The sequence below is a fragment of the Cyanobium sp. NS01 genome, from assembly GCF_014280235.1.
Classification (GTDB): Bacteria; Cyanobacteriota; Cyanobacteriia; order PCC-6307; family Cyanobiaceae; genus NIES-981.
In genome coordinates this window covers 2,136,977-2,244,372 of record NZ_CP047940.1, presented here as the reverse complement: position 1 = coordinate 2,244,372, position 107,396 = coordinate 2,136,977, and the positions used below count along the sequence as shown (strand labels likewise).

At 66.9% G+C, this 107,396-nt stretch carries 112 protein-coding genes, 6 tRNA genes, 3 rRNA genes, 1 pseudogene and 2 riboswitches (2 of these 124 running past the window's edge); of the genes and pseudogenes, 49 read left to right on the top strand and 73 right to left on the bottom strand.

Annotation, left to right across the window (positions count from 1 at the left end; all coding sequences use genetic code 11):
- Positions 1–974, top strand: partial view of a family 10 glycosylhydrolase gene (locus CyaNS01_RS11740; protein ID WP_225875666.1) — the 3' portion only. Its footprint begins 292 nt before the window's first position; 974 of the gene's 1,266 nt are visible here — the last part of the coding sequence; its start codon lies beyond the left edge, outside the window; the stop codon is at positions 972–974.
- 26 nt (positions 975–1,000) lie between these two features.
- A complete protein-coding gene (locus CyaNS01_RS11735) occupies positions 1,001–1,570 on the top strand; it encodes a hypothetical protein (protein ID WP_186697220.1) in 570 nt (189 codons plus the stop codon).
- A gap of 40 nt (positions 1,571–1,610) precedes the next feature.
- On the opposite strand, the gene CyaNS01_RS11730 is transcribed toward CyaNS01_RS11735, so the two are convergent.
- The 7 genes from CyaNS01_RS11730 to ctpZ form a co-directional block, all read right to left on the bottom strand.
- A tRNA-Thr gene (locus CyaNS01_RS11730) sits at positions 1,611–1,682 on the bottom strand.
- 73 nt (positions 1,683–1,755) lie between these two features.
- Positions 1,756–1,965 carry a response regulator transcription factor gene (locus CyaNS01_RS11725; protein ID WP_186697219.1) on the bottom strand — a complete coding sequence of 70 codons (210 nt, stop codon included), beginning with the start codon at positions 1,963–1,965 and terminating at the stop codon, positions 1,756–1,758.
- Positions 1,966–2,024: 59 nt separating this feature from the next.
- Positions 2,025–2,342 carry a cell division topological specificity factor MinE gene (minE, locus tag CyaNS01_RS11720; RefSeq protein WP_186697218.1) on the bottom strand — a complete coding sequence of 106 codons (318 nt, stop codon included), beginning with the start codon at positions 2,340–2,342 and terminating at the stop codon, positions 2,025–2,027.
- A gap of 4 nt (positions 2,343–2,346) precedes the next feature.
- Positions 2,347–3,165 carry a septum site-determining protein MinD gene (minD, locus tag CyaNS01_RS11715; protein ID WP_186697217.1) on the bottom strand — a complete coding sequence of 273 codons (819 nt, stop codon included), beginning with the start codon at positions 3,163–3,165 and terminating at the stop codon, positions 2,347–2,349.
- Positions 3,166–3,249: 84 nt separating this feature from the next.
- Positions 3,250–3,975, bottom strand: coding sequence for a septum site-determining protein MinC (gene minC / locus CyaNS01_RS11710; RefSeq protein WP_186697216.1), 726 nt, complete (start codon positions 3,973–3,975; stop codon positions 3,250–3,252).
- Positions 3,975–5,216 (bottom strand): HD domain-containing protein, encoded by a 1,242-nt coding sequence (locus tag CyaNS01_RS11705; RefSeq protein WP_186697215.1) that lies wholly within the window; start codon positions 5,214–5,216, stop codon positions 3,975–3,977. The genes minC and CyaNS01_RS11705 overlap by 1 nt, the downstream gene beginning before the upstream one ends.
- Positions 5,213–6,460: a carboxyl-terminal processing protease CtpZ gene (ctpZ, locus tag CyaNS01_RS11700; RefSeq protein WP_370561843.1), complete on the bottom strand. Its 1,248-nt coding sequence runs from the start codon at positions 6,458–6,460 to the stop codon at positions 5,213–5,215. The genes CyaNS01_RS11705 and ctpZ overlap by 4 nt, the downstream gene beginning before the upstream one ends.
- 116 nt (positions 6,461–6,576) lie before the next feature.
- Here ctpZ and petB point away from each other — a divergent pair, with 116 nt between their 5' ends.
- Both petB and petD read left to right on the top strand, forming a co-directional pair.
- A complete protein-coding gene (petB, locus tag CyaNS01_RS11695; protein WP_186697214.1) occupies positions 6,577–7,248 on the top strand; it encodes a cytochrome b6 in 672 nt (223 codons plus the stop codon).
- 84 nt (positions 7,249–7,332) lie between these two features.
- Entirely contained in the window at positions 7,333–7,815 is a 483-nt protein-coding gene (gene petD / locus CyaNS01_RS11690) for a cytochrome b6-f complex subunit IV (protein ID WP_186697213.1), read from the top strand.
- A gap of 94 nt (positions 7,816–7,909) precedes the next feature.
- Here petD and CyaNS01_RS11685 read toward each other — a convergent pair whose 3' ends face one another.
- Entirely contained in the window at positions 7,910–9,373 is a 1,464-nt protein-coding gene (locus CyaNS01_RS11685; RefSeq protein WP_186697212.1) for a glycoside hydrolase 100 family protein, read from the bottom strand.
- Positions 9,374–10,194: 821 nt separating this feature from the next.
- Here CyaNS01_RS11685 and CyaNS01_RS11680 point away from each other — a divergent pair.
- From CyaNS01_RS11680 to rrf, 5 genes are all read left to right on the top strand, one after another.
- A 16S ribosomal RNA gene (locus CyaNS01_RS11680) occupies positions 10,195–11,680 on the top strand.
- A gap of 331 nt (positions 11,681–12,011) precedes the next feature.
- Positions 12,012–12,085, top strand: a tRNA-Ile gene (locus tag CyaNS01_RS11675).
- A 9-nt stretch (positions 12,086–12,094) separates the two neighbouring features.
- Positions 12,095–12,167: transfer RNA gene (locus tag CyaNS01_RS11670), tRNA-Ala, on the top strand.
- A 495-nt stretch (positions 12,168–12,662) separates the two neighbouring features.
- Positions 12,663–15,550 (top strand): 23S ribosomal RNA (locus tag CyaNS01_RS11665).
- Positions 15,551–15,696: 146 nt separating this feature from the next.
- Positions 15,697–15,813, top strand: a 5S ribosomal RNA gene (rrf, locus tag CyaNS01_RS11660).
- Together the 16S, 23S and 5S rRNA genes with 2 tRNA genes alongside form the textbook arrangement of a ribosomal RNA operon.
- A gap of 126 nt (positions 15,814–15,939) precedes the next feature.
- Here rrf and mtnC read toward each other — a convergent pair.
- The 4 genes from mtnC to CyaNS01_RS11640 all read right to left on the bottom strand — a co-directional run bounded on the left by mtnC (position 15,940) and on the right by CyaNS01_RS11640 (position 18,605).
- Complete coding sequence (gene mtnC / locus CyaNS01_RS11655; protein WP_225875951.1) at positions 15,940–16,719, bottom strand: acireductone synthase; 780 nt, start codon at positions 16,717–16,719, stop codon at positions 15,940–15,942.
- Between the two features lie 11 nt (positions 16,720–16,730).
- Positions 16,731–17,393 carry a methylthioribulose 1-phosphate dehydratase gene (gene mtnB, locus CyaNS01_RS11650; protein WP_225875665.1) on the bottom strand — a complete coding sequence of 221 codons (663 nt, stop codon included), beginning with the start codon at positions 17,391–17,393 and terminating at the stop codon, positions 16,731–16,733.
- A 76-nt stretch (positions 17,394–17,469) separates the two neighbouring features.
- Entirely contained in the window at positions 17,470–18,315 is an 846-nt protein-coding gene (locus tag CyaNS01_RS11645; RefSeq protein ID WP_186697211.1) for a DNA-formamidopyrimidine glycosylase, read from the bottom strand.
- A gap of 80 nt (positions 18,316–18,395) precedes the next feature.
- Positions 18,396–18,605, bottom strand: a complete 210-nt coding sequence (locus CyaNS01_RS11640) for a photosystem I reaction center subunit IV (protein WP_186697210.1) — start codon at positions 18,603–18,605, stop codon at positions 18,396–18,398.
- 141 nt (positions 18,606–18,746) lie between these two features.
- Between CyaNS01_RS11640 and CyaNS01_RS11635 the strand changes: the two genes are divergently transcribed.
- Together CyaNS01_RS11635 and CyaNS01_RS11630 are read left to right on the top strand one after the other, a co-directional pair.
- The gene (locus CyaNS01_RS11635) at positions 18,747–19,787 is read left to right on the top strand and encodes a hypothetical protein (protein ID WP_186697209.1); all 1,041 of its coding nucleotides are present in this window, start codon (positions 18,747–18,749) and stop codon (positions 19,785–19,787) included.
- A 32-nt stretch (positions 19,788–19,819) separates the two neighbouring features.
- Positions 19,820–21,448: an ATP-dependent DNA helicase RecQ gene (locus CyaNS01_RS11630; RefSeq protein WP_186697208.1), complete on the top strand. Its 1,629-nt coding sequence runs from the start codon at positions 19,820–19,822 to the stop codon at positions 21,446–21,448.
- A 3-nt stretch (positions 21,449–21,451) separates the two neighbouring features.
- On the opposite strand, the gene CyaNS01_RS14865 is transcribed toward CyaNS01_RS11630, so the two are convergent.
- The 5 genes from CyaNS01_RS14865 to CyaNS01_RS11605 all read right to left on the bottom strand — a co-directional run bounded on the left by CyaNS01_RS14865 (position 21,452) and on the right by CyaNS01_RS11605 (position 25,544).
- Positions 21,452–23,074: a LysM domain-containing protein gene (locus CyaNS01_RS14865; RefSeq protein ID WP_186697207.1), complete on the bottom strand. Its 1,623-nt coding sequence runs from the start codon at positions 23,072–23,074 to the stop codon at positions 21,452–21,454.
- 71 nt (positions 23,075–23,145) lie between these two features.
- Positions 23,146–24,495, bottom strand: coding sequence for an aldehyde dehydrogenase family protein (locus CyaNS01_RS11620; RefSeq protein WP_186700745.1), 1,350 nt, complete (start codon positions 24,493–24,495; stop codon positions 23,146–23,148).
- A 125-nt stretch (positions 24,496–24,620) separates the two neighbouring features.
- Positions 24,621–25,301, bottom strand: coding sequence for a class I SAM-dependent methyltransferase (locus tag CyaNS01_RS11615; protein WP_186697206.1), 681 nt, complete (start codon positions 25,299–25,301; stop codon positions 24,621–24,623).
- Between the two features lie 79 nt (positions 25,302–25,380).
- Positions 25,381–25,452, bottom strand: a tRNA-Thr gene (locus CyaNS01_RS11610).
- Between the two features lie 10 nt (positions 25,453–25,462).
- Positions 25,463–25,544, bottom strand: a tRNA-Tyr gene (locus CyaNS01_RS11605).
- Between the two features lie 54 nt (positions 25,545–25,598).
- On the opposite strand from CyaNS01_RS11605, the gene aroQ reads away from it, so the two are divergent.
- The 3 genes from aroQ to CyaNS01_RS11590 all read left to right on the top strand — a co-directional run bounded on the left by aroQ (position 25,599) and on the right by CyaNS01_RS11590 (position 27,428).
- Complete coding sequence (gene aroQ, locus CyaNS01_RS11600; RefSeq protein WP_186697205.1) at positions 25,599–26,039, top strand: type II 3-dehydroquinate dehydratase; 441 nt, start codon at positions 25,599–25,601, stop codon at positions 26,037–26,039.
- Complete coding sequence (locus tag CyaNS01_RS11595; protein WP_186697204.1) at positions 26,036–26,653, top strand: tRNA-(ms[2]io[6]A)-hydroxylase; 618 nt, start codon at positions 26,036–26,038, stop codon at positions 26,651–26,653. Before aroQ ends, CyaNS01_RS11595 begins: the two co-directional genes overlap by 4 nt.
- A 79-nt stretch (positions 26,654–26,732) precedes the next feature.
- The gene (locus tag CyaNS01_RS11590; RefSeq protein WP_186700744.1) at positions 26,733–27,428 is read left to right on the top strand and encodes a putative 2OG-Fe(II) oxygenase; all 696 of its coding nucleotides are present in this window, start codon (positions 26,733–26,735) and stop codon (positions 27,426–27,428) included.
- Between the two features lie 20 nt (positions 27,429–27,448).
- On the opposite strand, the gene CyaNS01_RS11585 is transcribed toward CyaNS01_RS11590, so the two are convergent.
- Complete coding sequence (locus CyaNS01_RS11585) at positions 27,449–28,288, bottom strand: MOSC domain-containing protein (RefSeq protein WP_186697203.1); 840 nt, start codon at positions 28,286–28,288, stop codon at positions 27,449–27,451.
- A 172-nt stretch (positions 28,289–28,460) separates the two neighbouring features.
- On the opposite strand from CyaNS01_RS11585, the gene CyaNS01_RS11580 reads away from it, so the two are divergent.
- Positions 28,461–29,126: an SDR family oxidoreductase gene (locus CyaNS01_RS11580; RefSeq protein ID WP_186697202.1), complete on the top strand. Its 666-nt coding sequence runs from the start codon at positions 28,461–28,463 to the stop codon at positions 29,124–29,126.
- A 3-nt stretch (positions 29,127–29,129) separates the two neighbouring features.
- Here CyaNS01_RS11580 and CyaNS01_RS11575 read toward each other — a convergent pair whose 3' ends face one another.
- Positions 29,130–30,347 carry a S8 family serine peptidase gene (locus CyaNS01_RS11575; RefSeq protein WP_186697201.1) on the bottom strand — a complete coding sequence of 406 codons (1,218 nt, stop codon included), beginning with the start codon at positions 30,345–30,347 and terminating at the stop codon, positions 29,130–29,132.
- A 410-nt stretch (positions 30,348–30,757) separates the two neighbouring features.
- Between CyaNS01_RS11575 and CyaNS01_RS11570 the strand changes: the two genes are divergently transcribed.
- Complete coding sequence (locus CyaNS01_RS11570; RefSeq protein WP_186700893.1) at positions 30,758–30,949, top strand: hypothetical protein; 192 nt, start codon at positions 30,758–30,760, stop codon at positions 30,947–30,949.
- On the opposite strand, the gene CyaNS01_RS11565 is transcribed toward CyaNS01_RS11570, so the two are convergent.
- Both CyaNS01_RS11565 and CyaNS01_RS11560 read right to left on the bottom strand, forming a co-directional pair.
- Positions 30,946–32,463 (bottom strand): glycosyl hydrolase family 57, encoded by a 1,518-nt coding sequence (locus tag CyaNS01_RS11565; protein WP_186697200.1) that lies wholly within the window; start codon positions 32,461–32,463, stop codon positions 30,946–30,948. The genes CyaNS01_RS11570 and CyaNS01_RS11565 overlap by 4 nt on opposite strands.
- A gap of 345 nt (positions 32,464–32,808) precedes the next feature.
- Entirely contained in the window at positions 32,809–32,982 is a 174-nt protein-coding gene (locus CyaNS01_RS11560) for a hypothetical protein (protein ID WP_186697199.1), read from the bottom strand.
- 512 nt (positions 32,983–33,494) lie between these two features.
- Here CyaNS01_RS11560 and CyaNS01_RS11555 point away from each other — a divergent pair.
- The 4 genes from CyaNS01_RS11555 (at position 33,495) to CyaNS01_RS11540 (ending at position 39,021) form a co-directional block, all read left to right on the top strand.
- Positions 33,495–34,496 (top strand): 2-hydroxyacid dehydrogenase, encoded by a 1,002-nt coding sequence (locus CyaNS01_RS11555; protein ID WP_186697198.1) that lies wholly within the window; start codon positions 33,495–33,497, stop codon positions 34,494–34,496.
- A gap of 100 nt (positions 34,497–34,596) precedes the next feature.
- Complete coding sequence (locus tag CyaNS01_RS14645) at positions 34,597–34,890, top strand: hypothetical protein (RefSeq protein ID WP_225875663.1); 294 nt, start codon at positions 34,597–34,599, stop codon at positions 34,888–34,890.
- A gap of 75 nt (positions 34,891–34,965) precedes the next feature.
- Positions 34,966–37,209 carry an FAD-dependent oxidoreductase gene (locus CyaNS01_RS11545; protein WP_186697197.1) on the top strand — a complete coding sequence of 748 codons (2,244 nt, stop codon included), beginning with the start codon at positions 34,966–34,968 and terminating at the stop codon, positions 37,207–37,209.
- A gap of 66 nt (positions 37,210–37,275) precedes the next feature.
- On the top strand, positions 37,276–39,021 hold the full coding sequence (locus CyaNS01_RS11540; protein WP_225875950.1) for a mechanosensitive ion channel family protein: 1,746 nt from the start codon (positions 37,276–37,278) through the stop codon (positions 39,019–39,021).
- Here the strand turns inward: CyaNS01_RS11540 and CyaNS01_RS11535 are convergent.
- Complete coding sequence (locus tag CyaNS01_RS11535) at positions 39,000–39,854, bottom strand: galactose mutarotase (RefSeq protein WP_186697196.1); 855 nt, start codon at positions 39,852–39,854, stop codon at positions 39,000–39,002. The two genes, CyaNS01_RS11540 and CyaNS01_RS11535, sit on opposite strands and share 22 nt — an antisense overlap.
- A gap of 392 nt (positions 39,855–40,246) precedes the next feature.
- On the opposite strand from CyaNS01_RS11535, the gene CyaNS01_RS11530 reads away from it, so the two are divergent.
- Positions 40,247–40,774, top strand: a complete 528-nt coding sequence (locus CyaNS01_RS11530) for a hypothetical protein (RefSeq protein WP_186697195.1) — start codon at positions 40,247–40,249, stop codon at positions 40,772–40,774.
- Here CyaNS01_RS11530 and hypE read toward each other — a convergent pair.
- The 15 genes from hypE to CyaNS01_RS11455 all read right to left on the bottom strand — a co-directional run bounded on the left by hypE (position 40,743) and on the right by CyaNS01_RS11455 (position 57,582).
- Complete coding sequence (gene hypE, locus CyaNS01_RS11525) at positions 40,743–41,780, bottom strand: hydrogenase expression/formation protein HypE (protein ID WP_186697194.1); 1,038 nt, start codon at positions 41,778–41,780, stop codon at positions 40,743–40,745. The two genes, CyaNS01_RS11530 and hypE, sit on opposite strands and share 32 nt — an antisense overlap.
- Positions 41,768–42,790 (bottom strand): hydrogenase formation protein HypD, encoded by a 1,023-nt coding sequence (gene hypD / locus CyaNS01_RS11520; RefSeq protein WP_370561840.1) that lies wholly within the window; start codon positions 42,788–42,790, stop codon positions 41,768–41,770. Before hypD ends, hypE begins: the two co-directional genes overlap by 13 nt.
- A 68-nt stretch (positions 42,791–42,858) precedes the next feature.
- Positions 42,859–43,893, bottom strand: coding sequence for a dihydroorotate dehydrogenase-like protein (locus CyaNS01_RS11515; protein ID WP_186697193.1), 1,035 nt, complete (start codon positions 43,891–43,893; stop codon positions 42,859–42,861).
- Positions 43,890–47,630 carry a pyruvate:ferredoxin (flavodoxin) oxidoreductase gene (gene nifJ, locus CyaNS01_RS11510; protein ID WP_186697192.1) on the bottom strand — a complete coding sequence of 1,247 codons (3,741 nt, stop codon included), beginning with the start codon at positions 47,628–47,630 and terminating at the stop codon, positions 43,890–43,892. Before nifJ ends, CyaNS01_RS11515 begins: the two co-directional genes overlap by 4 nt.
- Entirely contained in the window at positions 47,627–47,845 is a 219-nt protein-coding gene (locus tag CyaNS01_RS11505; protein ID WP_186697191.1) for a HypC/HybG/HupF family hydrogenase formation chaperone, read from the bottom strand. Before CyaNS01_RS11505 ends, nifJ begins: the two co-directional genes overlap by 4 nt.
- Before the next feature lie 27 nt (positions 47,846–47,872).
- Positions 47,873–50,302 carry a carbamoyltransferase HypF gene (gene hypF, locus CyaNS01_RS11500; protein WP_222934184.1) on the bottom strand — a complete coding sequence of 810 codons (2,430 nt, stop codon included), beginning with the start codon at positions 50,300–50,302 and terminating at the stop codon, positions 47,873–47,875.
- A 12-nt stretch (positions 50,303–50,314) separates the two neighbouring features.
- Entirely contained in the window at positions 50,315–51,040 is a 726-nt protein-coding gene (gene hypB / locus CyaNS01_RS11495; protein ID WP_186697190.1) for a hydrogenase nickel incorporation protein HypB, read from the bottom strand.
- 24 nt (positions 51,041–51,064) lie between these two features.
- Positions 51,065–51,421 carry a hydrogenase maturation nickel metallochaperone HypA gene (locus tag CyaNS01_RS11490; RefSeq protein ID WP_186697189.1) on the bottom strand — a complete coding sequence of 119 codons (357 nt, stop codon included), beginning with the start codon at positions 51,419–51,421 and terminating at the stop codon, positions 51,065–51,067.
- A gap of 45 nt (positions 51,422–51,466) precedes the next feature.
- Positions 51,467–53,170 carry a YdiU family protein gene (locus CyaNS01_RS11485; protein WP_186697188.1) on the bottom strand — a complete coding sequence of 568 codons (1,704 nt, stop codon included), beginning with the start codon at positions 53,168–53,170 and terminating at the stop codon, positions 51,467–51,469.
- Between the two features lie 171 nt (positions 53,171–53,341).
- A complete protein-coding gene (locus tag CyaNS01_RS11480) occupies positions 53,342–54,184 on the bottom strand; it encodes a DNA-binding domain-containing protein (protein WP_186697187.1) in 843 nt (280 codons plus the stop codon).
- Positions 54,181–55,005: a DUF692 domain-containing protein gene (locus CyaNS01_RS11475; protein WP_186697186.1), complete on the bottom strand. Its 825-nt coding sequence runs from the start codon at positions 55,003–55,005 to the stop codon at positions 54,181–54,183. The genes CyaNS01_RS11480 and CyaNS01_RS11475 overlap by 4 nt, the downstream gene beginning before the upstream one ends.
- An 82-nt stretch (positions 55,006–55,087) precedes the next feature.
- Positions 55,088–55,363 carry a DUF2282 domain-containing protein gene (locus tag CyaNS01_RS11470; RefSeq protein WP_186697185.1) on the bottom strand — a complete coding sequence of 92 codons (276 nt, stop codon included), beginning with the start codon at positions 55,361–55,363 and terminating at the stop codon, positions 55,088–55,090.
- A gap of 93 nt (positions 55,364–55,456) precedes the next feature.
- Positions 55,457–55,876 carry a hydrogenase maturation protease gene (locus CyaNS01_RS11465; protein WP_186697184.1) on the bottom strand — a complete coding sequence of 140 codons (420 nt, stop codon included), beginning with the start codon at positions 55,874–55,876 and terminating at the stop codon, positions 55,457–55,459.
- 55 nt (positions 55,877–55,931) lie between these two features.
- Positions 55,932–56,327: a hypothetical protein gene (locus tag CyaNS01_RS11460; RefSeq protein ID WP_186697183.1), complete on the bottom strand. Its 396-nt coding sequence runs from the start codon at positions 56,325–56,327 to the stop codon at positions 55,932–55,934.
- 184 nt (positions 56,328–56,511) lie between these two features.
- Positions 56,512–57,582 carry a RimK family alpha-L-glutamate ligase gene (locus CyaNS01_RS11455; RefSeq protein WP_186697182.1) on the bottom strand — a complete coding sequence of 357 codons (1,071 nt, stop codon included), beginning with the start codon at positions 57,580–57,582 and terminating at the stop codon, positions 56,512–56,514.
- Positions 57,583–58,152: 570 nt separating this feature from the next.
- Between CyaNS01_RS11455 and CyaNS01_RS11450 the strand changes: the two genes are divergently transcribed.
- Positions 58,153–58,398, top strand: a complete 246-nt coding sequence (locus CyaNS01_RS11450) for a GlsB/YeaQ/YmgE family stress response membrane protein (protein ID WP_186697181.1) — start codon at positions 58,153–58,155, stop codon at positions 58,396–58,398.
- A 62-nt stretch (positions 58,399–58,460) separates the two neighbouring features.
- Here the strand turns inward: CyaNS01_RS11450 and CyaNS01_RS11445 are convergent, their stop codons facing one another.
- The 7 genes from CyaNS01_RS11445 to CyaNS01_RS11415 form a co-directional block, all read right to left on the bottom strand.
- Positions 58,461–59,111: a hypothetical protein gene (locus tag CyaNS01_RS11445; RefSeq protein WP_225875660.1), complete on the bottom strand. Its 651-nt coding sequence runs from the start codon at positions 59,109–59,111 to the stop codon at positions 58,461–58,463.
- 194 nt (positions 59,112–59,305) lie between these two features.
- Positions 59,306–59,599 carry a hypothetical protein gene (locus CyaNS01_RS11440; RefSeq protein ID WP_186697179.1) on the bottom strand — a complete coding sequence of 98 codons (294 nt, stop codon included), beginning with the start codon at positions 59,597–59,599 and terminating at the stop codon, positions 59,306–59,308.
- Positions 59,600–59,949: 350 nt separating this feature from the next.
- On the bottom strand, positions 59,950–60,327 hold the full coding sequence (locus CyaNS01_RS11435) for a hypothetical protein (RefSeq protein WP_186697178.1): 378 nt from the start codon (positions 60,325–60,327) through the stop codon (positions 59,950–59,952).
- A 115-nt stretch (positions 60,328–60,442) separates the two neighbouring features.
- On the bottom strand, positions 60,443–60,823 hold the full coding sequence (locus CyaNS01_RS11430) for a lysozyme inhibitor LprI family protein (protein ID WP_186697177.1): 381 nt from the start codon (positions 60,821–60,823) through the stop codon (positions 60,443–60,445).
- A 172-nt stretch (positions 60,824–60,995) separates the two neighbouring features.
- Positions 60,996–61,316 carry a hypothetical protein gene (locus CyaNS01_RS11425; RefSeq protein WP_186697176.1) on the bottom strand — a complete coding sequence of 107 codons (321 nt, stop codon included), beginning with the start codon at positions 61,314–61,316 and terminating at the stop codon, positions 60,996–60,998.
- Between the two features lie 134 nt (positions 61,317–61,450).
- Positions 61,451–61,648 (bottom strand): DUF1651 domain-containing protein, encoded by a 198-nt coding sequence (locus CyaNS01_RS15000; RefSeq protein ID WP_225875949.1) that lies wholly within the window; start codon positions 61,646–61,648, stop codon positions 61,451–61,453.
- Between the two features lie 292 nt (positions 61,649–61,940).
- Positions 61,941–62,540: a hypothetical protein gene (locus CyaNS01_RS11415; RefSeq protein WP_186697175.1), complete on the bottom strand. Its 600-nt coding sequence runs from the start codon at positions 62,538–62,540 to the stop codon at positions 61,941–61,943.
- 66 nt (positions 62,541–62,606) lie between these two features.
- Here CyaNS01_RS11415 and CyaNS01_RS11410 point away from each other — a divergent pair, with 66 nt between their 5' ends.
- Positions 62,607–62,897 carry a hypothetical protein gene (locus CyaNS01_RS11410; RefSeq protein WP_186697174.1) on the top strand — a complete coding sequence of 97 codons (291 nt, stop codon included), beginning with the start codon at positions 62,607–62,609 and terminating at the stop codon, positions 62,895–62,897.
- 8 nt (positions 62,898–62,905) lie between these two features.
- On the opposite strand, the gene CyaNS01_RS11405 is transcribed toward CyaNS01_RS11410, so the two are convergent.
- On the bottom strand, positions 62,906–63,256 hold the full coding sequence (locus CyaNS01_RS11405; protein WP_186697173.1) for a hypothetical protein: 351 nt from the start codon (positions 63,254–63,256) through the stop codon (positions 62,906–62,908).
- Positions 63,257–63,341: 85 nt separating this feature from the next.
- On the opposite strand from CyaNS01_RS11405, the gene CyaNS01_RS11400 reads away from it, so the two are divergent.
- Both CyaNS01_RS11400 and CyaNS01_RS11395 read left to right on the top strand, forming a co-directional pair.
- Positions 63,342–63,758, top strand: a complete 417-nt coding sequence (locus CyaNS01_RS11400) for a lysozyme inhibitor LprI family protein (RefSeq protein WP_186697172.1) — start codon at positions 63,342–63,344, stop codon at positions 63,756–63,758.
- The gene (locus CyaNS01_RS11395) at positions 63,755–63,967 is read left to right on the top strand and encodes a DUF3955 domain-containing protein (protein WP_186697171.1); all 213 of its coding nucleotides are present in this window, start codon (positions 63,755–63,757) and stop codon (positions 63,965–63,967) included. Before CyaNS01_RS11400 ends, CyaNS01_RS11395 begins: the two co-directional genes overlap by 4 nt.
- A 194-nt stretch (positions 63,968–64,161) precedes the next feature.
- Here CyaNS01_RS11395 and CyaNS01_RS14335 read toward each other — a convergent pair whose 3' ends face one another.
- The 8 genes from CyaNS01_RS14335 to CyaNS01_RS11355 form a co-directional block, all read right to left on the bottom strand.
- Positions 64,162–64,941, bottom strand: coding sequence for a TIR domain-containing protein (locus tag CyaNS01_RS14335; RefSeq protein WP_222934183.1), 780 nt, complete (start codon positions 64,939–64,941; stop codon positions 64,162–64,164).
- Between the two features lie 113 nt (positions 64,942–65,054).
- Positions 65,055–66,389, bottom strand: coding sequence for a hypothetical protein (locus tag CyaNS01_RS11385; RefSeq protein ID WP_186697170.1), 1,335 nt, complete (start codon positions 66,387–66,389; stop codon positions 65,055–65,057).
- Between the two features lie 486 nt (positions 66,390–66,875).
- Positions 66,876–68,336 (bottom strand): Ni/Fe hydrogenase subunit alpha, encoded by a 1,461-nt coding sequence (locus CyaNS01_RS11380; protein WP_186697169.1) that lies wholly within the window; start codon positions 68,334–68,336, stop codon positions 66,876–66,878.
- An 18-nt stretch (positions 68,337–68,354) separates the two neighbouring features.
- Positions 68,355–68,930 (bottom strand): oxidoreductase, encoded by a 576-nt coding sequence (locus tag CyaNS01_RS11375; protein WP_186697168.1) that lies wholly within the window; start codon positions 68,928–68,930, stop codon positions 68,355–68,357.
- Positions 68,931–68,937: 7 nt separating this feature from the next.
- Complete coding sequence (gene hoxU, locus CyaNS01_RS11370; protein ID WP_186697167.1) at positions 68,938–69,663, bottom strand: bidirectional hydrogenase complex protein HoxU; 726 nt, start codon at positions 69,661–69,663, stop codon at positions 68,938–68,940.
- Positions 69,660–71,261, bottom strand: a complete 1,602-nt coding sequence (locus CyaNS01_RS11365; RefSeq protein WP_186697166.1) for a NuoF family protein — start codon at positions 71,259–71,261, stop codon at positions 69,660–69,662. Before CyaNS01_RS11365 ends, hoxU begins: the two co-directional genes overlap by 4 nt.
- Positions 71,261–71,806, bottom strand: coding sequence for an NAD(P)H-dependent oxidoreductase subunit E (locus tag CyaNS01_RS11360; protein ID WP_186697165.1), 546 nt, complete (start codon positions 71,804–71,806; stop codon positions 71,261–71,263). Before CyaNS01_RS11360 ends, CyaNS01_RS11365 begins: the two co-directional genes overlap by 1 nt.
- Positions 71,807–71,878: 72 nt before the next feature.
- A complete protein-coding gene (locus tag CyaNS01_RS11355; RefSeq protein WP_225875659.1) occupies positions 71,879–72,151 on the bottom strand; it encodes a hypothetical protein in 273 nt (90 codons plus the stop codon).
- Positions 72,152–72,196: 45 nt separating this feature from the next.
- Here CyaNS01_RS11355 and CyaNS01_RS11350 point away from each other — a divergent pair, with 45 nt between their 5' ends.
- The gene (locus CyaNS01_RS11350; RefSeq protein WP_186700891.1) at positions 72,197–72,337 is read left to right on the top strand and encodes a hypothetical protein; all 141 of its coding nucleotides are present in this window, start codon (positions 72,197–72,199) and stop codon (positions 72,335–72,337) included.
- Here the strand turns inward: CyaNS01_RS11350 and CyaNS01_RS11345 are convergent.
- The 4 genes from CyaNS01_RS11345 to CyaNS01_RS11330 all read right to left on the bottom strand — a co-directional run bounded on the left by CyaNS01_RS11345 (position 72,306) and on the right by CyaNS01_RS11330 (position 74,708).
- A complete protein-coding gene (locus CyaNS01_RS11345; RefSeq protein ID WP_186697164.1) occupies positions 72,306–72,599 on the bottom strand; it encodes a hypothetical protein in 294 nt (97 codons plus the stop codon). The genes CyaNS01_RS11350 and CyaNS01_RS11345 overlap by 32 nt on opposite strands.
- A gap of 44 nt (positions 72,600–72,643) precedes the next feature.
- Positions 72,644–73,615 (bottom strand): tRNA glutamyl-Q(34) synthetase GluQRS, encoded by a 972-nt coding sequence (gluQRS, locus tag CyaNS01_RS11340; protein WP_186700723.1) that lies wholly within the window; start codon positions 73,613–73,615, stop codon positions 72,644–72,646.
- The gene (locus CyaNS01_RS11335; RefSeq protein WP_186697163.1) at positions 73,612–73,887 is read right to left on the bottom strand and encodes an HU family DNA-binding protein; all 276 of its coding nucleotides are present in this window, start codon (positions 73,885–73,887) and stop codon (positions 73,612–73,614) included. Before CyaNS01_RS11335 ends, gluQRS begins: the two co-directional genes overlap by 4 nt.
- Positions 73,888–74,090: 203 nt before the next feature.
- Positions 74,091–74,708, bottom strand: a complete 618-nt coding sequence (locus tag CyaNS01_RS11330; protein WP_225875658.1) for an MBL fold metallo-hydrolase — start codon at positions 74,706–74,708, stop codon at positions 74,091–74,093.
- Between the two features lie 167 nt (positions 74,709–74,875).
- On the opposite strand from CyaNS01_RS11330, the gene CyaNS01_RS11325 reads away from it, so the two are divergent.
- Positions 74,876–76,945, top strand: a complete 2,070-nt coding sequence (locus CyaNS01_RS11325) for a glycogen-debranching protein (RefSeq protein ID WP_186700719.1) — start codon at positions 74,876–74,878, stop codon at positions 76,943–76,945.
- Positions 76,946–77,052: 107 nt separating this feature from the next.
- On the top strand, positions 77,053–77,256 hold the full coding sequence (locus CyaNS01_RS11320; RefSeq protein WP_186697162.1) for a hypothetical protein: 204 nt from the start codon (positions 77,053–77,055) through the stop codon (positions 77,254–77,256).
- 150 nt (positions 77,257–77,406) lie between these two features.
- Here the strand turns inward: CyaNS01_RS11320 and CyaNS01_RS11315 are convergent, their stop codons facing one another.
- On the bottom strand, positions 77,407–77,550 hold the full coding sequence (locus CyaNS01_RS11315) for a chlorophyll a/b-binding protein (RefSeq protein ID WP_186697161.1): 144 nt from the start codon (positions 77,548–77,550) through the stop codon (positions 77,407–77,409).
- Positions 77,551–77,720: 170 nt separating this feature from the next.
- On the opposite strand from CyaNS01_RS11315, the gene CyaNS01_RS11310 reads away from it, so the two are divergent.
- Entirely contained in the window at positions 77,721–78,374 is a 654-nt protein-coding gene (locus CyaNS01_RS11310; RefSeq protein WP_186697160.1) for a DoxX family protein, read from the top strand.
- Positions 78,375–78,457: 83 nt separating this feature from the next.
- On the opposite strand, the gene CyaNS01_RS11305 is transcribed toward CyaNS01_RS11310, so the two are convergent.
- Positions 78,458–79,210 carry a hypothetical protein gene (locus CyaNS01_RS11305; RefSeq protein WP_186697159.1) on the bottom strand — a complete coding sequence of 251 codons (753 nt, stop codon included), beginning with the start codon at positions 79,208–79,210 and terminating at the stop codon, positions 78,458–78,460.
- Positions 79,211–79,272: 62 nt separating this feature from the next.
- On the bottom strand, positions 79,273–79,482 hold the full coding sequence (locus CyaNS01_RS11300) for a hypothetical protein (RefSeq protein ID WP_225875657.1): 210 nt from the start codon (positions 79,480–79,482) through the stop codon (positions 79,273–79,275).
- Between the two features lie 90 nt (positions 79,483–79,572).
- On the opposite strand from CyaNS01_RS11300, the gene CyaNS01_RS11295 reads away from it, so the two are divergent.
- The 10 genes and pseudogenes from CyaNS01_RS11295 (at position 79,573) to CyaNS01_RS11250 (ending at position 88,440) form a co-directional block, all read left to right on the top strand.
- Positions 79,573–81,732 (top strand): PhoX family phosphatase, encoded by a 2,160-nt coding sequence (locus CyaNS01_RS11295; RefSeq protein WP_186697158.1) that lies wholly within the window; start codon positions 79,573–79,575, stop codon positions 81,730–81,732.
- A 3-nt stretch (positions 81,733–81,735) separates the two neighbouring features.
- Positions 81,736–82,185 carry a CopD family protein gene (locus tag CyaNS01_RS11290; protein ID WP_186697157.1) on the top strand — a complete coding sequence of 150 codons (450 nt, stop codon included), beginning with the start codon at positions 81,736–81,738 and terminating at the stop codon, positions 82,183–82,185.
- Positions 82,186–82,242: 57 nt separating this feature from the next.
- Positions 82,243–82,515, top strand: a complete 273-nt coding sequence (locus CyaNS01_RS11285) for a hypothetical protein (protein WP_186697156.1) — start codon at positions 82,243–82,245, stop codon at positions 82,513–82,515.
- A 28-nt stretch (positions 82,516–82,543) separates the two neighbouring features.
- Positions 82,544–82,651 (top strand): annotated as a pseudogene (locus CyaNS01_RS11280) (pyridoxamine 5'-phosphate oxidase); the annotation flags it as partial.
- A gap of 88 nt (positions 82,652–82,739) precedes the next feature.
- Positions 82,740–82,882: riboswitch (cobalamin riboswitch) on the top strand.
- Between the two features lie 25 nt (positions 82,883–82,907).
- Entirely contained in the window at positions 82,908–83,516 is a 609-nt protein-coding gene (locus CyaNS01_RS11275; protein ID WP_186697155.1) for a HupE/UreJ family protein, read from the top strand.
- A gap of 32 nt (positions 83,517–83,548) precedes the next feature.
- Positions 83,549–83,724: riboswitch (cobalamin riboswitch) on the top strand.
- 217 nt (positions 83,725–83,941) lie between these two features.
- Entirely contained in the window at positions 83,942–84,967 is a 1,026-nt protein-coding gene (locus CyaNS01_RS11270) for a fatty acid desaturase (RefSeq protein ID WP_186697154.1), read from the top strand.
- 1 nt (position 84,968) lies between these two features.
- Complete coding sequence (locus CyaNS01_RS11265) at positions 84,969–85,457, top strand: hypothetical protein (RefSeq protein WP_186697153.1); 489 nt, start codon at positions 84,969–84,971, stop codon at positions 85,455–85,457.
- 64 nt (positions 85,458–85,521) lie between these two features.
- On the top strand, positions 85,522–86,523 hold the full coding sequence (locus CyaNS01_RS11260) for an arsenic resistance protein (RefSeq protein ID WP_186697152.1): 1,002 nt from the start codon (positions 85,522–85,524) through the stop codon (positions 86,521–86,523).
- A 7-nt stretch (positions 86,524–86,530) separates the two neighbouring features.
- Positions 86,531–87,697: an acyltransferase family protein gene (locus tag CyaNS01_RS11255; RefSeq protein ID WP_186697151.1), complete on the top strand. Its 1,167-nt coding sequence runs from the start codon at positions 86,531–86,533 to the stop codon at positions 87,695–87,697.
- 11 nt (positions 87,698–87,708) lie between these two features.
- Positions 87,709–88,440, top strand: coding sequence for a TIGR04283 family arsenosugar biosynthesis glycosyltransferase (locus tag CyaNS01_RS11250; protein ID WP_186697150.1), 732 nt, complete (start codon positions 87,709–87,711; stop codon positions 88,438–88,440).
- Between the two features lie 12 nt (positions 88,441–88,452).
- Here CyaNS01_RS11250 and CyaNS01_RS11245 read toward each other — a convergent pair whose 3' ends face one another.
- Both CyaNS01_RS11245 and CyaNS01_RS11240 read right to left on the bottom strand, forming a co-directional pair.
- Entirely contained in the window at positions 88,453–89,139 is a 687-nt protein-coding gene (locus CyaNS01_RS11245; RefSeq protein ID WP_186697149.1) for a DUF547 domain-containing protein, read from the bottom strand.
- A gap of 33 nt (positions 89,140–89,172) precedes the next feature.
- Positions 89,173–89,406, bottom strand: a complete 234-nt coding sequence (locus CyaNS01_RS11240) for a hypothetical protein (protein ID WP_186697148.1) — start codon at positions 89,404–89,406, stop codon at positions 89,173–89,175.
- Between the two features lie 87 nt (positions 89,407–89,493).
- On the opposite strand from CyaNS01_RS11240, the gene CyaNS01_RS11235 reads away from it, so the two are divergent.
- Together CyaNS01_RS11235 and CyaNS01_RS11230 are read left to right on the top strand one after the other, a co-directional pair.
- On the top strand, positions 89,494–89,736 hold the full coding sequence (locus CyaNS01_RS11235) for a hypothetical protein (protein WP_186697147.1): 243 nt from the start codon (positions 89,494–89,496) through the stop codon (positions 89,734–89,736).
- An 851-nt stretch (positions 89,737–90,587) separates the two neighbouring features.
- The gene (locus CyaNS01_RS11230; RefSeq protein WP_186697146.1) at positions 90,588–90,731 is read left to right on the top strand and encodes a chlorophyll a/b-binding protein; all 144 of its coding nucleotides are present in this window, start codon (positions 90,588–90,590) and stop codon (positions 90,729–90,731) included.
- A 227-nt stretch (positions 90,732–90,958) separates the two neighbouring features.
- Here the strand turns inward: CyaNS01_RS11230 and CyaNS01_RS11225 are convergent, their stop codons facing one another.
- Together CyaNS01_RS11225 and CyaNS01_RS11220 are read right to left on the bottom strand one after the other, a co-directional pair.
- A complete protein-coding gene (locus CyaNS01_RS11225) occupies positions 90,959–91,783 on the bottom strand; it encodes an alpha/beta fold hydrolase (protein WP_225875656.1) in 825 nt (274 codons plus the stop codon).
- A 15-nt stretch (positions 91,784–91,798) separates the two neighbouring features.
- Positions 91,799–92,593, bottom strand: a complete 795-nt coding sequence (locus CyaNS01_RS11220; RefSeq protein WP_225875655.1) for a 1-acyl-sn-glycerol-3-phosphate acyltransferase — start codon at positions 92,591–92,593, stop codon at positions 91,799–91,801.
- 1,014 nt (positions 92,594–93,607) lie between these two features.
- On the opposite strand from CyaNS01_RS11220, the gene CyaNS01_RS11215 reads away from it, so the two are divergent.
- On the top strand, positions 93,608–94,225 hold the full coding sequence (locus tag CyaNS01_RS11215) for a DUF305 domain-containing protein (RefSeq protein WP_225875947.1): 618 nt from the start codon (positions 93,608–93,610) through the stop codon (positions 94,223–94,225).
- A 155-nt stretch (positions 94,226–94,380) separates the two neighbouring features.
- Positions 94,381–95,892 carry a multicopper oxidase family protein gene (locus CyaNS01_RS11210; RefSeq protein WP_186697144.1) on the top strand — a complete coding sequence of 504 codons (1,512 nt, stop codon included), beginning with the start codon at positions 94,381–94,383 and terminating at the stop codon, positions 95,890–95,892.
- A gap of 35 nt (positions 95,893–95,927) precedes the next feature.
- Here CyaNS01_RS11210 and CyaNS01_RS11205 read toward each other — a convergent pair whose 3' ends face one another.
- Both CyaNS01_RS11205 and CyaNS01_RS11200 read right to left on the bottom strand, forming a co-directional pair.
- Positions 95,928–96,410 (bottom strand): cupredoxin domain-containing protein, encoded by a 483-nt coding sequence (locus CyaNS01_RS11205; protein ID WP_225875654.1) that lies wholly within the window; start codon positions 96,408–96,410, stop codon positions 95,928–95,930.
- Positions 96,410–98,509, bottom strand: coding sequence for a copper-translocating P-type ATPase (locus CyaNS01_RS11200; RefSeq protein ID WP_186697143.1), 2,100 nt, complete (start codon positions 98,507–98,509; stop codon positions 96,410–96,412). Before CyaNS01_RS11200 ends, CyaNS01_RS11205 begins: the two co-directional genes overlap by 1 nt.
- Before the next feature lie 274 nt (positions 98,510–98,783).
- On the opposite strand from CyaNS01_RS11200, the gene CyaNS01_RS11195 reads away from it, so the two are divergent.
- On the top strand, positions 98,784–99,173 hold the full coding sequence (locus CyaNS01_RS11195; RefSeq protein ID WP_186697142.1) for a heavy metal-responsive transcriptional regulator: 390 nt from the start codon (positions 98,784–98,786) through the stop codon (positions 99,171–99,173).
- A 46-nt stretch (positions 99,174–99,219) separates the two neighbouring features.
- Here CyaNS01_RS11195 and CyaNS01_RS11190 read toward each other — a convergent pair whose 3' ends face one another.
- Both CyaNS01_RS11190 and CyaNS01_RS11185 read right to left on the bottom strand, forming a co-directional pair.
- Complete coding sequence (locus tag CyaNS01_RS11190) at positions 99,220–99,690, bottom strand: lysozyme inhibitor LprI family protein (RefSeq protein ID WP_186697141.1); 471 nt, start codon at positions 99,688–99,690, stop codon at positions 99,220–99,222.
- A tRNA-Gly gene (locus tag CyaNS01_RS11185) sits at positions 99,690–99,760 on the bottom strand. Before CyaNS01_RS11185 ends, CyaNS01_RS11190 begins: the two co-directional genes overlap by 1 nt.
- Before the next feature lie 80 nt (positions 99,761–99,840).
- Here CyaNS01_RS11185 and CyaNS01_RS11180 point away from each other — a divergent pair.
- From CyaNS01_RS11180 to plsY, 5 genes are all read left to right on the top strand, one after another.
- A complete protein-coding gene (locus tag CyaNS01_RS11180) occupies positions 99,841–101,244 on the top strand; it encodes an MFS transporter (protein WP_370561513.1) in 1,404 nt (467 codons plus the stop codon).
- Between the two features lie 62 nt (positions 101,245–101,306).
- Complete coding sequence (locus tag CyaNS01_RS11175) at positions 101,307–102,053, top strand: ABC transporter permease (protein ID WP_186700707.1); 747 nt, start codon at positions 101,307–101,309, stop codon at positions 102,051–102,053.
- Positions 102,054–102,075: 22 nt separating this feature from the next.
- Positions 102,076–102,510: a DUF3119 family protein gene (locus tag CyaNS01_RS11170; RefSeq protein ID WP_186697140.1), complete on the top strand. Its 435-nt coding sequence runs from the start codon at positions 102,076–102,078 to the stop codon at positions 102,508–102,510.
- Positions 102,503–103,471, top strand: a complete 969-nt coding sequence (locus CyaNS01_RS11165; protein WP_186697139.1) for a DUF3086 domain-containing protein — start codon at positions 102,503–102,505, stop codon at positions 103,469–103,471. Before CyaNS01_RS11170 ends, CyaNS01_RS11165 begins: the two co-directional genes overlap by 8 nt.
- Before the next feature lie 37 nt (positions 103,472–103,508).
- Positions 103,509–104,171 carry a glycerol-3-phosphate 1-O-acyltransferase PlsY gene (plsY, locus tag CyaNS01_RS11160; RefSeq protein WP_186697138.1) on the top strand — a complete coding sequence of 221 codons (663 nt, stop codon included), beginning with the start codon at positions 103,509–103,511 and terminating at the stop codon, positions 104,169–104,171.
- Between the two features lie 4 nt (positions 104,172–104,175).
- Here plsY and proC read toward each other — a convergent pair whose 3' ends face one another.
- The 5 genes in view from proC to CyaNS01_RS11135 are tightly spaced (at most 32 nt apart) and all read right to left on the bottom strand, a layout consistent with a single transcriptional unit that may run on beyond the window.
- Positions 104,176–104,988 (bottom strand): pyrroline-5-carboxylate reductase, encoded by an 813-nt coding sequence (gene proC, locus CyaNS01_RS11155; protein WP_255460035.1) that lies wholly within the window; start codon positions 104,986–104,988, stop codon positions 104,176–104,178.
- Between the two features lie 32 nt (positions 104,989–105,020).
- Entirely contained in the window at positions 105,021–105,569 is a 549-nt protein-coding gene (locus tag CyaNS01_RS11150) for a cell division protein SepF (protein ID WP_186697137.1), read from the bottom strand.
- 23 nt (positions 105,570–105,592) lie between these two features.
- On the bottom strand, positions 105,593–106,327 hold the full coding sequence (locus tag CyaNS01_RS11145; RefSeq protein WP_186697136.1) for a YggS family pyridoxal phosphate-dependent enzyme: 735 nt from the start codon (positions 106,325–106,327) through the stop codon (positions 105,593–105,595).
- The gene (locus CyaNS01_RS11140; protein WP_186697135.1) at positions 106,287–106,553 is read right to left on the bottom strand and encodes a PipX family protein; all 267 of its coding nucleotides are present in this window, start codon (positions 106,551–106,553) and stop codon (positions 106,287–106,289) included. The genes CyaNS01_RS11145 and CyaNS01_RS11140 overlap by 41 nt, the downstream gene beginning before the upstream one ends.
- A 22-nt stretch (positions 106,554–106,575) precedes the next feature.
- A protein-coding gene (locus CyaNS01_RS11135) for an energy-coupling factor transporter transmembrane protein EcfT (protein ID WP_186697134.1) crosses the window boundary here: on the bottom strand, positions 106,576–107,396 show its 3' portion. The gene runs 130 nt beyond the window's last position; 821 of the gene's 951 nt are visible here — the last part of the coding sequence; its start codon lies beyond the right edge, outside the window; the stop codon is at positions 106,576–106,578.

Here is a 107,396-nt window from a genome sequence, read left to right as displayed (position 1 = left end):
AGACCTTCACCTACCTGGGGCTCCAGGGCCAGGACGTGCTGGGCGAGCTGATTGCCGAGGGCAAGCGGCAGGGGCTCCTGGTGATTCCCTGGTTCGAATTCGGCTTCATGGCCCCCAAGGATTCGGTGCTGGCCCGCCGCCACCCCGACTGGCTCACCCGCAAGCAGGACGGCGGCATGACCTCGATCAGCGCCGCGGGGGAGGTGGCCTGGCTCAATCCCTTCCGGCCTGAGGTGCAGCAGCTGATCACCGACCTGGTGGTGGAGGTGGTGGGTCGCTACGGCGCCGATGGCATTCAGTTCGACGACCACATGAGCCTGCCGAAGGACTTCGGCTACGACCCCTTCACCCTGGCGCTCTACCGCAAGGAAACGGGCCGAGCCGCTCCGGCTAATCCGGCTGACGGGGCCTGGGTGAAGTGGCGCGCCGACAAGATCACCGCCTTCATGGAGCGGCTCACCAAGGAGGTGAGGCGGGTGCGGCCCGGGGCTGTGATCTCGGTGTCGCCGAACTACTACGCCTTTGCCTACAAGCTGCAGCTGCAGGACTGGCTCGCCTGGGTGCGCCGGGGGCTGGTGGATGAGCTGCTGGTGCAGATCTACCGCCCGGACCTGGAGGACTACCTGCCCCATCTGGGGAGGGCGGAGGTGATCGAGGCCAGGGCCAAGATTCCCACGGCAATCGCGATCATGAGCGGCCAGCGCAACCGCCCGGCCCCCCTGCCTCTGCTGGGGGAGAAGGTGCGGGCCAACCGCAGCCAGGGCCTCGGGGTGGCCTTCTTCTATTTCGAGAGCCTCTGGAATCTGGGGCCCGAGTCTCCCGAGCAGCGCAAGGCCGAGCTGGGGCGCTGGTTTGCCGCGCCGGCGCCGCGCCGGACTGCCGCTGCCCCCAGCCCTCAGCCAGCCCCGCCCCCCCCTAGGCGGCTGCCCGCACCGCCACCTCCACTACCCAGCCTTCCCTCGGCCTCAGGTTGAATGCGCCCAGCTGCCCTTGAGCCCCCATGCCTGATGCCGTTGATGATGCCCAGTGGTTCAAGGTGCTGCTGGCGCTGCGGTGGCCCTGTGCGGTGGTGGCCTCCTCCGCCGTGCTTGGCGGGGTGCTCCTGCACGTGCTGAGCAAACCGATTCCGATCCGGATCGCCCTGCCCCCCGATCAGCCCCTGCCCGTGCGGGCCGAGGTGAAGGAGCTGGCCCAACCGATCCGGGTGGAGCAGCTCAATGAAGCGATTGAGATCAGGGCTCAGGAGGTGCTCACGGTGCGGGGTTCCGTGGGCATCGACACCAAGGCCCCCATTCCGATCAGCGGCGAACCGCGCGTGGTGGTGACCAACCCCGTGGAGGTGAAGGCGAGCGCGCCCCTGGCGGTGCAGGGCAACGTGGCTGTGAAGGCGGCTGAACCCCTGCCGGTTCAGGCCTCGGTGGATGTGAGTGCCTCCGAGCCGTTGCCCGTGAAGGGTTCTGTGGAGGTGGACACTCCCAACCCGCTCCAGGTGACCACCGAGGTGACCCTCGACACCGATGAGGACCCGATCCAGGTGCAGGTGAAGGAAGGTCTGTTGGGGATCTTCTGAACAGGTGAAGGCCCAGCCCTGCCCCGCCAAGGAAGCTGGAAGCCGGCTAACGGATTTGAACCGATGACCTTCGCTTTACAAAAGCGCTGCTCTACCGCTGAGCTAAGCCGGCATGGCGTCACGACCGGATGGCCTGACCAGGCTGAAGTTACACGGGGGCAGTGGCCATTCCGGGGTGGCCAGCCTCAGCTGCTGCTGAGGGCCCAGATCAGCAGCTGGGTGCGGCTGCGGCAGCCGCTCTTGGCCAGCAGGTGGGAGATGTGGCTCTCCACCGTGCGCACGCTCAGCACCAGGGCGGCGGCAATCTCCCGGTTGCTGTAGCCGCGACACAGCAGGCCCAGCACCTTCGACTCAGCGGGGGTTGGCGGCGTCAGCTGTGCATTGAGGGAAACCATGGCCAGGCGCCATCCGGAGCTGTTGATGGCTCAGGATTGCCACAGGCCCGGCGGATCGCTCAGGAGGGCGTTTCGGCGCTCGGCACGGGGCTGTCGGTGGGGGATGGCAGGGGCACTGAGCGGGTGCCCTTGATCGGCAGATTGGCCACCAGCGCTGTGACCCGGTCTTCGGTTTCGAGGCTCACATCCCCTTCGCTCATGTCGATCTCCACGTAGCGGCTCACCACGTCGAGGATTTCACGCCGCATCTGCTGCAGCAGTTCCGGGTTGAGGTCGCTGCGGTCGTGGGCGAGCACGAGTTGGAGGCGCTGCCGTGCCGTGGGGGCACTGGCCGGTTCCCGACCCAGCAGCTTGTTGATCAGATCGCGCAGGGTCATCGGCTCAGAAGATCTTGGTTTGCATCAGGCGGCCGATCCGGGCCCTCAGACCCTGGCGTTCCTTGGCGGGGTCGATCAGCGGCACGTCTTCCCCCTGCAGGCGCCGGGCGATGTTGCTGTAGGCCCTGGCGGCCGGCGAGAGGTTGTCGCTGAGGGTGAGCGGCTCGCCCCGGTTGGTGGACACGATCACCTGTTCGTCCTCCAGCACCAGCCCCAGCAGCGGCAGGGCCAGGATGTCGGTCACGTCGTCCACCGCCAGCATCTCCTGGCTGGCCATCATCTTCGGCCGCACCCGGTTGAGCACCAGTTGGGTGGGCTTGACGCCCTCGGAGTTGAGCAGGCCGATCACGCGGTCGGCGTCCCGCACCGCCGACACCTCCGGCGTGGTGATCACGATGGCCTCCCGAGCAGCGGCCATGGCGTTGCGGAAGCCACCTTCGATGCCAGCTGGGGCGTCGATCAGCACGTAGTCGGCGGTTTCGCCCACCATGGCGCCGATCGCCTGCATGTCTTCGGGCTTGAGCCACTCGAGCATGCGGGGGTCGCCGGCCGGCAGCAGGGCCAGGTTCGGCTGCAGCTTGTGCTTCACCAGGGCCTGCTCCAGTCGGCAGCGCTCGGAGAGCACGTCCTGGGCGGTGTAGATGATCCGGTTTTCGAGACCGAGCAGCAGATCCAGGTTGCGCAGGCCGAAATCGGCATCGAGCACCGCTGTCCGGGCACCGAGCTTGGCCAGGGCAATGCCGAGGTTGGCGGTGAGGGTGGTTTTGCCCACTCCCCCCTTGCCGGAGCAGATCAGGATGAAGCGAGTCGACGCAGCTGGCACGGCAGTGGCTGAGATCGAGGCAGGCTAAGGCCAAAGACGCCGTTCACCCGAAGCCCGCCCTCCGGAATCCAACGCCTTCAGGGTTCAGGCGTTCAGGGGCCACTGGGGTGGCGCCGGCTCGAGCCGGATCACGCCCCCCACCAGCCGGGCCTGCTCGGCCAGTCCCTCCGGGGGGGGCTCCTCGGGCCCCCGGGCCACGGCGCCGGCGATGCGCAGCTGCAGGGGCCGCAGCTGCAGGGCCACGATCCTGGTGCCCCCATCGCCGCCCGTTCCGGCATGGGCCAGGCCGCGCAGGCGGCCCCACACGAGCACGTGGCCGCCGGCACTGAGCCGGGCCCCGGGGTTCACATCCCCCAGCACCAGAAGCGAACCTGCTGCCTGCAGGTGATCGCCGGAGCGCACGGTGCCGCGGTGCACCACCAGTTCGCCTGCCCGTCCCCCGGGCATGGGGCTGTCCGGGCTGGAGCTGCTGGCCGCGCCAGGCCAGGGCGGCCGGGCCTCGAGCCCCAGTGCGGCCGCAGCCACCAGGGTGTGGGGGTTGGTGCTCTGCACGTTCTCCAGCCACAGATCGTGCTGGAGCAGCAGCTCCTGGAGGGCCCGCAGTCCCCGCGCCGTGAGCGGCCAGCCATTCGCCTCGAGTGCTACGGGGCCTGGCCTGGGTGGCCCCTGGAGCAACCCAGCGCTCTCGAGGGCCCGCCTCGCCAGCTCCTGTGCTGAGGCCGCTTGCCCGGTCGGCGGCAACACCAGCCGGTGGCTGCCGCCCCCTGAGCTGCCGGGAAGGAACAGGGCGCCGAGGGCCGGAGCGCTCATCAGGAGTCGAGGAACCGGCGCAACTTAGACGCCACCTCGGCAGGGTGGATCAGCCAGGCCAGCTGCACCGGCTCGCTGAGGCTGTGCACCAGGGGCGAGCGCTGCTCCAGGGCCTGCAGCGTGCGGCCATCCCACAGCCGCAGCCCGCCGGCATAGGGGTGGTAGCCGCGGGTCTGGCGCTGCTCCAGGGCGCAGCAGCCATCAGGATCGAAGCCCGCTTGGCTGGCCAGCGTTCTGGCCTGGGCCAGCAGTTCCAGCTGGCTGCCCCGGTCCCGGCTGGCCACATCGGTGGCCTTCAGCAGCCGCCGCTCCAGCAGCCGCCGGCAGGGGTCGGCCAGCTCCTTGGGTCCCTCCTCCTGCCAGCGCTCCAGGTGGTAGCCGGTGCGGATGTCGTCGTTGGCCAGAAAGGAGGCGAGATCGAGGCTGCCCCGCTCCCACAGCCAGCGGCCCATCACGGCATCGGCCCACACCCGCCCCGGACCCAGCTGGCGGGCCACGCTGATCAGCCGCCGCAGCAGCCAGTTGCACACCACGTTGAGCCGGTGGTTGTACACGCTGCGGTACATCAGGTTGCGCACCACCAGGTAGTGCTCCACGGCCATCAACCCCTTCGGCTGCACGGCCAGGGCGCCGTCCGGGGCCAGGGTGAGGGCCGCCAGGATCCGCTGCAGATCGAGGCGCCCGTAGCTGGCTCCCGTGCTGTAGCCGTCGCGCTGCAGGTAGTCGAGCCGGTCGCAGTCGAGCTGGCTGCTCACCAGGGCCTTGATGGCCTGCACCGGGTAGCGGCCATGCTCCAGCAGGTCGGCCACGGCATCGGCGCAACCCTCGGCATGGCTCTCCAGCAGGCCGCGCAGCTGCGGGTGCTCCCGCACCAGCCGCCCTGACCAGGCCTCGTGGTTGAGTCCATACATCTCCTCGCCGGAGTGGCTCAGGGGGCCGTGGCCCACGTCATGCAACAGGGCGGCTGCGTAGAGCACCCCCCGGTGCTCCAGCAGCTCGGGGTGATGGGGGGCCAGCTGGGCCAGGGCCAGTCGCGCCAGGTGGAGCACCCCGAGCGAGTGGGTGAAGCGGCTGAACTCGGCCCCATGGAAGGTGAGATAGGCCGGCCCCAGCTGCCGGATCCGCCGCAGCCGTTGAAAGGGGGCTGTGTCGATCAGGGCGATGGCGAGGGCCTCGGCGGGGTCGCTGCGCTCCAGCCGGATCGCCCCATGCAGAGGATCGTGGTAGGTGCGGCCGCTCATGCCGGGGCCTGGGCCGGGGTGAGTTGCTTCAGCAGCAGGTCGGAGGCCTGATCGAGCCAGGCGTCGCTCTCGCCGCCGGGGTTGAGGGGCTCAGGCGGAGCCAGGGGATAGTCGGGTTCGATGCCCTGGTTCTGAATGTCGCGGCCACTGGGGGTGAGGTAGCGCGCCACGGTCACCGCCAGGCCGCTGCTGTCCCCGAGGGAGAGCAGGCTCTGAATCAGGCCCTTGCCGAAGGTGCGGCTGCCGGCCAGTTCGCTGCGGCCGTTGTCCTGCAGGGCTCCGGCCAGGATCTCGCTGGCGCTGGCGGTGCCGCCGTTCACCAGGGTGATCATCGGGCCGTCGAAGAGTTCGCCAGGGCCTGAGCGCACGGGCGAGCTCAGCCCGTTGCGGTCTTCCGTCTCCACGATCGGGCGGCTGTCGAGCAGTTGGTTGGCCACGGCCAGTCCGGCGCTCACCAGCCCGCCGGAGTTGTTGCGCAGGTCGAGGATCAGCCCTTCGATGTCCTGGTCCACCAGGTCGGTGAGGGCCTGGTGCACCTGCTCGGGCACCGGCTCGGCGAACTGGGTGATGCGCAGATAGCCCACCGTGTGCCCCTCCAGCCGCAGGCGCCGGCTGCGCACCGGCCGCAGGTTCACCTGCCGCCGCTCCAGCGCCACTTCCTGGGGTTGCCCCTGCCGCGCCACCTGCAGCAACACCTGGCTGCCGGCGGAGCCCCTCAGGGCCGCGGCGGTGCCCTCCAGCCCGAGGCTCGCCGTGGGCTGGCCATCCACCGCCAGCAGTTCCATGCCACTGGCCAGGGCCGCCTCGGCGGCGGGGGAATCGTCGAGGGGGGCGATCACCACCACCCGCTGGTCGCCGTCCCGCAGGCCGATCTGGAGGCCCACGCCGGTCACGCTGCCCTGGGTGCTGGAGCGCAGATTGGCGTAGTCCTCCGGGCGCAGCAGACGGGTGTAGGGGTCCCCCAGGGGCGCCAGCATGGCCTCGATCGCTGCATAGGCATCGTCGGAGCTCACGATCGAGCGCTCCAGCGCTTTCTGGCGCAGCCGGCGCCAGCGCACCGCCTCAAAGCGCTGGGGCTCCACGTAGCTCTGGTTCACGAGCCGCCAGGCCTCCACCACCAGCTGCTGGGCGTCGCTGAGGGCGATGGCCGGGGCCGGGGCCCAGAGCAGGCTCGCGCTCAGCAGCCAGGCCAGCAGGGTGCTCCAGGCCAGGGGCCTGGCGGCTGCGGAAGGCGGCCTTGGCAACGGGCCAGCGGCCTGCCCTCCCCGCTGGGGATCGGCTGGCAGCACCGGCAGGCGTTCAGCGCTCACGGACTCTCGATGGCGGTGCGTAGACTCTCGCAACCCAACCTCCCAGCTGCATGGCGAACACTCCTGCTGGAAAGTCGTCCCCGGTCTACGACTGGTTCGAGGAGCGTCTTGAAATCCAGGCGATCGCCGACGACATCTCGGCAAAGTACGTGCCCCCGCACGTCAACATTTTTTACTGCTTGGGCGGCATCACGCTGGTGTGCTTCCTGATCCAGTTCGCGACGGGCTTCGCGATGACGTTTTATTACAAGCCCACCGTGGCTGAGGCCTACGCCTCGGTGCAGTACCTCATGAGCGATGTCAGCTTCGGCTGGCTGATCCGCTCGGTGCACCGCTGGAGTGCCTCGATGATGGTTCTGATGCTGATCCTGCACGTGTTCCGCGTCTACCTCACCGGTGGCTTCAAAAGGCCCCGCGAGCTCACCTGGGTCACCGGCGTGACCATGGCCGTGATCACCGTCTCCTTTGGCGTCACCGGCTATTCCCTTCCCTGGGATCAGGTCGGCTACTGGGCCGTCAAGATCGTGAGCGGCGTTCCTGCGGCCGTGCCTGTCGTCGGCGACTTCATGGTGGAGCTGCTGCGTGGTGGTGAGTCCGTGGGCCAGTCCACCCTCACCCGCTTCTACAGCCTGCATACCTTCGTGATGCCCTGGCTCCTGGCGGTGTTCATGCTCATGCACTTCCTGATGATCCGCAAGCAGGGCATCTCCGGCCCGTTGTGACCCTTCGAGACAGCTTGTCTCGCCTGCCTGCCCGGCACCCCTAGCCTCCCCAAACACCAGCGATCCCTGCGAGCGGCACCAGCCATGCACATCCTCAAGAAACCAGATCTCACCGACCCCGCCCTTCGCGCCAAGCTTGCCAAGGGCATGGGTCACAACTACTACGGTGAGCCCGCCTGGCCAAACGATCTCCTCTACATGTTTCCGGTGGTGATCCTCGGAACCATCGGCTGCATCGTGGGGCTGTCGGTGCTTGACCCCGCCATGCTCGCGGACAAGGCCGATCCCTTTGCCACGCCTCTGGAAATCCTGCCTGAGTGGTACCTCTACCCGGTGTTCCAGATCCTGCGGGTGGTGCCCAACAAGTTGCTCGGCATTGCCCTGCAGACGATGATCCCCCTGGGCCTGATGTTGATCCCCTTCATCGAGAGCTTCAACAAGTTCCAGAACCCCTTCCGTCGCCCCGTGGCCATGGCGGTCTTCCTGTTCGGCACGGCTTTCACCATCTACCTAGGCATCGGTGCGGCCCTGCCGATCGACAAGTCCCTCACGCTCGGTCTGTTCTGAACCTCAGCCGGTTTTGAATATCGTTCTCGACAAAGCTTTCGCCCCGTTCAGCTTCTCAGCCGCGACCTGGATCGCGGCTTTTTGCTGGCCATGCTCATCCCTGCCGATGCAGACCGGGCTCCAGATCCAGCAGGGTCACATCCTGGGGTTTGACACGCAGGATGTGGTGCAGGAGCAGGAATCCCACGATCGTCCAGGTCTGGTAGGTGCGGGCCTGCTGGCCTACCCAGGTGCCGGTGGGCCCATCGAAGTATTCAGCCCACTGCTGGCGCGGCAGCTGGTTCAGCTGGCTCCAGTAGCACTCCTCCAGCATGGCCGTCATCTGGCCCATCAGCAGCACATCGGCTTCCGGATGGCGCTCCCCGTGCAGCAGGATCGCGCCTCCCAGGAACCACAGCAGGCAGGGCCAATGCCCCCCGTTGTGGTAGCTCCAGGGCCAGTTCTTGGGGTCTGATCCGGTCTTGTTGCGCCACTCATCGGCCTCCATCGGCGGATGGCAGATGCGCATCGGCATCTGGGCCATCAGATCGGCGCGGTTGTGCAGCACCAGCCGGAACAGGGCCCGTTGCTGTGGTGCCGTGAGCAGGCCGAACATGCAGGCCAGGGAGTTGCCGAGGCTGTAGAAGCGGAAGTCCGGCCGGCCGGTGCGGATGTTGCCGATCAGGTAGCCGCCACGGTTCTCGAGCCAGTCCTGGAGCCAGGGGGGGATCACCTGGGGCTGCACGTTGAATTCGTTTTCGTGCTGATGATCGCCGTACTGCTCCGTGGGGCGACGGCGCAGCACCTGCATGGTCTTGCTGGTCACCCAGTAGTGCTTCAACAGGAACGAGCGCAGATCGTGTTGCCACTGCCGCGTCAGTTCCAGCCGCTGGTCCAGCAGCCGGCTCGTGGAACTCGTCTTGGCCAGCTCCATCAGGTTGCAGCAGCTGCGCAGGCAACCGAACAACAGCACCTCCACCTCCAGGGGGGCGCCCCAGACGTCCATGGGACGGTCAATCATGAAGGCGCAGTCCGGCACAAACAGCACCGGGTTGCCCTCAAAGCTCGGATGCAGCACCAGGTCGAGCAGCAGCTGCACGCCGCGTTGCACCCGCTGGCTCGTGGCGAACTCCACGTCGCGGCTGCGCTTCACATAGAGCCAGCACAGCACGGGCCACCACAGGCTGGCATCCACGGAGGTGATGCGTCCGATCGAGCGCTGGCCATAATCCGCCAGCACCTTCCCCTCTGTTTCCACGAAGCTGGTGGGGAAGACGCCTCGGGTCTGGTAACGGGTGCTCTGCAGGTCGAGGCAGACGCTGAGGAAATTGCGCACGATCTCGTAGCGCCCCTGCAACAGCAGGTACACCATCACCGGCACGTTGTCGCGCAGGAACACTTCGCCGTAGTTGGCTTCGGTGGCTCTGCGGGGGTGCTCCAGGGCCGCCACCGATCCCACCAGCTCGCCGCCCACGCGCACAAGGGTGCGCTCGAAGTGGTCGCGGGCCCGGCTCACCACCGCCTCCTCCCGGGAGCTGGGCCGGACGCGGAGGCGTTCCTGACTGGATTGGGGTGCCATCCAAATGGGGGCGTGGCCCGGAGGCCGGCGTCCTGACCTTAAGCAGCGTGGTGGTGTTGGTCAGCCTTTCGACGCGTTTCCGTAGATCGCCGCCCAGGCCCTGGGCTTGGTCAGCCCAACGCTCGGTGGGGGTGCCGCTAAGCAGGGCAGCAACGCTTGACAGCCTCGGCAACCGGCATGGTATGTTCATGTGCTGCACGCCTGAAGCGGAAGCTGAAGCGGGCAGGCTTACAGAGATGGAAGAGCGCCTGCGAGAGCGGCCCTTCGGTGCTGTAGGTTTCTGTGGTCGCTGCGAGGCGACAGCCACCGAGAGCTTCTGGAAACGGGAGTGGAGGTAGCAGAACCTGGACAACCGAAACGTTTAGGAACTGACGCTTTCACTGCGTCAGTGCTTCTTGAGTGTGTGCTTGCTGAGCTGAGCCTGTGAAAGGGCGAGGTTGAGCGGGGATGGTTAAGGAGTATTGACGAAAGAGCAGTGAAGGTGTGAGGTCCCGTCAAAAGAACAATAGCAACTGGTATTGAGCTGTTGATGATGTGATTGCTTCTCACGAGTGACCATGTTGTTGAAAAGCAGTTTGATACTGGAAGCGAACCGGATCTGAGATCTGGGAAAGTCACCAGGTTGTTATGAACGAGAGTTGATGGCAATCAAGTGCACTCTTTGAAACCATTTTACCGAATGGGGCGAGCGCTTAAGACGATGGCTTGTGGCTGACTGCATGCTTCGGCATGAAGGAAGGCATTGGTAGTTGATTTTAGGAGTGAGCAAGCCGAGTTGATGATGAGCAGGAGAGATCTTGTTTGTTTTAGAGGACCGGTCTACAACGGAGAGTTTGATCCTGGCTCAGGATGAACGCTGGCGGCGTGCTTAACACATGCAAGTCGAACGAGCCTTCGGGCTAGTGGCGGACGGGTGAGTAACGCGTGAGAATCTGCCCTCAGGAGGGGGATAACGGCTGGAAACGGCCGCTAATACCCCATATGCCGCGAGGTGAAATGAGAAATCGCCTGAGGATGAGCTCGCGTCTGATTAGCTAGTTGGTGGGGTAAGAGCCTACCAAGGCATCGATCAGTAGCTGGTCTGAGAGGATGATCAGCCACACTGGGACTGAGACACGGCCCAGACTCCTACGGGAGGCAGCAGTGGGGAATTTTCCGCAATGGGCGCAAGCCTGACGGAGCAACGCCGCGTGAGGGATGAAGGCCTCTGGGCTGTAAACCTCTTTTCTCAAGGAAGAAGAACTGACGGTACTTGAGGAATAAGCCACGGCTAATTCCGTGCCAGCAGCCGCGGTAATACGGGAGTGGCAAGCGTTATCCGGAATTATTGGGCGTAAAGCGTCCGCAGGCGGTCTTGAAAGTCTGTTGTTAAAGCGTGGAGCTCAACTCCATTTCAGCAATGGAAACTAGAAGACTAGAGTGTGGTAGGGGCAGAGGGAATTCCCGGTGTAGCGGTGAAATGCGTAGATATCGGGAAGAACACCAGTGGCGAAGGCGCTCTGCTGGGCCATAACTGACGCTCATGGACGAAAGCCAGGGGAGCGAAAGGGATTAGATACCCCTGTAGTCCTGGCCGTAAACGATGAACACTAGGTGTCGGGGGAATCGACCCCCTCGGTGTCGTAGCCAACGCGTTAAGTGTTCCGCCTGGGGAGTACGCACGCAAGTGTGAAACTCAAAGGAATTGACGGGGGCCCGCACAAGCGGTGGAGTATGTGGTTTAATTCGATGCAACGCGAAGAACCTTACCAGGGTTTGACATCCTGCGAATCTTTTGGAAACAGAAGAGTGCCTTCGGGAGCGCAGAGACAGGTGGTGCATGGCTGTCGTCAGCTCGTGTCGTGAGATGTTGGGTTAAGTCCCGCAACGAGCGCAACCCACGTCTTTAGTTGCCAGCATTGAGTTGGGCACTCTAGAGAGACCGCCGGTGATAAACCGGAGGAAGGTGTGGATGACGTCAAGTCATCATGCCCCTTACATCCTGGGCTACACACGTACTACAATGCTACGGACAGAGGGCAGCAAACTCGCGAGAGCTAGCAAATCCCATAAACCGTGGCTCAGTTCAGATCGTAGGCTGCAACTCGCCTACGTGAAGGAGGAATCGCTAGTAATCGCAGGTCAGCATACTGCGGTGAATACGTTCCCGGGCCTTGTACACACCGCCCGTCACACCATGGAAGTTGGCCATGCCCGAAGTCGTTACTCCAACCCTTGTGGAGGAGGACGCCGAAGGTGGGGCTGATGACTGGGGTGAAGTCGTAACAAGGTAGCCGTACCGGAAGGTGCGGCTGGATCACCTCCTAACAGGGAGACAATAACTGATTATGATGTCTGAGCGCTGAGAACCATCCAGTCTTTGTGGCTGTTGGTAGGAAGCAACTTTTGTCTCAGGCCATGATCCTGTCATCTCGAAGGTCGATCGGTACCTCAAGGAGGCAAGCGCAGAACAGATCCGGCATGCAAGCCAGGTTGTCATCAGGGATCAGCACACCGCAAGGTGAGTTGAGATCAGGTGATGCCTTGGTGGAAGTGTTGTGGTGTGGGAGAGCGTGAAGCCTTTTTCAGTTCCTAAACGTTGTCTAGGTCACCCCCCTGAGGGTAAGCCCAAGCCGGGTGATCGGTTTGGAAATCTCCTGGGCCATTAGCTCAGGTGGTTAGAGCGCACCCCTGATAAGGGTGAGGTCCCTGGTTCAAGTCCAGGATGGCCCATTCATGTCTGGGGGTTTAGCTCAGTTGGTAGAGCGCCTGCTTTGCAAGCAGGATGTCAGCGGTTCGAGTCCGCTAACCTCCATTCAAGTGTAGGTTCTCAGACTAGTTCTCAGATCAATTCTCAGAGTAGTTCTCAGAAACAGGAGATCAGTCCTGAGGGAGACGTGACCAAGACAGTATCGGTAACAAGCCAGTATCGGTAAACCGGTATTGGTGTGAGCCCAAGCGCGACTCCAGCCTCATGCCTCCATCGTTTCAGGTGGTGGCATGATGCTGGACTCCCAGTGGCTAGAGCATTTTAGATGTTTTAGTGGCTGAGGGTTTGGCGAAGAACCTTGACAACTGCATAGGTGAATCTGGAAATAAAGCATCTCATGGATGTTTGATTTCAGATGGATTGAAAGATCCAGATGAGATCAAATCAATTCTATGAAGTTAAGAGCCGAGAACTTCCAGTGTTCTTAGCACTCCGCCGAGGAGTGAAGAGTTTGATCCTTCATTCAAACCGCAACCGCAAGGGAGCAGGTGAATGTTGAGAGAATAGGCCTCAACAGCCTGAAGCACTGGGAGATGAAATGGTCAAGCTACAAAGGGCTCACGGTGGATACCTTGGCACACAGAGGCGATGAAGGACGTAGTTACCTGCGATAAGTCTCGGGGAGCTGGAAACACGCATTGATCCGGGAATTTCCGAATGGGGCAACCCCTAGAACGGCCACCTGAATCCATAGGGTGGCGCGAGCCAACCCAGCGAACTGAAACATCTTAGTAGCTGGAGGAAAGGAAAGTAAAAACGACTCCCTCAGTAGCGGCGAGCGAACGGGGAAGAGCCTAAACCGATGCTTTCGAGCATCGGGGTTGTGGGACAGCAACGTGGACCAGGGACGTTAGGAGAAGCGTTTGAATGGCGCGCCATAGAGGGTGAAAGCCCCGTAACCGAAAACGAAACTGGCCTAGCTGAATCCCGAGTAGCACGGAGCACGTGAAATTCCGTGTGAATCCGCGAGGACCACCTCGTAAGGCTAAGTACTCCTGTGTGACCGATAGCGCAACAGTACCGCGAGGGAAAGGTGAAAAGAACCCCGGGAGGGGAGTGAAATAGAACATGAAACCGTGAGCTTACAAGCAATGGGAGCCCGACTGATCGGGTGACCGTGTGCCTGTTGAAGAATGAGCCGGCGACTTATAGGCACTGGCAGGTTAAACCGGGAATGGTGGAGCCATAGCGAAAGCGAGTCTGAATAGGGCGATCGTCAGTGTTTATAGACCCGAACCCGGGTGATCTAACCATGGCCAGGATGAAGCTTGGGTGATACCAAGTGGAGGTCCGAACCGACTGGTGTTGAAAAACCAGCGGATGAGCTGTGGTTAGGGGTGAAATGCCAATCGAACCCGGAGCTAGCTGGTTCTCCCCGAAATACGTTGAGGCGTAGCGTCTTGTGCTCCAGCAGGGGGGTAAAGCCACCGTTTCGGTGCGGGCTGCGAGAGCGGTACCAAATCGAGACGAACTCTGAATACCCTGTGTGTAGCAAGGCAGTCAGACTGTGGGGGATAAGCTCCATGGTCGAAAGGGAAACAGCCCAGACCGCCAGCTAAGGTCCCCAAATCAATGCTGAGTGATAAAGGAGGTGGGATTGCCCAGACAACCAGGAGGTTTGCCCAGAAGCAGCCATCCTCAAAGGAGTGCGTAATAGCTCACTGGTCGAGCGATCCTGCGCCGAAAATGAACGGGGCTAAGCATTGTACCGAAGCTGCGGATTTAATTGTTCTTAGGAACAATCAAGTGGTAGGGGAGCGTTCCATGTGGGGTGAAGCGTTAGCGTAAGCGGGCGTGGACTGCATGGAAGTGAGAATGTCGGCTTGAGTAGCGAAAACATGGGTGAGAATCCCATGCCCCGAAACCCTAAGGGTTCCTCCGGCAGGCTCGTCCGCGGAGGGTTAGTCAGGACCTAAGGCGAGGCCGAAAGGCGTAGTCGATGGACAACAGGTTAACATTCCTGTACCTGTCATGTTTTGGGAAGGGGGACGGAGAAGGCTAGCCCAGCCAGACGTTGGTTACTGGTTCAAGCGTTCGAGGCGTTGAGGGGTGGAGAAAACATCCTGAGCTGAGGCGTGAGTACGAGCTGCTACGGCAGCGAAGTGGGTGACGTCAAGCTTCCAAGAAAAGCCCTATACCCGTTAAGGCATGATGGCCTGTACCCGAAACCGACACAGGTGGGGTGGTAGAGAATACCGAGGGGCGCGAGATAACTCTCTCTAAGGAACTCGGCAAAATGGCCCCGTAACTTCGGGAGAAGGGGTGCCACCGCAAGGTGGTCGCAGTGAAGAGGCCCAGGCGACTGTTTACCAAAAACACAGGTCTCCGCTAAGTCGCAAGACGATGTATGGGGGCTGACGCCTGCCCAGTGCCGGAAGGTTAAGGAAGCTGGTCAGCGTAAGCGAAGCTAGCGACTGAAGCCCCGGTGAACGGCGGCCGTAACTATAACGGTCCTAAGGTAGCGAAATTCCTTGTCGGGTAAGTTCCGACCCGCACGAAAGGCGTAACGATCTGGGCGCTGTCTCGGAGAGAGGCTCGGCGAAATAGAATTGTCTGTGAAGATGCGGACTACGTGCACCCGGACAGAAAGACCCTATGAAGCTTTACTGTAGCTTGGTATTGTGCTCGGGCTCGGAATGCGCAGGATAGGTGGGAGGCTATGAACCATTGCTTGTGGGTGATGGTGAGCCACTGGTGAGATACCACTCTTTCCGAGCTAGAGTTCTAACAGCCACCCGTTATCCGGGGGCTGGACAGTATCAGGTGGGCAGTTTGACTGGGGCGGTCGCCTCCTAAAAGGTAACGGAGGCGCGCAAAGGTTTGCTCAGGCTGGTTGGAAATCAGCCGACGAGTGTAAAAGCAGAAGCAAGCTTGACTGTGAGACCTACAAGTCGAACAGGGAGGAAACTCGGCTTTAGTGATCCGACGGTTCTGCGTGGAAGGGCCGTCGCTCAACGGATAAAAGTTACTCTAGGGATAACAGGCTGATCTCCCCCAAGAGTTCACATCGACGGGGAGGTTTGGCACCTCGATGTCGGCTCATCGCAACCTGGGGCTGAAGTCGGTCCCAAGGGTTGGGCTGTTCGCCCATTAAAGCGGTACGCGAGCTGGGTTCAGAACGTCGTGAGACAGTTCGGTCCATATCCGGTGCATGCGCAGGAATATTGAGAGGATTTCTCCCTAGTACGAGAGGACCGGGAGGAACGCACCTCTGGTGTACCAGTTATCGTGCCAACGGTAAACGCTGGGTAGCCATGTGCGGAGAGGATAACCGCTGAAAGCATCTAAGTGGGAAGCCCACCTCAAGATGAGTATTCCCATGGGTTAACCCAGTAAGGTCACGGGAAGAACACCCGTTGATAGGCTCTACGTGGAAGCGCAGTAATGTGTGAAGCGGAGGAGTACTAATAGACCGAGGGCTTGACCATCAACTTGAGCTCTTAACAGCTTGTTTCCAGAGGATGAGCAAGAGATGGCCGTCAAGGTTGTCTGGAGCTGATCTAACCTATGCAGTTCTCAGGGTTCAACCTGAGAGCAAGACAAGAAGCAGAAGGCTCCATGATGAGTCTTCTATCCTGGTGTCCATGGCGCAGTGGAACCACACCGATCCATCTCGAACTCGGTTGTGAAACGCTGCAGCGCCGACGATAGTTGGGGGGAAGCCCCCTGAGAAAATAGGTCGATGCCAGGTAAAACTTTTTGTGCTTTGCTCCGATGATCAAAAAGGCCACCCAAGAATGGGTGGCCTTTTTTTGTGCCGATTGTCCGTAGCGCCCATCAGTTGTTGGTTGCTGCGCCATGGTGGTGACTGGCCGATCTAGGTGCAGACGATCTCCAGGTTGTCGTAGGTGTCGACCACCGGGAAGCTGCCGCACGCACGGGCCGGATTCCCTGGACGAGAGCTGAATAAAGCCTGGAGGCCAGCCGCCTTGGCTGCTTCGCACTCGGCCAGGGCATCGCTGATGAAGAGCACGCGACAGGGGGGCACGTTCATGGTTTCAGCGATGGCCCGGTAGCTGGCGGCTTGCTGTTTCGCTCCGATCCGGGTGTCGAACCAATGCTGGAAGCAGGCCTTCAGATCACCACTGGTGCTGTGGCCATAGAGCAGTTGCTGCGCCTTCACCGACCCGGAGGAATACACGGCCAGAACGAGCGCCTGGTCCAGCCAGCGCCTGATGGCCTGGGCCACGTCCGGGTACAACGGTGCGCGGAGTTCGCCGCTGCTGTATCCAGCTTCCCAGATCAGTCCCTGGAGCTCCTTGAGTGGGGTGAGTTTTCGGTCTTGTTGCATCAAGAGCTTCAGATACTCAAGGGGGCAAGCGTTGCTTTTCCCCCGCAGCGCTACGGCAGCTGGATCGGGATCCTGCTCCAGGGCTTGTAGGCTCTCCCGTAGGAGTGCCTGAACAACGGCGCTCTCGCCATGATCTTCGAGGTAGCCCGCCATGCGGTGCTCCGCATAGGGGAAAAGCTGATCGGCGACGTAGCTCACCGGGCAGGTCGTGCCTTCGATGTCCAGGAGTACGTGGCTCACGCCTCGCACCTGCACGATCGGACCGGGGCTGGGGCTTTGGGGCGCTACGGGGTTCACGGGAGGCACGGACAACGTCTTCAGGACTGGGTTGCAGGCGAGTCCAGCAGCGCCTGAAGCAACAGCTGCCGCCAGGCCTGCTCCAGAAGGAATTCATGGATTTCCAGGTGACGGCGGGCCTGCTGCAGATCCTTGCCCCACACATAGAGACCATGGCCAGCGACCAGGAGGCCCTTGGGGGCGTCTCTCAGGAGCGGTCGCGCCAGCGCACTCAGTCGCTTGAGGTCCTGGTCGTTGGCCAGCACCGGCAACTGCACAGTGGTGGCGTGGGTGTTCATGCCTTCGAGGCCCTTAATCATTTCCAGATCGCTGATGCTGAAACAGCCCACTCCGCCGTCCCTGGGCCGATGTTGCAGCGACAGCAACGTGCCTGCCTGGGAGTGGGTGTGCAGCACCGCCCCGGCGCCGGTGGTCTCCACGATCGTCATGTGCAGGCGCGTTTCGGCACTGGCCCTGCCCTTGCCCTGCAGCACGCGGCCGTCACCATCCACAGTGATCAAGCTCTCAGGTACTACAGCTCCTTTATCCACCCCGCTGGGCGCCATCAACAGGGTCAGGGGGGAGGTGCTGAGCACGCAGCTGAAGTTGCCGCCTGTGCCGTCACACCAGCCGCGTTGGTGAATGTCTGTCATCGCCCTGCTGAGGGCGCTGGCCAGTTCAGCGGACTTGGGCTGGTTGGACACGGCTTGCAGGAGAACTGGTCAAGGTCGGGGCGCTCGGGCTAAGGGACTGCACGGTTTCCATTGTCATGGCTGGCAGTCATGACTGGCAGTTCGGGCACCAGTGGCTGCTGCGGCCCGCCAGCTTCTGACGCTGGATCGGTTGGCCGCAACGCCGGCAGGGCTCGCCGCCGCGGCGATACACCAGGGCCACGCCGCCGTAGTTGCCGTTGGTGCCCGTGAGGTCGCGGAAGTCGCTGAAGGTGGTGCCGCCGGCGCCGATGCTGATGCTGAGCACCTCCACCAGGGCCTGGCGCAGGCCCTCCAGCCGGGTGCGACTGAGGCTGCCGCTGGGGGAGTGGGGGCGGATCCCGGCGGCGAACAGGCCTTCATCGGCGTAGATGTTGCCCACACCGGCCACCACGGCCTGATCCAGCAGGGCGTTCTTGATCGGGCGGCTGGAGCCTCGCAGCCGCTGGCGCAGATAGGTGGCCGTGAAATCCGGGCCCAGGGGCTCGGGGCCCAGCCGCTGCAGGCCGGTGATCACGGCCTCAAGCGGCTGCTCGGGTGGCACCCACCACATCTGGCCGAAGCTGCGGGTGTCGATGAAGCGCAGCTCCTGGCCAGCGGGATTCCAGAACTGCACCCTGGTATGGGAGCAGGGCTCCCGCGACTGCTCAAGCCAGAGAAACTGCCCCGTCATCCGCAGGTGCACGCCCCAATGGCCCGCATCACAGCCCTCGCGGCTGAGGTCCGCCATCAGATACTTGCCCCGGCGGCTCCAGCTCTCCACCCTGCAGCCCTGCAGGGCCTCGATGAAAGCCGCTGGATCGGTGGGGCTGGCCACGGCCCTGGCCCGCAGCACGGCGGCCCGCTGGATCGTGAAGCCCCGGGTGCGTTGCTCCAAGCCCCGCCGCACCGTTTCAACTTCTGGAAGTTCCGGCACGGCGAAGCTGAGCGGGGCTGGGCGTCAACGATCCTGCGCTCCCATGGCAGGGGGATCCGCCATGGGCCCTGAGCCGAGGCTCAGGCCTTGTCGAGTTCGGCTTCGGCGAAGTTGTTGGTGTTGATGCCCCCCTCGGAGCCGCTGTAGCCGGTGTAGTTCACCTTGTCGAAGCGAACCACCACCGGGTAGCGGATCCCGGAGGTGTCGACCGAGGCGACGGTGCCGACTTCGTTGAACCAGTAGGACTCGGGGCGCTTGATGCGCACTTTGTCGCCGCGGGAAATAGCCATCGCTGCGCTGTGGATTCGGAGGCTGTCGTAGAGGAAGATACCCGGCCCGCCAGGGGCGGTTGGCGGTGGCGTCACGTTTCGTCGCCCTTGCCCGAACCGCACCCGTGGGAGCATCGGCGGCACTGCTGCCGGCACCGGCCCATGGCGCCCACGGAGCTCTCCGCCCCGCCCGTTCTCTCCCTGGAGCTGCCCGATCCGGACAGCGACACGATCAGCACCATGGAGTTCCTGGCCCGCCTCGAGGAGGCCTGGGCCGTGTGCGACCGCTTCGACCTACAGACGGAGATCTGGCGGGGGCGGATCCTGCGGGCGGTGCGGGATCGCGAAAAGCGCGGCGGCGAGGGCCGCGGCACCGGCTTTCTGCAGTGGCTGCGGGAGCGGGAAATCAGCAAGACCCGCGCCTACACCTTGATCCAGCTGGCCGAATCGGCCCAGGACCTGGTGGGCGAGGGGTTGCTGGAGGAGGAGAGCGTGAACAACTTCTCGAAGCGGGCCTTCCTGGAAACGGCCCAGGCGGATCCGGAGGTGCAGCTGATGATCTCGGAGGCCGCCAACGAGGGCCAGCAGATCACCCGCAAGCAGGTGCGGCGCCTCAGCGACGAGTTCACCGCCGCCACCAGCCCCCTGCTGCCTGAGGAGATCCGCCAGCGCACCGCCGAGAACCTGCTGCCGCCGCGGGCGGTGGCGCCCCTGGTGAAGGAGCTGGCCAAGTTGCCGGAGGAGCAGCAGGACGACCTGCGCCGGGTGCTGCGGGAGGAGCCCGAGCTCGAGCGCATCCGCGACGTGACCAGCACCGCCCGCTGGCTCTCCAAGGCGGCGGAGGCGGCCCTGGCGGTGCGGGCCTTTCAGCAGGGAGACCTGCAGTTCGAGAAGGCCCTGCAGGAGGCCCAACGCCTCGACGCCCTGGGCCTGCTGGCCGATGCGGTGGGTCAGGCCCAGGCCCTGGAGGCGGCCGCCCTGAAGCTGCACACCAGCTGGCGGCGGCTGGGCGGATTGCAGGAGAGGCTCTGGGTGGAGAGCGGCAGCAGCACGCCCCACCTGCGCGACCTGCTCACCGCCCTGCAGTCACTCAGCGGCAACGTGCTGCGCGTGTCTCTGGGGGAGCTGGCCGGCGGCAAGCGGCTGCGGCTGCAGCTGGTGGAGGAGAGCCCCGAGCAGTTGCCGGCCCCGCCGTTGCCCTGATCCACCCCACATCTGGGGCCGATTAAGGTTGTATGGCACTAGCTGTGGTGATCTTGGTGTCTCCCGGTCCGGACGCTGCCTCGTTGGCTTCGCCGGCCCCGGTGTCGTCAGCGCCGGCGACTCCCCTGAATCCCGGAGCGGATCGGCTGGCCGACGCGCTGCGTCGCCATTTCGGTTGGCATGAGTTCCGTCGGGGCCAGCGGCCGGTGGTGGAAGCCCTGCTGGCCGGGCAGGACTGCCTCGCGGTGCTGCCCACGGGCGGTGGCAAGTCGCTCTGCTTTCAGCTGCCCGCCCTCGTGCGCGAGGGGCTGGTGCTGGTGATCTCCCCCCTGGTGGCCCTGATGCAGGACCAGGTGATGCAGCTGCAGCGCCATGGCATCGCGGCGGCCTGTCTGCACAGCGGCCTGGGGCCTGCGGAGCGCCTGGGCCTGCACCGGAGCCTGCGGCAGGGGCGGCTGCGGCTGCTCTACCTGGCCCCGGAGCGGTTGCAGGGGGAGGCCACGCGCCGCCTGCTGGAGGAGGTGCTCGACACCGGCCGGCTGGTGGCCCTGGCCGTGGACGAGGCCCACTGCATCAGCGCCTGGGGGCACGACTTCCGCCCCGACTACCGCCGCCTCGGCCAGCTGCGGGCCCTGTGTCCGGGGGTGCCGCTGGTGGCCCTGAGTGCCACGGCCGCGCCGCGGGTGCGCGCCGACATCATCCGCCTGCTGCAGCTGCGCCGGCCCCTGGTGCAGGTGCGCTCCGCCCGCCGCGCCAACCTCACCTACACGATGCGGCGACGGCCTGCCGATCCGCTGCCGGCGGTGCTGGAGGCCCTGGAGCGCAGCCATGGTGCCGTGCTGATCTATGCCCGCACCCGCCGCTCGGTGGAGCAGTGGGCCAGCCGGCTCACCGCCAGCGGCCGCGAGGCCATCGCCTACCACGCCGGGCTGGACGCCGAGAGCCGTCAGCTGGCCCTGGAACACTTCCAGCGGCAGCCGAACCCCGTGCTGGTGGCCACCGTGGCCTTCGGGATGGGTGTGGATCGCCCCGATGTGGGGCTGGTGCTGCACCTCGATCTGCCCGCCAGTGCGGAGGGCTATCTGCAGGAGTCCGGCAGGGCGGGCCGCGACGGCCTGCCGGCCCACTGCCTGGTGCTGTTCGACCCGGGGGATCGCAGCTCTCTGGGCTGGGCGATCCGGGGAGCGGGGGCCGCTGCAGCCCGGCTGGCTGACGCGCGCCACCAGGGCCGGGTGGAGCTGGCCCAGCGGCAGCTGCGCCGCATGGAGGCCGTGGCGGAGGGCGAGGGGTGCCGCGAACAGGCCCTGCTGCTGGCCGTGGGCGAGGTGGTGGCACCCTGTGGCCGTTGCGACCGCTGCCAGCGCCAGGACCAGCGTCAGGACTGGGCCCCCCAGGCCACCGCGCTGCTGGAGGCGCTGCTGCCCCGGGACGGCCGCGACCTGCGCAGTCTGGCGGCCGATCTGGCCGGAGCCGGCGCCGGGGACACAGGGGAGCTTCAGGCAGATGAGCTTCAGGCAGAGGAGCGCTGGGCCTGGCTGGCGCGGCGCCTGGTGCAGGAGGAGCTGCTCAGCGAGAGCGATGACGGGGCCCAGCGCCTCTATCTGCAACCCACGGGTCGGCACTACCTGCGCCAGCCCTGGCCGCTGCCCTGGGCGGCCTGAGCGTCAGCCCCCCTTGGTCTTGCAGAGATCGGTCACCAGCTTCTGCTCGTGGTCGTCGGTGGGGTCTTCCCAGGTGTTCCACTGGCCCGACTGGCTGGTGGCATTCACCTTGCGAGCGCCGCAGTTGATCGCAAGGTAGAGGGGGTCTCCTTCGCTGTTGAGGGTGGGGGCCACGTAGCTGCCGCCCATGGGCTTCCAATTGGCCCAGTCCACCTGCAGGGGCCCGTAGCTGCGCCAGTCGTGGGTCTCATCGCTGGCTGGGCTGGCTGAGGTGCTGGTGCCGGCGGGCCTGGTGGTCGTGCTGCTGACCGCCCGGGCGGCGATGGTGGAGCTGGTCGCCGCGGCGCTGGCTGCCTTGGCTGGGGCGGCGGTGACCTGGCTCACGCTGCCCACCCCGGCGGTGGCCAGGGCAAGGCGGCTGCTGGTGGTCAGTGAGCTGGTGGTGGCACGGGCGCTGCTGACTGCCGCGTCGGCTTGGCTTGCGGCGGCTGCCGTGGCCGTGGCCGCCGTGGCTGTGGCTGCGGGAGCCATGCTGGCCCTTGGGGCCAGGCCATCGGCTGCGGTCTCGGCGCGGGGCGCCAGGGCACCGCTGGCCTGAATCAGGGGCTGCTGGGCGGCTGGAGCGGCGGCAGGTTCTTCTGTGGGCGCTTCAGAGGAGGTGCTTGGGGGCGAGGTGGTGCTGGCGGGCTCCTGCGCCGCCGCCGTCTGATCTGGAGTGGGGCTGGGCTCTGGCTGCGCCATGGGCTTGGCGACAGGCTGGGCAACAGGTTTGGCGACGGGCTTGGCGGCCGCTTTGGCGGCGGGTGCCGCCGCGGTCTTGGCGGGCGGGTTGCCCACCAGCTTGAGACGCGTGCCGGCTAACACCAGATCCGGATTGTCAAGCCCGTTGAGGGCGCTGAGACGGGCCACCGATGTGCCGTAGCGGCTGGCGATGTCGCCCAGGCTCTCGCCAGGGCTCACCACGTGCTCCTTCGCCGTGGCGGAGGCCTTCGCGGAGCTGGAGCTCTTCGCGGCAGGGCGGGAGCCGGGGCGGACGGGGATCTGCAGCCGCGAGCCGGCCATGACGTGGTCGGGGTCACTGATCCCGTTGATCTGGATCAGCCGCTCAGTGCTGGTGCCGAAGTGAGCGGCGATGTCGGAGAGGGTTTCGCCGCCCTTCACCGTGTAGGGCGCCGTGGGGGTGCTCTTGCGGGACGCGCCGGCGGCAGCGGCGGCGCTGCTGCGCCCCCCGCCCGGGATCAGCAGCTGCTCGCCCACCATCACGTGGTCGGCATTGCCGAGGCCGTTGGCCTGCATCAGCGCCGTCAGGCCCACCCCTTCACGGGCGGCGATTTCGGAGAGGGTGTCCCCGGGCTGCACGGTCACCCTGCCGCCCCGACTGCCGGAGGCCCGCGGCGCGCTGCGGCCGGAACCGGGGATCACCAGGGTCTGGCCCACCATCACATGGTCGGGGTTGCTGATCCCGTTGGCCTGCATCAATCCCGAGAGGCTCACGCCGTGGCGCTCGGCCAGTTCAGAGAGGGTTTCGCCGGAGCGGACCACCACCTGGGCGTGGGCGGGGCCAGCCAGGAGCAGGGGCAGCGGCGACGCCACCGCCAGGGCCAGGGCTGCAAGGGCACGGTGCATCGACGCTACGCAGAGCTGGCGTCAAGGTAAGGGCTCTGATCGCCTCGTCCAGCCCCCCAGGCCCAGCTGGATCAGCCCAGCAGCCGTTTCACCAGCGCGAGCTTGCCGGCGTAGGGCGGGTAGCGCACGGGCAGATCGAGCCAGAAGGGGCGGCTCAGCACACTGCGCTGGTGGGAGAAGGTGTCGAAGCCGGCCTTGCCGTGGTAGCGGCCCAGGCCGCTCTCGCCGACGCCTCCAAAGGGAAGGGCTGTGGCCCCGGCCTGCATCACCACGTCGTTGAAGCACACCGAGCCGGAGCTGGTGCCGGCCAGCACCTGCTGGCGGGCGGCCTCCGAGCGGCTGAAGAGATAGAGGGCGAGGGGTTTGGGCCGTGAGCGCACCTGGGCCAGGGCCTCCTCGAGGTTGGCCACGCTGAGCACGGGCAGCAGCGGTCCGAACAGCTCCTCCTGCATGAGGGGATCGTCGCCATCCGCCACGGCCACCAGGGTGGGGGCGATCTTGCGGCGGCTGGGGTCACAGGCCCCGCCGTGGAGGATCTGGCCGCGGCTGCGGGCCACCTCCAGCAGGGCCTCCAGGCGTTCGTACTGAGCCTGGTTCACGATCGTGCCCAGGTCGGGGGAGGCGAGGGGATCGGGGCCGTAGAAGCTGGTGAGTTCGGCGGCGATTGTCTGCACCAGGGGCTCCCGCACGGATGCGGCCACCAGCAGGTGGTCGGGGGCGATGCAGGTCTGGCCGGCGTTGAGGCTCTTGCCCCAGGCCAGTCGCCGGCCGCTCACGGCCAGATCGGCGTCGTCGAGCACGATCGCCGGACTCTTGCCGCCCAGCTCCAGCGTCACCGGGGTGAGATGGCGAGCCGCTGCCGCCATCACCAGCCGCCCCACGCGGCCGCCGCCGGTGAACAGGATGTGATCGAAGCGCTCTTCCAGCAGGGCCGCCGCCACAGCGCCGTCGCCGCTCACCACCTGCACCACCTCCTGGGGAAAGGAGGCGGCCACGGCCAGAGCCAGCAGCTCAGCGGTGTGGGGAGCGTGCTCGGAGGGTTTGATCACCGCCGTGTTGCCGGCGGCCAGGGCGCTCACGAGCGGATGCAGGCAGAGCTGGGCCGGATAGTTCCAGGGGCCGATGATCAGCACGCAGCCGAGGGGCTCGGGCTGCACCCAGGCCCGACCGGGCTTGAGGGCCACATCCAGGGCCACCCGGCGCGGAGCCATCCAGCGACGCAGCTGGCGGCGGCTGTGGCGCAGCTCCTGGCGCACAGCCACCAACTCGAAGTGGGCCTCCACGGGGGGCTTGCCCAGATCAGCGGCCAGGGCCGCAGCGATGGCCTCGCCGTGCTCGTCGAGCAGCGTCTCCAGGCGCTGCAGCTGCTCCAGCCGCCAGGCCAGCGGCTGGGTGAGGCCCCGGCTCACCGGGTCGCGCATGGCGGCCACAGCCACGCTGAGCAGGGCGCCGGCAGGCGCTGGGGGGCTCTCCACGGTCACGGCATCGAGGGCAAGGCGTGGCTTCAGTCTCACGGATACCCCCGGCGCAGCGTGGCCCTCCCCGCTCAGCCCCAGGGGCGGGCGCTGATCACGGCGAAGAACGGATCGCCATGGCCTCCCACCCAGCCGAGCGGCCCCGGCGCCCGGGTGGCCTCGGCCACCAGCTCCGGCTGACCCCAGCCCTGGGCCAGCAGCACCCTGGCCACGTAGGCGAGGTGGTCGCGATCGCCGCCGTCGGTCCAGATCTGGGGTGCCTTCTGGAAGAACATGCGGTTCGAGAAGGCCACGATCAGCTGCCCGTGGGGGCGCACCACCCGCAGCAGCTCCGCCGCCACGGCCTCCGGCTGTTGCAGGTATTGCCAGCCGGCCACGATCAGGGCCGCGTCGACGCTGGCATCCTCCAGCGGCAGGCGCTGGCTGCTGTTGAGGTTCTGCACCCAGTGGCGGTTGAGACGGGGGTTGGCCTCCAGCTCCCTGGCGTTGAGGCCGTGACCGATCACCGTGTCGTACTGGATGTCTTCGGGCAGGTGGCTCACCCAGCTGCTCATCAGATCCAGCACCGTGGCGCAGGGGGGGATCCGTTCGCGGTAGAGGGCGCTGAGCCGCTGCCGGAAGCCGGCATCGAGATGATGCACCAGGCGCGGCTCGGCATAGAAAAGGGCGTCGTCGCTGCCGTCGAGCTTGAAGCGCTCCGCCTCACTCAGCACCAGCACCGGCTCGGCCGGAGAGCTGTTGGGCTGGGCCATGGCGTCAGAAGCGTGAGGCCGCAGTGTGCCGGCTCCAGCCGGGGCAGTGTGGTTGCCCCGGGGTGCCACCGGGGAGAAGAGCCCTTGACGAGATTTGAACTCGTGACCTCTCCCTTACCAAGGGAGTGCTCTACCACTGAGCTACAAGGGCATGTGGAGGATGGGCCGGGTTGGATTTGAACCAACGTAGGCAGAGCCAGCGGATTTACAGTCCGCCCCCATTAACCACTCGGGCACCGACCCGAACCACACCGCAAGAACTTACCAGCCGACTAAGCCGGCCACCGGCCGTTCTCCATGCACTTCCTTGTCCTCCATGGACCCAACCTGAACCTGCTGGGCAGCAGGGAACCCGGGCTCTACGGCAGCGCCAGCCTGGAGCAGATCAATGCCGATCTGCACGAGCGCGCCACGGCCCTGGGCGTGAGCATCGACTGCGTCCAGAGCAACCACGAGGGCGCCCTGGTGGACCGGATCCAGCAGGGCCGCGGCGCCGTGGACGGCATCGTGATCAACGCCGCCGCCTACACCCACACTTCCATTGCCCTGCGGGATGCGTTGCTGGCCGTGGCGATCCCCTATGTGGAGGTGCACCTCAGCAACATCCACGCCCGCGAGCCCTTCCGCCACCACTCCCATCTGGCCGACAGGGCCGTGGGGGTGATCTGCGGCTTCGGCGCCGGCAGCTACCTGCTGGGACTGGAGGGCCTGGTGGCCCACCTGCGGGCCGGCCGGTGACGCAGGTCTCAACCCCTAACCCTGCGGCCGCGGCGCGCATCCGCTGGCTGGCGGCCCCCAGCCAGCGGGCCTGGCTCGAACAGGCGATCGCCCACCCCGATCTGGTGTTGATCGACCATGCGCACTGCGAGCGCAAGGCCGCCGGGGTGGCCCTGCAGCTGATGTTCCGATACCCCAGCGACGCAGCCCTGGCCCTGGCGCTCAGCCCCCTGGCCCGGGAGGAGCTGGAGCACTTCGAGCAGGTGGTGGCCCTGCTGCAGCGGCGCGGTGGGGCCCTGCGGCCCCTGGCGCCGCCGCCCTACGGTGCCGGGCTGGCCAAGGCGGTGCAGCGCCAGGAGCCGCAGCGGCTGCTGGATTCCCTGCTGGTGGCCGGCCTGATCGAGGCCCGCAGCCACGAGCGCATGGCCCTGCTGGCCGCCCACAGTCCGGAACCCGAGCTGCGGGCCCTCTACGCCGCGCTTCTGGCCAGCGAGGCCCGCCACTTCGGCCTCTACTGGGTGCTGGCGGAGCAGCGCTGGCCGCGCCCGCAGCTGGTAGCGCGGCTGGAGCAGCTGGCCAGCCTGGAGGCCTCGCTGCTGGCGGAGCTGCACCCCGAGCCGCGCATGCACAGCTGATCCCATCGGCTGTGCCGTCCAACAGTGCGGGCATCTGCAAGAGTTCTGCGGGATGTCCTGCAGCGCCATGGAACCCCGCATGGAGGTGTTGAGCCTCTTCCCCCGCCACCTGCTGAAGGGTGAGTTGCCCGGCCCCTTGCTGTCGGACCTGCAGCAGCTGGCCCACAGCGTGCGGGCCGAGCCTGGTGTGGCCCCGGATGCCTCGGTGAAACTGGCCGGCCAGCTGGCCCTGCAGCGGGAGCTGGGGCCCCAGTATCCGCCGGTGGTGGAGCTCTGTGCCCAGGTGCTGCTGCCGGCCTGTGAGCGCTGGATCCGCCATGTGGTGGACCAGCAGCCGCCCGAAGCCCACGGCCCCTGGGCGCGGGGGCGCTACCAGCTGCAGCTGGTGGATGTGTGGCTGAACGTGCAGCGGGCCGGCGATTACAACCCCACCCACACCCACGGCGGCACCTTCTCGGGTGTGGTGTTTCTGGAGGTGCCCCCCCAGATCACGGCGGAGCGCTTCGATGGCCAGCTCTGCTTCTACGGCCCGGAGGACTGGCACATCCAGAGCTTCCGCACCGGCATGGCCCACTACGTGGTGCCGGTGCCGGGCGATTTCTACGTGTTCCCCGCCTGGCAACCGCACTCCGTCGCCCCCTTCCGGGGCGCGGGGGATCGCCTCTCCCTCGCTTTCAACGTGGTGGCCGTGCCGCCCCAGGCCAAGGCGGCGCCGGCGCCGGTGGGCAATGTCTCCCTCTCCACCAGCCGCCGTAAGCCGGGCGGCTTTCGCTGAGGCTGCCGCTGACACCTCCCTCAGCTGAGCAGCACCGGATCCCCCACGGCCACGGCCCCCGGCTCCAGCACCGAGAGGCGAACCCCGGCCACCACCTTGTTGTGGCGAGCCGTGGCCCGCAGGATCTCGATCTCCTGGGGCAGGCCGCCCTGGGCCAGGGTGGTGACCACGCAGCGGGGGCAGTCGCCATCCACCCGCAGCAGGGCCCCGCGGCCCAGGCGCAGATCAGCGCCGATCCACTCCTGCTCCACGAACCCCTCGCCCGGTCCGCAGGGGCGGATCAGCAGGTTGGGGCGAAAGCGCTCCACGGCGAAATCGAGCTGGGGTTCCAGCTGTCGCAGCCGCTCCAGGGTGGCGGTGGTGAGGGCATGGATGGGGCAGGCATCAAAGAACGTGCCCTCCGGCAGCGGCAGTTCGTTCACCACATTCTGAAAATCCCGTTCCGGCACATCGGGCCAGTACTGATCCAGGCTGGCCCCCGCCGGGGCCTGGTGCAGCAGGCTCACCTGCCGCCCCAGCAGCCGGGACAGGGCGGCATCGATGCCGGGATCGCTGCTCAGCAGGGGGGCGGCCGCTGGGGCGCCAGCGCTTGGCTGTTCCGGCGCAATCGCCAGCGCCGGCAGGGGCTCACCCGGCTGCGGTGGTGAGCCATAGCGGGCGCGATAGCCCAGCAGGGCCTGCCAGATCAGGGGGTTCTTGGCACTGGCCACCCGCTGGGTGGCGTGGTCCCAGAGGGCATAGGCCCGGTCACCGCAGATGCCGCCGGGGGTCACGTCCACCTGCACCGGGCGCTCGCCCTGCATCGATTTGAGCGGGTAGCGCCACAGCGCCTCCACGTGGCCCACCAGGCGTTCGGCCATCTCTGCGAGGGGGGCTGTGAGGCTCCATTGAACCCCCCGATGCCGGCATGAACCGTTCACCCGGCACTGCCAGGCGTAGCCAGGGCCCAAGCAGAGCGGGGAGGTCTTGGCTGGGGCGAGGGGAGGTGAGAGGGTGCGGCGGTCTCCCTCCCCCCGCCGCCGGGGTTCCGCCATGGCCACCTGTCTGATCACCGGCGCCAACCGCGGCATCGGCATGGCCTACTGCCGCCAGCTGCAGGCCCGCGGCGACCGCGTGATCGCGGTGTGCCGCACGGCCTCACCGGAGCTGGAGCAGCTGGGCGTGCGCATCGAGGCGGGGGTGGACCTCACGGTCGAGGAGGCGGTGGCGGATCTGGTGCGGCGGCTGGAGGGCCTGCCCCTCGATGTGGTGATCCTCAACGCCGGTGTGCTGGAGCGGACCAGCCTGGAGCGCCTCGATCCAGCCAGCCTGCGACGCCAGTTCGAGCTCAATGCCGTGGCGCCGCTGCGGCTCACCCAGGCCCTGCTCAGCCAGCTGCACCAGGGGTCGAAGCTGGCGCTGATGAGCAGCCGCATGGGCTCGATCGCCGACAACAGCTCCGGCGGCTCCTACGGCTACCGGATGTCGAAGGTGGCGCTGGGCATGGCGGGCAAGTCGCTGGCCCACGACCTGCGGCCGCGTGGCATCGCCGTGGCGATCCTGCACCCAGGCCTGGTGAGCACCCGCATGACGGGCTTCACCAGCCAGGGGATCAGCGCCGAGGAGGCAGTGGAGGGCCTGCTGCAGCGCATCGACGCACTCAGCCTGGAGAATTCGGGCAGCTTCTGGCATGCCAACGGCAGCGTGCTGCCCTGGTGATCCCTACGGGGCCTGCACCATGCCGTCGCCGCGGTCGAGCACGTCCTGATCCGGGGCGAGGCCATCGAGGCTGGCCATGGCCCGCAGGCGGGCCTGCACCGCACCGGCGTTCACCGGCACGCCGCGCTCGCGGATCGCCTGCCACCACAGGGCCGCCACGCCGGCCACGTGGGGCGCCGCCATGCTCGTGCCGTTGAGGGCCGTGAGCCCCCCGCCCGTGGCGGCGGACACCACATTCACCCCCGGAGCGGCCAGCACCGGGTTGGTGTTCGAGAACGAGGCCACCGTGAAGCCGCTTGGCCCCTCCCCGAGGGCGCCCACCGACAGCACCCCCAGGGCCGCGGCCGGCACCGACGCCGAGAGCTCGAACTGCGGCCGCCTGGACTCGTTGCCGCTGGCCGCCACCACCACGGTGCCGCCGTTGAAGGCGGCGCGGGCTTCCAGCATGGCCAGCAGACGATCGAACATGCGCAGGTTCATGCGGTAGCCCTCCAGGGCCGCGCTGGTGGCCAGGGCCTCGGGCCAGCCCTGGCTGATCAGGTTGGCCGCCAGGCCGGGGAAATCAAAGCCGAGCGACATCGACAGCACCTGGGCGTTGTTGCGGATGGCCCACTCCATGCCGTTGAACAGCATCTCGGAACCGCCGCCGCCCTGATCGCCCAGCACCTTGCCGATCAGCGCCGTGCTCACGCCCCGGGCCACACCGATGCGCTGGCCGTCCACGTCGCGGCCAAACACTGTGCCGGCGCAGTGGGTGCCGTGGCCGTTGACATCGCCATCGCCGTCGCCGCTGAAATCCAGCTCGGTGATCGCCATTCCCGCGAAGGCGGGGTGGTTGCGGTCGATGCCCGTATCGAGGATGGCCACGCTCACCCCTGAGCCGTCGAAGCTGCTGCGGTCAGCCCCCACGGCCCGTACGCCCCAGGTGGGGCCCGTGGCCGCGGCCGCGGGTGCACCGGGGGCGTCCGATGGTGTGGGGGAGATCAGGCGCGTGGGCATGGAGCGGGCCACGCCGAGCACGTCGGGGTCACGGGCGGCGTCGCGCAGGTCCGCAGGGCTGAGCGTCTCCAGGCTGATCGCGGGTTCCGGGGGCAGGTCGGCGGCCGGTTCGAGGCCAAAACTGCGCACGCCCGGGTAGGGCAGGGAAGGGCTGGACAGGCCAGTGAAACGGCGCCCTTGATTGAGATCCCGAAGCAGAATAAAGTGTTGTGACGTACTCATGAAGCTATTCCGCCAAGGTTGCATCACTGATGGCATCCAGGCATGCCAGCTGGATTCCGTCAACTGACGCAAAACGCCTTGGCCAGGGCCGTTTTGTGCCACCCACAGGAGGGCTGCTGGACCAAGACAGTAACCACTCGAACAACTCTTTACGAGGGCACCCGCAGGCCGCCTGCGGTCTCCATGCCGCAACGGTGCTCTCAGTGAAGTTGTTCAGATCGTGATCGGGAGACTTGCCTCAAGGGGATCTAGTGGAACTGAATGAGTTCATGCTTCCTGGATCAGATCATCTGTCTCAGCGGGATTTGAAGGACATCTGTTTCAGGGGGACCTACCCCGGTCTCCACCCCTTCGGTGCTGCATGACACTGCAGCTGGACCCCGGCTCCGGTAGCCAGGACGACCCTGGAGATGCCGATGAGCCCCCTGTTCGCCTGTTCGGGCTGCGGCGTTCAGATCGAGCGGTCGGTGCGGCTCTATCGGGAGCAGAAAGGGCGGCTGTTGTGCTCCACCTGCAAGGACAGGCTGGAGCGCAGCGCGGGGGGGTCGCCGGCACCGGGTGCTGACGAAAGCCCTCGGCCGCCCCTGGCCCCTTCCTCCTAATCAGCTCCTTGGTGTTGCTCGAGGCCAGGGGCGGCGGCGGCATCGATGGCGGCCTCACCGCGCCGGTGGATCTCGCGGGCGTAGTCGGTCCAGGTTCCCTGGCCCCAGTAGCGGAAGCAGCTGGTTTCCAGCAGCAGCAGATGCAGCAGGGCGTTCTGGTAGGGCGCGGTGCTGGTGACGGAGGGATCGTTCTCCACCAGGGGATCGAACACCTGGTGAAAGCGGGCACTGAGCCGCTGCATCGGCTCCAGCACGTTGGCGTAGCCCTCCACCCAGCTGAGGTCGTTGGTCCAGGAGGCTCCCGCCATCGAGAACTCGGGGTCGCTGGCCTGGAGCTCGGCGATGGCGGCTTCGGTGGCCTCGGGGGTGGGGGGTCCGCCCGCCGTGCGCTCGTCCACGACCTGCCACAGCTTGTGGTGATGGATCGCCTGAACTCTGGGATAGTCCGCTGAGCTGACTCCGGCCGCAGCAAGTCGTTCGAGGTAGTCGCTGCCGTTGATGGCCACCGTGGCCGGGCCAGGGCCCGATTCGCTGCCCTGGGCGGCAATCCTGTGATGGGCCTGGATGAAGGCGGAGGGGAACTCGTTCATCATCACGCCACCATTCTCCCCATCGGCAATCTGGGACACCAGGGCGGGAATTGTGGTTCCCGCCAGCTGCAGGGGCTCTAGTCCAAGGGCCTCATAACAGGGCTGCATCTGGCCCACCAGCTTGGTATCGGAGCCCTGGGTTTTGATCAGAACTGTGATGGACAACGTAGCACCAGAGGAATTGCATGCCACCAGCTGATTGGGACCGTACTTCTGGCCATGGCTGAGGCTGGAACCGTCCAGGTTTTCCACGCTGTGCTCCTGAACCAGCAGCCACTCATAGCCGCACTCCTGCAGGGCCTTCACCAGTTCGTAGAGGCTGTCGGGATGGTTGGGGAGATGCATCTCCGGCAGTGAAAACCCCTTCACCCGCTGCAGAGCCTCAGCGCCAAACAAGGTTTCAAAATGCTGTTGCCAGGCCAGGATCTGCAGCTTGAGGTCTGGAATGGGAGTGGACGGAGCAACGGCATGGCTCCAGAAGCTGCCGAGCCATTCCACATGGGGCTGCAGGCTGGGATCGCAGCTGAGGCGTTTCAGGGCCTCGAGGATGTCGCGGCGGCCCATCTGCTCAAAGCCCCAGAGCAGGTTGCCTGAGTAATCCAGCATGATCCGAGGGTCGCAACCCTCTTGAATCAGCTGGGGGATAATCTCAGCGAGGCGCCTGTAGCACTGGGCAAAGGGCTCTGCGTTGTGGTTATCACCTTCCTCCGGATGCTCCAGCATGTACTGGAGATGGGAGATGAGTGCACCATCAACGCCGGCCGGAATCGTGGGTTGGTGCATGTGGAGGGCACAGGCAAAACCGGAGCGGATCTGCTCCAGGCTGCGCCCCTGGGGAGATCGAACAGCGGGGCCGCGTTGCTCCACCAGGCCGAGGATCTCGGCTTCTCGTCCCGCGATCGGCGGCAGGGATGGGCTGGTCATGGCTGTGGTGTCGCGCTGATTCACCAGGCCAACGCGGGCGTTGAGCGGGTCTTGCAGGCTCAGTCTGAAGGCAGGTGGTGGCTACAACTTGCACAGGCGTGTGAATCCACAAGACCAGGCCTCAAGGCAAAGCTTGATGCGTTGTTTGTTGACCGCGTCTGCCGCCTTCGTGCCAAGGCCTGTCAAGCACCTCTCAGGAGCAAAGCTAAAGATCTGATGCTGATCGCCAATCAGGAGCACCTATTGATTGAATATGTGATTTTCTGCTGGCTTGGATCAGATCAGGCGATGCATCTGCCGCGTTCACTTCGGCTTCCAGGCGGCTGCTGCCCGGAATCCATAGGTTCATCGGCTGAACGCCTTCCAGAGCCACCAGGCAGCCACAGCCACCAACACCCAGGGAAGCAGGGAGCGGAACACCAGCACCACCGCCAGCACGACCAGGGCCGACACCGCCGTTCTTCTGGTGAGGGCCTTGGCCTCATCGGTCATGTAGCGCCAGCGCGGCAGCAGAGGCATCAGCGGGGACCCTGCAGGGGCTCACAAGGCTGGAAGCCTAGAAGCTCATTGGGGTCGGAGTCGGCCGCGGGCCGGCCTGCTCAGCCGCGGGCCATGCCATCGGCGATGCATGGCGACAACGTGCGCGCCTGTGGGGTGCTCCGGCCGGTCCTCAGCACCCCGGCGGCAGCCGAGCTGATCATCCTTGCCGTGCAGCGGGTGGGCTATAAGGCCCCCGAGTCAAGCCGTTGTCTGGCGGCGCCTCGGTTCAGGAAGCATCTGTGTTCAGGAAGGATGTGTGTTCAGGGAGAGTCTGTGTTGCGGAGGATGTTGCCGTGGGGTCATTTCTGCGCTTGGCAAACAGATTCTAATGGTCATGGGAATCCGACCCTGAAGAGATCTCTGTGACGCCATCCATGGCTGAACATTTCCGGCTTTCCTGACGAGCCGGGGCCAGGGCCGGTGGGCTGACGAGGCGTGGCTAGAGTGCTTCGGTCACAACCGTACTGCTCCCCACAATCTTCATGCAGAGGATGCAATGCTCTGTGGCTGTCTATGACACAAAGCCCTACGACCTGCTGCATCTGCCGGCGGCGGCTGGCCCTGATGTGGACCTGCGCTTTCTGAATTTTCGCCTGAGCGTGGACACGGCCGGCACCGCCGATGGGGCTCGGGCTGTGTGCGTGTTCGTCAATGACGCGATTGACAAGCACTGCCTCGAATCCCTGGCCAGCCGGGGCGTCGAGCTGGTGGCCCTGCGCTGCACCGGCTTCAACAACGTGGATCTCCAGGCGGCCCGCGATCTCGGTGTTGCCGTGACCCGCGTGCCCGTCTACTCCCCCAATGCCGTGGCCGAGCATGCCGTGGCTCTGCTGCTCACCCTCAATCGCCAGGTGCATCGTTCGTTCAACCGGGTGCGGGAACACAATTTCTCTCTGCAGGGCCTGGTGGGTTTTGATCTCAATGGCCGCACGGCGGGCATTGTGGGAACGGGCAAGATCGGGCGCATCCTGGCCAGGATCCTCCGGGGCTTCGGCATGGTGGTTGTGGCTTACGACCCCTATCCCGATCCGGCCTGGGCGGCACGAGAGGGGATCACCTATGTGGATCCGATCACTCTCTCCAGCCTCAGCGATGTGATCTCCCTCCATGTTCCCCTGACAGCCGAAACCCATCACATCATTCGCCGAGAGACCATTGACTGCATGAAGCCCGGTGTGATCCTCGTGAATGTGAGCCGGGGTGGCCTGATTGATACCGTGGCCCTGATCGAAGGCCTGAAGTCCGGGCGCCTGGGTGGGGTGGCACTGGATGTGTATGAGGAGGAGGAAGGGGTGTTTTTCGAGGATCTTTCCGGAACGGTGTTGCAGGATGATCTGCTGGCACGGATGCTCACCTTCCCCAATGTGCTGATCACGGCGCACCAGGCGTTTCTGACCCATGAAGCCCTCAACGACATCGCTCGCATCACCGGTACGAATCTCCAGTCGCTGCTGCAGGGAGTCCCCTTCGTGGAGGGCTCCCTGCTCACTTAAGGAGCGCCTGAAGGTGTGGCCGTGTCCAGCGGCTGCATCCACGGCCGCAGCCATAGGTTGAGAGTTCCGTTCTCCGCAACCGCCAAGGGCCCGTGGTCTGATGCCTGCTCTCTTCCAACCCCGTTCGCTGGCCCTGCTGATCGGCGGTGCCGTCTTGGGCCTGCTGCTCAACCATCTGCTGGCCGGGGCGGGTGTCGTGCCCGTCAGCAGCTGCCTGCCCCTGCGCGCCCTGCTCTGGCCAGGCGCTGCGGTGGTGGTCGCCGCTCTGCTGGCCCGGGCCGTGGTGGTGGTGGCCCGGCTGGGCATCCGGGTGGAGATCTTCACCCGCAGCCCGATCGACATCGGGACTCAGCGCCGGCCGATTCAGGCTGCGGTGACCAAAGTGCGACTCTGAGCCGAGCTCAGCGGAGCCCAGGGCCCCGAATCCGCTCCAGCCCCCCGAAGGTAGAGAGGAAGACCGCCGGCTCCCATGACTCCCCCCTCAGAAGCCTCCTCCACGGGCGACGACTCCCCTGAGCCGGAGCAGTCCGGCGGCCGCTGGCGCAAGCTCTCCCTACTGGCTGCGATTGCCCTGGTGGTGGCCCTGTTCTTCGGGTTTGGCCTGCAGCGCTTCCTCACCCTCGAGGCCCTGCAGCAGGCCCAGGGTTCCCTGCAGGGGTGGCGTCAGCAGGCGCCCCTGCCGAGCGCCCTCACCTACATGGCCGTGTACGTGGTGGTCACGGCCCTGTCGCTGCCTGGGGCGGCGGTGCTCACCCTGGCCGGCGGCGCCCTGTTCGGCCTCGGCCTCGGCACGCTGCTGGTGTCGTTTGCCTCCAGCGCCGGCGCCCTGCTGGCCTTCCTGCTGGCCCGCACCCTGCTGCGCGATCTGGTGCAGCGGCGCTTCGGGCGCCAACTCGCACCGATTGAAGCGGGAGTGCGGCGCGACGGCGTGCTCTATCTGCTCACCCTGCGCCTGGCGCCAGTGTTTCCCTTTTTCCTGGTGAACCTGCTGATGGCGCTCACCCCCATGCGGGCCGGGGCCTATTACCTCACCAGCCAGCTGGGCATGCTGCCGGGCACCCTGGTGTACGTGAACGCCGGTACCCAGCTGGCTCAGTTGCGCGGCCTCGACGGCATCCTGTCGCCGCCCCTGCTGCTCTCCTTCGCCCTGCTGGCCCTGTTCCCCTGGCTGGCCCGCGCCGCCACCGACCGCCTGGCCATCTGGCGGCTCTACCGCCCCTGGAACCGTCCGCGCCGCTTCGATCGCAACCTGATCGTGATCGGGGCCGGTGCCGCCGGGCTGGTGACGGCCTACATCGCGGCCACGGTGAAAGCCCGCGTCACCCTGATCGAGGCGGAGGCGATGGGCGGCGACTGCCTCAACACCGGCTGCGTGCCCAGCAAGGCCCTGATCGCCTCGGCGCGGCTGGCGGCCCGCATGCGCCGGGCAGATCGCTACGGCCTCAGGCCGGTGGAGCCGAGCCTCTCGGTGCGGCAGGTGCTGGAGCGGGTGGCGGCCAAGGTGGCCGCCGTGGCTCCCCACGACAGCGTGGAGCGCTATGAGGCGCTGGGGGTGGAAGTGGTGAAGGGCCATGCCCGCCTGCTGGATCCCTGGACCGTGGCGATCCGCGGCCGGGATGGCCAGGAGCAGCGGCTCAGCGGCCGCTCGATCGTGCTGGCCACCGGTGCCGCTCCGGTGCTGCCCGACCTGCCGGGAGCCTCGCAGGTGCCGCTGCTGAGCAGCGAAACGCTGTGGAGCTGGCTGCGCGAGTGCCCCCTGGAGCGGCCACGGCTGGCGGTGCTGGGCGGCGGACCGATCGGCTGTGAGCTCTCCCAGGCTCTGGCCCAGCTGGGCCTGCCCGTGACCCTGATCCACCGCGGCGAGCGGCTGCTCCGTAAGGAAGATGCCGACGTGGCCGAGGAGGTGCGCCGGGCTCTTGAGGCCGATGGCGTGCAGCTGCTGCTGCAGTCCAGGGTGCTGGGCTTTGCCGCGACCCCGCCAGGTGCGGCAGCCCAGCCCACGGCCCAGGTGCTGCTGGAGCACGAGGGAGCCAGCCGCTCGATCGCCTGCGATGCGGTGCTCTGCGCCCTGGGCCGCAGGGCCAGGCTGGAGGGCTATGGCCTCGAGGAGCTGGGCATCCCCAGCGGCGACACGATCACCACCAACGACTACCTCCAGACCCTCTACCCCAACATCTATGCCGCCGGTGACGTGGCAGGCCCCTTCCAGTTCACCCACACCGCCTCCCATCAGGCCTGGTATGCCGCGGTGAATGCCCTGTTCGGCAGCGTGCGGCGGTTCAAGACCGACTACCGGGTGATCCCCCGCACCACCTTCACCGATCCGGAAGTGGCCACGGTGGGCCTCACCGAAACGGAGGCCTCGGCCCTGCAGATCCCTGTGGAGGTGACGCGGGTGCCCCTGCACGAGCTCGACCGGGCCATCGTGGAGAGCGCCGAGCGGGGCTTCGTGAAGGTGCTCACCGCCCCAGGCAAGGACACGATCCTGGGGGCCACGATCGTGGCCGAGCATGCCGGCGAGCTGCTGGCGGAGTTTGTGCTGGCGATGCGCTGGGGGCTCGGCCTCAGCCGGATCTTCGGCACGATTCACGCCTACCCCACCTTCGCTGAGGTGAACAAGTACGCCGCCGGGGCCTGGAAGAAGGCCCAGGCTCCCCAGCGGCTGCTGGGGCTGCTGGAGCGGTTCCACCGCTGGCGGCTCGGCACGCCTTGAAGCCGCCTCCACCGGCCCAGATAATGGTGCATCGACCTGGGCCCTGAGCCACCGAGCACCTTGGCCATGCGGCGTTGGTTCAGCCTGAAACAGACGGGGCAGACCTGGCGCTGGCTGAGCGGCTTGATGGTGGCCGTGCTCCTGGCGATCGGGCCGATGCAGGCGCTGTGCCTGGCACAGCCGGCCCTGCAGACCCTGGCCAGTCAACAGCTCACTGCCCAGGCGAAGCAGGACAGCGCCAAGCCAGACACCAAGAGCGCCGCCACGAACCCGGCAGACGATGCGGGGGCCTGGGTGATGCTGGATGGCCGCCGGGTGATCGAGATCAAGAGTGCCGCCGGCGCTCAGAACCCCAAGGACGTGGCCCGACGCATCACCGGGCATCTCGAGCGCCTGGTGCGAAACCCTGGTTTCCGGGCCGATCGGATCGTGGTGCGGGATCAGGATCCCTACGCCACGGTGGGGCTGCTCGCCTCAGACGGCAAGTTCCTGCCTGGCCTGGCCGTGGACGACCGGGCCGCCAAGCAGGCGGGCCTCAGCCGGCAGGCGCTGGCCGAGCGCTACCGCGATCAGATCCGCACCGCCGTGCGCAACTACCGCGCCCGCAACAGCAAGCGCTCCTGGATCGTCGGCACCCTGCTGGCGGTGTTGGTGCTGGCGGTGTACGTGCTGTGGGTGCGTTGGCAGCAGCGGCTGCACAAGCGGCTGCTGCGCTGGCTGAGTCGTCGCACCGTGGCGTTGGCGCCCAAGTTGAAGCTCGGGGAGCAGACCCTTGTCACCCCGGCACAGACGATCGTGACTACGCGGTTGCTGCTCAACACGGCGCACTGGGGGGCCCTGCTGCTGATCAGCTGGCTGCTGATTCCCCTGCTGCTCGGTTTCTTCCCACCCACCCAGGCCATGGCCGCGGGCCTGCGGGGCCAGTTGCTGACCTGGTTCATGCAGGTGGTGGAGGCTGTGCTCAGCCTGGTGCCCAACCTTCTCTGGATCGGGTTCATCGGGGTATGCACTGCGCTGATGGTGCGACTCAGCAACTTCCTGTTCTCAGCCCTGCGGCGCGGCCGGCTGAAGATCTCCTGGTTCTACCGCGAGTGGGCGATTCCCACCTGCCGGATCGCCAACACCTTCATCGTGCTGGCGGGCCTGTTGTTCGCCTTCCCCTACATCCCAGGCTCCGACAGCCGGGCCTTCCAGGGAGCAGGCCTGCTGTTCGGTGTGCTGGCCGCCCTCGGCTCCAGCGCCGTAGCCACCAATGTGATCAGCGGCCTGATGCTGATCTACACCCGGGCCTTCCTGGAGGGCGATCGGGTGGAGATCAACGGCGTGATCGGACTGGTGCAGGAGCGGGCCCTGCTGGTGACCCGCATCCGCACCCCTCGCAATGAACTGGTGAGCATCCCCAATGCGGCGGTGATCACCTCATCGGTGGTGAACTACAGCTTCTCGAGGCGCGAGATCCGCAAGCCGGTGGCCGTCTGCACCACGGTGACCATCGGCTACGACGTGCCCTGGCGCCAGGTGCATGAGCTGATGATCAGTGCTGCGAAAAGTGTGGAAGGCATCAGCCGGGAAGAAGAACCGTTTGTACTGCAGACCAGCCTCAACGACTTCAACATCAGCTACGAACTCACCGCCAGCATCCGTGATTCCAAGAAATACCGTGAAACCCTCTCTCAGCTGCTCGGTGCGATTCAGGATCAGTTCGCCGACGCCAAGATCGAAATCCTCTCGCCTGGCTACCAGGCCATGCGTAACGGCAACCCGAGCACCCTGCCGCCGCCCCTGACCCCTCAGGACAACGCCACCACATAGCGGCACTGCAGGCTGAGGCCATCGGCTGGGGGCACGTGCAGCAGCCGATCGCCGCTGATCAGGGACAGGCGTGGGCCCGTCCAGGGCTCCAGGCACAGCATCGGCCGGGGCGGATCGCTCCAGATCACGGCCAGATCCCAGGGCGCCTGGGGCTCCAGGCTCACCCTGCAGCCTGTGGCCCCGTCCACCAGGCTCACCGGCCCGCTGGGCCGCACCAGCAGATCCACCCCCTGCTCCAGCTGGGCCAGGGCCGCGGCGGTGGGCGCCTCCGCCATGCTGAGGTGGTCAAAACCCTGCTGGGGCAGGCCTTCCAGACGAACATCCGCGAGGCTGGTGACAGCCCAGTAGGGATGCAGCCCGAGGCTGAACGGCATCGGTGAGCTGCTCTGGTTCTCCACCCTGGCCGTGATCTCAAGCAGCCCGGGGGCGAGGCGGTAGTCGAGCTGCAGCCGGAACCGGAAGGGGAAGGCCTCCAGGGTGATGGTGTCGTGTTCCAGGCTGAGGCTCACCCCCTGGCCATCGGCACGTTCAGCCAGCTGCCAGGGCCGGTCGCGGGCAAAGCCGTGCTGGCTCAGCTGCACCAGTCCCTGGGGCAGGCGAACCGCATCGCCCGGCAGCCCGCCACAGATCGGAAACAGCACCGGGATGCCGCCGCGCACCGAACAGGATGGATCGGTGAAGCGCTCGGTGTCGAAATAGAGCCAGTCACGGCCCAGGCTGCGCCAGCCGGTGACCAGTCCGCCGCGCTCAGGCACCACCTGCAGCACCTCGGCGCTGGAGCCATCCGTGAACTCCCAGTGGGGGTAGGGCTCCGTGTGCCGCGTGAGAGCCAAGTGTCAATCCAGAAGTCAGCTCGGGATCTTAATCAGGTTGATCGATCCATGGATCGACTGGCTCCAATGGATCAGTGTTGCTGGTGAATTGGATGTACTGGTTGATTCAGTTATGTTCTCGAAGGATCTCTGTGCAGGTGGTGACGCACTCGCCGTCGTCAACCGAGCAGCTGGTGATGCACTCGAAGTAGGCTTCTACAGGGTCATGATCAGCAGCGGGGAAGGCTGCGGTGGCGGGATGTTCACCACTGCGAGGGGCGAAGGACGTGTTGATGTGGGAGGCTGTCATGGCGCCTAGTGTGAGGGAACGTGCATAAACCGTATGAACAGCACGTTCAGGAAGCAAGCAGATTGAGCAGGGATACCCATGGATTGATTGCGCGTTGTGAAGCATGGTGCCCCCGCCGGGTGTGAGCGTTCCCGACGGCGACGCGATCCTGAAGCTGGAGCGGCGCAGCCGCAGCCAGGGCTCGGGCCTCACCGCCCCTCAAATGGAGGGTGCCTGGCTGCTGAGCCGGCTCTGGAGCCGCCAGCAGGCCAGACCACTGGCAGCCGCGGCCCTGCTGCGCCCCCTGGCCGCCACCCTGGAGCTCCATCCCGGCAGCGATGGCGCCCTGGCCGTGACCAACAGCGTGCAGCTGGGCCGGCTGCAGCTCCGCTTTGACGGCGCCGGTGAACTGCGGGGGCGGCGGCCGCTGCTGCTGTTCTGGTTCGAGCGCCTGCAACTGCGCTGGGGGGAGCGGCTGCTGCTGCAGAAGGCACTGCAGCGCCCCGAGCCGCGGGCGCTGCCGTTCTTCGCCCTGATTGCCACGGGGCAGCAGGGCGATGGGGCCTGGCTGGTGGCCCGGGGCCGGGGCGGCGGACTGGCCCTGTGGCAGAAGGCGCCGCTCAGCAGATCCTCGGCAGCAGCTCCCCACTGAGGGGCAGCAGCAGCCGCTGCGTACCCAGGGCCGTGGTCAGCACCACCTGGGGTCGGCCAGCGGCGGGCCGCACCGCACCGATCCAGGCGCCCCCGTCGGGCTCCAGCAGGGCGAGGGCCTGGGCGCTGTGTTCAGGGGGCACCACCGCCACGAAACGGCCCTCATTGGCCAGATGCAGCGGTTCGAAACCCAGCAGGGCGCAGGTGCGGGCCACGGGCTCGATCACCGGCAGCCGCGATTCCTCGATCGCCAGCTCCACCCCCGCCGCCTCGGCCAGCTCCTGCAGGGCACTGGCCAGGCCGCCGCGGGTGAGGTCCCGCAGGCAGTGGAGCCGCAGGCCGGCGGCGAGCATCCGCTCCACCTGGGGCCAGAGGGGAGCGCAGTCAGACAGAACGGGCGGATCCAGCTGCAGTCCGTGGCGGGCGGCGAGGATCGCCACGCCATGGCGGCCCAGATCGCCGCTCACCAGCAGCTGGTCGCCGGGCCGGATCGCGCTGGGCTGGATCGCGCTGGGAACAAGGGCCGGGCCATCGGGCGCTGCCGGCTGCGCTCCGCCCAGGCTCTGCAGGCCGATGCCGCTGGTGGTGATGAACAGGCCATCGCCCTTGCCGCGCTCCACCACCTTGGTGTCACCGGTCACGATGGTGAGGCCGCACAGCCGGGCGGCCGCGGCCATGGAGGCCACCACCCGGCGCAGCAGCGCCAGCGGCAGGCCCTCCTCCAGGATCAGGGCCACACTCAGGTGCAGGGGTCGCGCTCCGGCCATGGCCAGGTCATTGGCGGTGCCGATCACGGCCAGCAGGCCGATGTCGCCTCCGGGGAACTCCAGGGGCTGCACCACGTAGCCGTCGGTGCTGAAGGCGAGCCGGCCATGGGGCAGCGCCAGGCTGGCGGCATCGTGGAGCACCTGGGCGGGATCGGCGTAGAGGGGCCGCAGGTCCCGGTCGATCAGCTGCTGCATCAGGGTGCCGCCGCCGCCATGGGCCAGCTGGATCAGCTCCTGCATGGAACCGCCCGGTAGCGGTGGTAGGCCGCGCAGGCCCCCTCGCTCGACACCATCGGCGCCCCCAGCGGGTGTTCGGGCCGGCAGCGGCTGCCGAAGGCGGCGCAGTCGCTGGGCAGCGCCCGCCCCTGCAGCACCTGGGCGGCAATGCACTCCTGGGCTCCCGCCCCCTCGGCCCGGCCCTGCTCCGCCAGATCGAAGCGTCCGCGGGCATCGAGCCAGGCCAGCTCGGGCCGCAGGGCCAGCCCCCCGGCCGCGATCACGCCCAGCCCCCGCCAGGGCTGATCCACCACCTGGAACACCTGCTGCAGCAGGGCCCGGGCCCCGGGGTTGCCCTGCTCGCGCACCACCTGCGGGTAGGCGTTCAGCACGGCGGGCCTGCCGGCCTCCAGCAGCTCCACACAGCCCAGCACGCCGCGCAGCAGCTCCTCGGGCTCGAAGCCGCTCACCACCACGGGCACCTGATGCCGCTCCACCAGGGGGTGGAGTTCCTCCAGGCCCATCACCGTGCTCACATGGCCGGCCGCCAGAAAGCCCTGCACCTGGTTGCCGGGCGCCGCCAGGATCGCCGCCATGGCCGGTACCACCCGCACGTGGGCCATCAACAGCGACAGGTTGGCCAGGCCCAACCGGGCCGTCTGCTGAGCCAGCAGCGCCGTGGCCGGAGCGGTGGTCTCGAAGCCCACGGCCAGGAACACCACCTGGTGGGCGGGGTGGCTCTGGGCCAGGGCGATCGCCTGCAGGGGCGAGGTGAGCAGGCGCACGTCCCCCCCTGCGGCCCGCACCCGCAGCAGGTCGTCGCCCGGCTCGCTGCCCGGCACCCGCAGCATGTCGCCATAGGCGCAGAGGATCACCTCCGGGCGACGGGCCAGAGCCAGGGCCTGGTTGATGCTGGCGGCGGGGGTGACGCACACCGGACAGCCCGGCCCGTGGATCAGCCGCAGCCCATCCGGCAGCAGCTGGTCGAGGCCCCAGCGCACGATGGCGTGGGTCTGGCCGCCGCACACCTCCATCAACGTCCAGGGACGGGTGACCGTGGCCCGCAGCCTGGCGGCCAGCGCGGTGACCGCCGTGGTGCTGCTCACCAGGGCCCCCGGGCCGTGGCCGCGCCGGCCGGGCTGTAGCTGTGGATGGCCTGCATGTACTGGGCGCGCTCGTACTCCTCGGGATTGGGGCAGTGGGCCTGACTCATGCAGCCGATCAGGGCGGCCACGCTCGCCACCTCGTGGTCGCGCATCCAGGTGGCGAGTTCATCCTCCAGCCCCTGCAGGCGTCCGGGGCCATGGCGCAGCAGGGCCGCCACCACCTGGATGGCGGCGGCACCGGCCATCAGCAGACGCACCACATCGGTGCCGCGGTGGACGCCACCGCTGCCGATCAGGTCCAGGCCCACGCGGCCGTGCAGCAGGGCGATCCAGCGCAGCGGCAGGCGCAGGTCGTGGGGGGTGCTGAGCAGCAGGTTGGGCCGCACGGTCATCGACTCGATGTCGATGTCGGGCTGGTAGAAGCGGTTGAACAGCACCAGCCCCTGGGCACCCGAGTGCTCCAGGCGCCGGGCCATCGCTCCGAAGTTGCTGAAGAACGGCCCCAGCTTCACGGCCAGCGGCAGGGCCACCTCGGCGCGCACCTCCCGCACGATCTCCTCCACCTGGGCTTCGATCGCGGCGCTGGAGAGCTCCGGATCGGTGGGAATGGCGTAGATGTTCAGCTCCAGGGCCGCGGCGCCGGCCGCCTCGATGCGGCGGGCGCTCTCCACCCAGCGGCCCGGACTGCGGCCGTTGAGGCTGGCGATCACCGGGATCGTCAGGCGGCGGCGGGCCTGCTCGATCAGGCGCAGGTAGGCGTCGGCCCCGCCGTGCTGCAGCGCTGGTTCCGGCAGGTAACTGATGGCCTCGCCGTAGCTTTCGGCGCCCTGCTGGCCCAGGTGGTGCAGGGCCAGCTGCTCCCGCTCGATCTGCTCCTCGAACAGCGAGTGCAGCACGATGGCCGCCGCACCGCAGCGCTCCAGCTCCTGCAGCGCCTCCACGCTCTCGCTCAGCGGACCGGCAGCACCCACCACCAGGGGCGTGCGCAGCGGCAGGCCGAGGTAGGTGGTGGCGAGGTCGGGCCCGCTCATGGCTGAGGCGGGCCGCTCTGGCGGCTCCAGGGCTGGGCCAGGGCGCGGTAGCGGGCCCAGCGGCTCGCCCGCTCGGCCTCGGCCTGGTTCAACAGCTCGCGGGCCCGCTCCGGCTGGCTGTAGCGAAGCACCTCGAAGCGCTGTTCGGCGGCCATGGCCTCCCGCAGAGAGCGCTGCGGCGCTGGGCTATCGAGCTGCAGCGGGTTCTCGCCCCGCTCGGCGCGGCGGGGATCGTGGCGGTAGAGGAGCCAGCGGCCCGAGTCCACCGCCAGCTTCTGGTGGTCCATGCCGCGGGCCATGGGGATGCCGTGGGCGATGCAGTGGGAGTAGGCCAGGATCAGGGACGGGCCCGGATAGCTCTCGGCCTCCAGGAAGGCCCGGATCGTGTGCTCGTCGCGTGCGCCCATCGCCACGCTGGCCACGTAGACGTGGCCGTAGGTCATCGCCATCAGGCCCAGATCCTTCTTGGCGGCGGCCTTGCCCGAGGCCGCGAACTTGGCCACGGCCCCGAGCGGCGTGGCCTTGGAGGCCTGGCCGCCGGTGTTGGAGTACACCTCGGTGTCGAGCACCAGCACGTTCAGATCGCGGCCGCTGGCCAGCACGTGGTCGAGCCCGCCGAAACCGATGTCGTAGGCCCAGCCATCGCCGCCCACCAGCCAGACGCTGGTCTTGGTGAGGGCATCGGCCAGATCCAGCAGGCGCTCGGCCAGCGGGCGATCGGAGCCGCTCAGCCCACCCGGCTCCTGGCCGCCATCGAGGCCGAGCAACTGCTGCAGGCAGCGCTTCAACTCCGCCACCCGCTGGCGCTGCTCCAGGATCGCGGCCTCGCCGGCCTGGTCGGCTGGGGCGCCGCCGGCGTGGGCCCGGGTCGCCTCCACCAGCCTGGGCGGCAGCAACGGCGCCAGCTGAGCCAGCAGCTCCAGGGCCATGGCGCGCTGCTGATCCAGGGCCACGCGCATGCCGTAGCCGAACTCGGCGTTGTCTTCAAACAGGGAGTTGCTCCAGGCGGGGCCACGGCCCTCGGCATTGGCGCTCCAGGGGGTGGTGGGCAGGTTGCCGCCGTAGATGGAACTGCAACCGGTGGCATTGGCCACCAGCATGCGATCGCCGAACAGCTGGCTGGCCAGCTTCAGGTAGGGGGTTTCGCCGCAGCCGGCGCAGGCGCCCGAGAAGGCGAACAGGGGCTCCAGCCATTGCTGGTGGGCGACGCGGTGCGGATCCAGCAGCTCCCGGGGCGGATGGGGCAACTGCAGGAAGAAGTCCCAGTGGCCGCGGGCGGCCGGCAGCTCGGCACGCCGGGGGACCATGTTGATCGCCTTGCGCTTCGGCTGGCTGCGATCGCGCACCGGGCAGACCTCCACGCACAGGGAGCAGCCGGTGCAGTCTTCAACGGCCACCTGCAGTGTGAAGGTCTGGCCGGCGAACGCCCGGTCCCGGCAGGGGGCGGTGCGAAAGCCCTCAGGCGCCGCCGCGAAGGCCTCAGGCGCCGCCAGCTTGGCGCGGATCACCCCGTGGGGACACACCAGCACGCACTTGCCGCACTGCACGCAGAGGTCGCTCTCCCACACCGGCACGGCCGTGGCGATGTTGCGCTTCTCCCACTGGGCCGTGCCCACAGGCCAGGTGCCATCGCAGGGCAGGGCGCTCACCGGCAGCTCGTCCCCACGGCGCTCCAGCATCGGCCCGATCACCTGCCGCACGAAGGCCGGCGCGCCGGCCAGGCGCTCGCCGGTGCCCGGCAGGGTGGCCGGATCAGGCGGGGCAGCCTGGGGGTCGCTGCTGCCTGCGGCAGCCTGGGCGTCGTGCTGGCGCCAGTCGAGGGGCTCCAGGTGGTCGAGGCTGGCATCGAGGGCCGCCAGGTTCATCGCCACCACCGCCTCGCCCTTGCGGCCGTAGTTGTGGTGGATCGAGGCGCGGATGCGGGCGATCGCCTCCTGCCGGGGCAGCACGCCACTGAGGGCGAAGAAACAGGCCTGCATCACGGTGTTGATGTGGGGCCCCATGCCGGCCTGGCGCGCCACCCGCTCGGCGTTGATCTGATGCACCTGCAGGCCGGCTTGCCTGATCTGCTGCCGCACGGGCTCGGGCAGCCGGATCCAGGTTTCGGCGCTCTCGAACGGGCTGTTCAGCAACAGCACCGCGCCGGGCTCGATGCCCGCCAGCAGATCGAAACGGCGCAGGAAGTCCCACTGGTGGCAGGCCACGAAGGTGGGCCGCTGGATCAGGTAGGTGGAGCGGATCGGCTGCGGCCCGAAGCGCAGGTGCGACACCGTGACCGAGCCGGCCTTCTTGGAGTCGTAGACGAAGTAGCCCTGGGCGTGCAGATCGGTGCCCTCGCCGATGATCTTGATGGCGGCCTTGTTGGCGCCCACGGTGCCATCCGAGCCGAGGCCGTAGAACACAGCCCGCACCTGGCCACTCTGGGCCCGGGGACGCTCGGTGACGAAGGCCTGATCGAGGGCCAGGGAGCGCCGGGTCACGTCGTCGTGGATGCCCACGCTGAAGTGATTGAGGGGACGGGCACCATCGCCTGAGCCGGCGAGTGCCGCCTGGAGGTGATCGAACACGGCCTTCACCATCGCCGGCGTGAACTCCTTGGAGGAGAGGCCGTAGCGGCCCCCCAGCAGCAGCGGCTGCGGCTGGGGGCCATGCACCTGGCGCCACTCCTCACTGACGGCGGCGAGCACATCGAGGTAGAGCGGTTCGCCCGGAGCGCCGGGCTCCTTGCAGCGATCCAGCACCGCGATCGCCCGGGTGCTGGCGGGCAGGGCCTCCACCAGCCAGCGGGCCGCGAAGGGCCGGAACAAACGCAGCTTCAGCACCCCCACCCGCTCGCCGCGGGCCTGCAGGGCCTCGCTGGCCTCCAGGGCGGTTTCGGCCCCCGAGCCCATCAGCACCAGCACCCGCTCGGCATCGGCGGGGCCGGCGTAGTCGTAGGGGCGGTAGTGGCGGCCGGTGAGGGCGGCGAACCGCTGCATCGCCTCCAGCAGATGGCCCGGCGCGGCGTCATAGAAACGGTTCACCGCTTCCCGTGCCTGGAAGTAGACATCCGGGTTCTGGGCGGTGCCGCGCAGCACCGGATGGGCCGGACTCAGGGCCCTGGCGCGGTGATCCCGGATCGCCTGCTCCGGGATCATCTGGCGCAGCAGCGCGTCGTTGAGGGCGTGCACCTTCTGAATCTCGTGGGAGGTGCGGAAGCCGTCGAAGACGTGCAGGAAGGGCAGGCGGCTGAGCAGGCTGGCCCGGGCGGCGATCACGGCGCCATCGGCGGCCTCCTGCACCGAGGACGAGCAGAGGATGCCGCAGCCGCTGCCCCGGGTGGCCATCACGTCGCTGTGGTCGCCGAAGATCGAGAGCCCCTGGGCCGCCAGGGAGCGGGCCGCCACATGCAGCACCGCAGGCGTGAGCTCGCCGCCCAGCTTGTAGAGGTTGGGCAGCATCAGCAGCAGCCCCTGGGAGGCCGTGAAGGTTGTGGTGAGCGCCCCGGCCTGGAGGGCGCCGTGCACCGTGCCGGCCGCCCCCGCCTCGCTCTGCAGCTCCACCACCTCCGGCACCGCTCCCCAGAGGTTGGGGCGCCCCTCGGCGGCCCAGGCATCGGCCCATTCCCCCATCGGCGAAGCCGGCGTGATCGGGTAGAGGGCGATCACCTCGTTGAGCCGGTAGGCCACCCGGGCGACGGCCTCGTTGCCATCCACCGTGATGCAGGCGCCTGGATCTGGTCTTGCGGCAACGGTCATGGCTCCAGCTCCGCCAGGGGGGATTCGGTGTCGTCATCCACCAGCGCCAGGGCCACGCCCACGTGCACCAGCACCCGATCGCCCACCAGCGCCTGGGGCAGACAGGCCAGGCTCACCTGCTGGCGCACGCCGCCGAAATCCACATCGGCCCGGCGCCAGAGGGGATCGGCGGCGTCGCTGATCGCCAGGATCAATCCTGCTGTGGCCAGGCACATGGCCGTGCCGCGAGGGCTACTTCCGTTCTAGGGAGGCCGCTCACAAACTGCCCACAGCTGGCCCAGGGCGAGGCCGCCGTCGTTACAGGGCACCTGCTCACTCCAGAAGGGCCGCAGGCCCGCGGAGCGGGCGGCCGCGGCGCAGAGCTCCAGCAGCAGAGCGTTCTGGAAGCAGCCCCCGGCCAGCGCCAGGGGCGCCCCTGGCGGCGCGGCCGCAGCCGCAGCAGCCGCCATCGCATCAGCCAGGGCCTGGTGCACGGCCAGGGACAGCCTGGCTGCGTCCACCCCCTGGCGGCGCTGCTCCAGCAGGTGGCGCAGCAAGGGCTGCCAGTCCAGCCAGCCCAGGGGCAGGTCCGGGGCCGGCAACAGCGGCAACAGCGGTGAACCGCCGGCCCGCCTGGAGTTGGCCTTCCGCTGGGCCTCGGCCTGCCGCTGGTCCTCGGCCCGCCGCTGGGCCTGGGCGCGGCGGGCGAGTCCCTCCAGCAGCAGGCCGGACTGGCCCTCATGGCTCTGCCGCTGACACGCCCCCAGCAGCGACGCCACGCCGTCAAAGAGCCGCCCCACCGATGAGGTCTGGGGTGCCTGGCAGCCGGCCCGCAGCGCCGCCAGCAGCAGGGGCAGCTCCGCCTCGGCAAAGGCCTCGCGGCAGCACTGCGCGGCCGGATGGTCGAGCCAGCGCCCATCCTCCAGAGCGGCCAGCAGGCCCAGCGCCACCCGACTGGGCTCCCGCATGGCCCGTTCACCGCCGGGCAGGGGAAAGGGCCGCAGGGCCGCCAGCCGCTCGGCTGCAGGTCGCGTGGAGTCAAGGCCGTTGAGCCGCAGCAATTCGCCGCCCCAGAGCTGGTGGCCGGTGCCCTGGCCGGGGGCGTAGCCCAGGCCATCCCAGGCCCACACCAGCAAGGGCAGCGGCAAGCCGTGTTCCGCCGCCACCGCCAGGCCATGGGCCCGGTGGTGCTGCACCGGCACCAACCTCACCGGCGCTGAACCGGCTGCCTGCCGGTTCCAGCTGGTGATGGCGTCGTTGGCCAGCCGCTGGCTGACATAGCCCGGATGGGCATCACAGGCGATCAACTGGGGCGGCTGCGGCCCTGCCCGTGGTTCCTGCAGCCACACCTCCAGCACCCTGTGCTGGCGCGGACCGGCCAGATCCCCCAGGTGGGGCGCCAGCCAGATGTGCCCGCCGCTGGCCTCGGCGGCGGCGTTCTTGAGATCGCCCCCCAGGGCCAGGGCGCGGCAGTCGGCGGGCGGGGCCAGCGGCAGCAGCAGGGCGGCGGGGGCATGGCCCCGGGCCCGGCGCAGCAGCCGCGGCCGGCCCTGCACCACCTGCACCAGGGAATCGTCGAGGGGGCGGGCGATGGGGCGGTTGTGGTGCAGCAGGGCATCGGCGATGCCGGCCAGCCGCTGGCGGGCCTCCTGGGGATCGGTGCAGAGCAGATCACCGCTGAGATTGCCGCTGGTGGCCACCAGGGGGCGGCCCACGGCCCGGGCCAGCAGCTGGTGCAGGGGCGAGGCGCTCAGCATCACCCCCAGCTGGGCACTGCCTGGGGCCACCCCCGGCCAGGCCTCCGCGGCCAGGGGATCGGCCCGCCTCAGCAGCACGATCGGGGCGGCCGGGGTGTGCAGCAGGTCGCGCTCCAGGGGCGAGATCTGCACGCAGTTCTCCAGGGCGGCGGGATCGTGCACCAGCAGGGCCAGGGGCTTGTGGGGCCGCCGCTTGAGCCGGCGCAACCGGGCGATGGCCTCGGGCTGGGACGCATCCACCAGCAGCTGAAAGCCGCCCACCCCCTGCAGCGCCAGGATGCCGCCGGCCAGCAGCAGGGCCGCCGCCGCCTGAATCGGCTCGCGGTCTGCCGAGGCCGCCTGAACCAGGCTGAGCTGCGGGCCGCAGACCGGGCAGCCGATCGTCTCGGCATGGAAACGGCGATCGGCGGGATCGCTGAACTCCCGCCGGCAGGCGGGGCAGAGCGGGAAGGCCGCCAGGGTGGTGTGGGCGCGGGCGAAGGGGGTGGCGGTGGCGATCGAGTAGCGCGGCCCGCAGGCGCAGCAGCTGATGAAGGGGTAGCGGTAGCGGCGGTTGGCGGGGTCGGCCAGCTCGGCCAGGCAGGCCTTGCAGGGGGCCCGATCGGCCACCAGGGCCGGGGCGATCAGGCCGGTGCCCAGGGGCCGGGGGGCAGCCGCGGCGATGCGCAGGCCCGCCGGTGGCTGAGAGAGGGGCGGCAGCCAGCTGGGCTCCACCGGCTCCAGGCGCGCGGGAACGGGCAGCTCGCTGCTGAGGCGGCCCAGAAAGCGCTCCAGGGCCGGGCGTTCGCCGTGCAGGTCCACCCGCACCGCCCCGTCCACGTTCTCCACCTCACCGCTGAGCTCCAGGGCGCTGGCCAGGCGGTGCACAAACGGCCGGAAGCCCACCCCCTGCACGGTGCCGCGGCAGTGCAGCAGCAACCGGGCCGGATCGGTCACGGAGCTGCGGCCTCAGGCCAGGGCCGGCGCGGCCAGCCCGGCGGTGATGGCGTCGCGCAGCTGGGCCATGCCCTCCCCGGTGCGGGCCGACACCTCCACGATGGGAGCCGCCGGCGCCACCTTGGCGATGTGGCGGCGGGCGTGGTCGCGGTCGAAGTCAACAGCGGCGGCCAGGTCGATCTTGTTGATCACCACCAGATCGGCGCTGTGGAACATGGCCGGGTATTTGAGCGGTTTGTCCCCCCCTTCGGTGACCGACAGCAGCACCAGCCGCAGGCTTTCGCCCAGGTCGTAGGCGGCCGGACACACCAGGTTGCCCACGTTCTCGATCACCAGCAGCTCCAGGGCGGCCAGATCAAAGCGCTCCAGGGCCGGCTCCAGCATGGCGGCCTCCAGGTGGCAGGCCTGGCCGGTGGTGATCTGCACCGCCTCGATGCCGGCGGCGCGCAGGCGGCGGGCGTCGTTGTCGGTGGCCAGGTCGCCCACGATTGCCGCCAGGCGGCCGCTGCCGCTCCAGTCGCGCCCCAGCCGCTCCAGCAGGGCGGTCTTGCCGGAGCCGGGCGAGGAGAGCAGGTTGAGCACGGGCAGGCCTGCGGCCGTGAAGCGCCGGCGCAGGCTGGCAGCCACGGCGTCGTTGCGCGACAGCAGGGCCGCCCCAAGCTCCAGCCGGCGGGCGCTGGGGGAGGGGGCGTTGATCACGGCCGGTTCGCTCTGGCCGCAGTGGCAGGTGGTGCACATCTCAGCAGGCTCCCGATGGGGGTGTCAGCAGGGCTCCGGATCGGCCAGCTCCAGGGAGGCCAGTTGCAGCTCACGGCCCCGCAGGAGCTGGCGGCTGATGGCGCCGCAGCGGGGGCACTCACACACCCCATTCTGGGCAGGAAACGGCGCCTGGCAACTGGCGCAGAAACATTCCGCCGCCACCGGCTCGATCAGCAGCCGCGCCGCGGCGGCAGGGGTGCCGGCCATCACCACCTCGAAGGCCAGCGCCAGGGCGTCGATCTCCACCCCGGCCAGGCTGCCGATGCGCAGGGTGATGGCGGTGATCAGACCGCCGCCATGGCGCTCGGCCTGCTCCAGGGCCTGATCGCGCACCGCTTCCATGATGCTGAGCTCATGCATGGGCGTTCAGGCGGGGCGCTGATCAACCGTCGCCCTCATGCAGCATCACGACGAACAGCTGTAGTGGGAAACGCCCCCTGCATTGAAAAATTGCTCAGGCTTCAAGCGGTAATAGCGAGCTTCCACCTCCTCTGATTGCTCTTCGTACGGGTGGGAAAGAACGTGCTGCAACTCCCTCACCAAGGCGTAGTCACCCTGCATGGCCTGTTCGTACGCGGGCACAATCAGCCACTCTCGCCAGGTGTATTTGGGGTTCACCTGCTTCATCTGTGCTGACACCTCAGCTGGATCACGGTCGTTGCCGACGTGGTCGCGCCAGCGTTGCAGCCAAGCCTGCCATTGCTGATCGAGCTGCTGTGATGGGTTGGTGTAGAAGCTGCTGTTCAGGGCTGAGGCCTGATCTGGCAGATGGGACAACTCGCGGAAGAAGATGGTGTAATCCACCTTTGTTTCAGCCATCAACTGCAGCAATGCTGTGACCAGGGCTGGATTGGATGTGCTCAAGCCAAGCTTGGCAGCCCACATGGCCTGAAGTTCCGTTTCCATCGCCGCGGCAAAGTCACGACGCACGTGATCGAAACGGTCCAGGGCTTCAGGATGGTCTGTGAGCAGTGGTCGCACAGCGGTCCAGAACATATGGAAGTTCGCTTCAGCGGCGGTCGGTTGATTAAAGAAGGCGAAGTGATCACCGCCGCCGATCCAGGGCTGGAAGGCAGGATCAAACAGCTCGCAGAATCCGAAGGGGCCGTAGTCAAGCGTGAAGCCACCAGCGGCGCAGTTGTCACTGTTGAAGTTGCCCTGGCAGTACCCCACTCTCAGCCAGTTGGCGATCAGGGCGGTGAGGCGGCCGCGAAAACACCTGGCCAGCTCAACGAGCTGATCGACAAAGGCAAGACCTCGGTCAATGTCCTGTCGATATTCCCGCTCGATGAGATGGGACACGATCATGCGCAACTCGTCCAGTGCGCCAGGGTGTGCCTTGCTGCGAGCACGGCGAGCAAACAGCTCCAGTTGACCGACCCGCAAAAAAGATGGTGCAACGCGAGTAGAAATAGCCACAGGATTGCTCACCGCAATATCAGGATTGCTGGAGCGGGATTGCGGCGAATACCAAGGCCGCACAACGGTCTCGGATGTCGAAACATACAGCGTCAACGAGCGCGATGTGGGAACGCCCAAAGCGTGCATGTGCTCCTGGGCCAGAAACTCACGCACACTGGAGCGCAGCACGGCACGCCCGTCGCCACCACGACAGTAGGGCGTGGGGCCGCCACCCTTTAATTGCATCTCCCAACGCTGGCCCTTGAACACACCTTCAAAGACAGAGATCGCCCGACCATCGCCATAACCATTGCCCGTGCCAAACGGACATTGCTGGATGTATTCGGTGCCATAGATCGACAGGGCATACCCGGTGGCCCAGCCAACCCGTCGCATGGGCTCAGGGGTGGCAGAAAGGTCACCGGAAAAGACCTGGCGAAAGCCCTGGTTCAGGGCCAGTTCGTCGCTCAGGCCAAGTTCAGCAAACAACGTGCTGCTATGGGCGATATAGACAGGGTCGGCAAGCGGTGTGGGCGAGACAGGTACGTAATGGCCAGAAAAGACCTGCCTGACCCGGTGATCATCACCATCTTCCGTGGCATCAGGGTCGGCATTCAAGCCATCCAGCAATGAATAATCGGCCAATCGTGCAAAGTCCTCAAAGGCTGTTGCGCAGGGCTTGGCAGACAACTGGGATGGAGACAACATTGTTGGAAGCAGGCTTCTTTCAAGGCAAGGGAGTCATTATAGAGCGCTTGCGGCTGATTGGTTGAAGACTAACGCTGTTGGGCATTCTGATGTTCTGCATTGCTGCTGCGCGTTGCGACGCTTGATCGTGCCTCGATGACCTGTTGAAATCCGCTTCCCCTCAGCGCGCCATCAACAACACCCTTCTGTCGCAGCAGTGTCTTGATCACCCCGTGCTGATCCAATACCGGCATCCTGCAGCGCAAAATCGCGCAGCCAGCCGCGCTGCACCCAGAGGGGCAGGATGGAGCCGATCGAGGCGCAGGAGATCTCCACGCCCTGGCGGCAGACCTCACCGAAGGGCAACCCCCGCGCGAAGGCCTGGAGCAGCTGCCATTCCGGCTCGCCGGGAAGATCAAGGCGCGTGGTGTGGCCGTCGCGCCACACGAAGATCTGAATGCCTCCCTGATCGAGATCAACCACTTGGTGCTGCACCGCGGGGTTGGTGTTGACCTCCCAGATGCGGTGGATGGGGTAGTCGGAGGCGATCAGGGCAGCCCCGGCCGGCAAACGGAACACGAGCCGATCCCAGTGCTCGGGAGGCACACCAACCAGGGCCTGCAGATTGAGGCTGGGTTGATCCGGGGCATTGAAGGCCCGGTGCCAGAGCCATTCCAACTGCGCCACATCCGCCAGGTAGGGAAGGGCACGGGCCGGCTGGAACTCCGCCAGGAACCCGGGCAACCCGGCGCCGTAGTCGCCCAGGTCTGGCGAGCGGGAAACCCCGTGCTCCAGGAATGCAGACGCCATGGCCTGGAAGAACGCCTCGCCCACCAGCCGCTGGCAGACGGGATAGATCTGCTCAAGGCTGCGCAGCAGTTTGCCGTTCACGCTGGTGCGGTAGGCCTCGATCCCCTGCCGGGCCGGCAACACCCGGCTGCCCTGCAGCTGAGCTGCCAGGCGGGCCTGCTCGGGCTCGCTGGCCGTGCCCAGGGCCGCTGCGGCGAAAAGCTGCTGGAGTGCTGCCAGCTTCATGGCAGCGCCTGATCCGAGCGCAGCGCCTCCGCCTTGGCAGCCTCCGCCATCAGCACATCGAGAGAGGGGATGTCGGTGTCCCACTCGATCAGGGCCGGCACCTGGGCAAAGCGCTGCAGAGCCTGCCGGTACAACGCCCAGACCCCATCCTGCACGGCGCGGCCATGGGTGTCGAAGAGGAAGCTGCCCTCTTCCTCATAGCCGGCGAGATGGATTTCCTTCACCCGCTCGGCGGGCAGGGCATCGAGATAGAGGAGCGGATCGAAGCCGTGATTGAAGCCATTCACAAACACATTATTCACATCCAACAGCAAGAAACAGTCGGCCCGGCGGGCCAGCTCACTGAGAAACTCCCATTCGAGGTAGTCGGCTGCGGCAAAGCTCACATAGGGGGAGAGGTTCTCGATCAGAATCTGCCGTCCCAGGAAGTCCTGCACGCGCTGGATGCGTTCGGCCACATGCACCAGGGCCTCCTCGGTGTAAGGGAGTGGGGCGAGGTCATGGAAGTAGCGGCCCCCCTGGGACACCCAGGCCAGATGATCCGAAACGAAGCTGGGCTGCACCCGATCCACCAACGCTTTCAGGCGCTGGAGATAGGCCTGATTGAGCGGATCCACCGAACCGAGCGAGAGGCCCACCCCATGCAAGGTGATCGGATAGCGCTCGCGGATCAGGCTGAGGTGATGCAGGGGCAGGCCCCCGCCGAGGTAGTTGTCTGAGAGAGCTTCAAACCAGGGAAGTGCCGGCCAGCTGCTGAGGATGTCGGCGTAGTGGGGCGAGCGCAGACCCACGCCCACGCCCTGGATATCGGAATCAGCCACGGCAGGCGCAGAGCAACAGAAGGGCGGGAGCTCTGGAGGGTGGAGGACACACCACCCCAGAGCCCCCTGGATCAACGCAGGCTCAGGACTTCTTCAGCGTTCCCCCCACGATCTTCTTGCAGGTGCCTGTGGGAACGTAGACCCATTCTTCCGGATCGCCGGACACCTTGGCCTCGCCGGCGCAGGAGTGCTTGCTGGTGCCGCAGTCGTTCATGCCGGCCTTGGCGATGCCGGCGCACTTTTCCATGCCCGCCTTGCCGGCCAGGGCTTCGCCGCCCGTGGCGGCCACCAGTCCAAGGGCCAGAAGGCCGGAGATGGCGGTGCTGACCGCGGCATGGGGCGCCTGAGGAGTGTTCATCGGAATGGGGGTGGATAACGAAGGATCGAGCGCGGCCGGCTGAACGATGCAGCCACCGGTCGCAGAGTTACCGCTCGGAAAGCCGATTGGATTTCAGGCTTTCACCAGCCAGCAGCGCAGCAGGCGGCGTGCCGCCGGCAGGGAGGCCTGGAGCCCGGGGGAGAACTCCCTGCCATGGCTGAAGCTGTGGGCGGGGATGCGCAGCCAGAAAGCGCTGGGGGCACGGCCATAGAGAGCTGTGGTGATCGCCAGCAACTGGGCGGGATCGAGGTGATGGCTGGTGCCGCTGCCAACGCCGGGCGATACGGCAGGCAGCGGGTCGAGCCGGGGCTGGGGCAGGGGGCCGGGCTGCTGTGGAGCCAGCCAGGCATCGATGAACAGCACCCTCTGCAGCGGCGCCAGATCGGCGGCCAGCTCCGGCGTGAGCTGGTGCACGCTGCGCCCACCCACCTGCTCGGCCAGCAGGGCGCCGACGCCGTCGTCGCCGCGCAGGGAGTTGCCGATGCCGATCACCAGGCAATCAGGCCGAAGTGCAGCACGGCTCAACGCTCAAAGGGGGGAATTTGTGTCATCGAGCTGAGAGTCGAAGCCAGGGCATCACGGCAAACACCAGCAGCACAACGAGATAGACCGATCCCGACACCACGTCGCGGCTGGCGATGAATTCCATGAGTGGCATGCCTTGCACCACGCTGGCCAGTGCCAATTCCGCCGCCACCATCAGCGCCAGGGCCAGCAGGCCTGCGATCAAGGACCGGCTCGGAGAGCCAATCTCAGGGAATCGGCGAAGGATCACTCCCGCCGCCAGGTAGATGACCATCGCCATGATGGGCATCTCCGCCAGTTCCGCCCAACGCACGCCGATGCGTGGCACCAGGAACGGAATCCTGATCATGCCAAGTAGAAACCCCGCGCCTAACACCATGGCGAAGTAAGTGAGGCCGGCTTGGATAGTCTTGGACACGGCAACACAGGGCGAGTTGATGGGTTGCGAGCTGCTTGGGGGGCGAACTTCAAAGCTCAGCAGCCTGGACAGCCAGAGAGACGTAATGGCTCGACTAACTGCCATGCGGCCCCAGGCTGCTGCAGCCGCTTGTTCGGCTTGGCAGAATACCCTGTGGCGCTTATTTGTGCCTCGTGTGCAGCGTTTAATCGTTTAATGCCCTGTCCATCAGGAATGCCGTGAACGCCTCTGTCAGGGGAATTCCGCTACGGCCTTCGATGAACAGGAATTGCCCTTGCTGGTTGGCTTCAAGAAACAAGGTGCATCCTTTGCTATCCCGCACAAGATCGAATATAGCCATTTCGAGTCCTAACTCGCCGCAGAACGCTCGCAGCTTTCGATCGAGATCTTCCGCCAGGGTCACATTCTGTGGACGTGACGGTTGCGTGAAGCGCCAGTCCAGGTGGTCGGCAGTCATTTCTGCTGCGATCGTTCGCTCACCAAAGACATGCACCCGAAGATGAGAGACCACCGGAACCCGTACCTGCCAGATCGCCGGTGCGAGGCGGATGCTGGCCGCAGGGGGCAGGTTGTCACTCTCAACTCCCATCACTTCGATCGTCTGGCGGGCCGAGCCGTAGATCGGTTTGACGATGGCATTGCCATTCCTGCCAACGAAGCGTGCAACCGTTTCGGGGTCTTGGCTGACCAGGGTGTCCGGGACATTGAGGCCGACCTTCTCCGCAACGTCGAGTTGTAGTAGCTTGTTTTCTGCGCGAGGGATCACGTTAGGGTTATTGACCCACACCCCACGAAATCCCGTCAACAAGACCCCTAGTAAAGCGTGACGCCATTCGGAAGTTGCAAGCTGTTGTTCCTCGGCCCCTTCCACACCTTGTGCTGGTAACTGTGGGTAGGCCGAGCGACGCCACCAAATCAGGTCATATGTCGCCGGATCAATTCGTTCGCCGTCCCGGCATATAAGCCACGATCTAACAGATCCTGGCGACCATGAAAGGCCGCCAGCTTTGATCATGTTATTACTTTCGACCAGCGCACAATCAGCGCCACGGCGACGGACTTGCTCTGTCACCCAAAGCGCGTGTAGATCGTCCTTGATTGAGACAATAAGGATTCGTGGTGTGCGTGCTATCTCAATCCCCTGTCCAGTCGCAATCGCAAGGATAATTCTGTAGGCCGCCTCGATCGCTACAGCGTGTTTGTGTTTCGACGCCGTCAGTACCTGCTCTAAGTGGCGGCAGGCCGACCGAGTCACGCACGAAACTTTCCCACTCTTTCAGTTCGGCGTCGTTCTCCGGAATTTCTACGATTTGAGGCTGAACATGGAGAACAACCATCTTGGGATGTTGCTTCAGGAAGTCGGTATAGGAAACTTTCTTCAATTTTTTCTCCGTTTTTTGAAAAGACAGTAATTTCCGGCAGATGCATCTCTCGGTCGTGTGCCGCCGGTTGGAACAACAGGATTAGTTGGGCCGCCTAATTCAATGCTGCCAAGATTTTATGCCGATGATCTACTCTGCATGTCACCTTTCCTGGCTACACATTCAAGTTACTGGCGGCTTTCCTGTTGAAGTGTCGTTGATTCATAGATCGTTACGAGGCCCACAGAACGCTGACCCTGAGTGGCAGGCAAGCGGTGACTGGAGCAGCAGAGAGCTGCGGCGGCCTGACCACTCCAGGGGCTTGTTCGGAGTGCCCCCATTTTCTCTGATCTGGCGAATGCTCAGGACTTGCAACAAGTCTGTAAGGAACTTAAGCCTGCATGGCTCTTGGCTTGTTCTCGCGTCTACGTTTTTGTTGATCTTTACGAACAAGGATGAGGCTCATGAACGTTCTCTGGTTTCTGCTGGTGGGGGTCATTGCCGGTTGGCTCGCTGGTGTCCTGGTCAAAGGCGGTGGCTTCGGCCTGATCGGTGACCTGGTTGTCGGCATCATCGGGGCCCTGATCGGTGGCCTGCTCTTCAGCGGTCTGAGTGGTGCCGTCGGAGGGGGTGTGCTGGGGAGCATCGTGGTGGCCACGCTCGGCGCCATGATCCTTCTGGTGGTGCTGCGGGTGATCAGGCGCGCCTGAAGGGCGAGGCCCCATAAAAAACCTGGGGCTGGATGGCCCCAGGGGTTGAGCATGCTGATGGCTCAGTTGCAGTCGCTCCGCTTGGTGTAGGTGATCGACTGATAACGGCCGTCGGTGGTGCGAATGGTCACGCAGTTGTTCGTGGAGGGCTGCTCCCAGTAGGTGAAGGAACTGTCGGCCAGCTTGGTGCCACCGCGGTAGGTGTAGCCCTTCGATGTCAGGGTTCCTTCGGCCTGCCCCCCCCTGGCGCCCACCAGCGATTGCAGATCGGACACCGGAGCACCTTCACGGGCAGGCTCCGTGGTGGTGACCGGCTTGCCTGTGATCAGGCGGCCGATCAGGGCACCCACCGCCGCGCCCAGCAGGGAGCCGGCGTCAGCCTTCTGGGGTGCATCGTCGAAGCGGACATCGGGATTCTGGACTTGGTCGAGACGCACCGAGAGCCTGCGGGCTTCGCCATCGTTCCAGCTGAAGACCTCATGATCCGCCTGAGCCTTGTGCTTCACGTTGCGGACACCGGCGTAGGTCTGCACGCTCAGGGCCTGCACGCCTGGGCCCGAGAAGTTGAAATCCGTTCCGTCATCGAGCTTGACGACGTAGGCATCGGTGTTGCCTGCCTTTTTGTGCTTGAAGGTGCAGTGCCCATTGAAGGCTTCGTAGCCACCGCTCATCAGCTTGCAACGGCCTTGGGCCCTGACCAGCACTTCGGCCATGGCCGCTGGGGCGAAGGGGGCGGAAAGCCCCGCCAGAAGAAGGCCCGCGCCGAGGGCTGCGGAGGTTTGACGAAGGCTGCGAATCATCAGGGAAGTAGGGAGTCGGAACTCGGATCGGATCGCCTCGCTGGGCGACCCAGAAACCTGTCTCAACACACCATTCCGGGCCCGGCCATTCCCATGCCCCCCCCCGCTCACCGTCTGACAGCGATCGCGCACCTGATCAACCCGTACAGCGTGAGCGCGCCCAGCAGCGGCCAGATCAGCAGCAGATCGACCCGGATGTTGGCCTCCGGCGTGCGCAGCTGCACCAGCGCTTCCCAGGCGGCATACAACCCCCAGCCCGCGGAGGACCACAGCAGGGGCCGGGCCGATCGCCTGCTGATGGCCCCGGAGAAGCGCAGCTGGGACCAGCCAGCCAGCAGGACCAGAGCCACGATCAGACTGTGTCCGGGTTGTCCGACCAGGAATTCAGCGAGGAGGGCCACCGTTCACGACCGAGGGCTCCCACAGGAGCGTGAGAGTTTCCTTTCCCAGACCAGAATGCCGCCACAGGCGAGAAGGCACTGCTGCAGCTGCCCATCCTTGACCAGGAACGAGCTGATGAACGATGCCTTGGAGGCCAGGTTGGTCATGGCACTGCGCCAGGCCGGGCGGCTCACAGTGGGTGCTGGCCTGGTGAGCGACGCACCGGAGTTCTCCCTAGGAGCGGCGACAGCAACGCCAAGCCCACCGGTGGCACCCGCCAGGTGACCTACAAGCTGGTGCCGGGTGAGGCGATGTGGCAACTCAAGCCGGTGTATTCCGCCCAGTTCTGAGTGGAAGGCCCCCAGTCACCTCAGCCCCGCCGTGACCGGTTCGCCTGGAGCATCAGGCCGATCACGATCGCGGCGGCCGATTGCAGCATGGGCACGACGATCACGGTCATCCGCTGCACCAGTCGGTGCTCGGGCACCGTGTGAAAGCGGTAGCTGTCCAGTCCAAGCAGGATTGTGCCTGCCAGGGAAAGCACCAGCACGGCAACAAACAGCACTGCTGAGAGGCGCCGGCGCTCACGGTCCCGCCAGGCCAGTAGTCCCAGCAGAAGGTAGGGGGCAAGCAGGAAGACCAGGAATGGCAGATCGCCCATCCGGACGCCGGGGACACCCGTGATCGCAAGGATCAGGCTCGTGAGTGCGGCAAGCGTGCACACGCTCCGCGTGGGGTGATCGGCCATTGTCACGATCGAAATGCCCCCAGGAACGACCAAGTCGAGAGGATCAACAGCATGGGCCAGATTCCCCGACAGACATGGGGACAAAGGCAGGTCCATGTGGTCACGCGCTGTGGCTTTAGGGCTTCACTGGGGATACTGCTTCCCAGGTCTGCAGGTGCTGTAGCCGCCGCCTCTGGCTGCGCTTGACGCAGTCCCGCATCCTCTCCTGGGCTCTCCAGCACTGATCCATGCTCTCCACCCAGCGCCGCTGGTCCTCCACCAGAGCCTCGCGCTGGGCTTCCGTGAAGGAGGCATCGTTCTGCAGGCGGCGGAAGGCGGCGCGCAGCTCGCCGTCGAGGGCGGTGAGTTCGGCGTCCCTGCAGATCAGCACGGTGGCGGCGCTGCCTGCGGGGTGGCAGTGGATCGTTTCTCCATCGAATGAGTCGGGTGGTGGCGGGATCGCTCCTGCCGGGAGCGCACCCAGCACAGAGGTGGCTACGAACGAAACTGCCTTCATCCACTGCAAGAACCAGGGAGGGGGTTGTCGAGGATGTCGCCGAGCACCCGTTGTGACCGACGTGTTATTGACGACCATCCCCCCCCGGACCGCTTAGGGAATTCAATCCTGGCGACCCGTGAACGGCCAGGCCCGCAGCCGCTGTTCAGGTTCCCTGTGGAGTGAGCCGGCATCAGATTCCCCCAGGCTCGCGGACCGGCTTCTCCCAGTACACGTTGATCACGTAGCCGGGGCGCTTGAAGGAGGGGCCAGCACCTTCACGGTTGGTGCGTTCGTAGGTCTTGCCCTCCTCGGCGGCAGGGAAGGCAAACGCGTAATGGTTGAAATGATCGATGTAAACGTTTCCCTGCATCTGGGACCAGGTACAGCTTCCTTTGAGTATTTCGCCGTTGGTGCGAACCATCTCGCAATACGCCTTGGCGGAGTCGGCCAGGGCAGGGGTGGCGATAGCGCTGGTGGCGATGGCCAGAGCGGTGATTGTGGTGCGGATCATTGGTTGCCGTGCTTGTTGTTTGAGCAGTTCAGGCAGTCGTCCCAGACCTCCAGCGTCGGCTGAATCAGGTTCACTGCATCATTCGAAACCTATTGGTAGGCGCTGCTGCTGCCGATCGGCACGATTCTGGCCGCTCAGTCCCAATCCATGAGCCCTGTGAACTGGACCCCAATGCTGAACCAGCCCGCATCGAGGAGCTTCTGCCACTGCTCGATCGCCTGCTTACGGGGAAGCCCCACTCGCGGCTTTAGAAGAGCTGACTGACCAGGGATCGGCTCTCCCAGATCGATGAAGACAGCAGCCTCGCAGCGTGATGCAGAGCCACGGTGGATGCGCGGGGCAATGGGGGGCGCCTATGCCCTGGCGGCGGCACCAGTGAGCTCAACCGGGCCGGCTTCGTGACCAGCGGCCGCAGCTCCCACCGCTGAGCAGCAGCGTTCAGCAGCCCAGAAAGGCCCGGCATCGCATGGGCCCGCTCAGCAGGCACGAAACGGGGCTTTTGGACGGGACGGGCCGGAGCGGCCGTAGTGCTGGGTGATGCGCTTCTCCATCCCGATCGCATGGGCAGCTGCAAAGGCCAGGGCAGAGAACCCGGCCAGGGCAAGCAAATGCAGGGGCGATGACTTACTCCCCGTCCCCCAGCAAGATCAGCGAGTCCCGGTTCACCCACAGCACCCGGCCGCTCTGGCCTGGGTAGCCCACCCGGCACCAGGTGCCCTGGCTGTTTGAGGTGCACGCCAGCTTGTCGAGCGTTTCCCCCGACACCCCCATCCCCGCGATCGCGGCGCCGTAGTTGGGCTTGGCGTACAGGGTCACCGTGGGCTGACCATGGCCGCTGAGTTTCACCTTGCTGTGGGCCTGGTGATCCGCGGCCGCTGCGGGCCGACTCTTGACGTTGGAGACGGCGATTCGGTTGCCATCGCCGTTCTGCTCGCTGAGCGTGAAGCTTTGGTGGCCGCTCATCAGCCAGATGCGGCCCTGCTCATCACGCATGCGGCGGTTGTCGGTGGTGGGTGGACCGGCCGGCACGAAGCGATAGATGGCACTGCCGCTGAAGCTGATCTCAAATCCCCCGTTACCCCAGGGCTTCACCTGACAGGTCTGCTTGCTGTCGTTCATCCAGCAGTCCAGCGTCTGGGCGGCCGTGGCAGGACGCACCAGGGAGGCCCCGGCGATGACACTCGCGCTGACAGCAGCGATGGCGAGGAAGCGGCGGTGGAGCATGCGTGAGCAAAGGAAAGCCAATCGATTATCCAGGTGGGTGTAGCAATCCCCCGCCACCAGCAGGCCATGACACACCCGGACATCCCTGCCCTGGAGGCCCTCAGCCGCGACTACAGCGAGACGCCCCGGCGGGTGCTGTTTGTGCTGGCTTCCGGGAAGAGCCCAGCGGTGGAGGTGTTTGAGGCTGCAGCGCAGCAGCGCTCCACCAGCATCGATCCCCAGCACCTGGCGGAGATGGCCGCCGGCAGGCGCCGCTCGCTGACGCTCTGCACCCCGATGCAGATGGTGCCTGAGATCGTGCGCTCGCTTGCCCACAGCAATGTGGCCGTGTACCAGGTGCAGATGTTGGAGGTGTGAGTCCAGACTCACTCCATCGTGCGCACGGGGGTGGTGCACCAGCGGCTGCGGCCGATGCCGGTAGCACTCTGGAAGCGATCGTCGCGGAAGTCCGCTCGGCCGGTTCTGGGCTCAATGCGGGCCACCCGCCAGAGCTCCTGCTCGCAGTTGATCGTGACGGTGATGCGGGTGCCGTCGGTGGCGTTGATCCGCACGAAGCGCACACCGTCGTAGAGGCCCATGGGCTGGCCGCCCGCTGCCTGAAGCAGCACCGCCAGGTTGCTGCCTGCCGGGGCTGCCAATGCGGCAGCCGGGTGGCTGACAAGGCAGCCGGCGATGGCCGTGAGCACCAGTGGGAGCCGGGAGAACAGGCTGGTCATGGGGAAGAGGCGCGGCGACTCTGAAAACCAGCTCCCAGCATGACAATCTGTCTGGTGGCAAATCCGTCTGGAGAAAAGGCCCACGATGCGCACCTGTCTCCACCTGCTGCTGGCTGCCTCCCTGGTGCCGCTGCTGCTGCCGCTGCCGGCACCAGCAGCGGAGGTCTGCACCCCATCAGAAAGCACCGTGGCCGAAACCCGCTGCGTGATGGAAGCCCTCCAAGCCAAGGATCGGGAGCTGGAGAAGGCCCTGGTGCGGGTGGCCAGCGAGGCCAGGCAAGTGCCGAGCGAAACCTTCCAGACGCTCTGGCGCGACAACCTCACCGGCTTCTACAAGACGAGTGCCGACCCAAACGAGCAGGCGCGTGCTTTCCGAGCCGAACGCCGCAAGGTGTGCGCCTACGCCAAGTCGGTGAGCTTCCAGGGGACGGGCTACGGCATCTTCACGACGCGCTGTGAGCTGGCGCTCACCCAGACCCTGCTGGAGCAGCTGCGGCCATGAAACGCCCGCTCATCCGCCTCGCGCTGCTGCTGCTCACCGGCGCGGTGGTCTGCGCCGCGGCCTACCGACTGATCGGGGCGCGGGTAGAGGCCGATGGCACGCTCAGGGAGGCTTTCGCCCTGATTCCAATCGGCTATCTCCTGGGCGGAGCCGGTATTGGGACCGGAATCGCCGGCCTGTTGTGGAGGAAGCCAGCCAAGCGCCGGTAAGGATCAGCACCGAGCCACTTCCGAACGCTGCCTCTGAGTGGCAGGCAAGGAGATTGTGGTGGTGGAGCAGAGAGAATATGGGTGCCTGTCCACTCGAGGGGCTTGTTAGCCCAGCCAGGAACGACATAGGTTCATAAATTCCCTCATTACCTCACTGGCATGCAGTTGAACGTGACTTCATTGTTAGCCGGTAATCAAATCGCTTTGTTCATGTCTACGGGAAGCCCCGCGGCTTTCATTTCTCTTGCCAGATGTAGGCGCCAAGCATTCGTCACATCCAATGTCACGTAAAGCACGCCACTGTAATCTGACAAGATCTCGACACCTGTTTCATGGAGGGCGCAGACGCGATCACGACCCAGTTTGCCAATGAAGTAGCCAAGTTCAAAAAGCACATTGGGCCTTGCTCTTGCTGCAAGTTGATTTGTGTTTGTGCCTTTCGTACCGCCAATATCATCAGCCGTTAGCAATACGACGGCATAAGCAACGTCGGAATAGTCGGCGAATTTCTCGATAATCGTCCGCCCCATGTTTGGTTGCTCGTGGAGAATGATGGGTGTAAACTCCAGTTTTTCGAGAAATCGAGCGACCTTTTCGCGAGCCGCCTCATCATGCCCGTGTACCAAGAATACCCGTCTGGTGTCTGTAGCACTAGTGCGTGTCGGTGGCGGATGCGACTTCGTTTGCATTACCTCGCTGAGAAATTTTAAGCGGCGTTGCACAGCAGTTCGAAAGGCAGCCCATGACCCTGGGTCATCGTTGTAGTAACCGCCCAACACGAGCGGCGAAGTGGAGATGGATGACCATTGAGCGGAGAACCCTCTGTCAGGAAATTCCGTGTCCAGCCATTTGGCAACATCGTGGTCCCAGCTCTCAAACTCACTGTGTGTTCCGGTGGGATCATGCGAATCGTGCAGCAGCCGCCTGCCCCGATCAGATAGTGATTCAAGCGAATGTGGTTTTCTCTTGGTCATCCGTTTCAATTAACGTGCCTTAATTGCGCATAGGCTAACGCTCCTGATCAGAAGCGGGACGAAGCAAACTGCGATAGCAGGCATCCCTGCACACCGGCTTCTGAATCTAGATGTTAGACATCGCTAGTTGAGTCACTGGCTGACATGGCTACCACACATCGTGGGGTAAGGGTGTCAAAGACAACTCTTGTGCGAACACCGTCGCCCAGCAGAAATGAAGTTCCTGTAGGGTGAGAGATCCTGACGCATTGCCCTTCGTGCATAAACAGCTTGTGCGCTCTGCATTTCTCCTGCTGTTTCCGACTCTGCTTTACTGAAAGAAACTCCGCCCTTGCAGATGTGCCCGAATAGAGACTCAGCATCTGGTCCAGTCTAAGCAGTATGAAAACTGCCACTCGTCTAAATGCTATGTCGAATATCTGATCTTCGTTGAGTGGTTTCACAAAGATAGGTTCAACTAGCGCTTCTGCTAGTCCTTCGCGCAGGCTTGCCACAGGATATACATCGTTGACCTCTTCAAAAGCTGTTCTTCTGAGTAAGGATGGTCCAAATCTCCTCCACACCCCTTTGTAAGCGCCAATGTAGAGACCACCTTCTAAAACCGTGAATGCCCAATCCTTCTTGGGCCCAAGATGAGTGAGCAGTTTCTGAATCTCATCAAAATAGTGTTCTTCAACGTGATACACGTCAGGTATCTGTACTCTGTCACCAGTGGCAGGGTCAATGCCGGCACCAGTGTTGAGTAGCGTGGTAGCTTGTGTTGCCCTTGCATGTTGACGCAAGATTCTCCGAATCTGGTCATTAAGTGGGTGGCCATCCAGAATCTTCCTAATCTGCTCATCCTCTGCCTCGGTAAGCAGATTGTCGCTGATAACACTCATTGACTCATGATTCTTGACTCCCTCTTTTAGTTCTATGATCTGCAACCCATTTTCTCCTGCCAAGAGCACGTCACCCAGTTGAACAAAGCTTGTGATATCTGATATCAGAGCAAAACCAAGGGGATTGCTGTCGTTGTATTCATTGACGAAGTTCAATACTGATGCAAGGTTTGATGCCTTAAGCGTAGGCCTGCTTGACTCTCGATGGCAAAGTCGACGTGCGATGTAATTCTGACCACCAATCAAATGCCATGCTATGGAGTCTGCGAGTCTGCGGACAATATGCTCCTTGAGATTCTCTAAACCGATTTGCTGCTTTACCTCCTTAGACGCAAGCTTGTCGCGACTTTTCTTTGCCGACTTCAGTTTTACATCAAGTTCTTTTCGTGAGTCTTGAATCTTAATGAGCTCTTCAAGAATTAGAATCTGAGCTTCGGCAAAGCCAAGATGGCATGCACGGCGAAATGATTCGGGAGTCGCTCTCTCGCCTTCAAGGCGAAGGGCGTACTCTGCCCCATGCTTGCACGCCAGTCGGTAGATCGTGCGACACCGTTGCTCAAACAACACGAGAGGATGGTATTCCTCCGACGAACTTTGAGGGGTCGATCTCATGCTGCCACTGAATGGGAATGCAATTGAAGGCGGCTTGGCCTATCTCTTTGGCAATGAGGCAGGCTACTCAGGGCGTATGTATAACGATTAGCTGAGCCGCACCGCCGTTCTTGACGAACGTCGTTCGGCTAGCAGGCGGTGTCGGCTCGAGCTTGCTGTTGCTTAGCCGTGCAGATATCCTAGGCACCGTGAACAACCGTAAAAACACGGTCGAAGCAACGCTGATTGGACGGACCCGCATTAAATCGGTGCTCCTCAGTCTTCAGCCGCATAAGAACGCCTCACCCCACCTCACGCCTCGACCAAACCCCTTCTGCCTCAGCGGGTCCCAAAGAGCTACTTCAGGATCCTCGCATCGTATGCGGGTCCGCATAAGACCGTTCCCATGGATACACATCGACTCCCCGCGGCTACTGCAGGGAAAGCCATGCTTCCTTCCCCTCAATTCCTCACCCGCTCCGCCACCAGGCCTCCTGCCGCATCCCGCAGCTCGATCCGCAATGGCATCTGTCCCGCCGCGTGGGTGCTGCAGGAGAGACAGGGATCAAAACAGCGGATGCCCGCCTCCACCCGGTTCAGCAGAGGCTCGGGGATCTCGGCGCCGGCGGCCACCGGCTCGGGGATGAACTCCCGGGCAATCTGGGCCACGGTGCGGTTCATGGCCAGGTTGTTCTGGCCCGTGGCGATGATCAGGTTCACCCGGGTGATCAGGCCGTTGTCATCCACCCGGTAGTGGTGAAACAGGGTGCCGCGCGGTGCCTCGCTCACGCCCACCGCCTCGTTGGCGTTGAGGTCGGCGCGAGCACGGATGCGGCCGCCCATCAGGCTGTCGTCGGCCACCAGCTGCTCGATCCCCTCCAGGCAGGCCACGATCTCCACCAGCCGGGCGTGGTGATAGGCAAACGAGGAGGTCACGATGCGGCCGCCGCTCTCCTCAGTGCCGCTGCGCTGCCGGAACTCGGCCAGTTCGGCGTCGGCCCAGGGGGTGCCGATCGAGTCGCACACATTCAGCCGCGCCAGCGGCCCCACGCGGTAGATGCCCTCGGGATAGCCCAGTGGCTTGTAGTAGGGGAATTTCAGGTAACTCCAGCTCTCCACGGCCTCGCCCAGGAAGCTGGCGTAGTCGTCTTCGCTGAGGCCATCGGCCACGATCCGGCCGTCGCTGCCGGTGAAGCGGATCAGGCCGTCGATGCACTCCCAGCGGCCGCCCGGCCCCACCAGGCCCATGAACAGCGAAGGAAAATCGCCGAAGCTGCGCTGCTCCCGCTGCAGCGGCCCATCCAGCAGTGATTTGTAGAGCTCCAGGGCCGTGGCCACGGTGGCCTTCGCCTCCGGCAGGCGTTCCAGGATCCACTGCCTGGCCTCGGCGCTCAGGGGCGTGCGCACGCCGCCGGGAACGGCCCAGGCCGAATGAATCCTGCGGCCCCCCAGCAGCTCCAGCACCTGCTGGCCGAACTGGCGCAACCGGATGCCGGCGCGGGCCAGATCGGGATCGGCCGCCATCAGGCCGAACACATTGCGCCGCGCCGGATCGCTCTCCCAGCCCAGCAGGAAATCAGGACTGCTCAGATGAAAGAACGAGAGCGCATGGCTCTGGCAGATCTGGGCCAGGTTGAGCAGCCGCCGCAGCTGGCGCGCCGCCGGCGGCGGCTGCACCGCCAGCAGCTTGTCGCCCGTTTTCGCCGCCGCCAGCAGGTGGCTCACCGGGCAGATGCCGCAGATGCGGGCCGTGATCCCGGCCATGTCGGTGAACGGCCTGCCCTCGCAGAAGGTTTCGAAGCCGCGATACTCCACCACGTGGAAGCGGGCATCGGCCAGGCAGCCCGCCTCATCGAGATGCAGGGTGATCTTGGCGTGCCCCTCGATGCGGGTCACCGGATCGATCGTGATCGTGCGGGTCATGGGGATTCCTGCGGGCAGCTAGCCGAACTGCAGCATCGCCCTGCCTTGCATCGGCGGCATCTCGCCCCGCAGCAGCGGTTCGATGGCGGCGCGGATGCGCTGCGCCGACGGCGGGCAACCCGGCAAGTAGAGGTCCACCGGGATCACCTCATGCAGCGGCAGCACCCGCTCCAGCAGCTCCGGCACGATGCCGGGGGCATGGGGGTGCTGGGCGCCCGTGTCGGCCAGCTCCAGGTAGCCGCGATCCAGCACGCTCTGGCGGCTGCCGCCGTCCACGTCGCTCCAGAGGTTGCGCAGGGCCGGCACGTTGCCGGTCACGGCGCAGTCGCCGAAGGACACCACCATCCGGGTGCGCTGGCGCAGCTGCAGGGCCAGCTCAAGGTTGTCGGCATTGGCCACGGCTCCCTCCACCAGGCACACATCCACGTTGTCGGGATAGGTCTTGGCGTCGCTGGCCACCGGTGAATACACCACATCCACGTGGGCCGCCAGCTCGAACAGCCACTCGTCGAGATCGAGGAACGACATGTGGCAGCCGCTGCAGCCGGCCAGCCACACCGTGGCGAAGCGCAGTTTCGGGGCAGGGGTGGTCATGGCGAGCTCACGGGCACGGGTGCCTGCCCAGCTGCTGCTCCCGGGCGCGGCGCAGCAGCTGGGGCCGGGGCGGGTGCACCTGCTTCTCGGTGGTGGTGTCGTCCTTGTGGAAGATGGCGCCGGTGGGACACACGTCCACGCACTTGCCGCAGGAGGTGCAGGCCTCCACCTCTCCCCAGGGTTGATCGAAGCCGGCGATGATCGAGCACTGGGCGCCGCGCTGGGCCACATCCCACACATGGGCCCCCTCCACCTCGTCGCAGACCCGCACGCAGCGGGTGCAGAGGATGCAGCGGTGGTGGTCGATCACGAAGCGGGGGTGGGAGGCATCCACCCGCCGTGGCGGGTACTGGTAGGGGAAGCGGGAGTGGTCCATGCCCACGGCCACCGCCAGGGCCTGGAGCTCGCAGCTGCCGCTGGCCACACAGAAGGCGCACACGTGGTTGCCCTCAGCGAAGAACAGCTCCACGGCCATGCGCCGGTAGCCGCGCAGCTGGGCCGTGTCGGTGCGCACCGCCATGCCCTCGGCGGCGGCGGTGGTGCAGGCGGGCAGCAGGCGGCCGCCGTCCTCCAGCTCCACCAGGCAGAGCCGGCAGGCCCCCACCGGGGTGAGCCCCTCCAGGTGACAGAGGGTGGGCAGCTCGGCGCCGGCCGCCCGCACCGCCTCCAGCAGCGAGGCGCCATCGGGCACCGCCACCTCCAGCCCATCCACCGTGAGGGTGAGCACGCTCATGGGGTCACCTCCAGCAGGCAGGCCGCCAGGTACTCGTGCCGGAAGTAGCGCAGGGTGCTGAGCACCGGGTTGGGCGCCGCCTTGCCCAGGCCGCAGAGGCTGGTGGCGCCCACCATGTGGCAGAGCTCCTCCAGGCGCTCGAGGTCGGCCAGGGTCGCCCGCCGCGCCACGAAGCGATCCAGCAGCTGGGCCAGCTGCACGGTGCCGGCGCGGCAGGGCAGGCATTTGCCGCAGCTCTCGTTCACGTTGAAGCCCATGAAATAGCGGGCCAGCGCCGGCATCGAGGTGGTTTCGCCCATCACCACCAGGCCGCCTGAACCCAGCATCGAACCCAGTTCCCGCAGGCGCTCGTAGTCCACCGGCGTGTCGAGCAGAGGGGCCGGGATGCAGCCGCCCGAGGGGCCGCCGGTCTGCACGGCCTTCACGCCGCCATGGGCTCCGGTGCCGCCGGGCACACCGCCGCCGATGGTCTGCACCACCGTGCGCAGGCTGGTGCCCATCGGCACCTCCACCAGGCCCGGGTTCAGCACCGCCCCCGAGAGGGAGAACACCTTGGTGCCCTTGCTGCCCTCGGTGCCGATGGCGGCATACCAGTCGCCGCCGCGGCGCAGGATCGCAGGGATCGCGGCCAGGGTCTCCACGTTGTTGATCAGGGTGGGGGCCCCGCAGAGGCCCACCTCGGCTGGGAAGGGCGGCCGCGGCCGCGGCGTGCCGCGCTCCCCCTGGATCGAGGCCAGCAGCGCCGTTTCCTCGCCGCACACGTAGGCACCGGCCCCCACCCGCAGCTCCAGCTGCAGCTGAAAGCCACTGCCATCGATCGGGGCCCCCAGCAGTCCGTGGCGGCGTGCCTGCTCCAGGGCCAGCCGCAGCCGTTCGATCGCCAGCGGATACTCGGCCCGCACATACACAAAGCCCTGTTCGGCGCCCACCGCAAACGCGGCGATCGCCAGGCCCTCAATCAACCGGTGCGGGTCGCCCTCCAGCACGCTGCGGTCCATGAAGGCGCCGGGGTCGCCCTCGTCGGCGTTGCACACCACCAGGCGCGGGCCGGGAGGCTGCAGGGCCACGGTGTCCCACTTCAGGCCCGTGGGATAGCCGGCGCCACCCCGGCCCCGCAGGCCGCTGCGCTTCACCTGCTCGCGCACCTGCTCGGGGCTGCACTCCTGCAGCACGCGCCGCAGCTGGCCGTAGGCCCCATGGGCCAGGGCGTCATCCAAGTTGGTGGGATCGATCAGCCCGCAGCTCTCCAGCACCACGGGGTGTTGCAGGGCAAAGAACGGCTGGCGCAGGTCGAGCTGCCGGTCCGCCAGGGCGCCGCCCCCTTCGCCCAGGGCCAAGGCCACAAGCGCTTCGGCCTCGCTGGGCCGGAGCTCCCCGAACAGCAGGGAGTCGCCGGGAGGGCCAGCATCAGGGCCAGAGCTCTCCCCTGGCCGATCGATGGCCACCAGGGGGCCGCGGCCGCAGAGGCGCAGGCAGCCCACGCTCTTGACGCCCACGCCAGCGGGGGCCGCCTGCTCGAGGGCCTGCCGCAGGACCTCGCTGCCGGCGGCGCGGCAGCCACTGGCGCCGCAGCAACGCAGCTGGACCGGGTCCGCCATCAGCTTCCTGCCTGTGTGGGGGCAGCGAGGGCCTCCGGGAGCAGGCCCGCCAGCCGTTGCTCAAGCCGCTCGGGTTGATCCAGCGGCAGCTTCGCCTCCAGCCCGCCGTCCACCACCAGCACCGGCGCCTGGCTGCAGGCCCCCAGGCAGCTCACGGTCTCCAGGCTCCAGGCGCCGTTGCCGGCGGGATCATCGAGCCGCAGCGCCAACCGCCGCTCCAGCTGTGCCGCCAGCACCGCTCCGCCCTTCACGAAGCAGGCGGTGCCCAGGCACACGCAACAGCGGTGGGCGGTGGGGGCCCTGAGGCGGAACAGGTGGTAGAAGCTGGCCACCCCGTAGACGCGGGCCTGGGGCAGCTGCAGCTCCCGGGCCACCTGGGCCAGGGCCTGGGGCGGCAACCAGCCCAGCAGCTCCTGCACCCGGTGCAGCACCTCGATCAGCTCGCCGGGCCTGGCGCCATGGCGCCGCACGATGCGGCTGATGCGCGCGTCGGGGGCCGGTGGGGTGCCTTCGGCTGGGCTGGGCGGGAGAAGCGTCGCTGCCATGACCTGGACCGATCGCCAATCCAGGCCTAGCAGGGGATCAGGGCGCTGTCAGCGCCGGGCGCCGATCGGGGCTCAGGTCTCGTTGCCGCCGAACATCTCGTCATCGGCCTCGAACGGCTCGAATTCGTTCCAGCCGGGGCTGGCGGCGTCATAGAGGCCGAAACGGGCCGCCTCGTCATCCACCCGGGTCTCGCCGGTGGGGCGGGTGTCGCAGGTGACGCCACCGTCCGCCGTGGGCTGACAGTCATCGAACACCACGTTGGCCGCCGAGGGGGGAACCAAGCCCAGGCCCAGGGCGGCGGCACCGGGGAGGGCTCCGAGCAGGGCGCGGGAGAGAAGTCGCATCACAAAGGCACGGGGACGGCACGCAGGGGAATCCTGGCTGGGATGATGGGGTCCAGTGACTTGGCGGCGATGTACACCGACTGGACGGCCGTGATCCTGCTGCTGCTGACCGCAGCCCCCCTGGCCGTGGTCGTGGCCACCGCCGCCTTCTTCATCAGGCAGCAGCAGAAGAAGCCGACCCGCTGATCGGCTCCTGCAGCCGGGGCAGCGGAATCTGCAGCACCTCGGCGGCCAGCACCAGCTTGGGCCGTTGCCTGCCCTGTCCCACACAGGTCATGCAGGTGCGATAGCGCTGGCCATCCAGCCGCAGCACGCCACTGCCGCCGCACTGGCAGCACATCCCTGTGGACAGGGCTTCGGAGCCACGCCGTTCAGTCATGCCGGCGCTCGCGAGCTGCCGGGCTGGGGTGTTGATCAACTCGGCCTCGTGCCAGCCGCTGGGGAACATCACCAGTGTGCGTGGATTCGCACACCACGCTCCCGAAAGCTTCCTTAAGAAGTGCGCTCCTGAGCGGTTGTCGCCCTCGTGGCCAGATGCTGCAGGAGCTCCGCGGCGCTCAGCCGCGATCCCGGCGGCACCAGAGCGGCGCTGGCAGCCAGCAGCCCCACCACGCCTGCCGCATCCAACCCCCTGGCCCGCAGGCCTTCCAGCCCCTCGGCTCCGCTGCGTTTGCTCAGCCGCTGGCCCGTGCTCTCCTCGCGCCAGAGGGGGACATGGGCATAGAAGGGAGGTGGGGCGCCCAGTTCGCGCATCACGGCCACCTGGGCGGCGGTGGAGCTCCACAGGTCTTCGCCGCGCACCACCGTCCCGATGCCGAGAGTGAGCTCATCCACCGCCGTGGCCAGGTGATAGGTGATGAAGCCGTCCGCCCGGCGCAGCACCACATCGCCCACCTGGCTGGCTCCATCCAGCAGGCCCGCAGCTGACACCGGCACCAGGGCCGCAGCCTCCCGCCAGGCGATTGGACCAGCGGAGAGCCGCAGCCGCCAACTGGGCCATCGCCCCGCCACGGCCCCCCAGCCCACTTGGCTCTGGCGGCAGAAGCCCGGGTACACGGCCCAGTCGCCGTGGGGGGCCGACACATCGGCCAGGAGCCTGCGGCTGCAGCGGCAGGGGTAGAGCCGGCCGTCGCGGCGGAGCGCCGAGAGCACACTGGAATAGAGGCCGCGGCGCTCGCTCTGGCGCCAGAGCGGCCCATCCCAGCTCAGGCCCAGCCAGGTGAGGTCCGCCAGGATGGCGGCCTCGGCGCCGGCCCGGTTGCGGGGCGTGTCGAGGTCATCGATGCGCAGCAGCCATTCGCCGCCGGCGAGGCGTGCTTCCAGCCAGCTCAGCAGCGCCGTGCGCAGGTTGCCGCGGTGCAGAGGGCCGCTGGGGGAGGGGGCAAAGCGACCGCGATAGCCCTGATCCCGCCGGCGCAGGCCGGCAGCGATCAGGGCCTCGACGTGGCGGGGAAGCGGCCTCAGCCCTGAACGCGGTCCTTGAACATCTTGCCGGCGGTGAAGGCGGGCACCCGCTTGGCTGGAATCTTGATCTTCTCGCCGGTCTTGGGGTTGAGGCCCTGGCGAGCGGAGCGCTCGCGGGGCTCGAAGGAGCCGAAGCCAAGGATCGACACCTTGTTGCCTTCCACCACCGAATCAATGATGGTCTCGATGGCGGCGTCGATGGCCTGGGACACGTCGGTCTTGGTGAGCTCGGTGCGGGCGGCCACGAGGTTGACGAGATCTGCTTTGTTCATAGGAGCGGGGATGGCCTCTGGGGCAGCGATCAGAGCGTTGGCGGGGCGGCGCCGGGACGGGGAGGTTAGGAGGCCTCGGCAGGGTGGCCGCCCCGGCGGACCGGGTTCAGCGCGCCAATGGTATGGGTGCTGCTCGGGGACTGCAACAGAAAAGCGCCTTGCTGCAACGGATCTGGTGCCCGTTTGGTGCTGAATCGCCCAAATCAGGGTGCCGATCGCAACGCCACGGCCCCCTCCGTCACGAGTTTGGCGCCGCGCAGCGCACCCAGGCCGCCGCCGCAGGCGATCCAATCGGGGGAGCCTGGCGGCAACCAGCCCCGCAGCGCCTCGAGGCTGGCCAACTGTCGCGGCCAGTGGAAACAGCGCGCCGTGCGCAGCGGGGCGATCGCATTCGGGCCGACGGGGGCCAGCAGCCTGCCGCAGAACAGCACATCCAGCTGCGGGCCACGCGCATGCACCACGCAGGCACCCGGCGTGGGCCCGGGCGTCCAGAGCAGGCGTACCCCCGGCGCCAGCTCACACGTCGCCCCGAAGCTGCGCAGCGGCGCCACCCCCGGCAGCAGGTAGGCCTCCTGCTCCTGCACCAGCACCTCCCAGCCGATGGCCTGCTGCACGCGGCGGCAGCGGCCGTGGCCCTCGCGACTGGTGAGCACCAGCAGCCCAGGTCCGCGGGCGCTCAGCCAGTCGAGGTTGGCCTGGCTGTAGCCGGGGCAGTCGATCAGCAGATCGAAGCTCAGGCCACTGGCGCTGGCCTCCAGCAGCCAGCTGCTGCCCCCCTGGCTGTCGCGGCTGGGGGCGAACAGCCACAGGCCGGGCCGCACCGCCTGGGGAGGGCGGCCGGGCTCAGCTGGAAGGGCAAGTGCTGACAGTGGCCTGAGCCGGGAAGGTCTGTCTAGTTTGTTGGGCAAGCTGGCCCGAGCCGTTGTCTGCCCCATCCATCTCGGCCCCAGCGGCGCCCGTGGCGACCCGCCGGAGTCGTCCCGGAGCCATCCATCCCGGGCGCCCGGGCCCGCTGGGTTCCTCCCTCACCTCCCGCGGGGTGAACTTCTCGGTGGTGGCTCCTCGGGCCACCCGGCTGGAGCTGCTGCTGTTCAGCCACCCGGACGCCCTCGAACCCAGTCGCGTCGTGGCGCTCGATGGCCGCCACCGCTCAGGTGATCACTGGCATGTGGAGGTGGAGGGTCTGGGGCTGGGCTGCTGCTACGGCTACCGGGTGTTCGGCCCCCTCCAGCCTGGCGGCCACAGCTTTGCCCCCTCCAAGGTGCTGCTGGATCCCTGCGCCCGGGCCATCGCCGGCTGGCAGGGCTACCGCCGCGACGCTGCGGTCGGCGCCGCCCCCAACAGCTCCTGCTGCCTGCGGGGCGTGGTCACCGAGCGCGACCGCTTTGATTTCGAAGCCGCGCCCCGGCCACGCCACAGCTGGCAGCGCAGCGTGATCTACGAGCTGCATGTGGGGGGCTTCACCCAGGGGGCCGGCTGTCCGGTGACGGCCGATCGCCAGGGCACCCTGCTGGGGCTGATCGACACCCTGCCCCATCTGCGGGAGCTGGGCATCACCGCGATCGAGCTGTTGCCGGTGATGGCCTTCGATCCCGGCGACGCGCCGCCGGGCCGCCAGAACCACTGGGGCTACAGCCCCCTGAGCTGGATGGCCCCCCACCCGGACTACCTGGTGGGGAACGATCCCCTCGGCGCCCGCGACCAGGTGCGGCAGCTGGTGAAGGCCTGCCACCTGGCGGGCATCGAGGTGCTGCTGGATGTGGTCTACAACCACACCAGTGAGGGCAACCAGCACGGCCCCACCCTGAGCTGGCGCGGCTTCGCCGACCGCCTCTACTACCAGCAGAGCGCCCTGGGCGAGTACCAGGACGTGAGCGGCTGCGGCAACACGATCGCCGCCAACCGGCCACTGGTGCAGCACCTGATCCTGGAATCCCTGCGCTGCTGGGCCACGGAGCTGGGCGTGGATGGCTTCCGTTTCGACCTGGGCATCGCCCTGAGCCGGGGTGAAAACCTGGCGCCCCTGGCCCGGCCACCGCTGTTCGAGGCCATGGAGGCCGACCCCGACCTCGCCGACCTGAAGCTGATCAGCGAACCGTGGGACTGCGGCGGCCTCTACAAGCTGGCCGACTTCCCAGCCCGGCGGGTGTCCACCTGGAACGGCCGCTTCCGCGACGACCTGCGCCGCTTCTGGAAGGGCGATGAAAACTGCTCCTGGGCCGTGGGCCAGCGGCTGAGCGGCAGCCCCGACCTCTACAACCTGATGCCGGCCCACCCGGGTCAGGCCATCACCTTCCTCACGGCCCACGACGGCTTCACCCTGGCCGATCTGGTGAGCTTCAACGGCAAGCACAACCTGGCCAACGGTGAGGACAACCGGGACGGCGACAACCACAACAACAGCTGGAACCACGGCGTGGAGGGCCCCAGCAGCGACCATGCCGTGAGGGCGCTGCGGGAGCGGCAGCTGCGCAACCTGCTGAGCACCCTGCTGCTGGCTCCAGGCGTGCCCATGCTGCTGATGGGCGATGAGGTGCGACGCAGCCAGGGAGGCAACAACAACACCTGGTGCCAGAACAACCCCCTCGGCTGGATGCACTGGCAGCCCGACAGCAGCGATCTGGCCCTGCGCCGCTTCGTGCGGCGGCTGCTGAGCCTGAGACGGCATCTGGTGGACCTGATCAACCCCGAACTGCCGCTGCAGGAGCGGCCCCAGAGCCGCCACGACGATCCCCAGCAGCGCTGGCGCCAATGGCACGGCGTGGAGATCACCCGGCCGGACTGGGCCAGCTGGTCGCACACCGTGGCCTGGAGCATCAACGACCCCACCCAGGGACCGCTGCTGTGGTGTGCCATGAACGCCTACAGCAAAGCTGTGCACTTCGACCTGCCGGTCTCCACCTCCGGCTGGCTGCGGGTGATCGACACCGCTCTGCCGGCCGGCCAGGACCTGCCGGCCCGTCCGGGGATCTGGACGCCGGCCGGCATCCCCCTGGAGAGCCGCAGCCTGATGCTGCTGGTGGCGCGCCGCCGCCTGGAGGGGGTGAAGCTGGATTGAGCGCCAGGGACCAGGACGCCGCCGCAGGAGAGCGGCAGCAGGCTTAGCAATCTGTCACGGTTAACACTTCTTTACACTAGATTGGTGGTCGTTCCGAGCCGAGTGTCATGGTCTTTGCCCTTCTCTATGCGGTAGCTGCGGCTGTGCTGCTGTGCAGCTCCTTCGCGCTGATGAGCCAGGGCTTCAGCAGGGGCGCAGAGCGGCCGACGATCCGCAGCCGCCACCCGGAGGCTCCCCAGCCCGGTGAGCGCCTCCTCTATGTGGACCTCAACCGCGAGCGCCTCGAAGCCCTCTATCAACAGGCCTCCTGAGCCGTCCCTGGCCTCGAGAGAGGTTCTCCATTCGGAATGGGGGCATGCTGCCCCCATCAGGTTCTTCAGGTCTGCATCCAGACAACCAGCAAAAAGCGGCGCTGTCCCTGGGGATGGCGCCGCTGCTGCGTTGGGGGCTTGGGGCCGGGATCAGCCGAGGCCGATCTGGCCGAGGATGCCCTGGCCGGTGAGAACTTCGGTGGCAAGACCGATCACGAAGCCGAGCATGGCCAGGCGGCCATTCCAGGTTTCGGCGAAGGCCACGAAGCCGAAGCGGGAAGCGGAGTCAGTCATGGTTGCGCTTGGTTGCGAAACGTGAAGAAATAGTAACAGTGGTTGGAGCCGTTTGGGGCGCCGCGGGGCCCGAAATGGGGGGGCGGTTTTCCGGCCCTGCCCCTTTCTCAGTCAACACTTCACGTTTCGTTACCCGGCTTGCCAGAGTTTTGGGAGATCTCCCTTGAACGATGACCACCGCCCAACTCCTCGAGGGCTTCGCCGGGCTCACCGGCTCCCTGATGGCCCTCTGGCTGCTGCGCCTGAACCGGCCCGACCTGGCCCCGGCCGAGACCGCCGGCCCGCTCACCCGCCTGTTGCAACGTCCGGCTGTGCAGGGCGGTTTGAGCCGCTATGTGCTCGAGAAGGGCACTGCCGCCAACCTCGGCCTGCTGGCCCTGCGGCTGGCGATCGGCCTGATGATGATTCACCACGGCCAGGACAAGCTCGCCAATCCCCAGGCCTTCGCCGACACCTATGTGGCGCCGCTGCACCTGCCCTTCCCCCTGCTGCTCGCCTACGTGGCCGGCTTCTCGGAGGTGGTGGGCAGCTGGCTGCTGATCCTGGGCCTGCTCACACCGCTGGGAGCCCTGGCGATCACCGGCACCATGGCCGTGGCCGCCTATCACCACATCCTCACCGCCGGGCTCAACATCTACGTGCTGGAGCTGGTGGTGCTGTACCTCGGCGGCAGCCTGGCCCTGCTGTTGCTCGGCCCTGGGCGCCTTTCCTTTGACGGCGCCATCACCGCTGAACTGGTGCGGGAGTCGGTCGATGGTCCCCGCGACGGCCGTCCGGCTGCCCAGCCCCAGGCAGTTGCCGTCAGCGCCGGTCAGGGAGCCTGAGCGCCCAGCCCCCACCCTCGGGGGCTGGACCATGGCTCCATGGTGCGCCTGCTCACAGTTCTGGGCTGCGCCCTGCGGCGCCGTCACCGCTGCCGGGATGGCAATGGCGAAGGCGAGGCCTGCGAATCGCTGCGCTGAGGGCCATGGGCCCGCACCGTGGCGATCTGGCGGTAATGGGGGCTGGCGGCGCTGTCCACCGCGAAGGCGGTCCAGGAGGCGGCAGCCGCAGGCTCATCGCTCAGCACCGGCCATTCGAGGCGGACCCCCGCGTAGGTGATCCCAACGCAGGTGAGGTCGGGGTCGTCGGCCATCAGGGACCAGAGCAAGTGCAGGGAGCTGCGGCGGTAGTCCGCTGGCGAGGGGCAGCAGCTGGGATCGGCGATGAAGCCGGGCGCCAGGGTGATGGCCTCAGCCCGCTCCCAGCAGAGGTAGGTGCCGTCGTCGGTGGGATAGAACCAGCAGGCTTCGTTCTCTGCCTGGTGCAGCGGGAAACGGTCCAGGGCGACGGCCTTTGTGCGGTCGTCTTCCAGCGCGTAGACCGCCAGCCACAACTGGGGCGGATCGAAGCGCGGGATCACCGCATCGCAATAGAGCTGGGTCGCGGCAGCCTGGGGCAGGCCATCGGGGATGCTGCCGTTGAAGGGAAGCGCCTCAAGGCCTGAGCCAGGATCGGCAAGGTCGGGGGGGGGGGCAGCCTCCGGCAGGGCATAGAGCCGGAAGGCCGCCGCTTGGCGGATGCCGTGGCGCTGGGCCAGGCTCAGCTGCTCCCAGTCGGTGTCGCCATCAGGAGGCAGGCCCGACTCAGGAGCCAGCACGAAAGCCAGTGACGCGGACATGAGCTGAGCTCCGGTTTCTGGGTGTACAGCCCCCCCTGGGGATCCAGCATGGCGGCGAACCCTCAGGCCAGCCGCGGCAACCGGCAGCCGAGCTGGATCACGCCCTGATCCAGAAGCCTGCCGAGGCGCAGGGCCGCAGCCTCCTCCACCCGGGAAAACTCCGTCTGGCGCCTGGCCAGCCAGCTCAGCTCTTCAGGAGTGATCACCCCGGTGGCCATCGACTCGAGAAACAGTTCGCCCATGGTCATGGCGATGTTACGAAGTGTGTTCATCCTGGCATTCTTCTGGGGGAGCCGTGAAGTGGGGGCGTTGCGAAGCGGCTGTCGCCTGGACGACCAAGGTCTGGCCCGAGACTGGCCGTCATGAACCGTCGCTCCCTGCTGGTGCTGCTCGGCCTGGCGACAGCCGGATCGGCCCAGGCCGGGCGGGCCAGGACAGGACGCGCCTCGCCAAGCCCGATCCGCGGCAGTGGCCGCAGCGGCGGGCTGCCCTTTCAGCCGGTGCCCACGCCGCTGCCCCTGCCCCTCGATGGCCTCAGCGCCGCGGAGCAGCGCCGCCACTACGGCCAGGTGCGCCTGGAGGATCGCCTCGTGGTGCCGGCTGGCTACCGGGCCGATCTGCTGGCGGTGTGGGGGGATCCGCTGGGGGATGGGAGCTTCGGATACAACAACGACCACCTCGCCTACCTGGCCCTGGCGCCGGGGCAGGCCCTGCTCACCGTCAATTTCGAGTACATCAGCCCCCTTCCCTGGGCGGAGGGGCTGGGTGAAGCCCGCGGCCTCAGCCTGCCCCTGGAGCAGCTCCAGGCGGCCCTGGCCGATCGCAACTCCCGGGTGGATGCCACCGCCCTGGCCAGTGGCGATCCCTTGCTGGCCATGGTGAAGGAGGTGGCCGGCGCTGCCCTTGAGGATCTCGGCATCGGCGTGGCGGGCCTGGAGCAGGGGCCCGAAGGCCGCTGGCGCCGCCAGCCAGGGCGCTTCGACCGCCGCATCAGCGGCCTCAGTGGCCTGCAGGATCCCGCCCAGGCCCTGCGCGCCAGTGGCCCGGCGGCGGCGGTGTTCCGCGCCGAGCGCCGCCTCGGCTACGACGACGGCCTCGGCGAGCGGATCATCGGCACCTTCGCCAACTGCGCCGGCGGCACCACCCCCTGGGGCACCGTGCTCAGCGCCGAGGAGAACATCCAAAAGGAGGTGTGCGAGGCGGTGTACGCCGATGGCTCCTCCCTGGATCCGTCTGAGCTCCCTTTCCACTGGGACGGCCGCAGGCTCCGCGGCCTGGGCAACCCCTTCGCCTTGGCGGGCAACAAGTACGGCTGGATCGTGGAGGTGGATCCACGCCGGCCCCAGCGGCCTGCGGTGAAGCACACGGCTCTGGGGCGCTGCCGCCACGAGGCCGTGGCCGTGAAGGCCCAGGCGGGCCAGCCCCTGGTGCTGTACTCCGGTTGCGACCGCCACGGCGGCCACCTCTACCGCTTCGTGAGCGCTGGCCGGGTCCGAGACCCCCTGGATCCGGCCAATTCCGCCCTGTTCAGCGCCGGGCGCCTGGAGGTGGCCCAGTTCGGTGCCGGCGGCCAGGGGCGCTGGATTCCGCTGCTGCCCTCCACCGCCCTGGCGCCCCAGCTCCCCAGCCACTACCAGCGCTGGGGCCTGAGCCAGGCCACGCGGCTGCCCGATCCCGACCGCCGCCAGCCCGGCGCCGTGGACCTCAGCAGCGATGCCGAGGTGAAGCGCTACCGCGAGCAGTTCAGCACCCTGGCCTCCCTCTACCCCGGCACAGGGGACGCCCAGCTCGGCGCGATCCTGATCGATGCCCATCTGGCCGCTAACGCCGTGGGGGCCACCGCCGCCGCCCGCCCGGAAGACACCGTGTTCGATCCGGCCACGGGCGATCTGCTGATCGCCTTCACGGCGGGGGGAGCCGATCGGGAGGGTCGGGCCGACCCCGCCATCTTCTCCGGCCCGGCCGGGGAGCCCACCTGGCCCCATGGCTGGGTGATGCGACTCAGCGAGAGCACGGCCAGCGCCGGCGGCTTCCGCTGGCAGATGGTGGCGGTGGGCGGCCTGCCCTGGGAGGGAGGCATGGGCTTCGCCAACCCCGACAACCTGGAGGTGGATGGGGCCGGCAACGTCTGGGTGGTGACCGACCGCTCCTCCGGGGCCAGCCCCGCCGAGGCGTTCGGCAACAACAGTTGCTGGGTGCTGCCGAGGCGCGGGCCGGCCCGGGGCGAGGCCCTCTGCTTCGCCACCGGGCCCATGGAGTGCGAGCTCACCGGGCCGTGCTTCGACAGTGCCGAGCACACCCTGTTCCTGGCCGTGCAGCACCCCGGTGAAGTGCACGGCAGCCGCAGGGCCCAGGAGGTCAGCCGCCACACCACCGCCCTGGTGGCTCGCGACGGGGCGGGTTTCGAGCAGGAGCGCTGGGTGCCAACCGGCTCGAACTGGCCCTCGGGCGTGCCCGGCAGGGTGCCGCGGCCTGGGATCGTGGCCATCAGCCGCCAAACCGGCGGGCCGCTGTTGCCCTGAGCGATGTCTCTGTTCTCCTGGCTGGTGATCGTGCATGCCCTGGCCGCCACGGTGTGGACCGGCGGCCACCTGGTGCTGGATCTGGGGGTGTTGCCCCGGGCCCTGCGCCAGGCCAGCGCCGCGCCGATCCGGGCCTACGAGGAGGTGTTTGAGCCCCTGGGGCTCACCGCCCTGGCGATCCAGGTGATCACCGGCCTGGCCATGGCCTGGATCTACCTGCCGGGCCTGCAGGGGCTGTTCAACCCGGCGAACCCGATCGCCGTGCTGGTCGGCACCAAGCTGCTGCTGCTCGCCGCCACCGTGGCCCTGGCCCTGGACGCCCGGCTGCGCCTCATCCCTAACCTCAGCGACGCCAGGCTGGGCCCCCTGGCCTGGCACATCCGCGCCATCACAGCCCTGGCGATCGCCTTCGTGGTGGTGGGCGCCGGCATCCGGCTGGGGGGCTTCAGCTGAACAGGGGCAACGCCCGGCAGGGCCCACCCGCCAGCATGGTGGTAACGCCCTGAGCCCATGCTGCTTCCCTGTCCCTTCGGCCCCCTCACCACCGCGGCCATCACCGCCAAGGCCGCCGGCCTGCAGGCCACGGTGCTGCTCCTGCTCACCCTGCTGATCAAGGCCCGCATCCAGATCAAGGCCGCCTCGGCCCTGGGGCTGTTTCTGCTGGCCCTGCAGACGCTGGGGTTCTTGGCCGTGGCAGGAGGTCTTGGCGCGCTGGCTGTAGGCGGAGCAGCTGTGGGTGGTGCGGGGCTGGCGTTCCAGCGGCGCTCCGGCCAAGCGGCGTGAGGGCGTGGCTCTTTGAGGTCGTGAGCGTTTGACCGAGCTCCCCCCCTGGCGCCCCCTGCTGCGGGCCGCCCGTGAGCGAGAAGGACGCTCCCCGGCGGCCCGCTGGCTGCAACTGGCCACCGCCGCCGCCGCTGGCGGCTGGAGCAGGGCTGGCGCGAGGAAGACCTGAATCCCTGAGATCAGGTCTGTGGGATCAGGTCTGCGGCCGAATCGCCGCAGCAGGAGCACAATGGGAGCGGAGTGGTTTTCGAGCCTCTGGCCCGGAAGGCAACGAGGAAAGTCCGGTGCAACTCCGGCACTGTCCCGCAGCTGTGATGGAGAGACCTGCTCCTGAGTCAGAACGCTCGCCGCTTTGAGTTCTTTCCTGCCCGGCGCGGAAACCGGGAGAAACCATGCAACACCTCCGCTCCAGCCGCTCCCTCGGCCTTCTGGTGGCCCTGGCCACCGCCACGACCCTGCTGCTCGGCCAGCCGGCCCAGGCCCACAACGTGGCCTCAGGCGGCCTGGTGGGAGGCTTCCTGCATCCACTGGCGGGCACCGACCACCTGCTGCTGCTGATCGCCGTTGGCGCCGCGGCCTCCTACCTCTCGGCCGAGCTGCTGCTCTGGGGGCTGGCTGGCGCCCTGGCTGGAGGCGTGTTCGGCGCCATGGGCGGCGGGCTGCCTGGTGCCGAGCTGCTGGCGACCCTGGCCATCCCCGCCGTGGCCCTGCTGGTGCTGCGCAGCCAGAAGTCGCCGCGGGCTCCGGCCCTGGAGCTCTGCGGTGCCCTGATCGCTGCAGCCGTGGCCGTGCACGCCATGCTCCATGGTCAGGAGGCTCCGGCCGGTGCCGCCTCAGCGCTGTGGTGGGCGGGTTCCTTCTCCGCCTCGGTGCTGGTGAGCGGCAGCAGCTATCTCGTGCTGCGGCAGCTGCCCAGCCGCTGGACCGCCGCCGTGGCCCTGCTGCTCGCCGTCGCTGGCGCGGCCCTGATCCTCGGCCCGATCGCCTTCGCTGCCCGCTGAACACCGCAGAGGCGTCAGTTGGCTGACATCTGCACCAGACTGGCCGTGACGGTTCCAGTGGTTCACACCCTGGACGCAAGGAGGAAAGTCCGGTGGGGAGAGGGTTCTTGGACCCTCTGCGAGTCCGGCGCTGTCCCGCAGCTGTGATGGGGTTCGCTCCTGGGAGCACCCCTCAGTCAGAACGCTCGCCGTTGTGATCACCCCTCACCCCCGGCGCGGACCGGGTTCCACGATGAGCCAAGCCTTTCTATCCAGCCCCGGAAGCCACCCGCCTTCAGCCTGCCAGGGCCTGCCCGAGCGCTGAGACGCGCCGCAGACGTTCACGTCCCCAACAAGCACTCCAGGGCCTGACCGGGCCGGCGCCAGGCTCTGGTGTCCGCGCCGGCTGATCCGCTCGTGCCGTGATGCCCCCCTCGCCCTCCTGCATGACCACCGATCTCCGGCCAGCCGACTTCGTGCTGGCCCCCTATGCCCGCAGCAGCAACTGGCGCGGCGCCTATCAGATCCTCAGCGCCGTGGGCCCCTACCTGGCCTGCTTGGCCCTGGCCATCCATCTCGCCCAGCGGGCGCCCTGGGCCGTGCCCCTGCTGGTGATTCCCCTGGTGCTGTTCTCGCTGCGCTGCTTCTCCCTGATGCACGACTGCGGCCACCATTCCCTGTTCCGCAGCCGCTGGCTCAACCGGGTGGGGGGCTTCATCCTGGGGCTGGTGAATGCCATTCCCCAGCTGGCCTGGTCCAACGACCACGCCTTTCACCACCGCACCAATGGCGACTGGGAGCGCTATCGCGGCGTCACCGACCTGATCACCACCGACGACTACGCCCAGCTGAGTGCCAGGCAGCAGGCCACCTACGCCTTGCTGCGCCATCCGCTGATGGCCCTCCCCGGTGGCTTCTACTACCTCGCCATCCAGCCCAGGCTGGCGCTTCTCAAGGAGATCTCCCGGGCGGTCCGGGCCCAGGCCGTGCCGCGCTCGGCCGAGTTCTGGGATCTGCTGCTGAACAACGTGGTGCTGATCGCCCTGGTGGTGGCGGCCGGCCAGCGCTGGGGATTCGGCCTGGTGCTGGGGCTCTACGGCGTGACCCTCACCTTCTCGGCAGCCCTGTTCCTGTGGATCTTTTTCGTTCAGCACATCTTTGAGGGCAGCTACGCCCACAACACCGAGGGCTGGAGCCACATGCAGGGAGCTCTGGAAGGCACCAGCTATCTGCAGATGCCGGCCTGGCTGCGCTGGTTCACGGCTGACATCGGCTACCACAACATCCACCACCTCTCGGAGCGCATTCCCAACTACAACCTGCGCGCCGCCCACCAGGCCAATGCTCGTCTGCTGGCGGCTGTGCCCTGTCTGCGACTCGGCGACATGCTCAGTTGCGCCCAGTTCAAGCTCTGGGATCGGGAGACTGAGCGCCTGGTGCCCTGTCCGGAGCCGGTCGATGCCGTGGCCTGACTTGCCGGTTTGGCCGGGGCAGCCTGGGCCAGGGCAGCCTTGGCGGGGGCCGAGGTCCTGGCATGGACAGGAATCCGCCTGTTCGGGGGCCTGGGAACCGCGCTTTCTGGAGCAGAACAGCCTGCTGATCGGCCATGCCGCCTGGGATGGTTATCGGCTCAGCGGCCGGGGTCTGCTGATCTGCCACCTGGCCGCTCCGCTCGAACCTGAGCACGACTGGCGCCTCGACGGCGTGCGGTTCAGCCGGCGCTATGTGGCGCGAAGCGAGGTGACCGCCCAGCTGCGCCACCAGGGGCTGGGACCGGCAGCGATCCGTCCGAGCCTGGGGGCCCTCGACAGCTACGACCCGGCCAGGGAGCTGGTGGTGCTGCTGAGTGGCCATGGCCCCGAGCTGATCGCCCTGCTCAGGAAGCTGCCTACGGCGCCACCGACCTGCTTTGAACTGGTGGAACGGCGCTGGAGCGAATTCGCCTGCGCCGCAGTGCCGTGACCCAATAACACCTGATTATGCGCATAAACGCGTAGAGTGATGACTCCGATGCGCTGCAGCCGCCATGGCCACCGCCCCCTGGCCCTTCGCCCTGCTGATGGCCCTGCAGCGGCGCCTGGTGTGGGCCATCCCAGCCGCCATGCTGCTCGGCCTGGCCTGGGGGGTGACCCTGCCCTCGGCCTGGCTGGTGAGCCTGGTGATGCCCCTCACCTTCCTGATGGTGTATCCGATGCTGATCGACCTGCGGCTGCCGCTGCTGCTGGGTGGCAGGGACCTCAGGCTGCAGCTCACGGCCCAGGCGATCAACTTTCTGGTGATCCCGTTCGTGGCCCTGGCGATCGGCCGGCTGTTCTTCGCCAGCCAACCCCTGGTGGCCCTGGGCCTGTTGCTGGCGGCGCTGCTGCCCACCAGCGGCATGACCATCTCCTGGACGGGGTTTGCCAAGGGCAACCTGGAAGCAGCGGTGCGCATGACCGTGGTGGGGCTGGTGCTTGGGTCCCTGGCCACACCGCTCTACGCCAGGGTGCTGATGGGCACAGCGGTGGACGTGCCGATGGCCAGGGTGTTTCAGCAGATCCTGCTGATCGTGTTCCTGCCGCTGCTGCTGGGGCAGATCACCCGCGTGGCGCTGATCGCCGCCAGGGGCGCGGAGCACTACAGGAAGGTGATCAAGCCGCGGTTGGCCCCCTTCTCCACCCTGGGCGTGGTGGGCATCGTGGCCGTGGCCATGGCGCTCAAGGCGCCCCTGATCTTGGGCCAGCCCCTGCTGCTGGTGCGCATGCTGATCCCGCTGCTGCTGCTCTACGGCATCAACTTCGCCCTCAGCACCCTGGTGGCGCGCCGCTTCTTTCCCCGCAGCGACGGCATCGCCCTCGTGTACGGCACGGTGATGCGCAACCTCTCGATCGCCCTGGCCCTGGCGATGACGGCCTTCGGGCCGGAAGGCTCCGAGATCGCCCTGATCATCGCCCTGGCCTACATCGTTCAGGTTCAGGCCGCCGCCTGGTATGTGAAGGCCACCGACCGCCTGTTCGGTCCTGGGCTGGCGGCGGAAGCCCCGGCCTGACGGGCCCGTGAGCGGTCCAGCTGTGGCCGTCTCCCCTGCGCCCCGCTGCCATGCCCTGGACGGCGCCCGCGTGCTGGCCGTGCTGCTGCTGATTCCCTTCCACGCCGCAGCGGTGTTCTACGCGGGCGATCTGGGCACGTTCTATGTGACCAATCCCGAGAGCAGCCGGGCCCTGGGGGGCTTTCTGGTGCTGGTGCATCAGTGGCACATGCCCCTCTTTTTCTTTCTGGCGGGCTCGGCGAGCTGGTACTCCCTGCGATCGCGCGGTGCGGGGGCCTACCTGCGCGAACGCCTGCAACGGCTGCTGCTGCCCCTGGGGGTGGGCATCCTGGTGCTGGTGCCGCCCCAGGTGTACGTGCACGACCTGCAGAGCGTGGATTCAGCCCTGGGCTACCTGCGCTTCTACCCCCACTTCTTCGATGGGATTCGGCCGGCGGGCCACTTCGAGTGGGCCCACCTCTGGTTTCTGGCCTACCTGCTGGTGATCACCCTGCTCTGCCTGCCGCTTCTGGGCCGGCTGAGTGCTCAGGCCAGCCCCAGCCCACCTGAAGGCGGTGCAGGCTGGCGGGTGAGCCTGGGCTCGTTGCTGCTGCTGGCCCTGCCCCTGATGCTCTCGGAGGCCCTGCTGCGGCCCCGCTGGCCGGGCTTCCAGAACCTCTACGACGACTGGGCCAATCTGCTGCTCTACCTGCTGTATTTCGTCTTCGGCTACCTGTTCTGCCACCAGGGCGGCTTCTGGGTGGTGCTGGATCGGCGCCGCTGGCTGCTCCTGGCGCTGGCGGCGCTGAGCATGGCGGTGTTCCTGGGCCTCACGCTCAGCGGCGCCACGCCCGTACCGGGCGACGATTCCCCGGCCGCCCAGCTGTTCCAGGCCTTTCGCGGCTGGAACAGCTGGTGCGCCGTGCTGGCCCTGGTCGCCCTGGCGCGCCGCTTCCTGCAGGCACCCCATCCGCTGGTGAGCTACGGCAGCAAGGCCGCCATGCCGCTCTACCTGCTGCACCAGCCGGTGCTGGTGGGCCTGGGCTGGTGGGTGGTGCCGCTGCCACTCGCCATCGGCGCCAAATTCGCCCTGATCTGCGCCGGCTCCCTGCTGATCAGCCTGGGCCTCTACGAGGGGGTGATCCGGCGCCTGGGGCCCCTGAGCCCGTGTTTTGGCCTGGTGGGCCGGCCCTGAGCGGACTCCCCATGCAGCGCCTCTCGATCATCATTCCCACCCTCAATGAGGCCGCCTGCCTGGCCGCCACCCTGGAGCGGGTGCAGGCCCTCGACCCGCCGGCCTGGGAGGTGCTGGTGGTGGATGGCGGCAGCCAAGACCACACCACCGCCATTGCGGCAGGAGCGGGGGTGCGGGTGCTCCAGTCGCCGGCCACCGGCCGGGCGGTGCAGATGAATGAGGGGGCTCGCCAGGCCAGTGGGGCGCTGCTCTGTTTCCTGCATGCCGACACCCTGATCCCCACGGATCTGGTGGCCGTGGCCGAACGCGCCCTGGTCGATCCCTCGGTGGCCTGCTCCGGCTTTGTGTCGCTGATGCGCTCAGGCCAGCGCACCTGCTGGGGGGTGTCGGGGCTGAACCTGCTGAAAACCTATCTGGCGCCGCTGCTGTTTCGGCCGCTGCAGTTCCTGCGGGGGCTGAGACTGCTGTTTGGCGATCAGGTGATGATCACCCGGCGCCACACCTTCTGGAGTGGCGGTGGCTTCGATGAAGCCCTGCCCCTGCTGGAAGATGGTGACCTCTGCTTCAGGCTGCTGAAGCAGGGCAGGATCCGGCTGATCCGCCGGGTGGTGGTGAGCTCCGATCGCCGCGTGCGGGCCTGGGGGGCCGGCAAGGCCATGGCCACCTATCTCGGCATCGGCATCCTCTGGGGCCTGGGCCTGCCACCTCGGCACCTGCGGCGCTTCTATGACGACGTTCGCTGAGAGCACGCCGACTCAGCCCCTCTGCTGATTGAGGCTCCAGTCGTAGGGCAGGAACCGCACCTGGGGCTCAGGACATGGGGGAATTCCATCTCCCAACCGGGGCAGGATGTAGCCGGGCAGAGAGGCACTCACCGCCAGAAAGTCAGCCCTGTACCACTGAAAGATCCGGCTGACCCAGAGGATGTTGCGCTCCCGCTCAAAGCGCACCTTGGCGGGGTTGTGGATGAAGCGGTGAAGGTCAGCTTCGAGCTGCTGCTCCACGGCGTCGGTGCGGTAGGCGCGCTGGCGGAGCAAGGGACAACCCACCGAGGCACACACGATCGCGAAGTGAATGCGCGGATCACCGAGCTGACGCAACAGCTGATTTTCGATCTGGGCCAGGCTGAAGCAGCCGTCCTGCAGCCGGTGCAGCGGCCGCTGAAAGAAGCGCAGAAAACCGACCCAGTTCGGCAGTCCCGGCAGGCTGGGGCGGATCGAGGCGATCGGGTAGGCCTCCAAAACGGCCTGAACCGTGAAGGCGTTGTAGAGGTTGATCCAGTGGGCCAGCTGCTCCTGGCGCCCTTCGGTGTGGGCCGTCTGGGCGGCCAGCCAGGCGCGGAGGGTGGCCGCATCCCTGCTCTGCCAGCCGGCGTAATCCACCCTGCCGTCGCCATCCACATAGCGCTGCAGCAGCTGGTCCCAGACGGCCGGGTCTTTCAAGCGGCAGGGGGCGAAGGGGCAGAGGGCATCCGCTCAGGTGAGGTTGCCCTCGCGCTGATCCGGCATTGAGGGCGGTGTGGGCGGTGGCTGCAACACCGGCAGCAGGCTGTTCAGCCCCAGCATCACGAACGACAACGCCCCTACCAGGGCCAGCAGCCGCATGCCGAGGGGCAAGCCCCGATCCACCAGCCTGTCGTCGGCATCGTGGTCGTCGGGTGCGGGGGGGGTGGGCCTGGGCGAGCGCAGGGGGCTGGGGGGAGGAGTCATCGGGGGCAGCGGCCATGCAGGCCATCCTCTCTGACTTTGATGAAACTCGGATACGTGAGAACTGATGTGCCAAGCGTTGAGGCCTCCATGGCGGTTTTCATGCAGGCCTTCCAGCTCCAGCAGAAGTTCCTGCACGAATCAGGTGACTACGGCGAGCTGTCGACCGGGGACATCACGCTGGCCTTCGCAGCCCACAGCTTCAGCGAGAGCAACTTTCCTCAGGGCCAAGTTCGAGCCAGCGACTCCCAACAACCTGGTACGGGTTCCCGCCTGGAGGCATTGATTTGCCTTGCCTGGCTGATCAGAGCAGGAAGGGGAATCCGCCATTGACTGGCATGGTGAAAGCTTAGGTGGTGTGGAGCCGTCTTTCGACCTAGGCTGATCTCATGAAGAGAAAACCTGCTCGTGATCGATCAGGTCCGTGTCGAGGCGCATCAAAAATTCACGAACCTCCATGGGCTCGTGCTTCTTGGTCTGGCTGTTCCTGTCAAGTGCTGCTTCTTCGAGTCAATCTCAGAGTTCACTCTAACGGACTTATCGCAATGTCAGCTTCAAACAAGAGCCAACAGCCGCCGTCTGTCACCAGCCATGCTGAATCAAACGGCGGAATGTGGGGTTCCAAAGACATCTAGTTGCTGGCTCCACGTATTATTGAACCGCGGATTCACCTGGCCGACCAGAATTATGACAGCGGCTTGGTGGTTGAGATGATACCCGTTCAGGGAATTCTTCAGCAAATTGGCTTGGGCGCCATGCTCCGTCACGGCTGATCTGTCTATCAATCAGATCCTGTAAAGGGTTGCATCCCAATCCACATCCCAAAGAGGTTCGAGATATTACATGAAAATTCCATTGCCCAGCTTGCCATGGGTTAATTCTTCGCCATCCTTCTGTTTGCAGGACTGCCCGCCCTCGTTTTGTTGGTGGCCTTCCTGCCCGGTCTGATGCGTACCACCGGGGAAACAATCGGAGCCTCCAGCGCTGAGCCACCCATAGCCACCTCCAGGAAGCTGCCACTGTCACCCCCCCCCTACCCAAGCCCCGGACGATGCGATGGCCAATACGGCCTGAGCCATGGGGTCATGGGATTGCTACGGAAGGCGGTGATGGGTCCATGCCAGCGGATGGCCCGACACGCCCTTTACATTGTGTTACGATTGTCTGAGTACCGCACCACAGGCATGTCTGACTCCTCCGCCCGCTTTGGCTTCAGCGCTTTTGCTGAAACCTGGAACGGCCGTCTTGCCATGCTCGGCTTCGTGATCGGACTATCCACCGAGTTGCTCACCGGCCAAGGCATCCTGTCCCAGATCGGACTGGGTTGATCGCCAAGGGTACTGACTACTCCGCCGCCATCATCAGTGTCATCGCCCTTGTCGTCCTCCTGACCGGGATGGTGGGATTCGTTCTCTCCCGCCCCAGCGATCTCGCTCCTTTTGAGCCTCGATGATCGGCACCCCGTAGCCGATTCCCTGCCCTCGCGGATACGAGATGGTCGTCAACCTCCGGGCTAAGCCCGGAGGTTTTTTCTTGATCGTCAGGACTCGCCATATCAATGACCGTGACTCATGCTTAGGGGACGGGCGCGGCTGGAAGGATCAAAGAAATCTGTTGACTTCAACAGCTTGGCGAGGTTCACCTGGGATTCCAGCAGGCAGGCGTGGCCACTGTCTGGAAGCTGCACGGTACGGGCGTTCGGCAGTTGTCGGGCGAGTCTTCCTGCTGCGTCAAGAGATGGAAGGAGCCGATCCGCGCCTGACGCCAGCAGTAAAGCGGGCTGCAGGATTCGTCCCAACGGCAGCGACTCAACCGCGAAATTGGCAAGCAGGGAAATCCTCCAGGCCGCACTTCTGGGGGAAACCGATTGCATGGCCTGCAATAAAGCCTGTTGATTAGCCAGGGAGACTCGTTGTGGCTGAATCAGAAGTGGGAGCAGACCAAAGGTTGACAACCGATACAGTGAGGGCGTCAAGCGCTGTGTGATTGATGCTCCTAAGCTGACCCACGGTTGATGGAAAGCAGATGTGGCAGGATTGACAAGAATCAGATGTTGGCAGATGTCAGGGAAGGAAGCTGCAAGCCGCAAAGCCAGGCAGCCGCCAAAGGATTCGCCACAGATATAGACGGGGCGAGATTGAATCCGGCACTGCTCCTTGGTGATCAACCGAGCTACTTGTTCAACAAGTCTATCCCAGTCAGTGATGTCATTAGAGGGAATAGAAAGGCATCGGATATCGAATGAGGCTTGCAACCCGGAAAGTTGAGTTCGCAACAGATCTCCAGTGCCATCCATCCCTGGCAGATAGATAAACAGGGGACGCGATGGCTTGGCAGGCTCGCCAAGGAGGGAAGGCAGTGGATTGATGAAGAATGGCATGGAGGACAGAGCCGGTTACGAGTAGCCTTGGCGTATCAGTTCAATGATCTGATTCTGGCAGATGTTGGTTATCTCTCGTGCAAGTGAGCCAGCCCTTCGCCCGGAATACTCCTCTCTTTCTTTGTCTTTGACCCAGATGGGGTGCCCAACAAGCACACGTACATGCTGATAACGAACGCTGTGGTGCCAGCCACCACGATCAAACAAGGGCTCTGACGGGTCAGCCAGTTTGAACAGACTGAGTGGGGCGAGGTTGCTTGTCTGCTCTTGAAGTGAAGCGATGCCCACTGGCAGGATGGCCACATCGCCAACGCCAGCTCGCATGGCGAGGTGGGCAAAGCCGCGGTGGAAGGAGCTGATTTGATTTGGAGTCGCTGAACGAACCATCGGTTCGGCACCTTCTGGAAAGATCCCGACAACTTCCTTCGCGTGCAGCAGACTGACGGCCTTCTGGAAAAAGTCCTTGTGCCTTTGTTGTGGTGCATCGAGAGGGAACGCCCCCATCGCTGAGACCATCTCCCTCAGTCCTGGAACCCTGCTCATGTAGTAGTGGCATGCAAATCTTATGGGCCGGTTCAGCGCTGCCATGAGCAATGGAACATCCAGCAAGCTGCGGTGGTTGCTGACAAGAATGATCCGATGAGCAGCGGGAATACGCTCGATGAAGTGATACGAGGCTTTCGTGCCTGCAGCACTGATGAGAAGCCGCGAGAGATGGAGCGGCAGATCAGGAATCAGCTCTGGCGCTGATGCAATGGCGCTGCCTGCTAAGGGGCTTGGCAGTGGGGATCTGAATTGTCTCACTATCATGGGGTTGGGATGCTTGAAGTAGCTGACTCTTGGCAGACTCTGTTGACTGTGATTGAGCTGAAGTGTCCAATGGAGTAGTCACGAGCTTGCTTGCTTGAAGGCCCAACTTCAACCAGACAGCACGTGACTCGAGGTGGGCCTGCTCTGTTGACTAATTGAATGTCTGGTTTTAGTCTATGCTCTTGGATCATTCTACAAACCTTGCGTCTGAAGCGCGTCCAACCGGCCAGAAGATCTGCAGGTTGTGAGTGAACCGTTTGGTTGGATTGAAATGGATCTCAAAAACTTAATGCCTGATGCAGGCAGAATGGCTGTTGATTTCAGCAGGTCCCTCCCCATGTCTCACCACAACAGCTGCGCCATGACCTGATGGTCTGATTGACCCGCTTGCTGTGCATCACTCGCTGGCCTGTCTGTGGCCACACTGGTAACGCTGCCTGGCGGGAGCGGCAGCAGTAGGAGTCACCGGAGGAGCGAGGAGCGAAGAGCGCATGGAACAGCGATCCGGTTCTCCACAGTCTGTGTCTGATCTGTCCTGAACCCAGGGATTGCGATGGTTCCGGGCTTGAGAGCAGGGGATGGTGAAGCCCGAGTTCTCCCGACCGTGGGCGGGGAGCTCTTTAAGCATACGTACTCTCTGCGATTTTCGAACAGTTCGCATTCAGCAACCGCATCAAGGCTCTTACCTTCCGTGGATCGTTCAACCCTTCTGTCGTTGATGTCATTTGGATGCGTGATGATTTGGGGGCAAGCGTTGAGGCCTCTATGGTTTCTTTGATGAAGGTCCTAGAAATCAGGTAGGAACTCCCTGGCGATAGAGAGCGTCTGGGTGACAGACGATGCGGCCTGGGGCCAATGCCCTCGCACAGCTCCTTGACTCTCCAGTGAGGTGGAGGCCATACGTTGGGAGCGCCTGCTTCTCCCTTCCCGTTGCCCATGGCTGGATCCGCTTTTCGGTTCGGGGTGTCTGCGCTGACTCTGGCTGCGCTGCTCTCCTCCCCGGCCCTGGCCCAGATGGATCCCCACGAGGGTCATCGCGGCATGGACGGCATGCCAGGCATGACGACCACCGGCCACGCCCATGACGTGGGCCCCGCCGGCGCCACCTACGACTTGCGTTTCCTCGACGGCATGGTGCAGCACCACACCGGTGCGCTGCGCATGAGTGAATTCGTCTTCGGGATCGACCAGCCCGGCGTAGGGGCCTTGGGCAACACAATTTGGCGTGATCAGGCCAGTGAAATCCGCGCCATGGGGCTGTGGCGCAAGGCCTGGTATCCCCAGGCGCCGGTGTATCCCGTGGCGTTGGCGCCAGGTGGTGACCCGAACAGCCTCTCCGGCCTGACCCGTATGAGCCAGGCCCAGATCGACGGCATGCGGATGATGGGCTCCGGACCCACCCGAGAGAACCGGGTGGTGTGGTTTCTCGAGGGGATGATCCACCACCACGGCGGGGCGCTGATCATGGCCCACGACGCCCTGGCCAAGAGCACCAACCCCACGATCCGGCGCTTCGCGCGGGCTGTGATCGTGGCCCAGCGGGCCGAGATCATCGAGCTGCGCCGGATGCTGGCGGTGGAGGGATTGCGCAAGCCGGAGTACTCGCAGTACGACGAGCTCTTTGCCCTCTGAGCGGCCGGGCAGAAGCATGCTCCCCGCTTGACTCTCCACCCCTGTGGAGACCATACGCTGAAAAAAGTCCATTAGCGCCGCAGGGTCATGGGATGCCAGGCGATCGATCGTTTGCTGCTGCACCCCCTTCCTGCGGATCTCTGCTTCGGGGCGCGATGAGCGGGCAACTCGGTCGCCGTTCCTTTCTTGCCATGGCTGGCGGTGCTTCCGCCATCGCCGCCGGCTCAGCCCTGCTGGGACGCCCCGCCCAGGTTCGATCCCAAGCCAGCACGGGTGTACCAGCCCCGTCCCGTCTGCGCTCCAGCGGCGGACGCCTGGAACTGGACCTGGTGGTCCAGGACACCCCTGTGGCGATCCCGGGCGGCCCGTCCAGGGCCCTCACCTACAACGGCCTGCTGCCTGGGCCCCAGCTAGAGGCCGAACCCGGCGATGCCGTGCGGATCGAGCTGCACAACCGCCTGTCCCGCCCCACCAACCTGCACTACCACGGCCTCCACATCCCTCCCGGCGGCAGTGCTGACAACGTGTTCGTGAGCGTGGCCCCCGGCGCAAGCCACACCTACGCCTTCACCCTGCCGGGCGACCATCCCGCCGGCACCTTCTATTACCACCCCCACCACCACGGCACCACGGCCGATCAGGTGTTCGGCGGCCTCGGAGGGGTGCTCATCGTGCGTGGTGCCCTGGATCAGATCGCCGAGGTGCAGGCCGCCGAGGAGCAGGTGCTCTTCCTCAAGGACCTTCCCCGGCAAGGGGGCTTCAGCCCGATGGGCATGGGGATGATGCTGGGGCGTGAGGGTGAGATGCTCACCGTCAACGGCCAGGTGAACCCGGCGCTTTCGATCCCCTCAGGGGGTCTGCTGCGGCTGCGGATCGTGAACGCCTCCAATGCCCGCTTCTGGCGACTGGCCCTCGAGGAACATCCCTTCCACCTGATCGCCACCGATGGCGGTGCCATCGAGGCACCGGTGGAGCTGGCGGAACTGCTGCTGGCCCCCGGCGAGCGGGCTGAGGTGCTGGTGCGGGGTGAGCGGCAGGGTGGTCGTTACCGGCTTCTCAACCTTCCCTACGCCAGAGGCTCCGGCGGAATGATGGGCGGCATGGGCAGCCGCATGGGCATGGGTAGAGGAATGGGAATGGGGAGGGGAATGGGAATGGGTAGGGGAAGGATGGGATCAGGCTTTGAGCAGCAGGCTCCGGTGCCGATCGCCACCCTGAACTACGCGGGCTCGGTGACGCCCCTGCAGCTGCCCGAGCGCCTGCTGCCGGTGGAGCCCCTGCCGGCGCCAGTGCGCAGGCGCCGCTTCGTGCTCAACCACGGCATGGCCCCTGGCATGGGCATGGTGTTCCTGATCAATGGCCGTGGCTTCGACCACGGCCGTATCGACACCTCCGTGCGCCTCGGTGACACAGAGGAGTGGGAGCTGGTGAACGACGGGGTGATGGATCACCCCTTCCACGTGCACATCAACCCCTTCCAGGTGATCAGTCGCAACGGCACGCCGGAGCCGTGGCGCGCCTGGAGAGATGTGGTGCTGCTGCGCCCAGGCGAAACCGTGCGGATTCGCACCCGGTTCGATGATTTCGCCGGACGCACGGTGTATCACTGCCACATCCTCGATCACGAGGAGCTGGGCATGATGGGCACCCTGGAGATCAGCGCCTGAGCGCTCGCGACCAACCTGGCCCGCGCCGCCTCGGGTCACTCCACCTCAAGGCTGCCCCGCACCATGTTCATGCCGCAGTGGAAGGGATAGGTGCCGGCAGCCTTGGCCGGCAAGTCCACGGAGGTGGTGGCATCCAGGGGCAGATCGAGGGATTGGTGGAAATCGGGGAAGATCACCTTCGCCACGCAGCCGCTCGGATCGATCCGGTGAAAGCTGAGCCGCACCGGCTGGCCGGCCTTCACCCGGATCCGCGAGGGGGCATAGCCGCCGTCCACGGTGATGGTGATCTCCTGCAGCCCGTGCTCCCCCTCGTGGGCCGCCACGCCACCACCATGGCGGCCGAGGAACCACCACAGCTCCCAGATGATCAGTGCCACCCCTGCGCCGGCCACCAGGACCTTCAGCAGCACAGGCTGCTCGATGCTGCGCCAGAGCGGCTCGGCGGTGGAGGCGCTCGTGGCAGCGGTGACGGCGACGGCTAGGGCAGGCAGGGGCGACATCAGGGGTGGGAGCGTCATCAGGCCGCCCTCGGCAGGGGCGCAGGCCGGAAGCGGCGCAGCCGCAGGGCATTGCTCACAACCGACACGGAGCTGAAGGCCATGGCGGCGCCGGCCAGCATCGGGCTCAGCAGCCAGCCGGTGAGGGGGAACAGCACACCGGCGGCGATCGGGATGCCGGCCACGTTGTAGGCGAAGGCGAAGAACAGGTTCTGGCGGATGTTGGCCATGGTGTGGCGGCTGAGCTCGATCGCCGCCGGCACGCCGGCCAGGTTGCCGGAGATCAGGGTGACGTCGCTGGCGGCGATCGCCACATCGGTGCCGGTGCCCATGGCGAGGCCCACGTCGGCCTGGGCCAGGGCGGGGGCGTCGTTGATGCCGTCACCCACCATCGCCACCGGGCCCTCCCCCTGCTCCTGCAGCCGTTGCACCACCGAGGCCTTGTCGGCGGGACGCACCTCGGCCACCACCCGCTCGATCCCCACCTGGGTGGCCACCACCTCGGCGGTGCGGCGGGCGTCACCGCTGAGCATCACCACCTGAAGACCCAGCCGCCGCAGCGCCGCCACCGCTGCCGCGGCACTGGGTTTGAGCGGATCGGCCACCCCGAAGCAGGCCTCGATCCGCCCGTCCACCTCCACGGCCGCCACACTGCAGGCCAGGGCCTCCAGGCGCTCCACCAGGGGCTCGAGGGCCGCGGTGTCGATGCCGAGTTCAGGGAGCCAGCGGGGGGTGCCGACCCGCACCTGCTGGCCGGCGATCACCCCCTGCACGCCGCGACCCGCCACGGCCTCGAAGGCCGTCACCGCCGGCAGATCGCCCGGCTGCAGCTGGCCTGTCGCATAGGCCACGATCGCCTCGGCCAGGGGATGCTCCGAGCGGGATTCCAGTGCGGCCGTCAGGGCCAGCAGGGTGTCAGCCGGCAGCGCGCCACCGTCGAGTCGCTCGAACTGGGTCACCTCCGGCTGGCCGCGGGTGAGGGTGCCGGTCTTGTCGAGCACGATGGTGCGGAGCGTGCCGGCAGTTTCGAGCGCCTCGGCGCTGCGGAAGATCAGGCCGTTCTCCGCTCCCTTGCCGGAGGCCACCATGATCGAGGTGGGGGTGGCCAGGCCCAGGGCACAGGGACAGGCGATCACCAGCACGCTCACCAGAAAGAGCATCGCCAGCACCGCATTGCCGCTCACCAGAAACCAGATCACATAGGCGGCAATGGCCAGGGCGATCACCGCCGGCGCGAACCAGCTCACCACCTGATCGGCCACCCGCTGCACCTGGGTGCGGGAGCTCTGGGCCTGGCGCACCAGCTCCACGATCTGGGCCAGCACCGTGCCCGTCCCCACCCGGCTGACCCGGAAGGTGAAGCTGCCGCTGCGGTTCATCGAGGCGCCGATCACCGCATCGCCCGCCGCCTTGGCCACAGGCGTGGGCTCCCCGGTGAGCATCGATTCCTCCACCCAGGAGCTGCCTTCGCTCACCACCCCATCGGTGGGCAGCTTCTCGCCCGGGCGCACCTGCACCAGATCGCCCACCACCACTTGCGACACGGGGATCTGCACCGGCTGGCCGTGACGCAGCACCCGGGCCGTGGGGGGCTGGAGCTGCAGCAGGCGCCGGATCGCCTCGGAGGTCTGCCCCCGGGCGCGGGCCTCCATCAGGTTGCCCAGCAGCACCATGGTGAGGATCACAGCGGCGGTTTCGTAGTAGACGTCTGCCGGCAGGCCCTCGGCGATCAGCAGCTGGGGGAAGACGGTGCTGAACAGCGAGGTGAGCCAGGCGATGCCGGTGCCGGCCGCCACCAGGGTGTTCATGTCGGCGCTGTGCTGGCGAAAGGCCGAGGCGGCGCCGCTGAAGAAGCCCCGGCCGCACCAGAACAGCACCGGCGTGGTGAGGATCAGCTGGGTCCAGGGGCTGGTGAACCAGCCCGGCAGGAAGGGCAGGCTGTGGACCCCGAGCATGTGGGGCAGGCTCGAGAGCATCACCAGTGCGGTGAGCACCACCGCCACATTCACCTTGCGGCGCAGCTCGGTGCGTTCCCGGGCCAGCTCCCGCTCCATGCCATCGGCCAAGCCGGCTGGATCCTCGGCATGGCAACAGGGAGGGCTGGCGGACGGGGTGCTCATCGCGGGGGCTGGAGGCAGGGCTGGGGCGCTGCGGGTGACAGTGCCTTTACCCTATGGGCTCCAGTTGGCTGGAGAGTCAAGGCCCGCCTGGGATGACACGGGCTTCAGGGAGCGGATAGGCCCGGGAGCTCAAAGGCAGACAGCAGAAAAGCCTTCAGGGCCAACTAGAGTCTCCACTGTGATGGAGAGTTTTCTCCCAATGACTGTCGCGCCACCCTCCCCAGTGATCCCGCCGGCAGGCCCTCCCCCTCGGGACATGGACAATCCTGCGGCCATGAAGATCGGCGTCCTGGCGCAACGCAGCGGGCTGCCGGTCAAGACCCTTCGCTACTACGAGGAGCTGGGCCTGCTGCCGGCGGTTGGCCGCAGTGCGGGGGGCTACCGGCTGTTCGCTGAAAGCAGCCTGCGCCGTCTGGAGTTCATCCGGCGGCTCAAGAGCCTTGGCCTGACCCTTGAGGACATCCAGGGCTGTCTGGAGGTGCACGACGCCGGCCAACTCCCGTGTGGCGACATCCAGCGGCAGCTCCAGCGCCAGATCGACCTGGTGGACGAACGCCTGCGGGAGTTGCACCAGTTCCGCACCGAGCTGCGGGGTCTGCTGGGGAACTGGCAGAACGATCCGGCGCCGAACGCCAGCGTGATCTGCCCCAACCTCAAGGTCTGATTGGAAGCCTTGGGACCTAAGCCCGCAGGAGACCAAGGCCCTGAACTCAGGGCGCCGGCGCCCCGCTGAGCTGCTCGATCAAGGTGGCGTTGAGCGCGTTTTCGCAGCTCAGCCACACGATCGGCCCGATGCTGCCGCCCTCCACCGGGCGGGTGGTCTGCTCGCACACCTGGCGCCGGCTGGAGCGCCATGGCTCGAGCAGGGCTCCCTGGCCCAGCAGGCCCTCCAGGCTCACATCGGCCTGGTTGCGCTGCTGCCAGAGGCAGGCCACGATCTCCTGGGTGTTGCCATCGCAGTCGGGCTGGAAGGGAAACGCCTGCCGCTGCCGCAGCGAATCCTGAAGGCTGTTCTGAGTTGCGGGCGCCTCAGCCGGGGAGGCCTTGCCCAGGGGAGACTCTCCTGAGCGGGCCGCGACCGGAGCCAGGGCTGGCCAGAGCAGCACCGAACTGAGCAGAAGCCAGCAGCGCGGCAGGGAACGGATCACCAAGGCGTGGAGCAGCAAGGCGTGGAGCAGCAAGCGGGCGGCGGGAATCGAACCCGCATCATCAGCTTGGAAGGCTGAGGTTTTACCACTAAACTACGCCCGCATCAGTACGTCTGTACTGCTTCTGGCCCTTTCGGGCTCCGCCATTATGGCCTGCGTTCCGCGTCCCCTCCCCTGCAGCCCTTGGCGCCCACCGCAAGCGAAGCGCCAGCCCCACCGGTGCCCCTCACGGATGCCGCGGATCTGCGCGGAGCGGCCCGTCAGCGCCTGCTCTGGGCCTACGGCCTGGGCGACGCCGGCACCGGCATGGCCGCCTCGCTGATCGGCTTTTACCTGTTCATCTTCTACACAGCAGCGGCCGGGCTGCCCTCCTGGATGGCGGGCCTTGTGCTGATGATCGGCCGCCTCTGGGATGCGGTGAACGACCCGGTGGTGGGCTGGCTCAGTGACAAGACCCAGAGCCGCTGGGGACCGCGCATCCCCTGGATCCTCGGCAGTGCCGTGCCCCTGGGCGTGGCGATGGCGGCGATGTGGTGGCTGCCGCCCGGCAACCAGTGGGTGAAGTTCGCGGTGTTCCTGCTGATCTCGATGCTGGCCAACAGCTTCTACACCGGGGTGAACCTGCCCTATGCCGCCCTGGCGGCGGAACTCAGCACGGATGTGTCGCTGCGCACCCGGCTCAACTCCTCACGCTTCACCGGCTCGATCATCGCCAGCCTGGTGGGCATCGTGCTCGGTGGCCTGCTGCTGCGCGACCACCACAACCCCGCCAGCTACCTGCAGCTGGGCGTGCTCACCGGCCTGCTGGTCACCAGCTCCACCCTGCTGTGCGGCTGGGGCCTGGCCCCGGCAGCCCGCCACTGCCAGCGGCCACTGCAGCACGCCGGCACCACCCGCCGCCTGCTGAAGCGGGTGCGCGCCAACGGCCGCTTCCTGCGCGTTCTGGGCCTCTACCTGCTGCTGTGGTGCGCCCTGCAGATCATGCAGACCGCTGCTCTCATCTACCTGCCGGTGGTGATCGGTCTGCCGGAGAGCTGGAGCAACTGGATCCTGCTGCCCTTCATGGTGAGCACCCTGGCGGGCCTCTGGGTGTGGACGGCGGTGTGCCATCGCTCCGGGCGGCTGCGGGCCCTCCATCTGGGCACCTGGCTCTGGATCGCCGCCTGCCTCTCCGCCATGGTGTTGCCGGCCATGCAAGCCGGCATCGCCCCCTTGGGCTCCCTGGCCAACGGTCTGCGCCTGGCAGCGTTGCTGGCCACGATCATGGTGGCTGGCCTCGGCGCCTCGACGGCCTACCTGATCCCCTGGGCGCTCCTACCGGATGCCATCGACGCTGATCCTGAAAAACCGGCCGGCCAGTACAGCGCCTGGATGGTGCTGGCCCAGAAGATCTGTATCAGTCTGGCCCTGTTCTTCTTCGGCAACATGATGAGCCTGAGTGGCTACCAGGCGGTGCGCGATGCCCTTCAGCCCGCCAGTGCGCTGGTGGCGATCCGGCTCTGCATGGGCCTGATCCCAGCGGTGCTGGTGGTGCTGGGGCTGGTGGTGATGCGTCGCTGGCCCGAGCGGCTCCCTCTTCAGCCATGACCCGTGCTTCTGCCCTGGTGCGTTCCCTGCGGTTGACCCGTTCGCCTGGCTTGCCCAGCTGGCTGCGGGCCCCGCGTTGGCTGCGGCGGCTGGCGGTGAGCGGCCTGATCGGGGGCCAGGCGGTCAGCGCCATCGCCCGCGGCCGCATCGGCGTCAACGATCTGATGAACGAGCTGCTGGAAGCCGGCCCCGGCAGCTTCTTGATCGTGATGATCACGGCTTTGGCCGCCGGCACCGTCTTCAACATCCAGGTGGTGGCAGAGCTCTCCAAGCAGGGCGCCAACGCCGCTGTGGGGGGCCTGCTGGCCCTGGGCCTCTCCCGGGAGATTGCGCCCCTTCTCACCGCCACCCTGCTCACCGGCAAGGTGGCCACCGCCTACGCCGCCCAACTGGGCACCATGAAGGTGACCGAGCAGATTGATGCGATCACCATGCTGCGCACCGACCCGGTGCAGTACCTGGTGGTGCCGAGGGTTCTGGCCATGGTGGTGATGGCGCCGGTGCAGTGCCTGCTGTTCTTCGGGGTGGGGATCTGGTCGGGGCAAGTGAGCAGTTCCTTGCTGTACAACATCCCCCCCAGCGTGTTCTGGAACTCGGTGCGCACCTGGATGCAGCCGGAGGATCTGCCCTTCATGCTGGTGAAGGCCCTTGTGTTCGGGTTGCAGATCGCCGTGATTTCCTGCGGCTGGGGCCTCACCACCCGGGGCGGCCCCAAGGAGGTGGGCACCACCACCACCGGCGCCGTGGTGATGATCCTGGTCACGGTGGCGCTGATGGACGGCGTGCTCACCTCAGTGCTCTTTGGATAACCCCGCCTCGGATGACCCCGCCATGACGACTCCCCCTTCTGCGGCCTCGGCCCCAGCTCCAGAGACCGAAGCCACGAGCCTGCCGCGCCATTACGGCGTGGCAGGGGGCGTGCTGGTGCTGGCGCTGGGCTGCCTGGCGCTGCTGCCCCTCTGGGGTGGGGCCCTGTGGCTGAGCCTGGGGGTGGGCCTGCTGGGGCTGTTCCTGCTGCTGCAGACCGCTTTGCTGCGGCTCGAGTTTCAGGCCGACTCCCTGGTGGTGTGGCGCCAGAACACCGAGCTGCGCCGCTTTCCCTATGCCAGCTGGCTGGCCTGGAAGCTGTACTGGCCGGGCCTGCCCGTGGTGTTCTATTTCCGGGAGGAGCGCAGCATTCACCTGTTGCCCCTGCTGTTCGATGCTGGGGCCCTGCGCCGACAACTGGACCGTCACCTGAGCCATCTCTCCGCGTCCGATGCCTGAGGAGCCCACCACCACCGCCGCGCCTGAGAGCGGCGCCACGCCGCCGGGGCCTGGTCCGGGCGAGCCCACGCCCAGCGAGCCGGCTGCCGCTGCCGCCAGCACCGCCTGGCAGGAGCTGGCGCTGGAGGAGCTGCGTCATCGGCGCCAGCAGCTCCTGGACGAGATTCACCAGCTGGAGAGCCGCCAGGAGCAGATCAACCGCGAGATTCAGAGCAGCGTCACGGGCCAGGCCGATGGGATGGCCCGCCGGCTCAAGGGCTTCCAGGACTACCTGGTGGGCGCCCTGCAGGACCTTGCCGTGGCCGCCGAACAGGTGGACCTGGTGCCCCAGCAACTGCTGGTGGCCCCCTCGGCTCTCGACGCCGAGCAGGCGGCCCAGGCCAGCCCCCCGCCGCCCGGTCCCGCGGTGGCCGCCGCAGGCCAGTTCAGCGCCGATGAGGGCCTGATCCGCGAGCAGCTCGCCGGCTTCCAGGGCCAGCCCGATTTCTACGCGCCCGCCTGGAAACTGCGCCGCAGCCTCGATGCCGAAGCCGCCGCCAGCCTCGACAACTGGTTCCTGGATCAGGGCGGTCGCGGCGCCCAGCCCAGCGGCGGCAGCCGCGGCCGCAATGCCCTGGTGAGCGCCGCCGCGATCGCCATCCTCGGGGAGCTCTACGGCGATCGCTTCCAGACCCTGGTGCTGGCCAGTCAGCCGGAGCGGCTGGGCGAGTGGCGCCGCGGCCTCCAGGAGGCCCTGGGACTCGACCGCGAAGACTTCGGCCCCAGCAGCGGCATCGTGCTGTTCGAGCGCCCCGATGCCCTGATCGAGCGGGCCGACCGGCTGGAGGAGCGCGGCGAGCTGCCCCTGATCCTGGTGGATGCCGTTGAGCAGGTGGTGGACATCCCGATCCTGCAGTTCCCCCTCTGGCTGGCCTTTGCCCCCGGCCCGGGCGAACTGATGCGCGACGAAGAGATCTACTGAGCCGCCTCTCCCTCCCCCAGCCAGCCCTGCCGATCCGATGACCCTGCCCCTTGCCCTGCCCCTGCTGCTCGCGGGCTACCTGCTGGGCTCCCTCCCCAGTGGCTACCTGGCCGCTCGCTGGCTGAAGGGCATCGACATCCGCCGCGAGGGCTCCGGCTCCACCGGCGCCACCAACGTGCTGCGGGTGGTGGGCAAGGGCCCGGCCCTGGCGGTGTTCCTGATCGACGTGCTCAAGGGCACGGCGGCGGTGCTGCTCGCCAAGGCCGTGCTGGAGCCCCTGGGCCAGCCCCTGGGGCCCGCCGCCTGGGCCATCGACAGCTGGGTGGTGGCCTGCGGCCTGGCGGCCCTGGCGGGGCACAGCTGGCCCGTGTGGCTGGGCTGGCGCGGCGGCAAGGCGGTGGCCACGGCCCTCGGCATGCTGCTCGGCCTGGCCTGGCCGGTGGGCCTGGCCAGCTTCGGGGTGTTTCTCGCCGTGCTCAGCCTCAGCCGCATCGTGTCGCTCTCCAGCGTGCTGGCCGCCGTGGCCCTGCCGCTGCTGATGCTGGGCTGGTTCCAGGGCCAGGGGGCCGGTCTGCGCTGGCCCTACCTGCTGCTGGCCCTGCTCACCAGTGCCCTGGTGATCTGGCGCCATCGCAGCAACCTGGGCCGCCTGCTGGCCGGCACCGAACCGCGCCTCGGCAGCAGGCCCGCTGGCTCCTGAGGGCTCAGCCCAGCTCGCGGCTGCGCTGCGCCGCCGCCAGCACCGCCTCGATCAGGGCTGAGCGCAGCCCGCCGCGCTCCAGCTGGCGCAGGCCGGCGATGGTGGTGCCGCCCGGTGAACTCACCAGGTCCTTGAGCTGGGCTGGGTGGAGCTCCTGCTGCTCCAGCAGGGCGGCGCTGCCCGCCAGGGTGCGCTGGGCCAGGTGGTGGGCCAGGGCCCTGGGCAGGCCGGCGGCCACGGCCCCATCCGCCAGGGATTCCGCCACCAGAGCCACGAAGGCCGGCCCGGAGGAGGTGAGGGCCAGGAAGGCATCGAGCTGAACTTCGGGCAGCTCATGCACCTCCCCCACCCGGGCAAACAACTGCCGCACCAACGCCCGCTCCGGCTCTTCCAGCTCGGGGGCCAGGGCCAGGCCCGTGAGCCCACAGCCCACCTGGCAGGGGGTGTTGGGCACGGCCCGCACACAGCGCCAGCTCGGGAACAGGCGCTGCAGCCGCTCCAGCTTCACGCCGGCCAGCACCGAGATCAACAGCCCCGAGGCCCCGGGCGGAGCCGTGGCCGCCACGGCCTCAAGCTGCTGGGGTTTCACGGCCAGCAGCAGCACCGGTGCCGCCCAGGCCGCCGCCGGATCGGTGCCCACCGCCAGGCCATGGCGCTCCTGCAGGCGGGCGGCGGAAGCCTGGCTGGCCACCACCGCCTTCAGGCCCGGGGCCTCCAGCAGCCCTGCCTCCAGCAGGGGGAGCACCAGGGCACGCGCCATGGTGCCGAATCCCACCACGCCGAGGCTGGGGAGCAGGGAACCGGAAGCAAGCGGCACCGGGTGCAACGGCAGCGGGGTGATCGAACGCCCTAGAGGGCGCTGTCCTGGCGGCCCCAGGCCGGCGAGGGAGCGGCTTCCTGCTCCTGGGCCAGCTCCCGGGAGATGGTGGTGGGGGCAGACACCTCTTCACCGCTGGCCGTGGTGACGCTGACGCAGCTGGGGGCGAACAGGAAGATGCTCTCGCCCACCCGCTCCTGGTGGCCGTCGATGGCGAAGGTGCCGCCGGCCACGAAATCCACGGCCCGCTGGGCCTGATCGGGCTCCATCATGGTGAGGTTGAGGATCACCGTCTTGCGCTCCCGCAGGGCCTGGATCGCCCGGGGCATCTCGTCGAAGCTGCGGGGCTCCATCAGCGACACCTCTGCCGCCGCGGAGGAGAGCCCCGGCATGCCGATCACATTGCTGCCGGCAAAGGGGTCGTCGGAGCTGAAATCGGAGCTGAGCGCCAGGGCGCTGCTGCGCTGGATCGGAGGGGGGTCCTGGGCGTCGCCACCGTCGTAATCGAGGTCCTCGTCGTAATCGCCTTCGAGGTAGTCATCGCCGGAGACGACGGCACGCAGGCGGGAGAACAACGACACGGAGCGAACCTCTTGGGGTGCTTTCAACCTGAATAGCGTCCCACGTCAGTGATGGCAAGCCGTTGGGACGGTCGCACACCAAACAGGGCGCTGCCGATCCGCACCCAGGTGCTGCCCGCCGCCGCCGCTTCGTGCCAATCACCACTCATGCCCATCGAACGCTCGGGCAAGCCCAGCTGCGTGGCCAGGGCCGCGCAGGCCTGAAACAGGACCTGAAGCTCCTCGTGGCCGAGGCCCTGCGGGGCGATGGTCATCAGCCCCACCGGCCGCAGCGGCGCCAGCGTCGCCAGGCGTGGCCAGGCGGCGCGCAGCTCCTCTGGGCTGAAGCCGGTCTTGGAGGGGTCGGGCCGCAGCTTCACCTGGAACAGCACCGCCGGGTTGAGGGATTCCTCGCCGGCGATGCGGGCCAGCCGCTCCGCCAGGGCCAGGCTGTCCACCGAGTGAATCGTGCCGAAGCGGCGCAGTACCGCCCGGGCCTTGTTGGCCTGCAGCCGGCCGATGAAGTGCCAGTCGAGCGGGGCCAGGTCGGCGAGCTCCTCCTGCTTGGCGCTGGCCTCCTGCAGCCGGCTCTCGCCGAAGCTGCGCTGCCCCGCCGCCACGGCGGCCCGGATGGCCTCGGCCGGATGGCCCTTGCTCACCGCCAGCAGACGGCAGCCGGGCGGCAACGCAGCGGTGATCGCCTCGAGCCGCGCCGCCAAAGGCTCAGAGGCCAGTGGCTCAGATGAAGGTCTGGTCAAAGAGCTGTCGCCAGTGGGCATGGGCCTCAGCGCCATCCCGGCGCACCCGGGCCAGGTTCTGCTCGGCGAAGTGACGGGCATCCATCAACGGCACCACCTCAAAACTGGCGCCCCTGGGCTGCAGGGTCACCACAAAGAAGATCCGCTGGGCATACAGCGTGGCGTAGAGATCCCTGCCGTCGGGCACTGGCGCCACTCGGTAGAGCATCCCGAAGGTGGGGTGATTGAGATAGCGCTCGGTGGTCACTCAGCCTTCTGATCTGCAGGTATTAAAGAGCACCGACACGCCATCGTAAGACCAGGAACAATCCCAGCCCCAGGCTGACCAGCAGATTGGCGGCCCGCGCCGGCGGCGCCAGGCGGTGCAGCTGCCAGGGCGGCTGCCAGGTTCCGCCCCGGGCCAGCAGGGCCTCGGCCCCCTGCTCGGAGCGCAGCAGCAGGTTGGCCAGCAGCCTCTCCCCCACCCCCAGCACCAGCCCCAGGGAGAGCTGCCAGCCGAGCCGGCGCAGGTTCACGGCCCGGGTGGCCACGGAGCGCACCAGGTTCTGCAGTTCCTCCTGCACCAGCGGCAGGAAGCGCAACGACAACAGCAGGGTGAACCCCAGCCGCTCCACCGGCCAGCCCAGCCGTGCCAGGGGGGCCAGCAGCCAGCCGAACGACCACACCAGCTCCTCCGGTGGGGTGCTGAGCAGCAGCAGGTTGGCGCTGTGCACCAGGGTGAACAGCAGCGTGGCGCCGTTGAGACCCAGCTCGGCGGAGCGGCGGTTGATCACCAGCGGGCCGAGGCTCACGGGGCCGAGGCTGATCGGCCCCCAGCGCACCAGCTCCCAGGGCATCCCGGCCCGCTGCGGTGGTGGCTCCAGGGGTGATCCAGGCAGCAGCCGCACCTCCGCCGGAGGCCGCTGCAGGGCCGCTGCGCCCACCCCACCCGCCGGCAACAGGGTCGCCAGCCCCCCCACCAGCAGACACAGGGCCAGCAGCAACGGCAGGCTGCGGCCCCACAGCCGCCAGGGCAGGCCGCACACCGCGGTGATCAGCAGCAGCAGCCCCACCAGGGCCACCCGCCAGATCGGGCCGGCCAGGATCGGCG

What these genes read in the sequence shown, in the direction of transcription:
- CyaNS01_RS11735 (WP_186697220.1), top strand. Translation starts at nt 1,001, where the DNA reads ATGCCTGATGCCGTTGATGATGCCCAGTGGTTCAAGGTGCTGCTGGCG.
- CyaNS01_RS11725 (WP_186697219.1), bottom strand. Translation starts at nt 1,965, where the DNA reads ATGGTTTCCCTCAATGCACAGCTGACGCCGCCAACCCCCGCTGAGTCG.
- minE (WP_186697218.1), bottom strand. Translation starts at nt 2,342, where the DNA reads ATGACCCTGCGCGATCTGATCAACAAGCTGCTGGGTCGGGAACCGGCC.
- minC (WP_186697216.1), bottom strand. Translation starts at nt 3,975, where the DNA reads ATGAGCGCTCCGGCCCTCGGCGCCCTGTTCCTTCCCGGCAGCTCAGGG.
- CyaNS01_RS11705 (WP_186697215.1), bottom strand. Translation starts at nt 5,216, where the DNA reads ATGAGCGGCCGCACCTACCACGATCCTCTGCATGGGGCGATCCGGCTG.
- petB (WP_186697214.1), top strand. Translation starts at nt 6,577, where the DNA reads ATGGCGAACACTCCTGCTGGAAAGTCGTCCCCGGTCTACGACTGGTTC.
- petD (WP_186697213.1), top strand. Translation starts at nt 7,333, where the DNA reads ATGCACATCCTCAAGAAACCAGATCTCACCGACCCCGCCCTTCGCGCC.
- CyaNS01_RS11685 (WP_186697212.1), bottom strand. Translation starts at nt 9,373, where the DNA reads ATGGCACCCCAATCCAGTCAGGAACGCCTCCGCGTCCGGCCCAGCTCC.
- CyaNS01_RS11640 (WP_186697210.1), bottom strand. Translation starts at nt 18,605, where the DNA reads ATGGCTATTTCCCGCGGCGACAAAGTGCGCATCAAGCGCCCCGAGTCC.
- CyaNS01_RS11635 (WP_186697209.1), top strand. Translation starts at nt 18,747, where the DNA reads ATGGCGCCCACGGAGCTCTCCGCCCCGCCCGTTCTCTCCCTGGAGCTG.
- CyaNS01_RS11630 (WP_186697208.1), top strand. Translation starts at nt 19,820, where the DNA reads ATGGCACTAGCTGTGGTGATCTTGGTGTCTCCCGGTCCGGACGCTGCC.
- CyaNS01_RS14865 (WP_186697207.1), bottom strand. Translation starts at nt 23,074, where the DNA reads ATGCACCGTGCCCTTGCAGCCCTGGCCCTGGCGGTGGCGTCGCCGCTG.
- CyaNS01_RS11620 (WP_186700745.1), bottom strand. Translation starts at nt 24,495, where the DNA reads ATGCGCGACCCGGTGAGCCGGGGCCTCACCCAGCCGCTGGCCTGGCGG.
- CyaNS01_RS11615 (WP_186697206.1), bottom strand. Translation starts at nt 25,301, where the DNA reads ATGGCCCAGCCCAACAGCTCTCCGGCCGAGCCGGTGCTGGTGCTGAGT.
- aroQ (WP_186697205.1), top strand. Translation starts at nt 25,599, where the DNA reads ATGCACTTCCTTGTCCTCCATGGACCCAACCTGAACCTGCTGGGCAGC.
- CyaNS01_RS11590 (WP_186700744.1), top strand. Translation starts at nt 26,733, where the DNA reads ATGGAGGTGTTGAGCCTCTTCCCCCGCCACCTGCTGAAGGGTGAGTTG.
- CyaNS01_RS11585 (WP_186697203.1), bottom strand. Translation starts at nt 28,288, where the DNA reads ATGGCCGAACGCCTGGTGGGCCACGTGGAGGCGCTGTGGCGCTACCCG.
- CyaNS01_RS11580 (WP_186697202.1), top strand. Translation starts at nt 28,461, where the DNA reads ATGGCCACCTGTCTGATCACCGGCGCCAACCGCGGCATCGGCATGGCC.
- CyaNS01_RS11575 (WP_186697201.1), bottom strand. Translation starts at nt 30,347, where the DNA reads ATGAGTACGTCACAACACTTTATTCTGCTTCGGGATCTCAATCAAGGG.
- CyaNS01_RS11570 (WP_186700893.1), top strand. Translation starts at nt 30,758, where the DNA reads ATGCCGATGAGCCCCCTGTTCGCCTGTTCGGGCTGCGGCGTTCAGATC.
- CyaNS01_RS11565 (WP_186697200.1), bottom strand. Translation starts at nt 32,463, where the DNA reads ATGACCAGCCCATCCCTGCCGCCGATCGCGGGACGAGAAGCCGAGATC.
- CyaNS01_RS11560 (WP_186697199.1), bottom strand. Translation starts at nt 32,982, where the DNA reads ATGCCTCTGCTGCCGCGCTGGCGCTACATGACCGATGAGGCCAAGGCC.
- CyaNS01_RS11555 (WP_186697198.1), top strand. Translation starts at nt 33,495, where the DNA reads ATGCAATGCTCTGTGGCTGTCTATGACACAAAGCCCTACGACCTGCTG.
- CyaNS01_RS14645 (WP_225875663.1), top strand. Translation starts at nt 34,597, where the DNA reads ATGCCTGCTCTCTTCCAACCCCGTTCGCTGGCCCTGCTGATCGGCGGT.
- CyaNS01_RS11545 (WP_186697197.1), top strand. Translation starts at nt 34,966, where the DNA reads ATGACTCCCCCCTCAGAAGCCTCCTCCACGGGCGACGACTCCCCTGAG.
- CyaNS01_RS11540 (WP_225875950.1), top strand. Translation starts at nt 37,276, where the DNA reads ATGCGGCGTTGGTTCAGCCTGAAACAGACGGGGCAGACCTGGCGCTGG.
- CyaNS01_RS11530 (WP_186697195.1), top strand. Translation starts at nt 40,247, where the DNA reads ATGGTGCCCCCGCCGGGTGTGAGCGTTCCCGACGGCGACGCGATCCTG.
- hypE (WP_186697194.1), bottom strand. Translation starts at nt 41,780, where the DNA reads ATGCAGGAGCTGATCCAGCTGGCCCATGGCGGCGGCGGCACCCTGATG.
- hypD (WP_370561840.1), bottom strand. Translation starts at nt 42,790, where the DNA reads ATGGAGGTGTGCGGCGGCCAGACCCACGCCATCGTGCGCTGGGGCCTC.
- CyaNS01_RS11515 (WP_186697193.1), bottom strand. Translation starts at nt 43,893, where the DNA reads ATGAGCGGGCCCGACCTCGCCACCACCTACCTCGGCCTGCCGCTGCGC.
- nifJ (WP_186697192.1), bottom strand. Translation starts at nt 47,630, where the DNA reads ATGACCGTTGCCGCAAGACCAGATCCAGGCGCCTGCATCACGGTGGAT.
- CyaNS01_RS11505 (WP_186697191.1), bottom strand. Translation starts at nt 47,845, where the DNA reads ATGTGCCTGGCCACAGCAGGATTGATCCTGGCGATCAGCGACGCCGCC.
- hypB (WP_186697190.1), bottom strand. Translation starts at nt 51,040, where the DNA reads ATGTGCACCACCTGCCACTGCGGCCAGAGCGAACCGGCCGTGATCAAC.
- CyaNS01_RS11490 (WP_186697189.1), bottom strand. Translation starts at nt 51,421, where the DNA reads ATGCATGAGCTCAGCATCATGGAAGCGGTGCGCGATCAGGCCCTGGAG.
- CyaNS01_RS11485 (WP_186697188.1), bottom strand. Translation starts at nt 53,170, where the DNA reads ATGTTGTCTCCATCCCAGTTGTCTGCCAAGCCCTGCGCAACAGCCTTT.
- CyaNS01_RS11480 (WP_186697187.1), bottom strand. Translation starts at nt 54,184, where the DNA reads ATGAAGCTGGCAGCACTCCAGCAGCTTTTCGCCGCAGCGGCCCTGGGC.
- CyaNS01_RS11470 (WP_186697185.1), bottom strand. Translation starts at nt 55,363, where the DNA reads ATGAACACTCCTCAGGCGCCCCATGCCGCGGTCAGCACCGCCATCTCC.
- CyaNS01_RS11450 (WP_186697181.1), top strand. Translation starts at nt 58,153, where the DNA reads ATGAACGTTCTCTGGTTTCTGCTGGTGGGGGTCATTGCCGGTTGGCTC.
- CyaNS01_RS11445 (WP_225875660.1), bottom strand. Translation starts at nt 59,111, where the DNA reads ATGGCCGAAGTGCTGGTCAGGGCCCAAGGCCGTTGCAAGCTGATGAGC.
- CyaNS01_RS11435 (WP_186697178.1), bottom strand. Translation starts at nt 60,327, where the DNA reads ATGGCCGATCACCCCACGCGGAGCGTGTGCACGCTTGCCGCACTCACG.
- CyaNS01_RS11430 (WP_186697177.1), bottom strand. Translation starts at nt 60,823, where the DNA reads ATGAAGGCAGTTTCGTTCGTAGCCACCTCTGTGCTGGGTGCGCTCCCG.
- CyaNS01_RS11425 (WP_186697176.1), bottom strand. Translation starts at nt 61,316, where the DNA reads ATGATCCGCACCACAATCACCGCTCTGGCCATCGCCACCAGCGCTATC.
- CyaNS01_RS11415 (WP_186697175.1), bottom strand. Translation starts at nt 62,540, where the DNA reads ATGCTCCACCGCCGCTTCCTCGCCATCGCTGCTGTCAGCGCGAGTGTC.
- CyaNS01_RS11410 (WP_186697174.1), top strand. Translation starts at nt 62,607, where the DNA reads ATGACACACCCGGACATCCCTGCCCTGGAGGCCCTCAGCCGCGACTAC.
- CyaNS01_RS11405 (WP_186697173.1), bottom strand. Translation starts at nt 63,256, where the DNA reads ATGACCAGCCTGTTCTCCCGGCTCCCACTGGTGCTCACGGCCATCGCC.
- CyaNS01_RS11400 (WP_186697172.1), top strand. Translation starts at nt 63,342, where the DNA reads ATGCGCACCTGTCTCCACCTGCTGCTGGCTGCCTCCCTGGTGCCGCTG.
- CyaNS01_RS11395 (WP_186697171.1), top strand. Translation starts at nt 63,755, where the DNA reads ATGAAACGCCCGCTCATCCGCCTCGCGCTGCTGCTGCTCACCGGCGCG.
- CyaNS01_RS14335 (WP_222934183.1), bottom strand. Translation starts at nt 64,941, where the DNA reads ATGACCAAGAGAAAACCACATTCGCTTGAATCACTATCTGATCGGGGC.
- CyaNS01_RS11380 (WP_186697169.1), bottom strand. Translation starts at nt 68,336, where the DNA reads ATGACCCGCACGATCACGATCGATCCGGTGACCCGCATCGAGGGGCAC.
- CyaNS01_RS11375 (WP_186697168.1), bottom strand. Translation starts at nt 68,930, where the DNA reads ATGACCACCCCTGCCCCGAAACTGCGCTTCGCCACGGTGTGGCTGGCC.
- hoxU (WP_186697167.1), bottom strand. Translation starts at nt 69,663, where the DNA reads ATGAGCGTGCTCACCCTCACGGTGGATGGGCTGGAGGTGGCGGTGCCC.
- CyaNS01_RS11365 (WP_186697166.1), bottom strand. Translation starts at nt 71,261, where the DNA reads ATGGCGGACCCGGTCCAGCTGCGTTGCTGCGGCGCCAGTGGCTGCCGC.
- CyaNS01_RS11360 (WP_186697165.1), bottom strand. Translation starts at nt 71,806, where the DNA reads ATGGCAGCGACGCTTCTCCCGCCCAGCCCAGCCGAAGGCACCCCACCG.
- CyaNS01_RS11355 (WP_225875659.1), bottom strand. Translation starts at nt 72,151, where the DNA reads ATGCGACTTCTCTCCCGCGCCCTGCTCGGAGCCCTCCCCGGTGCCGCC.
- CyaNS01_RS11350 (WP_186700891.1), top strand. Translation starts at nt 72,197, where the DNA reads ATGGGGTCCAGTGACTTGGCGGCGATGTACACCGACTGGACGGCCGTG.
- CyaNS01_RS11345 (WP_186697164.1), bottom strand. Translation starts at nt 72,599, where the DNA reads ATGTTCCCCAGCGGCTGGCACGAGGCCGAGTTGATCAACACCCCAGCC.
- CyaNS01_RS11335 (WP_186697163.1), bottom strand. Translation starts at nt 73,887, where the DNA reads ATGAACAAAGCAGATCTCGTCAACCTCGTGGCCGCCCGCACCGAGCTC.
- CyaNS01_RS11320 (WP_186697162.1), top strand. Translation starts at nt 77,053, where the DNA reads ATGGTCTTTGCCCTTCTCTATGCGGTAGCTGCGGCTGTGCTGCTGTGC.
- CyaNS01_RS11315 (WP_186697161.1), bottom strand. Translation starts at nt 77,550, where the DNA reads ATGACTGACTCCGCTTCCCGCTTCGGCTTCGTGGCCTTCGCCGAAACC.
- CyaNS01_RS11310 (WP_186697160.1), top strand. Translation starts at nt 77,721, where the DNA reads ATGACCACCGCCCAACTCCTCGAGGGCTTCGCCGGGCTCACCGGCTCC.
- CyaNS01_RS11305 (WP_186697159.1), bottom strand. Translation starts at nt 79,210, where the DNA reads ATGTCCGCGTCACTGGCTTTCGTGCTGGCTCCTGAGTCGGGCCTGCCT.
- CyaNS01_RS11300 (WP_225875657.1), bottom strand. Translation starts at nt 79,482, where the DNA reads ATGAACACACTTCGTAACATCGCCATGACCATGGGCGAACTGTTTCTC.
- CyaNS01_RS11295 (WP_186697158.1), top strand. Translation starts at nt 79,573, where the DNA reads ATGAACCGTCGCTCCCTGCTGGTGCTGCTCGGCCTGGCGACAGCCGGA.
- CyaNS01_RS11290 (WP_186697157.1), top strand. Translation starts at nt 81,736, where the DNA reads ATGTCTCTGTTCTCCTGGCTGGTGATCGTGCATGCCCTGGCCGCCACG.
- CyaNS01_RS11285 (WP_186697156.1), top strand. Translation starts at nt 82,243, where the DNA reads ATGCTGCTTCCCTGTCCCTTCGGCCCCCTCACCACCGCGGCCATCACC.
- CyaNS01_RS11275 (WP_186697155.1), top strand. Translation starts at nt 82,908, where the DNA reads ATGCAACACCTCCGCTCCAGCCGCTCCCTCGGCCTTCTGGTGGCCCTG.
- CyaNS01_RS11270 (WP_186697154.1), top strand. Translation starts at nt 83,942, where the DNA reads ATGACCACCGATCTCCGGCCAGCCGACTTCGTGCTGGCCCCCTATGCC.
- CyaNS01_RS11260 (WP_186697152.1), top strand. Translation starts at nt 85,522, where the DNA reads ATGGCCACCGCCCCCTGGCCCTTCGCCCTGCTGATGGCCCTGCAGCGG.
- CyaNS01_RS11250 (WP_186697150.1), top strand. Translation starts at nt 87,709, where the DNA reads ATGCAGCGCCTCTCGATCATCATTCCCACCCTCAATGAGGCCGCCTGC.
- CyaNS01_RS11240 (WP_186697148.1), bottom strand. Translation starts at nt 89,406, where the DNA reads ATGACTCCTCCCCCCAGCCCCCTGCGCTCGCCCAGGCCCACCCCCCCC.
- CyaNS01_RS11235 (WP_186697147.1), top strand. Translation starts at nt 89,494, where the DNA reads ATGGCGGTTTTCATGCAGGCCTTCCAGCTCCAGCAGAAGTTCCTGCAC.
- CyaNS01_RS11230 (WP_186697146.1), top strand. Translation starts at nt 90,588, where the DNA reads ATGTCTGACTCCTCCGCCCGCTTTGGCTTCAGCGCTTTTGCTGAAACC.
- CyaNS01_RS11225 (WP_225875656.1), bottom strand. Translation starts at nt 91,783, where the DNA reads ATGCCATTCTTCATCAATCCACTGCCTTCCCTCCTTGGCGAGCCTGCC.
- CyaNS01_RS11220 (WP_225875655.1), bottom strand. Translation starts at nt 92,593, where the DNA reads ATGATAGTGAGACAATTCAGATCCCCACTGCCAAGCCCCTTAGCAGGC.
- CyaNS01_RS11215 (WP_225875947.1), top strand. Translation starts at nt 93,608, where the DNA reads ATGGATCCCCACGAGGGTCATCGCGGCATGGACGGCATGCCAGGCATG.
- CyaNS01_RS11210 (WP_186697144.1), top strand. Translation starts at nt 94,381, where the DNA reads ATGAGCGGGCAACTCGGTCGCCGTTCCTTTCTTGCCATGGCTGGCGGT.
- CyaNS01_RS11205 (WP_225875654.1), bottom strand. Translation starts at nt 96,410, where the DNA reads ATGACGCTCCCACCCCTGATGTCGCCCCTGCCTGCCCTAGCCGTCGCC.
- CyaNS01_RS11200 (WP_186697143.1), bottom strand. Translation starts at nt 98,509, where the DNA reads ATGAGCACCCCGTCCGCCAGCCCTCCCTGTTGCCATGCCGAGGATCCA.
- CyaNS01_RS11195 (WP_186697142.1), top strand. Translation starts at nt 98,784, where the DNA reads ATGAAGATCGGCGTCCTGGCGCAACGCAGCGGGCTGCCGGTCAAGACC.
- CyaNS01_RS11170 (WP_186697140.1), top strand. Translation starts at nt 102,076, where the DNA reads ATGACGACTCCCCCTTCTGCGGCCTCGGCCCCAGCTCCAGAGACCGAA.
- CyaNS01_RS11165 (WP_186697139.1), top strand. Translation starts at nt 102,503, where the DNA reads ATGCCTGAGGAGCCCACCACCACCGCCGCGCCTGAGAGCGGCGCCACG.
- plsY (WP_186697138.1), top strand. Translation starts at nt 103,509, where the DNA reads ATGACCCTGCCCCTTGCCCTGCCCCTGCTGCTCGCGGGCTACCTGCTG.
- CyaNS01_RS11145 (WP_186697136.1), bottom strand. Translation starts at nt 106,327, where the DNA reads ATGCCCACTGGCGACAGCTCTTTGACCAGACCTTCATCTGAGCCACTG.